The organism is Salmonella sp. 741265050_HSA, assembly GCF_046569445.1.
Taxonomy (GTDB): domain Bacteria; phylum Pseudomonadota; class Gammaproteobacteria; order Enterobacterales; family Enterobacteriaceae; genus Salmonella; species Salmonella enterica.
In genome coordinates, this window is sequence record NZ_JBKFSV010000003.1 from 403578 (window position 1) to 517994 (window position 114417).

At 51.4% G+C, this 114417-nt stretch carries 113 protein-coding genes, 1 tRNA gene, 2 pseudogenes and 1 riboswitch (2 of these 117 running past the window's edge); of the genes and pseudogenes, 53 read left to right on the plus strand and 63 right to left on the minus strand.

Going from position 1 to position 114417, the window contains the following annotated elements; all coding sequences use genetic code 11:
* Positions 1–672 carry the beginning of a transketolase gene (tkt, locus tag ACLD4F_RS10225; protein ID WP_000098651.1) on the minus strand. Its footprint begins 1320 nt before the window's first position, so 672 of the gene's 1992 nt are visible here — the first part of the coding sequence; it begins with the start codon at positions 670–672; the stop codon falls past the left edge of the window.
* A gap of 275 nt (positions 673–947) precedes the next feature.
* On the opposite strand from tkt, the gene ACLD4F_RS10230 reads away from it, so the two are divergent.
* Positions 948–1706: a M48 family metallopeptidase gene (locus ACLD4F_RS10230; protein ID WP_000701825.1), complete on the plus strand. Its 759-nt coding sequence runs from the start codon at positions 948–950 to the stop codon at positions 1704–1706.
* Between the two features lie 100 nt (positions 1707–1806).
* On the opposite strand, the gene speB is transcribed toward ACLD4F_RS10230, so the two are convergent.
* From speB to ACLD4F_RS10255, 5 genes are all read right to left on the minus strand, one after another.
* Positions 1807–2727 (minus strand): agmatinase, encoded by a 921-nt coding sequence (speB, locus tag ACLD4F_RS10235; RefSeq protein ID WP_000105550.1) that lies wholly within the window; start codon positions 2725–2727, stop codon positions 1807–1809.
* Between the two features lie 227 nt (positions 2728–2954).
* On the minus strand, positions 2955–4931 hold the full coding sequence (gene speA, locus ACLD4F_RS10240) for a biosynthetic arginine decarboxylase (RefSeq protein ID WP_001278580.1): 1977 nt from the start codon (positions 4929–4931) through the stop codon (positions 2955–2957).
* A gap of 8 nt (positions 4932–4939) precedes the next feature.
* Positions 4940–5071 carry an acid stress response protein YqgB gene (yqgB, locus tag ACLD4F_RS10245; protein ID WP_000729109.1) on the minus strand — a complete coding sequence of 44 codons (132 nt, stop codon included), beginning with the start codon at positions 5069–5071 and terminating at the stop codon, positions 4940–4942.
* Positions 5072–5156: 85 nt separating this feature from the next.
* Positions 5157–5306, minus strand: coding sequence for a hypothetical protein (locus ACLD4F_RS10250; RefSeq protein ID WP_001751809.1), 150 nt, complete (start codon positions 5304–5306; stop codon positions 5157–5159).
* Positions 5307–5365: 59 nt separating this feature from the next.
* A complete protein-coding gene (locus ACLD4F_RS10255; RefSeq protein ID WP_023198014.1) occupies positions 5366–5665 on the minus strand; it encodes a hypothetical protein in 300 nt (99 codons plus the stop codon).
* Positions 5666–5720: 55 nt separating this feature from the next.
* Here ACLD4F_RS10255 and metK point away from each other — a divergent pair, with 55 nt between their 5' ends.
* The 8 genes from metK to ruvX all read left to right on the plus strand — a co-directional run bounded on the left by metK (position 5721) and on the right by ruvX (position 13111).
* Complete coding sequence (metK, locus tag ACLD4F_RS10260; RefSeq protein ID WP_001062140.1) at positions 5721–6875, plus strand: methionine adenosyltransferase; 1155 nt, start codon at positions 5721–5723, stop codon at positions 6873–6875.
* A 492-nt stretch (positions 6876–7367) separates the two neighbouring features.
* Positions 7368–8762, plus strand: coding sequence for a galactose/proton symporter (galP, locus tag ACLD4F_RS10265; RefSeq protein ID WP_001113171.1), 1395 nt, complete (start codon positions 7368–7370; stop codon positions 8760–8762).
* 78 nt (positions 8763–8840) lie between these two features.
* Positions 8841–9338 carry a SprT family zinc-dependent metalloprotease gene (locus ACLD4F_RS10270; RefSeq protein ID WP_000856775.1) on the plus strand — a complete coding sequence of 166 codons (498 nt, stop codon included), beginning with the start codon at positions 8841–8843 and terminating at the stop codon, positions 9336–9338.
* A gap of 95 nt (positions 9339–9433) precedes the next feature.
* Entirely contained in the window at positions 9434–10141 is a 708-nt protein-coding gene (gene endA, locus ACLD4F_RS10275) for a deoxyribonuclease I (protein WP_000286114.1), read from the plus strand.
* A gap of 76 nt (positions 10142–10217) precedes the next feature.
* Positions 10218–10949: a 16S rRNA (uracil(1498)-N(3))-methyltransferase gene (gene rsmE, locus ACLD4F_RS10280; protein WP_058331719.1), complete on the plus strand. Its 732-nt coding sequence runs from the start codon at positions 10218–10220 to the stop codon at positions 10947–10949.
* Between the two features lie 19 nt (positions 10950–10968).
* Positions 10969–11916 carry a glutathione synthase gene (gene gshB, locus ACLD4F_RS10285; RefSeq protein WP_411010822.1) on the plus strand — a complete coding sequence of 316 codons (948 nt, stop codon included), beginning with the start codon at positions 10969–10971 and terminating at the stop codon, positions 11914–11916.
* Between the two features lie 215 nt (positions 11917–12131).
* Complete coding sequence (locus tag ACLD4F_RS10290; protein WP_001053171.1) at positions 12132–12695, plus strand: YqgE/AlgH family protein; 564 nt, start codon at positions 12132–12134, stop codon at positions 12693–12695.
* Entirely contained in the window at positions 12695–13111 is a 417-nt protein-coding gene (ruvX, locus tag ACLD4F_RS10295) for a Holliday junction resolvase RuvX (protein ID WP_000017096.1), read from the plus strand. The genes ACLD4F_RS10290 and ruvX overlap by 1 nt, the downstream gene beginning before the upstream one ends.
* A gap of 46 nt (positions 13112–13157) precedes the next feature.
* Here ruvX and ACLD4F_RS10300 read toward each other — a convergent pair whose 3' ends face one another.
* A complete protein-coding gene (locus ACLD4F_RS10300) occupies positions 13158–13844 on the minus strand; it encodes an IclR family transcriptional regulator (protein WP_411010823.1) in 687 nt (228 codons plus the stop codon).
* 131 nt (positions 13845–13975) lie between these two features.
* A complete protein-coding gene (locus tag ACLD4F_RS10305; protein WP_079981320.1) occupies positions 13976–14956 on the minus strand; it encodes a type IV pilus twitching motility protein PilT in 981 nt (326 codons plus the stop codon).
* A gap of 17 nt (positions 14957–14973) precedes the next feature.
* Between ACLD4F_RS10305 and ACLD4F_RS10310 the strand changes: the two genes are divergently transcribed.
* Genes ACLD4F_RS10310 through hemW form a run of 5 tightly spaced genes read left to right on the plus strand, consistent with a single transcriptional unit; the run spans position 14974 to position 18280 of the window.
* The gene (locus tag ACLD4F_RS10310) at positions 14974–15678 is read left to right on the plus strand and encodes a YggS family pyridoxal phosphate-dependent enzyme (RefSeq protein ID WP_000997812.1); all 705 of its coding nucleotides are present in this window, start codon (positions 14974–14976) and stop codon (positions 15676–15678) included.
* 18 nt (positions 15679–15696) lie between these two features.
* Positions 15697–16263, plus strand: coding sequence for a YggT family protein (locus tag ACLD4F_RS10315; RefSeq protein ID WP_001094848.1), 567 nt, complete (start codon positions 15697–15699; stop codon positions 16261–16263).
* Entirely contained in the window at positions 16260–16550 is a 291-nt protein-coding gene (gene yggU / locus ACLD4F_RS10320) for a DUF167 family protein YggU (protein WP_001277203.1), read from the plus strand. The genes ACLD4F_RS10315 and yggU overlap by 4 nt, the downstream gene beginning before the upstream one ends.
* 7 nt (positions 16551–16557) lie before the next feature.
* Positions 16558–17151 (plus strand): XTP/dITP diphosphatase, encoded by a 594-nt coding sequence (locus tag ACLD4F_RS10325; protein WP_001174769.1) that lies wholly within the window; start codon positions 16558–16560, stop codon positions 17149–17151.
* The gene (gene hemW, locus ACLD4F_RS10330; protein WP_023138753.1) at positions 17144–18280 is read left to right on the plus strand and encodes a radical SAM family heme chaperone HemW; all 1137 of its coding nucleotides are present in this window, start codon (positions 17144–17146) and stop codon (positions 18278–18280) included. The genes ACLD4F_RS10325 and hemW overlap by 8 nt, the downstream gene beginning before the upstream one ends.
* Before the next feature lie 90 nt (positions 18281–18370).
* Here hemW and ACLD4F_RS10335 read toward each other — a convergent pair whose 3' ends face one another.
* From ACLD4F_RS10335 to trmB, 5 genes are all read right to left on the minus strand, one after another.
* Positions 18371–19378, minus strand: a complete 1008-nt coding sequence (locus ACLD4F_RS10335; protein WP_411010824.1) for a DUF1202 domain-containing protein — start codon at positions 19376–19378, stop codon at positions 18371–18373.
* A gap of 132 nt (positions 19379–19510) precedes the next feature.
* Complete coding sequence (ansB, locus tag ACLD4F_RS10340) at positions 19511–20557, minus strand: L-asparaginase 2 (protein WP_000394189.1); 1047 nt, start codon at positions 20555–20557, stop codon at positions 19511–19513.
* A 188-nt stretch (positions 20558–20745) separates the two neighbouring features.
* Positions 20746–21465 carry a DUF2884 domain-containing protein gene (locus ACLD4F_RS10345; RefSeq protein ID WP_000984827.1) on the minus strand — a complete coding sequence of 240 codons (720 nt, stop codon included), beginning with the start codon at positions 21463–21465 and terminating at the stop codon, positions 20746–20748.
* Between the two features lie 49 nt (positions 21466–21514).
* Positions 21515–21841: a YggL family protein gene (locus ACLD4F_RS10350; protein WP_001107574.1), complete on the minus strand. Its 327-nt coding sequence runs from the start codon at positions 21839–21841 to the stop codon at positions 21515–21517.
* A complete protein-coding gene (gene trmB, locus ACLD4F_RS10355; protein WP_000786890.1) occupies positions 21841–22560 on the minus strand; it encodes a tRNA (guanosine(46)-N7)-methyltransferase TrmB in 720 nt (239 codons plus the stop codon). Before trmB ends, ACLD4F_RS10350 begins: the two co-directional genes overlap by 1 nt.
* Positions 22561–22714: 154 nt before the next feature.
* On the opposite strand from trmB, the gene mutY reads away from it, so the two are divergent.
* The 4 genes from mutY to ACLD4F_RS10375 all read left to right on the plus strand — a co-directional run bounded on the left by mutY (position 22715) and on the right by ACLD4F_RS10375 (position 26741).
* Positions 22715–23767 (plus strand): A/G-specific adenine glycosylase, encoded by a 1053-nt coding sequence (mutY, locus tag ACLD4F_RS10360; protein WP_061423674.1) that lies wholly within the window; start codon positions 22715–22717, stop codon positions 23765–23767.
* Positions 23768–23794: 27 nt separating this feature from the next.
* Entirely contained in the window at positions 23795–24070 is a 276-nt protein-coding gene (locus ACLD4F_RS10365) for an oxidative damage protection protein (protein WP_000091706.1), read from the plus strand.
* Between the two features lie 112 nt (positions 24071–24182).
* Positions 24183–25268, plus strand: coding sequence for a membrane-bound lytic murein transglycosylase MltC (gene mltC / locus ACLD4F_RS10370; protein WP_000976289.1), 1086 nt, complete (start codon positions 24183–24185; stop codon positions 25266–25268).
* 216 nt (positions 25269–25484) lie between these two features.
* Positions 25485–26741 carry a nucleoside permease gene (locus ACLD4F_RS10375; protein ID WP_001049803.1) on the plus strand — a complete coding sequence of 419 codons (1257 nt, stop codon included), beginning with the start codon at positions 25485–25487 and terminating at the stop codon, positions 26739–26741.
* 61 nt (positions 26742–26802) lie between these two features.
* Here the strand turns inward: ACLD4F_RS10375 and ACLD4F_RS10380 are convergent, their stop codons facing one another.
* Positions 26803–28938: an ornithine decarboxylase gene (locus tag ACLD4F_RS10380; RefSeq protein WP_411010825.1), complete on the minus strand. Its 2136-nt coding sequence runs from the start codon at positions 28936–28938 to the stop codon at positions 26803–26805.
* Positions 28939–29362: 424 nt separating this feature from the next.
* On the opposite strand from ACLD4F_RS10380, the gene ACLD4F_RS10385 reads away from it, so the two are divergent.
* The 3 genes and pseudogenes from ACLD4F_RS10385 to ACLD4F_RS10395 form a co-directional block, all read left to right on the plus strand.
* A complete protein-coding gene (locus ACLD4F_RS10385) occupies positions 29363–30070 on the plus strand; it encodes a DUF554 domain-containing protein (protein WP_000234466.1) in 708 nt (235 codons plus the stop codon).
* A gap of 105 nt (positions 30071–30175) precedes the next feature.
* A tRNA-Phe gene (locus tag ACLD4F_RS10390) sits at positions 30176–30251 on the plus strand.
* A 158-nt stretch (positions 30252–30409) separates the two neighbouring features.
* Positions 30410–30637 (plus strand): annotated as a pseudogene (locus ACLD4F_RS10395) (Arm DNA-binding domain-containing protein); the annotation flags it as partial.
* A gap of 273 nt (positions 30638–30910) precedes the next feature.
* On the opposite strand, the gene ACLD4F_RS10400 reads toward ACLD4F_RS10395, so the two are convergent.
* On the minus strand, positions 30911–31816 hold the full coding sequence (locus tag ACLD4F_RS10400; RefSeq protein ID WP_001650656.1) for a LysR family transcriptional regulator: 906 nt from the start codon (positions 31814–31816) through the stop codon (positions 30911–30913).
* A 100-nt stretch (positions 31817–31916) separates the two neighbouring features.
* Here ACLD4F_RS10400 and ACLD4F_RS10405 point away from each other — a divergent pair, with 100 nt between their 5' ends.
* The 4 genes from ACLD4F_RS10405 (at position 31917) to ACLD4F_RS10420 (ending at position 36622) form a co-directional block, all read left to right on the plus strand.
* Positions 31917–32540 carry an FMN-dependent NADH-azoreductase gene (locus ACLD4F_RS10405; protein ID WP_000697438.1) on the plus strand — a complete coding sequence of 208 codons (624 nt, stop codon included), beginning with the start codon at positions 31917–31919 and terminating at the stop codon, positions 32538–32540.
* A gap of 25 nt (positions 32541–32565) precedes the next feature.
* Positions 32566–32829, plus strand: coding sequence for a YdgH/BhsA/McbA-like domain containing protein (locus ACLD4F_RS10410; RefSeq protein ID WP_001027081.1), 264 nt, complete (start codon positions 32566–32568; stop codon positions 32827–32829).
* 75 nt (positions 32830–32904) lie between these two features.
* On the plus strand, positions 32905–34224 hold the full coding sequence (locus ACLD4F_RS10415) for a ferric reductase-like transmembrane domain-containing protein (protein ID WP_080250427.1): 1320 nt from the start codon (positions 32905–32907) through the stop codon (positions 34222–34224).
* 1714 nt (positions 34225–35938) lie between these two features.
* Positions 35939–36622 carry a helix-turn-helix transcriptional regulator gene (locus ACLD4F_RS10420; RefSeq protein WP_001275357.1) on the plus strand — a complete coding sequence of 228 codons (684 nt, stop codon included), beginning with the start codon at positions 35939–35941 and terminating at the stop codon, positions 36620–36622.
* A 104-nt stretch (positions 36623–36726) separates the two neighbouring features.
* On the opposite strand, the gene ACLD4F_RS10425 is transcribed toward ACLD4F_RS10420, so the two are convergent.
* The 4 genes from ACLD4F_RS10425 to ACLD4F_RS10440 all read right to left on the minus strand — a co-directional run bounded on the left by ACLD4F_RS10425 (position 36727) and on the right by ACLD4F_RS10440 (position 40660).
* A complete protein-coding gene (locus ACLD4F_RS10425) occupies positions 36727–37284 on the minus strand; it encodes a DUF3156 family protein (RefSeq protein WP_078057685.1) in 558 nt (185 codons plus the stop codon).
* On the minus strand, positions 37262–38761 hold the full coding sequence (locus ACLD4F_RS10430; protein ID WP_411010826.1) for an APC family permease: 1500 nt from the start codon (positions 38759–38761) through the stop codon (positions 37262–37264). Before ACLD4F_RS10430 ends, ACLD4F_RS10425 begins: the two co-directional genes overlap by 23 nt.
* Positions 38762–38969: 208 nt before the next feature.
* A complete protein-coding gene (locus tag ACLD4F_RS10435) occupies positions 38970–39344 on the minus strand; it encodes a cupin domain-containing protein (RefSeq protein ID WP_000542984.1) in 375 nt (124 codons plus the stop codon).
* A gap of 14 nt (positions 39345–39358) precedes the next feature.
* Complete coding sequence (locus ACLD4F_RS10440; RefSeq protein ID WP_001092825.1) at positions 39359–40660, minus strand: NAD(P)/FAD-dependent oxidoreductase; 1302 nt, start codon at positions 40658–40660, stop codon at positions 39359–39361.
* Positions 40661–40821: 161 nt separating this feature from the next.
* Between ACLD4F_RS10440 and ACLD4F_RS10445 the strand changes: the two genes are divergently transcribed.
* Positions 40822–42306 (plus strand): NAD-dependent phenylacetaldehyde dehydrogenase, encoded by a 1485-nt coding sequence (locus ACLD4F_RS10445; RefSeq protein WP_080250423.1) that lies wholly within the window; start codon positions 40822–40824, stop codon positions 42304–42306.
* 134 nt (positions 42307–42440) lie between these two features.
* On the opposite strand, the gene iraD is transcribed toward ACLD4F_RS10445, so the two are convergent.
* From iraD to ACLD4F_RS10470, 5 genes are all read right to left on the minus strand, one after another.
* Positions 42441–42821 carry an anti-adapter protein IraD gene (iraD, locus tag ACLD4F_RS10450; protein WP_079944011.1) on the minus strand — a complete coding sequence of 127 codons (381 nt, stop codon included), beginning with the start codon at positions 42819–42821 and terminating at the stop codon, positions 42441–42443.
* Entirely contained in the window at positions 42821–43306 is a 486-nt protein-coding gene (locus tag ACLD4F_RS10455) for an Hcp family type VI secretion system effector (RefSeq protein WP_411010827.1), read from the minus strand. Before ACLD4F_RS10455 ends, iraD begins: the two co-directional genes overlap by 1 nt.
* A gap of 724 nt (positions 43307–44030) precedes the next feature.
* Complete coding sequence (locus ACLD4F_RS10460) at positions 44031–44954, minus strand: polysaccharide deacetylase family protein (RefSeq protein WP_023219207.1); 924 nt, start codon at positions 44952–44954, stop codon at positions 44031–44033.
* Positions 44955–44992: 38 nt separating this feature from the next.
* Positions 44993–45871, minus strand: a complete 879-nt coding sequence (locus ACLD4F_RS10465; protein WP_000089258.1) for a carbon-nitrogen hydrolase family protein — start codon at positions 45869–45871, stop codon at positions 44993–44995.
* A gap of 395 nt (positions 45872–46266) precedes the next feature.
* A complete protein-coding gene (locus ACLD4F_RS10470; RefSeq protein WP_000784371.1) occupies positions 46267–47571 on the minus strand; it encodes an MFS transporter in 1305 nt (434 codons plus the stop codon).
* Between the two features lie 404 nt (positions 47572–47975).
* On the opposite strand from ACLD4F_RS10470, the gene uxuA reads away from it, so the two are divergent.
* From uxuA to uxaC, 3 genes are all read left to right on the plus strand, one after another.
* Positions 47976–49160, plus strand: a complete 1185-nt coding sequence (gene uxuA, locus ACLD4F_RS10475) for a mannonate dehydratase (protein WP_000815487.1) — start codon at positions 47976–47978, stop codon at positions 49158–49160.
* A gap of 110 nt (positions 49161–49270) precedes the next feature.
* Positions 49271–50743 carry a fructuronate reductase gene (locus ACLD4F_RS10480; RefSeq protein WP_000437132.1) on the plus strand — a complete coding sequence of 491 codons (1473 nt, stop codon included), beginning with the start codon at positions 49271–49273 and terminating at the stop codon, positions 50741–50743.
* An 11-nt stretch (positions 50744–50754) separates the two neighbouring features.
* On the plus strand, positions 50755–52167 hold the full coding sequence (gene uxaC / locus ACLD4F_RS10485; protein ID WP_000190180.1) for a glucuronate isomerase: 1413 nt from the start codon (positions 50755–50757) through the stop codon (positions 52165–52167).
* A gap of 299 nt (positions 52168–52466) precedes the next feature.
* Here the strand turns inward: uxaC and ACLD4F_RS10490 are convergent, their stop codons facing one another.
* The gene (locus tag ACLD4F_RS10490; RefSeq protein ID WP_000475254.1) at positions 52467–53522 is read right to left on the minus strand and encodes a methyl-accepting chemotaxis protein; all 1056 of its coding nucleotides are present in this window, start codon (positions 53520–53522) and stop codon (positions 52467–52469) included.
* Between the two features lie 669 nt (positions 53523–54191).
* Entirely contained in the window at positions 54192–56048 is a 1857-nt protein-coding gene (gss, locus tag ACLD4F_RS10495) for a bifunctional glutathionylspermidine amidase/synthase (RefSeq protein ID WP_000033690.1), read from the minus strand.
* A 226-nt stretch (positions 56049–56274) separates the two neighbouring features.
* Here gss and yghU point away from each other — a divergent pair, with 226 nt between their 5' ends.
* Entirely contained in the window at positions 56275–57141 is an 867-nt protein-coding gene (gene yghU, locus ACLD4F_RS10500; protein WP_411010828.1) for a glutathione-dependent disulfide-bond oxidoreductase, read from the plus strand.
* A gap of 67 nt (positions 57142–57208) precedes the next feature.
* Here yghU and ACLD4F_RS10505 read toward each other — a convergent pair whose 3' ends face one another.
* The 14 genes from ACLD4F_RS10505 to ACLD4F_RS10570 all read right to left on the minus strand — a co-directional run bounded on the left by ACLD4F_RS10505 (position 57209) and on the right by ACLD4F_RS10570 (position 69187).
* Entirely contained in the window at positions 57209–57919 is a 711-nt protein-coding gene (locus ACLD4F_RS10505; protein WP_411010829.1) for a molybdate ABC transporter substrate-binding protein, read from the minus strand.
* On the minus strand, positions 57919–58971 hold the full coding sequence (locus ACLD4F_RS10510; RefSeq protein WP_079981376.1) for an ABC transporter substrate-binding protein: 1053 nt from the start codon (positions 58969–58971) through the stop codon (positions 57919–57921). Before ACLD4F_RS10510 ends, ACLD4F_RS10505 begins: the two co-directional genes overlap by 1 nt.
* 75 nt (positions 58972–59046) lie before the next feature.
* Positions 59047–59295 (minus strand): hydrogenase maturation factor HybG, encoded by a 249-nt coding sequence (gene hybG, locus ACLD4F_RS10515; RefSeq protein WP_000334890.1) that lies wholly within the window; start codon positions 59293–59295, stop codon positions 59047–59049.
* A 27-nt stretch (positions 59296–59322) separates the two neighbouring features.
* The gene (gene hypA, locus ACLD4F_RS10520) at positions 59323–59664 is read right to left on the minus strand and encodes a hydrogenase maturation nickel metallochaperone HypA (RefSeq protein ID WP_000544945.1); all 342 of its coding nucleotides are present in this window, start codon (positions 59662–59664) and stop codon (positions 59323–59325) included.
* The gene (hybE, locus tag ACLD4F_RS10525; protein ID WP_411010830.1) at positions 59657–60145 is read right to left on the minus strand and encodes a hydrogenase-2 assembly chaperone; all 489 of its coding nucleotides are present in this window, start codon (positions 60143–60145) and stop codon (positions 59657–59659) included. The genes hypA and hybE overlap by 8 nt, the downstream gene beginning before the upstream one ends.
* Positions 60138–60632: a HyaD/HybD family hydrogenase maturation endopeptidase gene (locus ACLD4F_RS10530; protein WP_411010831.1), complete on the minus strand. Its 495-nt coding sequence runs from the start codon at positions 60630–60632 to the stop codon at positions 60138–60140. The genes hybE and ACLD4F_RS10530 overlap by 8 nt, the downstream gene beginning before the upstream one ends.
* Positions 60632–62335 (minus strand): hydrogenase 2 large subunit, encoded by a 1704-nt coding sequence (gene hybC, locus ACLD4F_RS10535; RefSeq protein ID WP_000083044.1) that lies wholly within the window; start codon positions 62333–62335, stop codon positions 60632–60634. Before hybC ends, ACLD4F_RS10530 begins: the two co-directional genes overlap by 1 nt.
* A complete protein-coding gene (hybB, locus tag ACLD4F_RS10540; RefSeq protein WP_000017678.1) occupies positions 62332–63510 on the minus strand; it encodes a Ni/Fe-hydrogenase cytochrome b subunit in 1179 nt (392 codons plus the stop codon). Before hybB ends, hybC begins: the two co-directional genes overlap by 4 nt.
* Positions 63500–64486, minus strand: a complete 987-nt coding sequence (hybA, locus tag ACLD4F_RS10545; RefSeq protein WP_001081721.1) for a hydrogenase 2 operon protein HybA — start codon at positions 64484–64486, stop codon at positions 63500–63502. Before hybA ends, hybB begins: the two co-directional genes overlap by 11 nt.
* 2 nt (positions 64487–64488) lie before the next feature.
* A complete protein-coding gene (gene hybO / locus ACLD4F_RS10550; RefSeq protein WP_000145429.1) occupies positions 64489–65607 on the minus strand; it encodes a hydrogenase 2 small subunit in 1119 nt (372 codons plus the stop codon).
* 189 nt (positions 65608–65796) lie between these two features.
* The gene (locus tag ACLD4F_RS10555) at positions 65797–66084 is read right to left on the minus strand and encodes a DUF2623 family protein (RefSeq protein ID WP_411010832.1); all 288 of its coding nucleotides are present in this window, start codon (positions 66082–66084) and stop codon (positions 65797–65799) included.
* A gap of 84 nt (positions 66085–66168) precedes the next feature.
* Positions 66169–67812 (minus strand): methyl-accepting chemotaxis protein, encoded by a 1644-nt coding sequence (locus ACLD4F_RS10560; protein WP_001238434.1) that lies wholly within the window; start codon positions 67810–67812, stop codon positions 66169–66171.
* Between the two features lie 306 nt (positions 67813–68118).
* Complete coding sequence (locus ACLD4F_RS10565; protein WP_000439335.1) at positions 68119–68613, minus strand: TIGR00645 family protein; 495 nt, start codon at positions 68611–68613, stop codon at positions 68119–68121.
* Positions 68614–68683: 70 nt separating this feature from the next.
* Entirely contained in the window at positions 68684–69187 is a 504-nt protein-coding gene (locus ACLD4F_RS10570) for an ESA_00282 family adhesion-associated protein (protein ID WP_001534190.1), read from the minus strand.
* A gap of 103 nt (positions 69188–69290) precedes the next feature.
* Between ACLD4F_RS10570 and ACLD4F_RS10575 the strand changes: the two genes are divergently transcribed.
* The 3 genes from ACLD4F_RS10575 (at position 69291) to ACLD4F_RS10585 (ending at position 71100) form a co-directional block, all read left to right on the plus strand.
* Positions 69291–69701: a hypothetical protein gene (locus ACLD4F_RS10575; RefSeq protein WP_000936440.1), complete on the plus strand. Its 411-nt coding sequence runs from the start codon at positions 69291–69293 to the stop codon at positions 69699–69701.
* Complete coding sequence (locus tag ACLD4F_RS10580) at positions 69688–70092, plus strand: cytoplasmic protein (RefSeq protein ID WP_156010447.1); 405 nt, start codon at positions 69688–69690, stop codon at positions 70090–70092. Before ACLD4F_RS10575 ends, ACLD4F_RS10580 begins: the two co-directional genes overlap by 14 nt.
* Before the next feature lie 123 nt (positions 70093–70215).
* Positions 70216–71100, plus strand: coding sequence for an SDR family oxidoreductase (locus ACLD4F_RS10585; protein ID WP_000019032.1), 885 nt, complete (start codon positions 70216–70218; stop codon positions 71098–71100).
* Between the two features lie 112 nt (positions 71101–71212).
* Here the strand turns inward: ACLD4F_RS10585 and exbD are convergent, their stop codons facing one another.
* Positions 71213–71638, minus strand: coding sequence for a TonB system transport protein ExbD (gene exbD / locus ACLD4F_RS10590; RefSeq protein ID WP_001251476.1), 426 nt, complete (start codon positions 71636–71638; stop codon positions 71213–71215).
* 6 nt (positions 71639–71644) lie between these two features.
* Positions 71645–72379 (minus strand): tol-pal system-associated acyl-CoA thioesterase, encoded by a 735-nt coding sequence (gene exbB, locus ACLD4F_RS10595; RefSeq protein WP_000527859.1) that lies wholly within the window; start codon positions 72377–72379, stop codon positions 71645–71647.
* 251 nt (positions 72380–72630) lie between these two features.
* Between exbB and metC the strand changes: the two genes are divergently transcribed.
* Positions 72631–73818 (plus strand): cystathionine beta-lyase, encoded by a 1188-nt coding sequence (gene metC / locus ACLD4F_RS10600; protein ID WP_000130270.1) that lies wholly within the window; start codon positions 72631–72633, stop codon positions 73816–73818.
* Positions 73819–73957: 139 nt separating this feature from the next.
* The gene (yghB, locus tag ACLD4F_RS10605; protein ID WP_000268444.1) at positions 73958–74617 is read left to right on the plus strand and encodes a DedA family general envelope maintenance protein YghB; all 660 of its coding nucleotides are present in this window, start codon (positions 73958–73960) and stop codon (positions 74615–74617) included.
* 63 nt (positions 74618–74680) lie between these two features.
* Here yghB and ACLD4F_RS10610 read toward each other — a convergent pair whose 3' ends face one another.
* A complete protein-coding gene (locus tag ACLD4F_RS10610; RefSeq protein WP_001078198.1) occupies positions 74681–75580 on the minus strand; it encodes an AraC family transcriptional regulator in 900 nt (299 codons plus the stop codon).
* A 192-nt stretch (positions 75581–75772) separates the two neighbouring features.
* On the opposite strand from ACLD4F_RS10610, the gene yqhD reads away from it, so the two are divergent.
* From yqhD to ACLD4F_RS10630, 4 genes and pseudogenes are all read left to right on the plus strand, one after another.
* The gene (gene yqhD / locus ACLD4F_RS10615) at positions 75773–76936 is read left to right on the plus strand and encodes an alcohol dehydrogenase (protein ID WP_001058720.1); all 1164 of its coding nucleotides are present in this window, start codon (positions 75773–75775) and stop codon (positions 76934–76936) included.
* Between the two features lie 105 nt (positions 76937–77041).
* Positions 77042–77869, plus strand: coding sequence for a 2,5-didehydrogluconate reductase DkgA (dkgA, locus tag ACLD4F_RS10620; protein ID WP_000013100.1), 828 nt, complete (start codon positions 77042–77044; stop codon positions 77867–77869).
* Positions 77870–78034: 165 nt separating this feature from the next.
* Positions 78035–79520: pseudogene (locus tag ACLD4F_RS10625) on the plus strand (DASS family sodium-coupled anion symporter).
* A gap of 44 nt (positions 79521–79564) precedes the next feature.
* Complete coding sequence (locus ACLD4F_RS10630; RefSeq protein ID WP_000128242.1) at positions 79565–80020, plus strand: HIT family protein; 456 nt, start codon at positions 79565–79567, stop codon at positions 80018–80020.
* A 157-nt stretch (positions 80021–80177) separates the two neighbouring features.
* Here the strand turns inward: ACLD4F_RS10630 and ACLD4F_RS10635 are convergent, their stop codons facing one another.
* From ACLD4F_RS10635 to ACLD4F_RS10685, 11 genes are all read right to left on the minus strand, one after another.
* A complete protein-coding gene (locus tag ACLD4F_RS10635; protein ID WP_000525384.1) occupies positions 80178–80372 on the minus strand; it encodes a hypothetical protein in 195 nt (64 codons plus the stop codon).
* Positions 80373–80574: 202 nt separating this feature from the next.
* Positions 80575–82746: a YgiQ family radical SAM protein gene (locus ACLD4F_RS10640; protein WP_023202149.1), complete on the minus strand. Its 2172-nt coding sequence runs from the start codon at positions 82744–82746 to the stop codon at positions 80575–80577.
* A 134-nt stretch (positions 82747–82880) separates the two neighbouring features.
* Positions 82881–84302, minus strand: coding sequence for a DUF4459 domain-containing protein (locus tag ACLD4F_RS10645; protein ID WP_350388620.1), 1422 nt, complete (start codon positions 84300–84302; stop codon positions 82881–82883).
* Between the two features lie 69 nt (positions 84303–84371).
* Positions 84372–85796 (minus strand): hypothetical protein, encoded by a 1425-nt coding sequence (locus ACLD4F_RS10650; protein ID WP_411010833.1) that lies wholly within the window; start codon positions 85794–85796, stop codon positions 84372–84374.
* Positions 85797–85811: 15 nt separating this feature from the next.
* Positions 85812–86717: a hypothetical protein gene (locus tag ACLD4F_RS10655; RefSeq protein WP_306341237.1), complete on the minus strand. Its 906-nt coding sequence runs from the start codon at positions 86715–86717 to the stop codon at positions 85812–85814.
* A gap of 689 nt (positions 86718–87406) precedes the next feature.
* Positions 87407–88327 (minus strand): hypothetical protein, encoded by a 921-nt coding sequence (locus tag ACLD4F_RS10660; protein WP_411010834.1) that lies wholly within the window; start codon positions 88325–88327, stop codon positions 87407–87409.
* Positions 88328–88347: 20 nt separating this feature from the next.
* Positions 88348–89760: a cell division protein FtsP gene (ftsP, locus tag ACLD4F_RS10665; protein WP_023202144.1), complete on the minus strand. Its 1413-nt coding sequence runs from the start codon at positions 89758–89760 to the stop codon at positions 88348–88350.
* A gap of 73 nt (positions 89761–89833) precedes the next feature.
* Complete coding sequence (plsC, locus tag ACLD4F_RS10670; protein WP_000965730.1) at positions 89834–90571, minus strand: 1-acylglycerol-3-phosphate O-acyltransferase; 738 nt, start codon at positions 90569–90571, stop codon at positions 89834–89836.
* 256 nt (positions 90572–90827) lie between these two features.
* On the minus strand, positions 90828–93086 hold the full coding sequence (parC, locus tag ACLD4F_RS10675) for a DNA topoisomerase IV subunit A (protein WP_350388618.1): 2259 nt from the start codon (positions 93084–93086) through the stop codon (positions 90828–90830).
* 110 nt (positions 93087–93196) lie between these two features.
* Positions 93197–94063, minus strand: coding sequence for a GyrI-like domain-containing protein (locus ACLD4F_RS10680; protein WP_023202097.1), 867 nt, complete (start codon positions 94061–94063; stop codon positions 93197–93199).
* 71 nt (positions 94064–94134) lie between these two features.
* Positions 94135–94527: a YgiW/YdeI family stress tolerance OB fold protein gene (locus ACLD4F_RS10685; RefSeq protein ID WP_000731552.1), complete on the minus strand. Its 393-nt coding sequence runs from the start codon at positions 94525–94527 to the stop codon at positions 94135–94137.
* A gap of 151 nt (positions 94528–94678) precedes the next feature.
* Between ACLD4F_RS10685 and qseB the strand changes: the two genes are divergently transcribed.
* The 4 genes from qseB (at position 94679) to ACLD4F_RS10705 (ending at position 97718) form a co-directional block, all read left to right on the plus strand.
* Positions 94679–95338, plus strand: a complete 660-nt coding sequence (gene qseB, locus ACLD4F_RS10690; protein WP_001221574.1) for a quorum sensing response regulator transcription factor QseB — start codon at positions 94679–94681, stop codon at positions 95336–95338.
* On the plus strand, positions 95335–96684 hold the full coding sequence (gene qseC, locus ACLD4F_RS10695) for a quorum sensing histidine kinase QseC (protein ID WP_000779328.1): 1350 nt from the start codon (positions 95335–95337) through the stop codon (positions 96682–96684). The genes qseB and qseC overlap by 4 nt, the downstream gene beginning before the upstream one ends.
* Before the next feature lie 106 nt (positions 96685–96790).
* On the plus strand, positions 96791–97372 hold the full coding sequence (locus tag ACLD4F_RS10700) for an NAD(P)H-dependent oxidoreductase (RefSeq protein WP_000065416.1): 582 nt from the start codon (positions 96791–96793) through the stop codon (positions 97370–97372).
* A 31-nt stretch (positions 97373–97403) separates the two neighbouring features.
* Entirely contained in the window at positions 97404–97718 is a 315-nt protein-coding gene (locus ACLD4F_RS10705; protein WP_000958587.1) for a putative quinol monooxygenase, read from the plus strand.
* A gap of 124 nt (positions 97719–97842) precedes the next feature.
* Here the strand turns inward: ACLD4F_RS10705 and parE are convergent, their stop codons facing one another.
* Genes parE through nudF form a run of 5 tightly spaced genes read right to left on the minus strand, consistent with a single transcriptional unit; the run spans position 97843 to position 102247 of the window.
* Positions 97843–99735 carry a DNA topoisomerase IV subunit B gene (gene parE, locus ACLD4F_RS10710; protein ID WP_000195318.1) on the minus strand — a complete coding sequence of 631 codons (1893 nt, stop codon included), beginning with the start codon at positions 99733–99735 and terminating at the stop codon, positions 97843–97845.
* A gap of 27 nt (positions 99736–99762) precedes the next feature.
* On the minus strand, positions 99763–100344 hold the full coding sequence (yqiA, locus tag ACLD4F_RS10715) for an esterase YqiA (protein WP_000105725.1): 582 nt from the start codon (positions 100342–100344) through the stop codon (positions 99763–99765).
* Positions 100344–101171 carry a 3',5'-cyclic-AMP phosphodiesterase gene (gene cpdA, locus ACLD4F_RS10720; protein WP_000444735.1) on the minus strand — a complete coding sequence of 276 codons (828 nt, stop codon included), beginning with the start codon at positions 101169–101171 and terminating at the stop codon, positions 100344–100346. The genes yqiA and cpdA overlap by 1 nt, the downstream gene beginning before the upstream one ends.
* Positions 101172–101195: 24 nt before the next feature.
* The gene (locus tag ACLD4F_RS10725) at positions 101196–101618 is read right to left on the minus strand and encodes a DUF1249 family protein (RefSeq protein ID WP_000833404.1); all 423 of its coding nucleotides are present in this window, start codon (positions 101616–101618) and stop codon (positions 101196–101198) included.
* On the minus strand, positions 101615–102247 hold the full coding sequence (gene nudF / locus ACLD4F_RS10730) for an ADP-ribose diphosphatase (protein WP_001231952.1): 633 nt from the start codon (positions 102245–102247) through the stop codon (positions 101615–101617). The genes ACLD4F_RS10725 and nudF overlap by 4 nt, the downstream gene beginning before the upstream one ends.
* A gap of 200 nt (positions 102248–102447) precedes the next feature.
* Between nudF and tolC the strand changes: the two genes are divergently transcribed.
* The 3 genes from tolC (at position 102448) to ACLD4F_RS10745 (ending at position 105976) form a co-directional block, all read left to right on the plus strand.
* A complete protein-coding gene (gene tolC, locus ACLD4F_RS10735) occupies positions 102448–103923 on the plus strand; it encodes an outer membrane channel protein TolC (protein ID WP_015899378.1) in 1476 nt (491 codons plus the stop codon).
* A gap of 212 nt (positions 103924–104135) precedes the next feature.
* Complete coding sequence (locus ACLD4F_RS10740; protein WP_000831528.1) at positions 104136–104807, plus strand: DUF1190 family protein; 672 nt, start codon at positions 104136–104138, stop codon at positions 104805–104807.
* A 5-nt stretch (positions 104808–104812) separates the two neighbouring features.
* The gene (locus ACLD4F_RS10745) at positions 104813–105976 is read left to right on the plus strand and encodes a glutathionylspermidine synthase family protein (protein WP_000442833.1); all 1164 of its coding nucleotides are present in this window, start codon (positions 104813–104815) and stop codon (positions 105974–105976) included.
* A 60-nt stretch (positions 105977–106036) separates the two neighbouring features.
* On the opposite strand, the gene ygiD is transcribed toward ACLD4F_RS10745, so the two are convergent.
* Positions 106037–106825: a 4,5-DOPA dioxygenase extradiol gene (gene ygiD / locus ACLD4F_RS10750; protein ID WP_001520560.1), complete on the minus strand. Its 789-nt coding sequence runs from the start codon at positions 106823–106825 to the stop codon at positions 106037–106039.
* Positions 106826–106965: 140 nt separating this feature from the next.
* Between ygiD and zupT the strand changes: the two genes are divergently transcribed.
* The gene (zupT, locus tag ACLD4F_RS10755) at positions 106966–107739 is read left to right on the plus strand and encodes a zinc transporter ZupT (RefSeq protein ID WP_000115874.1); all 774 of its coding nucleotides are present in this window, start codon (positions 106966–106968) and stop codon (positions 107737–107739) included.
* A gap of 66 nt (positions 107740–107805) precedes the next feature.
* Here zupT and ACLD4F_RS10760 read toward each other — a convergent pair whose 3' ends face one another.
* The gene (locus tag ACLD4F_RS10760; RefSeq protein WP_000469259.1) at positions 107806–107982 is read right to left on the minus strand and encodes a hypothetical protein; all 177 of its coding nucleotides are present in this window, start codon (positions 107980–107982) and stop codon (positions 107806–107808) included.
* Positions 107983–108381: 399 nt separating this feature from the next.
* On the opposite strand from ACLD4F_RS10760, the gene ACLD4F_RS10765 reads away from it, so the two are divergent.
* The 3 genes from ACLD4F_RS10765 to dsbI are packed head-to-tail and all read left to right on the plus strand — an operon-like array spanning position 108382 to position 111561.
* The gene (locus ACLD4F_RS10765) at positions 108382–110178 is read left to right on the plus strand and encodes an aryl-sulfate sulfotransferase (protein ID WP_000460259.1); all 1797 of its coding nucleotides are present in this window, start codon (positions 108382–108384) and stop codon (positions 110176–110178) included.
* Between the two features lie 19 nt (positions 110179–110197).
* Positions 110198–110869, plus strand: a complete 672-nt coding sequence (locus ACLD4F_RS10770) for a thiol:disulfide interchange protein DsbA/DsbL (protein ID WP_000096232.1) — start codon at positions 110198–110200, stop codon at positions 110867–110869.
* Between the two features lie 14 nt (positions 110870–110883).
* Entirely contained in the window at positions 110884–111561 is a 678-nt protein-coding gene (gene dsbI / locus ACLD4F_RS10775) for a protein-disulfide oxidoreductase DsbI (RefSeq protein WP_000345576.1), read from the plus strand.
* Positions 111562–111731: 170 nt separating this feature from the next.
* Here the strand turns inward: dsbI and ribB are convergent, their stop codons facing one another.
* Entirely contained in the window at positions 111732–112385 is a 654-nt protein-coding gene (gene ribB / locus ACLD4F_RS10780; protein WP_001076978.1) for a 3,4-dihydroxy-2-butanone-4-phosphate synthase, read from the minus strand.
* Positions 112386–112490: 105 nt separating this feature from the next.
* Positions 112491–112689: riboswitch (FMN riboswitch) on the minus strand.
* Positions 112690–112821: 132 nt separating this feature from the next.
* Between ribB and ubiK the strand changes: the two genes are divergently transcribed.
* Positions 112822–113118 (plus strand): ubiquinone biosynthesis accessory factor UbiK, encoded by a 297-nt coding sequence (ubiK, locus tag ACLD4F_RS10785; protein ID WP_000566824.1) that lies wholly within the window; start codon positions 112822–112824, stop codon positions 113116–113118.
* A gap of 73 nt (positions 113119–113191) precedes the next feature.
* Here the strand turns inward: ubiK and glgS are convergent, their stop codons facing one another.
* The gene (gene glgS / locus ACLD4F_RS10790; protein ID WP_000928927.1) at positions 113192–113401 is read right to left on the minus strand and encodes a cell surface composition regulator GlgS; all 210 of its coding nucleotides are present in this window, start codon (positions 113399–113401) and stop codon (positions 113192–113194) included.
* A 257-nt stretch (positions 113402–113658) separates the two neighbouring features.
* Between glgS and ACLD4F_RS10795 the strand changes: the two genes are divergently transcribed.
* The gene (locus ACLD4F_RS10795; RefSeq protein WP_000171739.1) at positions 113659–114279 is read left to right on the plus strand and encodes an OB-fold-containig protein; all 621 of its coding nucleotides are present in this window, start codon (positions 113659–113661) and stop codon (positions 114277–114279) included.
* A gap of 18 nt (positions 114280–114297) precedes the next feature.
* Positions 114298–114417 carry the start of a flotillin family protein gene (locus ACLD4F_RS10800; RefSeq protein WP_079943897.1) on the plus strand. It continues 1560 nt past the right edge of the window, so only the first 120 of its 1680 coding nucleotides appear in the window; the start codon lies at positions 114298–114300; its stop codon lies beyond the right edge, outside the window.

The following is a 114417-nucleotide window of genomic DNA, read 5'->3' on the forward strand; positions in this document are numbered from 1 at the left end:
AATGGCGTCGGCATCGTGACCGTCAATGCCACGGATAACGTGCCAGCCATAGGCTTCAAAACGTTTCGCGGTGTCATCGGTGAACCAGCCTTCAACATGACCATCGATAGAGATACCGTTGTCATCATAGAACGCGATCAGTTTGCCCAGTTTCAGAGTACCAGCCAGAGAGCACACTTCGTGAGAAATGCCTTCCATCATGCAGCCGTCGCCCATAAAGACGTAGGTGAAGTGGTCAACGATGTCGTGGCCAGGACGGTTAAACTGCGCCGCCAGAGTTTTCTCGGCAATCGCCATCCCGACGGCGTTGGCAATACCCTGCCCCAGCGGGCCAGTAGTGGTTTCAACGCCAGCGGTGTAGCCCACTTCCGGATGACCCGGGGTTTTTGAATGTAGCTGACGGAAATTCTGCAGTTCGGACATCGGCAGGTCATAACCGGTGAGGTGCAGCAGGCTGTAAATCAGCATTGAGCCGTGGCCATTGGACAGCACGAAGCGGTCGCGGTCGGCCCAGGACGGGTTGGTCGGGTTGTGGTTCAGGAAATCACGCCACAGGACTTCGGCAATGTCAGCCATACCCATCGGGGCACCCGGGTGACCGGATTTGGCTTTCTGTACTGCGTCCATGCTCAGCGCACGAATAGCATTGGCAAGCTCTTTACGTGAGGACATTTTGACTCCAGATCGGATGTTGAAAGGCCATGCCCGTAACGACTTGACGACAGCGCGTTTTGGGCTACGCCGGAAAATTTGCCAACAATTTACCCCAAGCCGCGCGTCATGTACATGGAACATCCTTTTACCGCTTCAGAAATCTCCGGATCGTGCTCGCATGTTGCGCAATTAGCTAACTTGCCTGCCACGCTTTTCTTTATACTTAACCCAGGCGCTAATTCATCTGCAACGGGCGCATTTCAAAATAATATTAATTCGTATGGAAGAGAAAAATGAAAATTCGCGCTTTACTGCTTGCTTTGGGCATGGCGACGGTGCTGACCGGTTGCCAGAATATGGACTCTAATGGACTGCTTTCTTCGGGCGCTGAAGCTTTTCAGGCCTATACGTTAAGCGATGCGCAGGTAAAAGCGCTGAGCGATCAATCCTGTCAAGAGCTCGACAGCAAAGCGAAAATCGCGCCGGCGAGCAGCGAATACGCTAAACGACTGACAAAAATTGCCGCCGCTCTGGGGGATAACATTAACGGCCAGCCGGTGAACTATAAGGTTTACGAGACGAAAGACGTCAACGCGTTTGCCATGGCGAACGGTTGTATCCGCGTCTACAGCGGACTGATGGATATGATGACCGACAACGAAGTTGAAGCCGTGATCGGCCATGAAATGGGCCATGTCGCGCTGGGTCATGTAAAGAAAGGGATGCAGGTCGCGCTGGGCACTAACGCCGTGCGCGTCGCGGCGGCATCGGCAGGAGGAGTTGTCGGCAGCCTGTCGCAATCACAGCTTGGCGATCTTGGCGAAAAACTGGTGAACTCGCAGTTCTCTCAGCGTCAGGAGTCCGAAGCGGATGATTATTCTTACGATCTGTTGCGCAAACGCGGTATCAGTCCGGCAGGACTCGCTACCAGCTTTGAGAAACTGGCAAAACTGGAAGCGGGTCGTCAAAGCTCGATGTTCGACGATCACCCGGCGTCCGCCGCACGCGCACAGCATGTGCGCGATCGTATGAGCGCGGACGGGATCAAATAATCCCCGAACAGTGCCGGATGACGGCGTGAACGCCTTATCCGGCCTACACAGGCCCGGTAAGCGTAGGCCGGATAAGCGCAGTGCTATCCGGCAAAACAACTTACTCGCCCTTCTTCGCCGCCTGGATATAGAGCATTTCTAATGCCAGCGTCGCGGCCGCCAGAGCGGTGATCTCCGACTGATCGTAAGCCGGCGCGACTTCCACTACATCCATACCGACAATGTTCAGATCTTTCAGACCGCGTACCAGCTTAATGGCGCGATCGGAGGTCAAACCGCCGATCACCGGCGTACCGGTGCCAGGCGCAAACGCCGGGTCCAGACAGTCGATATCAAAGGTCAGATAGACCGGCATATCGCCGACGATCTGTTTCACCTGAGCGAGAATATCATCCACGCCGCGATCGTTGACCTGGCAGGCATCCAGCACGGTAAAGCCATTGTCTTTGTCAAACTCAGTGCGAATACCGATCTGTACCGAATGATGCGGATCGATCAGGCCTTCTTTCGGCGCGGTGTAGAACATCGTGCCGTGATCGAATTCGCAGCCGTTAGCGTAGGTATCGGTATGCGCGTCAAAATGTACCAGCGCCATTTTGCCAAAATGTTTCGCGTGGGCGCGCAGCAGCGGCAGCGTAACGAAGTGGTCGCCGCCGAAAGAGAGCATACGCTTGCCTGCAGACAGCAGCTTTTCAGCGTGCGCCTGTAATTTTTCACTCATTTCACGGGCATCGCCAAACGCATACACCAAATCGCCGCAGTCCACAACGTTCAGGCGCTCGCGCATGTCAAAATTCCACGGGAAACGGTGATGTTCCCAGGCGAGGTTGGTCGACACCTGACGGATCGCCGCCGGGCCATGACGACCGCCAGCGCGACCGGACGTTGCCATATCAAACGGTACGCCAGTGATCACCCAGTCGGCATCGCTGTCATACGGCTGGAAGTTCATTGGCAGACGTAAAAAACCAAACGCATTAGAAACCAGTGAGTTATCGTACTGATGACCTAAGGTGCTCATGTCCTGACCTCTTTTAGAGTCGTTGCATTAAAACAGATGAAAAAAATCCCCTCCGCGTCGTTAAACCCGACGAGGAAGGGATTGATTTGTAAATCGCTATTGCGGCGAATTATCGCCGTTAATTCATACGGGTTCAAGTGAGTATAGCATTCTGCCGGGTGGCGGCTTTACCTTATCCAGCCTGCATTCGTAGGCCCGGTAAGCGCAGCGCCACCGGGCATCAACGACTACTCATCTTCAAGATAAGTATAACCGTACAGTCCCGCTTCAAATTCCTCAAGGAACTGCTGCTGCAACGCATCGTCCAGATCCGTCTGTTTTACCTGGTCACGGAAATGCGTTAACAGCGTTTTTGGATCCAGTTGCACATATTGCAGCATATCCGCAACGGTATCGCCTTCGTCCGACAGCTCAACCTCGACGCTACCATCCGGGAAGACAAACACGTCAACCGCTTCAGTATCGCCAAACAGGTTGTGCATGTTACCGAGGATCTCCTGATAGGCGCCGACCATAAAGAAGCCGAGCATCGGCGGATTCTCTGGATCGTATTCCGGCATCGGCATCGTCGTGGCGATACCGTCGCCATCGATATAGTGGTCGATAGCGCCATCGGAATCACAGGTAATATCCAGCAGCACGGCACGACGTTCCGGTACCTGATCTAACCCTTCCAGCGGCAGTACCGGGAAGAGCTGATCGATTCCCCACGCGTCCGGCATCGACTGGAACAGCGAGAAGTTGACGTACATTTTGTCCGCCATTCGCTCTTGCAGTTCGTCGATAATTGGACGATGCGCACGGTTTTGCGGGTCCAGTTGCTTCTGCACTTCATGGCACATGCTGAGATAAAGTTGCTCCGCCCAGGCGCGCTCCTGCAAACTAAACGCGCCGGAAGAGTAGCCGATATGAATATCGTGCAGATCCATTTGGCTATCATGCAGCCATTCACGCAGCGAGCGGCGGGTGCCTGGCTTATGCATCTCCTGCCAGGTTTCCCACAGATTTTGCAGCGCGCGCGGCGCATCTTCAGCAGGGGCAGTCGGATCCGTGTATTCGTTACGCTCCACGCCGATAATGTTAGAGACCAGTACCGTATGGTGCGCAGTGACGGCGCGGCCAGACTCGGTAATCACCGTCGGATGCGGTAAACCATGCTCTTCGCAGGCATCGCCAATCGCCCAGATGATGTTATTGGCATATTCGTTCAGGCCATAGTTCACCGAACAGTCGGACTGCGAACGGGTACCTTCATAATCCACGCCCAGACCGCCGCCCACGTCGAAGCACTGGATATTAACGCCCAGCTTATGCAGCTCAACATAGAAACGCGCGGATTCGCGCACGCCGGTCGCGATATCGCGAATGTTCGCCATCTGCGATCCCAGGTGGAAGTGCAACAGTTGCAGACTGTCCAGACGCCCGGCGTCACGCAGGGTCTCCACCAGTTGCAGCACCTGGGTTGCCGCCAGGCCGAATTTTGATTTTTCGCCGCCGGAGGATTGCCACTTACCGGACCCCTGAGAAGCCAGACGCGCACGCACGCCCAGGCGAGGAACCACGTTCAGGCGCTCGGCCTCTTCCAGCACAATCGCGATTTCAGACATCTTTTCGATGACCAGATAAACCTTATGGCCCATCTTCTCGCCAATCAGCGCCAGCCGAATGTATTCACGGTCTTTATAACCATTACAGACGATCACGCTACGGGTCATGCCGGCATGCGCCAGCACCGCCATCAATTCCGCTTTCGACCCCGCTTCCAGCCCCAACGGTTCACCGGAATGGATAAGGGACTCTATCACGCGGCGATGCTGATTGACCTTAATCGGGTAAACGAGGAAGTAGTCGCCGTTATAACCGTAAGATTCACGCGCACGCTTAAACGCCGCGTTAATTGAACGCAAACGGTGTTGCAGGATCTGTGGGAAGCAGAACAGCGCCGGCAGACGCTGACCTTGCGCTTCGCGCGCTTTCACCAGTTTGGCAAGATCGACACGCGCTTCCGGTACGTCGGGATCGGGGCATACGCTGATATGGCCCAGCTCGTTGACGTCGTAGTAGTTATTGCCCCACCAGGCAATATTGTAAGTGCGCAGCATCTTGCTGGCTTCCTGGGAGCTCATTGCAACCTCCTGCATGGAGCGTAGTACACCCTGTTCGCCTGCTGACGAAGGCGACCCCATAGACATGTCGTCAGACATAGCGAACCTCAATTTTTATTAGCAAGTGTAAAACAGTTGACTACTATCGCAATCCGAAGACGCGATAACAACCCATAGACAAGCGGATTTTCCAGCAGATAGCGCTGATGCTCCGCCTGCGCGACCGGTTTCTTTTTCATATCATTGTAAACACGTAACCGAACTCACAGATAACGATTCGGCGAAACCACGAGAAAACTCTTGCGTTAACAAGAGCGCCCTTGTTCAGTCTTCAGCGCCATTGCCGGCTCTGGAATCCTGAGAAGCGCCGAGATGGGTATAACATCGGCAGGTATGCAAAGCAGAGATGCAGATTGCGGGGGACATGCGCGCACCAGAACGATGCGACAGATTCAGCAGAATACAACGGTTCATTATCTCGTATCACCTCCACGGCCGCCTCGTAAGACGAACCCACAAGCCAAAGCAACGTTTTAACCCGGCTGGAAGTGGCGACACGAAGAAAACGTCGTGTGCTTTTGTATGAGCCGCGCGTCGCGTTTTATACCCAGAACGCAGAAAAAAAGCAAAGCATAAATGCGCATAATGTCAGCATTATCAGAAACGTTTACCGCCTGATTTTGACCAACATTGCGACGGCCTTCAAAAAAAGCTGGAAATTGGGCGAAGAAGTGACCTAAAATAGCCGTCCAGATGTTAATCCATCCATACCGATTAACACTCAGACTGCCAGTGTCAGTGACCTTCAGACTCATGGTAGAATCTTCTGTCATGACTATTCCGCACAACAGTTTGAGCTAACTAAATTCTCCTTAGGTGAAATTAAATATGGCAAAACACCTTTTTACGTCTGAGTCCGTATCAGAAGGGCATCCTGACAAAATCGCAGACCAAATCTCTGATGCCGTGTTGGACGCTATCCTGCAACAGGATCCGAAAGCACGCGTCGCCTGTGAAACCTACGTTAAAACCGGCATGGTTTTAGTTGGCGGTGAGATCACCACCAGCGCCTGGGTCGATATCGAAGAGATTACCCGTAATACGGTGCGCGAAATTGGCTATGTGCATTCCGACATGGGCTTTGACGCCAACTCTTGCGCGGTACTGAGCGCAATTGGCAAACAGTCTCCGGATATCAACCAGGGCGTTGACCGCGCAGACCCGCTGGAACAAGGCGCGGGCGACCAGGGCCTGATGTTTGGCTACGCGACAAATGAAACCGACGTACTGATGCCTGCGCCAATCACCTACGCGCACCGTCTGGTACAGCGTCAGGCTGAAGTGCGTAAAAATGGCACCCTGCCATGGTTGCGTCCGGATGCAAAAAGCCAGGTCACTTTCCAGTATGACGACGGCAAAATCGTCGGTATCGACGCCGTGGTTCTCTCTACGCAGCACGCAGAAGATATCGACCAAAAATCGCTGCAAGAAGCGGTGATGGAAGAGATCATCAAACCCATTCTGCCGTCTGAATGGTTAAATACGTCCACTAAGTTTTTTATCAACCCAACCGGGCGTTTTGTTATCGGCGGCCCGATGGGCGATTGCGGTCTGACCGGTCGTAAGATCATCGTTGATACCTACGGCGGTATGGCGCGTCACGGCGGCGGCGCCTTCTCCGGTAAAGATCCGTCTAAAGTTGACCGTTCTGCAGCTTACGCTGCGCGTTATGTCGCGAAAAACATCGTGGCGGCAGGTCTGGCGGATCGCTGTGAAATCCAGGTCTCCTACGCTATCGGCGTAGCGGAGCCGACGTCCATCATGGTGGAAACGTTCGGTACTGAAAAAGTGCCTGCTGAACAGTTGATTCTGCTGGTGCGCGAATTCTTCGACCTGCGCCCGTACGGCTTGATTCAGATGCTGGATCTGCTGCACCCGATCTACAAAGAAACTGCGGCTTACGGCCACTTCGGCCGCGAAAACTTCCCATGGGAAAAAACCGACAAAGCGCAACTGCTGCGCGATGCTGCCGGTCTGAAATAATCGCCCGCGCCTGACGCTGTTTTTCAGTCAGGTAAACCATACCGTACTTATCAAGGCCAGCGCCCTGCTGGCCTTTATCATTGCTGATACACGCAACGTTATCAGATATTCCAGCGTGAATTTATACTGACCTTTTTGTGATGCGCAGCACAATCCACTCTCCCCTTTCGTTTCTTCGACTACACTTTTTATCATTCAGTTTCAGTCATCATGAAAGCGGTTACATTTATTTTCATTAAGAACTGACCACATCACTATCGGTATGCTAATTCTGCGATGAAAATATTACATAATTTTTCAACTTTGTCTGAATAGCAGGCGATTGATATGGTTATAAGATTATTAAAACTATTATTTTTCAGATAATTAAATAATCACCGAGATAAATAGTAGTGTAAACGATTACACCATTGTGATTAGCCTCACATCTTTTTACGGCGTACTCACCTACTCTTAACATCGATAAAATTGCTAACCCAACCGGAGGGCATAATGCCTGACAATAAAAAACAAGGGCGTTCCAACAAGGCCATGACATTTTTTGTCTGCTTTCTTGCAGCCCTGGCAGGATTACTTTTTGGCCTGGATATCGGCGTTATCGCCGGTGCTTTACCCTTCATTACCGACGAGTTTCAGATTACCGCACACACTCAGGAATGGGTGGTCAGCTCCATGATGTTTGGCGCGGCCGTCGGCGCTGTCGGCAGCGGCTGGCTCTCCTTTAAGCTGGGTCGTAAAAAAAGCCTGATGATCGGCGCTATCCTGTTCGTCGCCGGTTCGCTGTTCTCCGCTGCGGCGCCTAACGTTGAAGTCCTGATTATTTCTCGCGTGCTGCTGGGTCTGGCCGTCGGCGTCGCTTCCTACACTGCACCGTTGTACCTGTCCGAGATCGCGCCGGAAAAAATTCGCGGCAGTATGATCTCAATGTACCAACTCATGATCACCATCGGGATTCTGGGCGCTTATCTGTCCGATACCGCGTTCAGCTACAGCGGCGCATGGCGCTGGATGCTCGGCGTGATCATCATCCCGGCCATTCTGCTGCTGATCGGCGTCTTCTTCCTGCCGGACAGCCCGCGCTGGTTTGCGGCGAAACGCCGTTTCCATGATGCTGAACGCGTCCTGTTGCGCCTGCGTGACACCAGTGCGGAAGCAAAACGTGAGCTCGATGAAATTCGCGAAAGTTTGCAGGTTAAACAGAGCGGTTGGGCGCTGTTCAAAGAGAACAGCAACTTCCGCCGCGCCGTGTTTCTTGGCATTTTGTTGCAGGTCATGCAGCAATTTACCGGGATGAACGTCATCATGTATTACGCGCCGAAAATCTTCGAACTGGCGGGGTACACGAATACCACGGAGCAGATGTGGGGCACCGTTATTGTTGGTCTGACTAACGTCCTGGCAACCTTCATCGCTATCGGCCTGGTTGACCGCTGGGGCCGCAAGCCGACCCTGACGCTGGGCTTCCTGGTCATGGCGATTGGTATGGGGATTCTGGGTACGATGATGCACATCGGCATCCATTCGCCGTCTGCGCAATACTTCGCTATCGCTATGCTGCTGATGTTCATCATTGGATTTGCGATGAGTGCTGGTCCGCTGATTTGGGTACTGTGCTCCGAAATCCAGCCGCTGAAAGGCCGCGATTTCGGCATCACCTGCTCCACCGCGACCAACTGGATCGCCAATATGATCGTCGGCGCAACGTTCCTGACCATGCTGAACAATCTGGGTAACGCCAACACCTTCTGGGTCTACGCTGGCCTGAACGTACTGTTTATCCTGCTGACCCTGTGGCTGGTGCCGGAAACCAAACACGTTTCGCTGGAACACATTGAACGTAACCTGATGAAAGGTCGTAAACTGCGCGAAATCGGCGCCCACGACTAATCCCTCCACGCTTCCTCCTGCCACAGGAGGAAGCGTTTTTCTTGCAGTCCCTCTTCCGTCGCACTATTCTCTGCCGCTATGAAAACCCCTCGTCTCCCTATCGCTATCCAGCAGGCCGTGATGCGCCGTCTGCGGGAAAATCTCGCCCAGGCGAACCTCAAGCTCGATAGACATTATCCGGAGCCGAAACTGGTGTATACGCAACGCGGCACCTCGGCGGGCACCGCCTGGCTGGAGAGCTACGAAATCCGCCTCAACCCGGTGTTACTGCTGGAAAACATCGACACATTTATTGCAGAGGTCGTGCCGCATGAACTGGCGCATCTGTTGGTGTGGAAGCACTTCGGACGCAAGGCTCCGCATGGCAAGGAATGGAAGTGGATGATGGAAAGCGTGCTGGGCGTTCCGGCCAGACGTACTCATCAATTTGCGCTGCAATCCGTACGGCGCAATACCTTTCCCTACCATTGCCAATGCCAGCAACATCAACTCACCGTCCGCCGTCATAATCGGGTAGTACGCGGCGAAGCGGTTTATCGTTGCGTTCACTGCGGCGAACCACTGGTCGCCGGGTAGTTTCCCGAAACGTCCGGGAACTTTCCTGAGCGGACTGATTGCATACAGACACAACTTTCGTTACGTTGCGGGCTCGTTTTGCTATGGAGTGTGCAATGTACCGTAATTTTTCTTTTGCCGCTGCGTTGCTGGCCGCAGCGTTTTCAGACCAGGCCCTGGCCGATGGCATTAACAATTTTTCTCAGGCCAAAGCGGCGAGCGTCAAAGTCAATGCTGACGCGCCCGGCAGCTTTTACTGCGGGTGCCAAATCCGCTGGCAGGGTAAAAAAGGCGTCGTAGACCTGGAGTCCTGCGGCTATAAGGTGCGTAAAAACGAGAATCGCGCCAGACGCATTGAGTGGGAGCACGTTGTCCCCGCCTGGCAATTCGGTCATCAGCGCCAGTGCTGGCAGGACGGCGGGCGAAAAAACTGCGCTAAAGACCCTGTCTACCGCAAAATGGAAAGCGATATGCATAACCTGCAACCCGCGATTGGCGAAGTGAATGGCGATCGCGGCAACTTTATGTATAGCCAGTGGAACGGCGGCGAAGGTCAGTACGGGCAATGCGCCATGAAAGTGGATTTTAAAGCGAAAATCGCCGAGCCGCCCGCCCGCGCCCGTGGCGCAATCGCCCGCACTTATTTTTATATGCGCGACCAATACCAACTGAAACTTTCCCGCCAACAAACGCAGCTTTTTAACGTCTGGGATAAGCAGTACCCCGTTACCGCCTGGGAGTGCGAGCGCGATGCGCGTATCGCGAAGGTCCAGGGTAATCATAATCCCTATGTGCAACGCGCTTGCCAGGCGCGAAAGAGCTAACCTACACTAGCGGGATTCTTGTTAACCCATGCCCTGGATAGCCAAACGCCGGGGCCATGACGCGGATTTTTTTATTATGCGTATTCCCCGCATTTATCACCCTGAATTGTTGACGTCCGGTACGCAGATTTCGTTATGCGAAGATGCGGCCAACCATATTGGTCGTGTACTGCGCATGGGAGCGGGACAAGCGTTACAGCTGTTTGACGGCAGCAATCAGGTATTCGATGCTGAAATCATTAGCGCCACTAAGAAAAGCGTTGAAGTGCAAGTGATGAAAGGCGAAATCGACGATCGTGAATCGCCGCTACATATCCATCTGGGCCAGGTGATGTCGCGCGGTGAAAAAATGGAATTTACTATCCAGAAATCGATCGAACTAGGTGTAAGCCTCATTACGCCACTGTTCTCTGAGCGCTGCGGCGTTAAACTGGATAATGAACGTCTGAACAAAAAGCGCCAGCAGTGGCAAAAGATCGCCATCGCCGCCTGCGAACAATGCGGGCGTAACCGGGTGCCGGAAATTCGCCCGCCGATGGCGCTGGAAGCCTGGTGCGCCGAGCAAGATTCCGGGCTGAAGCTCAATCTTCATCCGCGCGCCCATGCCAGCATCAACACTCTGCCGCTGCCGGTTGAACGCGTCCGACTGCTGATCGGCCCGGAAGGCGGGCTGTCGGCGGACGAAATCGCGATGACCGCGCGCTATCAGTTTACTGATATTCTGTTAGGACCTCGCGTTCTGCGTACTGAGACAACCGCGCTCACCGCCATTACCGCGCTACAGGTGCGTTTTGGCGACTTAGGATGAAGCGTTAACGGAGAAAATAATGATCAAGCTCGGCATCGTGATGGACCCCATCGCACACATCAACATCAAGAAAGACACCAGTTTCGCTATGCTGCTGGAAGCCCAACGTCGTGGTTATGAACTTCATTATATGGAGATGGCCGACCTTTATCTGATTAACAGCGAAGCCCGCGCCCGCACGCGAACGTTGAGCGTGGAGCAAAATTACGATAAATGGTACGAGTTCGGCAGCGAGCAGGAGATTAAACTCGCCGACCTCGACGTTATCCTGATGCGTAAAGATCCGCCGTTTGATACCGAGTTTATTTATGCGACCTATATTCTGGAACGCGCTGAAGAGGAAGGGACGCTGATCGTCAACAAACCGCAAAGCCTGCGCGACTGTAATGAAAAACTGTATACTGCCTGGTTTGCCGATCTGACGCCGGAAACGCTGGTAACGCGCAATAAAGCGCAGCTCAAAGCGTTTTGGGAAAAGCACGGCGATATCATTATGAAACCGCTGGACGGTATGGGCGGCGCGTCCATTTTCCGCGTTAAGAAAGGCGATCCTAACATAGGCGTTATTGCCGAAACGCTGACCGAGCTGGGCAACCGCTACTGCATGGCGCAGAACTATCTGCCCGCGATCAAAGATGGCGATAAGCGCGTACTGGTCGTCGACGGCGAGCCGGTGCCTTACTGCCTGGCGCGTATTCCGCAGGGCGGCGAAACCCGCGGCAACCTGGCGGCTGGTGGTCGCGGCGAACCCCGTCCGTTGAGCGAAAGCGATTGGGAAATCGCCCGCCGCGTTGGGCCAACGCTTAAAGCCAAAGGGCTTATTTTCGTCGGTCTGGATATTATCGGCGACCGCTTAACGGAAATTAACGTGACCAGCCCAACCTGCGTGCGTGAAATTGAAGCGGAATACCCGCTCTCTATCACCGGGATGTTGATGGACGCCATCGAAGCGCGTCTGGCGAAGTAAACGTTTATAGCCCGGTGGCGTGCGCTTACCGGGCCTGAGCAATCACGCCGCCCCGGTCGGATAAGGCGGCGCATCAGCATCGCCATCCGGCAATCTATTGCCCGATAAGGCCGCCGTCCTTTGGCAAAAGACGGCTTATATGAGTGACAACCGTCCGCTTTCCCCACATACTGAACACTGTCGTTTTTTTGAACCAGGAAACAGAACCTCTGACAATGAATTTACAGCATCACTTTCTTATTGCCATGCCTGCGCTCCAGGACCCGATTTTCCGCCGTTCCGTGGTGTATATTTGCGAACACAACCAGGACGGCGCTATGGGGATTATTGTTAATAAGCCTTTGGAAAATCTGCAAATTGAAGGGATTCTGGAAAAATTAAAAATTACGCCGGAACCGCGCGATTCGGCAATTCGTCTTGATAAAGCCGTCATGCTCGGCGGCCCGCTGGCGGAAGATCGCGGATTTATTCTCCATACTCCACCGTCACGTTTCGCCTCCAGCATTCGTATCTCAGACAATACCGTGATTACCACCTCCCGCGATGTGCTGGAAACGTTAGGTACCCAACAACAGCCTTCCGATGTGCTGGTCGCGCTGGGCTACGCCTCCTGGGATAAAGGCCAGCTTGAACAAGAGTTGCTTGATAACGCCTGGCTTACCGCGCCCGCCGATCTCAATATTTTGTTCAAAACGCCCATTGCCGAGCGCTGGCGCGAAGCGGCAAAACTTATTGGCATTGATATTCTGACCATGCCTGGCGTTGCGGGGCACGCCTGATGAGCGGCACCTTACTGGCCTTTGACTTCGGCACAAAAAGCATCGGCGTTGCAATAGGACAACGCATTACCGGCACCGCCCGTCCGCTTCCGGCAATCAAAGCACAGGACGGCACGCCCGACTGGACGCTCATTGAACGTTTGCTGAAAGAGTGGCAGCCAGACGAAATTATTGTCGGGCTACCGCTTAATATGGATGGCACTGAACAACCGCTGACGGCGCGCGCACGTAAATTCGCCAACCGTATTCATGGGCGTTTCGGGGTAACTGTCACGCTGCACGATGAACGACTCAGCACCGTTGAAGCACGCTCCGGTCTGTTTGAACGAGGTGGGTATCGCGCGCTGAACAAAGGCAAAGTGGACTCGGCCTCCGCCGTGATTATCCTCGAAAGCTATTTTGAACAGGGGTATTAAAGCCGTTTTTGTCAGCAGGCGGATAACGCGGTCACGGTTGCCAGGCTTACTGGGCAATACGCTGGTTTAATGCCTTCAACGCCTGTAAACGCGCAGCCGCCTCCGCCTCATCAATCCGCCACATTCCCGCAAAGGCCAGCGCTGCGGCGTGCTTGCCTAGCGGTTGCGCCATAGAAACTTCACCATCAGCGTGATGCCACAGCACGTATCCCCGCTGGCGCTGCTGCGCCACATGCGGCGCCAGATTACGCCACTGCTCCGGAGTAAAGCGCTGCATTAGCGCCTCATCGCTTTCTGCCGCCAGTAACGCTACCCCTGGTACCGACTGCCAGGCCGGGCACATGCGAAACCCCGCCAACGCCTGACTTCCCTGCGAACCCGGCGTAGAGTGATAAATATAGATAATCTGGTCCTCCCATAGCACGCCTAATGCCACCACGATGTCTCTGGGCGCATGTCGCTCAAGGATAGGCAACGCATGGGAGAACAGCGCTGAACCGCGAATCGCCTGCGCCGCCAAAGCATGAATGCCTGGCCCGGGTAAATAGCGTCGGTGCTCATCCTGCATCGTGAGTCCAATAGAGGCCATCGTCATTAACAGGCGATTAACGCGCGTGGTATTAATATCCATCAACCGGGCAAGCTCGCGACATCCGATAGCACGGTCGCTGGAGACCAGATATTGCAGACAGCGAATGCCATCTATCAGGCTTTGATTCGGTTGTGATGACATCGTTAAATGGCTTCGCTGTGGTTTTAACAAAGCTGCGATTTTAACGCCGGTTCGCCAGGATACAAGCCTGTATACCGTTCAATCCACCGCGCCAGTCAACACTTTACAACGCCCCTACGCCGCCATGTTCGCTACAGCCGTCCCTGCGCCTGACGCCATTGCGCGCTCTGGGCGAATGTCATCATCCCCTGCTGCTGCCCGGTTTGTATCACGTGGGCCAACTGATGGAGTTTGCCTTCACGGATCAAATTCCCTGTGGCTGGCGTATTAATCAGTAATTCAAACAACGCCACGCGCCCCTCCTGCCTGTCGACCTCCAGTTTTTGCGATAGTACAGCGCGCAGACTACCCGCCAGTTGACTGCGTACCGGTTCTTTTTCCTGCGCCGGAAAACTATCCACTAATCTTTCCACCGCCTGCGCCGCACCGCGAGTATGCAGGGTTGCCAGTACCAGATGCCCCGTTTCCGCCGCCGTCAGCGCCAGGCGAATGGTCTCGCTGTCACGCAGCTCTCCCAGCAAAATGACATCGGGATCTTCACGCAACGCCGCGCGCAGCCCGGCGGCAAAAGTGGCGCAATGCTGGCCGATTTCCCGCTGCTGTATCAGGCAACGCTTGCTGGTGTAACGGTACTCAATAGGATCTTCCAGCGTCAGGATGTGTTTATCGGCATGTTGATTAAGATGTCCCACCATCGCCGCCATCGTGGTGGACTTCCCGCAGCCAGTAGCGCCAGTGACCAGAATCAGTCCGTTCTCGCTGGCAAGTAGTGCGGGTACTATCGGCGGCGTCTGGATTTCCGCCAGATCAGGACAACGCTCGGGCAATAGCCGTAGCGCCAGCGACGTTCCCTGTTGATGTGTGAACGCACTGGCGCGCAGGCGCCGCGTGCCAGACAGCGAGACGGCGAAATCAAGCTGGCCGTGCGTTCGCCACTGATATTGTTGCGCATCATTAAGCCAATCAAGCAGAAGCCTGTCGACATCAGGCGCGGTAAAAGGCGCGTTCTCCATGCGTCCTTGTTTGCGCCATCGCGCAGGCCAGGCGTTACACAGGTGTAGATCCGAGACGTTATGCTTTACACTAAGCGTCACAATTTCTTCCATATTCATATAAACATCCTCGGAAAATGAACGATATCGCGCATAACCTGGCATACATCCGGGACAAAATCTCCGCCGCGGCGACGCGTTGCGGCCGCTCTTCAGAAGAAGTTACGTTGCTTGCAGTGAGTAAAACCAAACCTGCGAGCGACATCGCAGAAGCCATTGCCGCCGGACAACGGGCATTTGGTGAAAATTATGTACAAGAGGGGGTGGAAAAAATCCGCCACTTTCAGGAAGCGAAAGTGGAAGGCCTGCACTGGCACTTTATTGGCCCTTTACAGTCCAACAAAAGTCGGCTGGTGGCCGAGCATTTTGACTGGTGTCATACCATCGATCGCCTGCGTATCGCCTCGCGGCTGAGCGAACAGCGTCCGGATAATCTGCCGGCGCTAAATGTTCTGATCCAAATTAATATCAGCGATGAAAACAGCAAATCAGGCATTCCGCTGGCGGAACTGGATGAGCTGGCCGCGGCGGTGGCAACACTGCCGCGTCTGCGGCTTCGCGGACTGATGGCGATCCCGGCGCCAGAGTCAGATTATGTAAGGCAGTTTGAAGTCGCACGTCAAATGGCTGTAGCATTTGCCGGGCTGAAAGCGCGCTACCCTGACGTTGATACCCTATCTCTGGGTATGAGCGACGATATGGAAGCCGCGATTGCGGCAGGTAGCACAATGGTGCGCATCGGCACCGCTATCTTTGGTGCTCGTGATTACACAAAAAATTAAGGAAAACTGAGGAACGCCATGAATACGTTGACCTTCCTGCTCTCAACGGTAATTGAGCTGTATACCATGGTGCTATTATTGCGCGTGTGGATGCAGTGGGCCCGCTGTGACTTTTACAACCCTTTCTCCCAGTTCGTGGTGAAAATTACGCAGCCCATCATCGGACCGCTGCGTCGTATTATCCCGCCAATGGGGCCGATTGACAGCGCTTCCCTGCTGGTGGCGTTTATTCTTAGCGTTATTAAGGCGATAGTGCTGTTTAAGGTCATTACGTTTCAGGCGATTATCTGGATTGCCGCGGTGCTTATCTTGCTTAAAACAATCGGCCTGCTGATCTTCTGGGTGCTGCTGGTCATGGCTATCATGAGCTGGGTGAGCCAGGGTCGTAGCCCGATTGAATATGTATTGATTCAGCTTGCCGAGCCGCTGCTCAGCCCGATTCGCCGTATACTGCCTGCGATGGGCGGCATCGACTTCTCGCCGATGGTTCTGGTGCTGCTGCTGTATGTCGTTAATATGGGGATCGCTGAAGTCTTACAAGCGACGGGCAACATGTTGCTGCCGGGGCTGTGGATGGCGTTATGAGTGCTGTGACTCGCTGCGAAGACGGTCTGGTGTTACGGCTTTATATTCAGCCGAAAGCCAGCCGCGACAGTATTGTGGGCTTACATGGCGACGAGGTGAAAGTCGCCATTACCGCCCCGCCGGTTGACGGTCAGGCAAACAGCCATCTGATCAAGTTTCTCGGTAAACAGTTTCGCGTGGCGAAAAGTCAGATCGTCATCGAAAAAGGCGAGCTGGGCCGTCACAAACAGGTAAAAATTATTCACCCGCAACAGATCCCGCCGGAAATTGCGGCGTTAACTGAGTAGGTATTCCATGCAAAAAGTTGTTCTCGCAACCGGCAACGCCGGTAAAGTGCGCGAGCTCGCGTCGCTGTTAAGCGATTTTGGGCTTGATGTGGTAGCGCAAACGGAACTGGGCGTTGACTCCGCGGAAGAAACCGGCCTGACGTTTATTGAAAACGCGATTCTCAAAGCGCGCCATGCCGCTAAAATGACCGGTCTGCCCGCCATTGCCGATGACTCCGGTCTGGCCGTTGACGTTTTAGGCGGCGCGCCGGGTATCTATTCCGCGCGCTATTCTGGCGAAAACGCGACAGATCAGCAAAATCTGGAAAAACTGCTGCATACTCTACGAGATGTTCCGGACGACAAACGCCAGGCGCGATTCCATTGTGTGCTGGTTTATTTGCGTCATGCCGAAGATCCCACACCGATAGTCTGTCACGGTAGCTGGCCTGGCGTCATTACTCGCCAGGCGGCCGGAAATGGCGGATTTGGCTATGATCCCATTTTCTTCGTACCGTCTGAAGGCAAAACCGCCGCAGAACTGACCCGTGAAGAAAAAAGCGCGATTTCCCATCGTGGACAAGCGCTCAAGCTGCTGCTGGATGCGTTACGCAATGGCTAAACTACCGCCGCTCAGTCTTTATATTCATATTCCCTGGTGTGTACAAAAATGTCCATATTGCGACTTCAATTCCCATGCGTTGAAGGGTGAGGTGCCGCATGACGACTACGTCCAGCATCTGTTAAACGATCTGGACGCCGATGTCGCCTGGGCGCAAGGGCGTGAAGTAAAGACCATTTTTATTGGCGGCGGTACGCCAAGCCTGCTTTCCGGGCCGGCGATGCAAACGCTGCTGGACGGCGTGCGTGCGCGCCTGAATCTGGCGGCGGATGCGGAAATTACCATGGAAGCGAACCCCGGCACGGTCGAAGCCGACCGCTTCATCGACTATCAGCGCGCCGGCGTAAACCGGATCTCCATTGGCGTGCAGAGCTTTAGTGAGCCTAAGCTGAAACGTCTTGGCCGTATTCACGGTCCACAAGAGGCGATGCGGGCAGCAATACTGGCAAATGGGCTTGGGCTACGCAGCTTTAACCTCGACTTGATGCATGGATTGCCGGATCAAACGCTGGAAGAGGCGCTGAATGATTTGCGACAGGCGATTGCGCTTAATCCGCCGCATCTCTCATGGTATCAATTGACGATTGAACCCAACACTCTGTTCGGTTCGCGTCCGCCGGTTTTACCGGACGATGACGCACTGTGGGATATCTTTGAGCAGGGCCACCAGTTATTAACCGCTGCTGGCTATCAGCAATACGAAACGTCGGCCTATGCCAAACCCGGTTATCAGTGCCAGCATAATCTGAACTACTGGCGCTTTGGCGACTATCTGGGGATTGGCTGCGGCGCCCACGGTAAAGTCACCTTCCCGGGCGGCAGGATCCTGCGCACCACCAAAACCCGTCACCCACGCGGTTATATGCAGGGACGTTACCTGGAAAGCCAGCGTGACGTGAGTGATGACGATAAACCCTTTGAGTTCTTTATGAATCGTTTTCGGTTGCTGGAGCGCGCGCCTCGCGCCGAATTTGTCGACTACACCGGGCTTACGGAAGCGGTTATTCGTCAGCCAATCGACGAGGCTATTGCCCAGGGCTACCTGACCGAATGCGAGCAATACTGGCAGATTACCCGGCACGGTAAACTGTTTTTAAACTCTCTTCTTGAGTTGTTTCTCGCGGAATAACAAGGATAAGCCTGTCGCGCCAGCGGGTAAAATACCTGATGGCACGACGCTTACCGACCTGTGGTGGTTAATGCGCCGCCGGCAAGCGCATTATTTAATAACGCCTTTACGACGTAAATCGTCCGTATCTTTTTTCCAGCGCTCGTAACCGTCATTAATATCCGTGATTTTCATGCGGATATCACTCTGTTGCATCTGAAGTTTCTGTACCGCTATATTCAGCGGATATTGTCCTTTCTCTAACGTTATCCAGTCATTCTGCGCTTTTCGACGCAGCTCTTCTGATTTCAAAAATATCTGCCGCCGTTGCTCGTGTATGTCTAAATCTCTTTTCTGCTGAATAGCCGCTTCATTGCACGGCTCACTCTGCTTACGACACGCGTCTAATGCCGGTTGATAGACCTCTTTTTCGTATTTCTCGGCATATACGCTGCTATCGTTGGCTTTTACATAATCATCGCGCTCTTTTAACGTCTTTTTAAACGCCTCGGCGCGGGGCAACGGTTTCCCATCAGTGCCTTTTCCCCAATATGCGTCCGCTTCTTTTTTAGCTACCGCTATTTTCTTATCCAGGGCAGAGAGTTGTTCTTCAAGACCGGGGATCGACGCTTTCTGCGCACGCCAGGAGGCTTCAATGTTGCCAAACCGATAGTTAAAGTCATCACTGTTGACGATCAGGTATTTATCATTCGTTTTAATGTCGTCAATAGCCCGGCCCTGATCGCTGGCTGCCATTTGTAATGAGTAATAGTTCACCGTCCAGCCAGAGGCTGGCGTCCCTTTACTGGTTAACATGGCAGAAAATTTAACGGGACGATCTTTGGTCCAGGTTTTTTCAACAAAATAATAATCCGCCGCCATACCAACGCCGGTATACATATCTTCACGGGAAGAAATATCCCCTTCGGCAGACCAGGTGGCCTGATTGCCCGTCGAATCAAGATTTTTTAAGGTAATGGAATCCAGTTTAAGTATGCCGTGGTACTGCTTACTAAACTGTTCTTTTAAGATGTTATCGGAGGGTTGAGCAACCTCTGCCCAACTATAGCCTGAAATCAGGGCAAACAGCGCTGCGCCAGCAATCCATTGTCGAACCACTTGTGGACCTCCCGTCCAGAGACATGACGCCCACAATTATCATAACCAGGATGATAATTAGCAAGATAATAGTGTTGGTTGTGCGAGAGGTCTTCCAAAGATGGCCCCGGCCTTCCGACCGGGGCATTATCTTTAATACTGATTGAACATCGTCTGGATCTGTTTTGGATCTTTAGTCTGGGTTAACGCCAGTTGCAGTAAGACACGCGCTTTTTGCGGGTTCAGCGTGCCGGAAGCGACAAAGCCGTATTTTGCATCGTCAACTTCCGCATCCTGCGTGGTTGCGCCAGTCGGCACACGTGAAGAACGCACCACTACCGTACCGTTGTGCGCGGCGGTCGCCAGGGTATCAAAGACCGTTTTATACAGGTTGCCGTTACCCACGCCTGCGCTCACGATCCCGTCATAACCCGCGTCTACCAGCGCTTTTGCCGGCAGATCGGACGCATTCGCATAGTTATAAACGATACCGACTTTCGGCAACGCGGTCAGCTTCGACACGTCGAACGGGGTGGAGGTGGTATGTTTACGCTCTGGCGTACGCTGGTAGTCAATTTTACCGTTGTGGATATAACCCAGCGGGCCGTAGTTAACCGCTTTAAACGTCGCCACGTCAGTCGTATTGGTCTTAGTGACGTCGCGTCCGTCCATGACGGTATCATTCATTACCACCAGCACGCCGCGGTTGGCAGACTGTTTATCAGCCGCTGTTACTACCGCATTATAGAGGTTGAACGGGCCATCTGCGCTCATTGACGTGGAAGGACGCATCGCGCCGACCAGTACCACCGGTTTATTGCATTTCACGGTCAGATCGAGGAAATAAGCGGTCTCTTCCATCGTATCAGTACCGTGGGTGATCACGAAACCGTCGGTGCTGTCGCACTCGGTATTGATTTTTTTCGCCAGCGTGAGCCAGACTTCATCGTTCATATCCTGCGAGCCAATGTTAACGACCTGCTCGCCTTTCACTACCGCAATGTCCTTCAATTGAGGAACGGCATCCACCAGATTTTCGACGCCGACTTTACCTGCCGTATAATTTGATTTTGTTGCTGAATCACCGCCGCCAGCGATCGTTCCGCCGGTCGCTAAGATGGTGATATTCGGTAAAGCGAACGCTGCGCCGCTGAAACCCATTACCAGAGCAGCTAATGCCGTTTTCCTGAAAAACTCCATGTTATATCTCCAGTTATGTCAACTGGTCGCATTATCTCTATATTGCAGACGAATAATGTGACGCCATACGATTAACCAGCGATATATATCCGACAGAGAGTATTTTTTAGAGATGGATAACAAAATGCAGGAAAAAACAGAATAAAAAGGCGCAGATACGATCTGCGCCATTGTTTAAAAAGGAAAGATTACTTCAGGCTGCCAACCAGCGCTTTGCGGCTATCTTCTAAGGTCACTACGCGGCTACAGACATCTTTGCCAAACTGCTGGAAATCTTTCTCCTGGTTTTTCCATTCGTTCTGGATAGCGGTTTGCAAACCACCGAGACTGCCCATCACGCCCTGTAAAGGATTGCCGCCGCCTTTAAGCACCGCTTTGGCGCCCATTTCGTTAATGCTGTCCTGCAAAATACCGCCCATCGCCTGATTCACCAACTGCTGACCGTCGGCACGCACCTGGTCGATAGCCTTATAGTGGAACGTCAGGCCGTCCGTACGATGTTCGATAATGCGGTTCATTTGCGCTTTTAATTGCGCATCAAGCTTCGTCAGACGGCTACGCATGTTGCTGCTTTCGCCCACCTCTTTAGCGATGATTTTATCCAGCGCCACGCGGCCTTTTTCGACGCGCGATCGGGCGCCCTCATCAATCCACGGCAGCGCGCTTCGCAGTTCCGCCTGGTAATCTTTCGCTTGCTCGCGCTGCGCGGCGCTAAGGGTGTACTGCTTACCGTTGTACATCACATTGCCGTCCGGCGTGATCACCAGGTTGCCATTTTCACCTTTCACCTGCACCGTTTGTGGACTCAGGATCACATCGTCACGCGGCGTGACGCTGCATTTGTAATCTGCATGAGCGGCCATCGCCGTAAACGTTAGCACTGCCGCCAGCAGCGTTTTGCGCATCATAACTTTCCCTCAAGACAAAGCGGGCCGGCATTTGCCGACCCTGTACTTATTAGTCCCACCAAACGTCGAAAAGTTCGCTGGTTCGGACTTCTTCAAGGTTGCGCGCTTCCAGCCACTTACGCACAATCGCCTGATGTTCTTCGGTACATTTACCGATTTCCTGCATACAAATCAGCCCTTCCCAGGCCAGGTAGCCGCTGCCGTCAAACGCCAGTTTATTAGGCTCAATAACGTCATTAATAAAGTCATCGACAGTCTTATCGACCTGCTCTTCAGATGTACCTTCCGGAAAACGCCATGCCACCGAAAATCCTAATTCCTGGAATTCGTCAATGTGCATTTTTTTACGCAGACGACGACTACGGTTCTTTGCCATTATTTCACCCTCTCGAACATTAAGTCCCATACGCCATGACCAAGACGATGGCCACGTTGTTCAAATTTCGTTACCGGGCGCGATTCCGGGCGCGGTACATAATCATTGCTCTCTGACAGATTTTTGTACCCGTCGATAGAAGACATGACTTCAAGCATGTGTTCCGCATACGCTTCCCAGTCGGTCGCCATATGGAAAACGCCGCCCAATTTCAGCTTGCTCAATACCAGTTCAGCAAACGGCACCTGAACGATACGGCGTTTATTATGACGCGCTTTATGCCACGGGTCAGGGAAAAAGAGCTGAACCATCGATAAAGAATTGTCAGGAATCATTTTATGCAACACTTCTACCGCGTCGTGGCACATGACGCGCAGGTTTTCAACGCCCTCTTCATGAGCGGACGCCAGACACGCGCCGACACCGGGTGAATGCACTTCAATGCCGAGGAAATTCTGCTCCGGGCGCGCTTTCGCCATCGCCACGAGAGACGCCCCCATGCCAAAACCAATCTCCAGCGTCACCGGCGCTTCGCGACCAAACAACGTGGCGAAATCTACCGGCGCCTCGCTGAACTCGACGCCCATCACCGGCCAGTAGTTTTCCAGCGCGTGCTCTTGCCCTTTTGTCAGTCGCCCCTGGCGACGAACAAAACTACGAATACGGCGCAGCGGGCGACCGTTTTCATCAAATTCCGGTGAAATGACGTCGTTTTTCATAAAAGTGTAGTCTGCTGTGTTTGAGTTCTGAAAACGGGCATTATCCAAAGTTAGTTGCCGGATGCAAGCATGAAGCGCACTGCGGAAAGTTCCGGTTTACACCCTGCGGCCTCTGTGCTGCAATCTTGCCCCCGGCAATAATGAATGAGTTTCCATGCAAGCGTCTCAATTTTCAGCCCAGGTTCTGGACTGGTACGACAAATACGGGCGGAAAACGCTGCCCTGGCAAATTAACAAGACGCCTTACAAAGTATGGCTCTCGGAAGTCATGTTGCAACAAACGCAGGTGACGACGGTGATTCCTTACTTTGAGCGATTTATGGCGCGCTTTCCCACGGTGACGGATTTAGCGAATGCGCCGCTGGATGAAGTGCTCCATTTATGGACCGGGCTCGGCTATTACGCCCGCGCGCGTAATTTGCATAAAGCGGCGCAACAGGTGGCGACGCTTCACGGTGGAGAATTCCCGCAAACTTTTGCCGAAATCGCCGCGCTACCCGGCGTCGGGCGTTCAACCGCCGGCGCGATTCTCTCCCTCGCGTTAGGTAAACATTATCCGATTCTTGATGGAAACGTTAAACGTGTGCTGGCTCGCTGTTATGCTGTTAGCGGCTGGCCTGGAAAAAAAGAGGTGGAGAATACGCTGTGGACGTTGAGCGAGCAAGTGACGCCCGCACGCGGCGTGGAGCGTTTTAATCAGGCGATGATGGATCTGGGCGCGATGGTTTGTACGCGTTCAAAGCCAAAGTGCGCCCTGTGTCCGCTGCAAAACGGTTGTATCGCCGCTGCGCATGAAAGCTGGTCATGCTATCCGGGTAAGAAACCGAAACAGACGTTGCCGGAGCGGACGGGTTACTTTTTATTGTTACAGCATAATCAGGAGATTTTCCTGGCGCAGCGCCCTCCCAGCGGTTTATGGGGCGGACTCTACTGCTTCCCGCAGTTCGCCAGCGAAGATGAATTACGTGAATGGCTGGCGCAACGGCATGTTAACGCTGATAATTTGACCCAGCTTAACGCGTTTCGCCACACATTTAGCCATTTCCACCTGGATATTGTGCCTATGTGGCTTCCCGTGTCGTCACTGGACGCCTGCATGGATGAAGGCAGCGCGCTCTGGTATAACTTAGCGCAACCGCCGTCAGTCGGACTGGCGGCCCCCGTGGAGCGCTTGTTACAGCAGTTACGTACCGGAGCGCCAGTTTAACGCCCCGGTCGATGAAGAGGATGACTTATGAGCAGAACGATTTTTTGTACTTACCTGCAACGCGACGCTGAAGGGCAAGATTTTCAGCTCTACCCTGGCGAACTGGGAAAACGTATCTATAACGAGATCTCTAAGGACGCGTGGGCGCAGTGGCAGCATAAGCAGACCATGTTGATTAACGAGAAAAAGCTCAACATGATGAACGCCGAGCACCGTAAGCTGCTGGAACAGGAGATGGTGAGCTTCCTGTTCGAAGGCAAAGACGTTCATATCGAAGGTTATACGCCGGAAGATAAAAAATAGGCCCGTTGCTGAATGAAGCTGCGCTTATTCGGCCTGTGAGTTATGCCGGATAAGCCCTTAGCGCCGCTGCCCGGCAACATGGCATAACGACAACACAACATGCACTCCCGGAATGATGAAAAAATTACTCGCGCTTGCTGTTATTGCGCCGTTGCTCATCTCCTGCTCCAGTTCGACCAAAAAAGGCGAGACGTATAATGAAGCCTGGGTCAAGGATACCAACGGCTTTGATATTTTGATGGGGCAATTTGCCAACAATATTGAAAATCTGTGGGGATATAAGGAAGTCCTGATCGCCGGGCCGAAAGACTACGTCAAATATACCGATCAGTTCCAGACCCGTAGCCACATCAACTTTGATGATGGGACCATTACCGTTGAAACCATCGCCGGGACGGAACCTACCGCACATCTGCGCCGGGCCATTATTAAAACGTTGCTCATGGGTGACGACCCAACCTCCGTCGATCTTTACTCCGATGTCGATGACATAAAAATTTCTAAAGAACCCTTCCTGTATGGTCAGGTCCTCGACAATACCGGCCAGCCTATTCGCTGGGAAGGCCGCGCCACGACATTCGCGGATTACTTGCTGAAAACGCGGCTCAAAAGCCGCAGTAACGGCCTGCGTATTATTTACAGCGTCACCATTAATCTGGTGCCGAACCACCTTGATAAACGCGCGCATAAATACATTGGCATGGTACGCCAGGCCTCCCGTAAATACGGCGTTGACGAGTCGCTGATTCTGGCGATTATGCAAACGGAGTCCTCGTTTAACCCGTATGCGGTCAGCCACGCGGATGCGCTGGGCCTGATGCAGGTGGTGCAACACAGCGCCGGGAAAGATGTTTTCCGTTCTCAGGGTAAGTCCGGCACGCCAAGCCGTAACTTCCTGTTCGACCCCGCCAGCAATATCGATACCGGCACAGCGTATCTGGCAATGTTGAATAATGTCTATCTGAGCGGTATTGAGAATCCGACGTCGCGGCGCTATGCGGTCATTACCGCCTACAATGGCGGCGCAGGCAGCGTATTACGCGTATTCTCGAACGATAAGATTCAGGCCGCGAATATGATTAACCGCATGTCGCCGGGGGATGTGTACCAGATATTAACCACCCGACATCCATCTGCGGAGTCGCGCCGCTATCTGTATAAGGTGAATTCCGCCCAGCGATCGTATCGCCGCCGATAAACCATCGCATCCCGTCTCTGGCCGGCAAATGACAGAGGCGGGAAAGGTAAAAGTGTTAACTCCGTCACTCTTTTGCTTTGCAATCAGAAATTGTTTGCAAATATTTGTCACAGGTAACAAAAAAAGCCCGCCTCTCATTGATAGAATCACACCAAATCACAACGGCAAATGTGCCTTTTAAAACATTCATCCGCTCTCAGGTGTGAGGAAATTAACATGAATCTTAAGCTGCAGCTTAAAATACTCTCTTTTCTGCAGTTCTGTCTGTGGGGAAGCTGGCTCACTACCCTGGGCTCGTATATGTTCGTCACCTTAAAATTTGACGGCGCATCTATTGGCGCAGTTTATAGTTCACTGGGGATTGCCGCCGTCTTTATGCCGACCTTGTTAGGCATTGTGGCTGACAAATGGCTGAGCGCGAAATGGGTCTATGCCCTGTGTCATGTCGTCGGCGCCATCACGCTATTCATGGCCGCGGAAGTCACTACGCCTGGGGCGATGTTCTTTGTGATCCTGCTTAACTCGCTGGCCTATATGCCGACGTTGGGCTTGATCAATACCATATCGTATTACCGCCTGCAGTCTGCCGGCATGGATATTGTGACTGACTTCCCGCCTATCCGTATCTGGGGCACCATTGGCTTTATTCTGGCGATGTGGGGCGTGAGTTTCTCCGGTTTCGAGCTGAGCCATATGCAGCTTTATATCGGCGCGACGCTTTCCGTTCTGCTGGTACTGTTTACCTTTACCCTGCCGCACATTCCGGTGGCGAACCAACAGAAAAACCAGAGCTGGACATCAATGCTGGGCCTTGACGCTTTTGCGCTGTTTAAAAATAAGCGGATGGCGATTTTCTTCATCTTCTCCATGATGCTGGGCGCGGAACTGCAGATCACCAACATGTTTGGCAACACCTTCCTGCATAGCTTTGATAAAGATCCGCTATTCGCCAGTAGCTTTATCGTGCAGCACGCCTCGGTGATGATGTCGATTTCGCAGATTTCTGAAACGTTATTCATCCTGACCATTCCGTTCTTCCTGAGCCGTTATGGTATTAAGAACGTTATGCTTATCAGTATTGTGGCGTGGATGCTGCGTTTCGGCCTGTTCGCTTATGGCGACCCGACGCCGTTCGGTACCGTTCTGCTGGTATTGTCGATGATTGTGTACGGCTGCGCCTTCGACTTCTTCAACATTTCTGGCTCGGTGTTTGTCGAAAAAGAAGTACGCCCGGAAATCCGCGCCAGCGCGCAGGGGATGTTCCTGATGATGACCAATGGCTTCGGCTGTATCCTGGGCGGCATTGTGAGCGGTAAAGTGGTGGAGTATTACACTCAAAACGGCATTACCGACTGGCAGACCGTGTGGCTCATCTTCGCAGGCTACTCGCTGGTGCTGGCCTTCGCGTTCGTAGCCTTGTTCAAATACAAACACGTTCGCGTTCCGGCAGGTTCGCAACCCGTTGCACATTAATTCTTGCCCTGTTTCGCAGGCCGGATAAGGCGTAAATGCCTTATCCGGCCTGCAGGCAACGTTACTTTAAAACATATCCGTACAAGCGTTGAATTCCATCGGCATCGGTCTCGCTATACACTCCCTGCAATTCCGGCGAAAAACCGGGCAACAGATTGATGCCCTCTTCCAGCGCCAAAAAATAACGCTGCGCCGCGCCGCCCCAAATCTCCCCCGGCACCACGCACAGTACGCCCGGCGGGTATGGCAATGCCCCCTCGGCAGCAATACGCCCGCCCGCCTCGCTGATACGCACCAGCTCTACATCGCCGCGAATAAAGGCGCTGTTGGCATCCTGTGGGTTCATCGCCACATGCGGCAGGCTTTCTTTGCGGAACATCGCTTTTTGCAGATCCTTAACGTCAAAGCTAACGTACAGATTGTGCATCTCCTGACATAGCTCACGCAGGGTGTAATCGCGGTAGCGCACCGGGTATTTCTGAAAAACCGTCGGCAATACATCCGCAAGCGGCGTATCGTCTTCAATGTGTCGTTCAAATTGCGCCAGCATCGCGACCAGTCGCGCCAGTTTCTCTTCGCTCTCGGCAGGTGTCAGCAAGAATAGAATCGAGTTGAGATCGCACTTCTCAGGCACAATACCGTTCTCACGCAGATAGTGGGCGAGAATGGTCGCCGGGATGCCGAATTCGGTGTACCGCCCACTATCAGCATCAATACCTGGCGTGGTCAGTAACAGTTTACAGGGGTCGACAAAATACTGGTCATCCGCATAACCCTCAAAGCCATGCCATTTCGCCCCGGGCTCAAAACTGAAGAAACGACGATTGCTGGCAATGGTCTCCGTCGGATATGCCTGCCACGGCTTGCCGTCAACCACCAGTGGGATAAAGGGCTGAAGCAGTTTGCAACGGGCGAGAATGGCTTTACGCGCGTCAATGCCCAGCGCAACGCACTCCGCCCACAGGCGGCGACCGCTCTCCCCTTCGTGGATTTTGGCATTGATATCCAGCGCCGCAAACAGCGGGTAGAACGGACTGGTCGAGGCGTGCAACATGAAGGCGTTGTTCAGGCGTTTGTGCGGGCAAAAACGCGCCTGGCCGCGAATATGGTTATCTTTTTTGTGGATCTGCGAGGTTTGTGAGAACCCCGCCTGTTGCTTATGTACCGATTGGGTCACAAAGATCCCTGGGTCGTTTTCATTAAGCTCCAGCCGCAACGGCGAGGTATCCGCCATCATATTGATAAACTGCTCATAGCCTACCCACGCGGAGTCAAACAGAATGTAATCGCAGAGATGCCCGATTTTATCCACCACCTGACGGGCGTTGTAAATAGTGCCGTCATAGGTACCCAGCTGAATGATCGCCAGGCGAAACGGACGCGACGCATCGGCGCTTTCCGGCATCACATCACGAATCTGGTCGCGCAGGTACGTTTCATCAAAACAGTGCGCATCAATACCACCGATAAAACCAAACGGGTTGCGCGCCGCTTCAAGATAGACCGGCGTCGCCCCGGCCTGAATCAGGGCGCCGTGGTGGTTGGATTTGTGATTATTACGATCAAACAGCACCAGATCGCCGCGCGTCAGCAGGGCGTTGGTGACCACTTTATTCGCCGCCGAAGTTCCATTCAGCACAAAGTAGGTTTTATCCGCATTAAACACTTTTGCCGCAAATTTCTGCGCGTGTTTGGCAGAACCTTCATGTATTAGCAGATCGCCAAGTTTCACATCGGCGTTACACATATCCGCACGAAACAGGTTTTCACCAAAAAAGTCATAAAAATGGCGGCCTGCGGGATGTTTTCTAAAAAACTCGCCATGCTGGTGCCCCGGGCAAGCAAAGGTACTATTCCCCATGTCGACATACTGGGTCAGGGTGTCATAAAAGGGCGGCAGAAGTTCCGCTTCGTAGCGACAGGCAGCGTTTTCCAGCTCCAGCCATTCCTGCGCGTTCCCGCCTATTACCGCCGTAACGCCGACAGGCGCGCTGACGGGTTCATCCGTAAGCATAAACACCGGCAGGTGAAAACCGGTGCGTTTAAGCAACGCCAGAATACCGCTACGGCTGTCGGCAGTGGTAATGACGACTGCGGCCACATCGGTAAAGTCGGTACTGTCCAGCGCCACTACGTTTCGGTGGGTGGAGAGACGGGGGATGAGTTCACCGCTGGCGGCAATATTCATTGATTTCATAAGCGCAAATACCCGTTTCGGGAGTAGAGTAACCCCGGACAAGGCCGATGCCTTGCCCAACGAGATGCCGGGTCAAACTGGATACCAGCTCCGACCGCCAGACATCAGTAAAAACAGACTGTTTCTGATTTTACTGTTGTCCTGCAGTGAGCGTGCGCTGCCCTCACCGCATAGCGGGGATGACAAAAAAAAGGAAAGAAAGGGGCAAACCTCGCGCAGTCAGGCGACAGTGAAGACAATATAAAGGCGCTATGTTCATCCCGGCGAGCCCCATGCTGGCAGGAGAAATTTCGCGCAATCATGGCACCTTTCACCAGACGGCGCAAGGTAAAATCAGCGCTCTATACGTCACAGATAATCAAGCTATTAACAGCTTAATCGCGTGATAATAAGGCAATTTGAAAGACAAATAACAGGAGTCATTGTGGTAATTGGACCTTTTATTAACGCTGGCGCAATTTTATTCGGCGGCGTTATTGGCGCGCTGTTAAGTCAGCGTCTGCCAGAACGGATTCGCGTCTCAATGACGTCTATTTTTGGTCTGTGCTCTCTGGGAATTGGCATTCTGCTGGTGATGAAGTGCGCTAATCTTCCGGTGATGGTGCTGGCGACGCTGGTCGGCGCGCTTATCGGCGAGTTTTGTTTGCTGGAAAAAGGCATTAATGGCGCAGTCGCGAAAATCCAACAATTATTTATGGCATCGGGTAAGAAGCCAACACACGACTCATTTATTCAAAGTTACGTCGCTATCATTGTACTTTTTTGCGCCAGCGGCACCGGTATTTTCGGCGCGATGCATGAAGGGATGACCGGCGATCCAAACATTTTGATCGCTAAATCTTTTCTGGATTTTTTCACTGCCATTATTTTCGCCTGTTCGCTTGGCATCGCCGTTTCGGCGATTTGCGCGCCGATGTTGATTATCCAGTTAACGCTTGCCGCCTGCGCCACCCTTATTCTTCCGCTGACCACGCCGGCAATGATGGGCGACTTTAGCGCTGTAGGCGGACTGCTGCTGGTGGCGACCGGCTTGCGTGTATGTGGAATCAAAATGTTTCCGGTAGTGAATATGCTCCCGGCGCTGTTGCTGGCGATGCCGATCTCCGCCGCATGGGCGATGTTTTTTGCCTGACTCTGCGTGCAATAACAACAAAGTGGTGATAGATTGTGCAGTCTACGTTGATTTGAAGAAATTTCGTTGACGAAGCGAGGCGATTACGGTTTAATGCGCCTCGTTGCCCGGATAGCTCAGTCGGTAGAGCAGGGGATTGAAAATCCCCGTGTCCTTGGTTCGATTCCGAGTCCGGGCACCACCTTCCCTTTTTATACTTCCTTAAAAATCCCCATGTGTTTTTAATTCAATGAGTTAGCGTGAAAATCTTTTCAGGTGCGTTTTGATTTATCCCTACGTATCCGGAAAATTGTGGGTCAGATTAAGGGTTCATTCAGTTCGATGAACGGAGAGACCCTCATGTTAACTGATAGCAAGATCTGCGCCGCGCCCCTCGAAAAACCCTACAAAAATCACCGATTCACAAATTCTGTACCTGACGGCTCTAAGCTATGGTATTTCCGCTATCGCTTCGGCGGTAAAGAAAATCGTCTGACTTTCGGCCCCTATCCGCAGGTTACGCTGGCAAAAGCCCGCGAAAAGCGCAATGCCGCGCGTAAGCTGCTGGTATCGGGTATCTGCCCTTCTCTGATGCCAGTGAGCGTCAAGGAGCGCAACGGCGTGCGGGCGGCGTATGTACATGGAGGCGCGTATGGAGATGATGCAGTGGTGGTCAGATTATCTGGACGTGAGCCGCGAGGGGGACGTTGCGCCCTATATTTATGCCCGGCAACATAGCGTATATTTAAGACTTATGAACTGATTGCAGAATGTCTAAGCCGGGATTATCTGCCACAGTCATGTTTGGTCATTTGTTACAACAACACGGCGACAGTTTCCTGCCGCTATGAATTAACCTTTTCAATGTCCTGAATTTAGTTTCTCCTGCCGCATGGTTAACTCGTCCATAAAATAGCGTGCAACTGCGGGCATTCCTTTGTTCGCTGGGAATAGTGCATAAATCTGTCTTGGCTGGCCAGACCACTCGGGGAAAAGTTGTACCAGTCCCCCGTTTTGCAATTCTTCCTTGCAGGCCGGAAACGGTAACAAAGCCACACCATTGCCGCCAGCAACTGCCTGTAACAGAACCCGCAGATTATTGGAATACAAACGGGGGGAAAGTGACAGGGTGATTTCCTGACTCCCATTGATTAAATGCCACGGTTGCATACGGCCGTCGGCCAGTCTCACCATTGCCGGAGCCCTGTGAAGATCTCCAATGGTCTTTAAATCAGGATATTGCTCGACCCACTGGGGGCTGGCAACCAGAATATCGTATAGCGTATTGATTTTTTTATAGTGCAACGAAGAATCAGGCAATGCCCCTGAACTTACTGATAGCGCAATATCAATACCTTCTGCAATCATATCCACCGGGCGATTGACAGCAAGGAGCTGCACATTTGCCAGCGGCCAACGGGCAATAAATTCGTTGATGAGTGCTCCCAGCCACGTTTCTGCCATGAATACCGGCGCACTGATCCGTAATGTCCCCTGTGGATACTCCTGTACCGCCTGAACAACAGCGCGGGCTCGCTCACTTTGATTTACCAGCGTCTGACACTCCTGTGCAAATTGCTCGCCGACTTTGGTCAGCGCAAGGCGTCGGGTTGTCCGCTGAATCAGATGTACACCAAGCTGTTCCTCTAATGCCGACATCCGCCGACTTAGCACCGATTTGGACACTTTCGCACGTATTGCCGCCCGGCTGTAGCTTCCTTCTTCTGCAATCAGGGCAAAATACCAGTAATCATTCCAGTCAATCATGATTGTTCTTTTATCGCAACAATGAAGTTCAATTTCGTCTATTTAAACATCATTTTAAGAACGGTTAAACTAGCCACACGTTTTAAATGAGACGAACACCATGAAGATCCTCCACATTGACAGCAGCCCTATGCTCTGCAACTCCAGCTCACGAAAGCTGAGCCTGGCGCTGACAAAAGCTATCTGCCAGCGCTTTCCGAATGCCAGCGTGACATACCGCGATCTCGGACGGACACCGCCACCCCACTTACGCGAAGAGACATTTCTGGTGCTTGGGGGAAAGTTAATGTCTACAGACGCACAAACGCAAAGTGAAGTGGAGGGTATCAGAAACGCAATCGCGGAGTTGAGCCTCTGCGATATATTAGTAATAGGTGCACCGATGATTAACCACTCTGTCTCTTCGGGTCTGAAAACCTGGATAGATCAGGTTTGCCAGGCAGGTCTGACATTTCGTTTTACCTCTACGGGTGCAACGGGGTTACTGGCCGACAGGCCAGCATTTATTGTCTCCACGCGTGGTGGAATTTATTCAGATACCAGGCATCGGGAATTGGATCATCAGGAAAGCTATCTGCGGTCAACGTTAAATTTGATGGGGATCACTAACGTCCATATATTGCCCACCGAAGGAGTGGATAAAACCGTACCAGGCAGATCTCTGGCAGAAAAAAACTCGCTGGCGCAAATTCCCTGTATGCTGGCTCATGCTTTTAATCGATAAGTTTATTAATATGAAAGGAATTCTTATGAATATCAGTAAAAAAATTGTCACCTCTTTTTTCTTACTCTCTTTATTTGGGCAGACATCCATTGCTGCAACAGAAATTAGTCATCCAGAAACAGACATGAAAGAAGTTGCTCATGTTAGTGTATCATCCATAAATACAAATCCTGAAAGCATCATACAACTCCTTCAGAATAAAACTGAAGCGTCAGGTGCTCATTATTATCGAATCACTTCATTTCATATCGATAATCAATCACACGCCACCGCTATTCTTTATAAATAATCACAATTACAATCAATCGTAATTATTATCCAGGACACGGGTAATTGCCCGTGCCTGCTAAAAAAACAGGCCATTATGAAAATAACGTATTTTGTGAGTAGCTTAACATTACTCACAGCAAGTCTTATTTTTGTCTTATCAGGTGAAATATTCCACGCCGAAACATCTAAAATCTTTTGGCTGTTTCGGCAAAACTTTCTCTTTTTTAGTGGGTGCGTCGCATGGTGTTTTATGACATTAGCTATGTGTCTGATTTTGCGTTCACCCTGGTTGAATCGGATTCTGAAAGGTCTGGATAAATCGTGGGGTTTACACAAACAAGCTGGTATTATCGCGACAGTCTTTACGCTGGCGCACTGGCTGGACGAAAAAATACCTCACTGGCTGGTGCAAAATGGCTGGCTTGCTCATCCAGGATCGCTGGGAAGTGTTCAGATAAGCTCATGGCAATCTCAACTGATCTATGCAGGATTGTTAGCTGCTGAATGGTCTACATACCTGATGATAGGGTTGGTGCTGGTTTCTCTTGTAAAAAAAATCCCTTATAACATTTTCCATTTTATACATCGTCTGTTTCCTGTTTTTTACCTGGCTACTGCTTTCCATATTTTTACCGTTCTATTTAAAACATATTGGTGGAATTCACCTTCGGGCATTCTGCTGGTAATTGTGAGTATTCCAGGTGTTTATGCTGCTGGCCTTTCACTATTTAATATGATTGCTTATAAAAACAAACGCGTTGCGATCATCACAAACATCGACTATTACCCAAATGATATTATAGAAATAACTCTACATACTGACACTCCTCTATTGCATACACCTGGGCAGTTTTCATTTTTAACATTTCAACATGATGCAGAGGCACACCCATTCACTATAGCCTCTTATTACCAGGATAAAAAACACTTGCGTTTTGCCATTAAAGCATTAGGGGATCATACACATTCACTAAAGAAAGAATTAAAAACTGGACAGGACGTGATTGTTGAGGGCCCTTGGGGTTATTTAGACTTTAATATTCAATCTGAGCGTCAGGTCTGGGTTGCGGGAGGGATCGGTATCACTCCTTTTATATCTCAGCTGGAATATTTAAAAAACTCAGACCACCAACTCTGCCCTATTGATTTATGGTATTGCGTTGGTCAGCATGATGATTTGCAGTACCCTGTAAATCTCGATTTATTATGTACAGCAGCAGGTGTGACTTTACACCGTATCGATGCCGGGAAGAAACTGGAAGCCAAACATATTATGATGGAAAGCGATAATAGCCAAAACGTTCACGTCTGGTTTTGCGGGCCAGCAGGTTTTGCGAAAAGTCTACTATCCGGACTACAAAAGTACGGGATATCAGAGAAAGCCTTCCATTATGATCGTTTTAATATGCGTTAATTATTGATGAGAAAATTCATATACATATTTTTCGCAGGCCACCTCGGCATTGGTTTACAACAAATCGAAGAAACTGAATCTCAGAAATAGCACTGTAATTCATTTTCCGGACTACTGGCACAATGCGCTCCGGATGTTGAGATAAGTAAAGAAGTTCATGAGTGGGTTAATACTCCTCTGGTCAGAAAAGGGATTATGTAAATAATTAAGGGACGCCACTACGGCGTCCCTTAGATATGAAAAAGAGGTGCGCCCCTCCACACCGTTTCCATTACTACGTAATGATCGATAAAGACGGGTTATCTTCGGCTTTGTTGAATAAATCGAACTTTTGATGAGTTGAAGGATCAGTTCACAGATTACCATCCCCCCGCACTTAATGCGGGAAAAGATTAATAGTATATGATAGAATTGATGCTATTAATGGTGAACCACGATATGATAATGATGGTTTCCAGTGCTTGCCTATATCCGGGGAAGTAAAAAATATACACAATAGTTTAAACACTAATGAGATTACATTTTCAACATTGGTCACAGAAAACGGCCCCCACAAAATGATACTATCCTAAGAGAGTCGGTTTGCTATCAGGTAGCAGAAAAACCCATTAGAAATATAATTGCGCGTTTTTCTGTATTTTTATGCCCTTTACTATTTATATATGTATTCTATCAAATGGTGAAACGTATTATCAGACTTTTTAAATGGCGACACAAAAAGAAAAACCATGAAATATAATGAAGGTACTTTTAAATATATACTCAAAAAAAAATATTGGCGCTCTTGCGTCAATTATTGGCGGGCTACTTGTTTTTTTATGTGTCTATTGGTTATTTCGTCTGGATACCTGGACAGAACGAGGGATTTATATAGGCGCCTCTATATTTTTGGCTCTTATTCTCATAAAAATACTATCATTTTTCAATGATGAATAGACGGCAGGAAAAAAACGTGAGTGTCTCACACCGATTCTTACTGGATGTCAAATTTCGAAAGCCTGCCCTGCTGATACCCTATACAGAAGAACTGGTTCAACAATTATCAGACAGTAGCAGGAATCGAACCCACACCAGGCAAATCATGTAGATAATTCTGTAAGGGTTAGTTTTGTGGTGGTCTTGATAAACGGTAAAAAATAGCTTTAACAGTCCATTAGCCCAAAGGACTTCTCCGAGTCCGGGCTCCAACCATTCAGATGCGGACGCCCTATATCGTCCGTTTTTTATTTATAAAATCAACAGGTTACTCAGCCCTTCATGTTCACTACTGTTCATTAAAATATACTGGCAGCCACCGCTTTTTGTGGGTAAAAACGCCGGTTTTCTGCATAGCGCATGACGCTATTGAAACGTTATTTAGCAAATCCTGTCTGAGCCAGAAATTAAGTCTCTGTTAACCTGCGCTATTACAGAAAATCATAGAACAGTCGTCTCAAAAGAATATCGTCCTGAAGGACGAGAACTCACAGCATTTTCAGGAGATGAGTCAACCGCGACAGAAAAAAATCATATTAATAATTTTAAATTATTTTTTAGAAAACCAGACAGGATTTAAATTAAAATCATTTATTTTCAAGATGTTATAAAAAATACCGCAACATACGTCACATTATTAACATGTGAATGATTGTGTTAACCGAATGTAAATTGTATGTTTCAGCATACCACTATTTTACTGCGTCCCGGCGCGCTCATCCGGATGGAAGGAGATAACATGTCAGCCTTATCAACTACTGGCCATAATGACGGGATCACTCTCCATTGCTTACAGAGCATTGCGCAACTCATTCCTCTGTCGTCGGCGGTTTTTTATCGTGTTAATGCTTATTTAAAGCCGGAAGCTTATGTTTTACATAACATTTCTAATAGCACACACCAACAATATCTGGAGCATTTTCAACCATTAGACCCGCTATCGCCTTCCCGGTTCGGCCAGCAGGTTATTACCGTAGCGACGATGACGCCCGGTATCTGTGCCCGACATCGCCATTATTATCATGAATTTATGCTACCTAATCATGTGTGCGACATGATTGAGATCTTTATTCGTCGGGGCCATCGTATTATCGCGGGCATTTCATTAATGCGCGATATACCTTTTTCCAGCGAAGAGCGTTTGCGAGCCCAGGCAGTACAACCATTGCTGGGACTGGCGATTCATGATTCTCTTCAGGAAGACAACAATCTGACGTCAATATTGACCGCCAAAGAGCGTGAAATTGTGGGAATGGTCTGCGAAGGGGCCAGCAACAAATTGATTGCCCGTCAGTTGAATATTTCTCTCTCAACAGTGAAAACGCATTTACGTAATATTTTTGCTAAAACAGAAGTGATAAATCGCACGGAACTGGTTTCCCGAACCAGAATGTCCTCGGTACAACATTCACTGAATATGTGAAAGCGTTCTTTTTAACCCGCGTCAATTGCGGGTCTTTTCCCCATGTGTCATATATGCCTGAATTAATACCACTCTCTGAGCTGATGCCTCAATAAAATGTCATATTATCTGGCGTCGGTATCCTGTTGCAGCCATTGATTCATGGCCTGATTGATCATATTTATCACACTAAGCAGAAGAACACGCTGGTGCCGCTCAAGCCGCAGATAACGGCGCAGCGGCGGCATTTTACAAACCACTTCGCTAGCAGCCCATAGCTCAATGCCGCAATACCATTCCTTATGATGTAAAACCAGCGTAAACCGACGATAATCCAGTTCACTCAGAGCCTGTTGTAAATTGGGGAAACGATTAAGATAGTTAATCAGCCCGGCGGTACTTTTACTGCCAGTAAAAATGACGGGATAACGTTTCAGCCATCCGGGCTGATGAGCGCGAATTTTGCCCTGCAAAGGATAATTGATTGTGCCTTTCACCCTGAATTCACAACTGTGAATACTGGCCATGAATAACCGTTTTTGCTGAACATGGCAGATAACCTGGGTAAATGCATTCAGATGCAGCACGGCGCTATGTTCGGTCAATTTTTCACAACGCCAGCCGCTCAAATCACGTAACACCATATTCATTAATGCGTTCTTAAACCAGGGGACGGAGGACATCTGGCGTCATCTCTTCATTGTTTCGCTTTTCATAATTGCCCATCGCCCGTTCCACGACCTCTTCTACCGGAAGCGGGAGGAAAGGATTAACCCGTTGCACACATAATGTCCAGAATAAGGCATAGGCGGCAGTCAATCCAAGCATAATACCGAATGGTATAAGTACATCCCGACTGTTCATTCCTGGAGGCGCGATATTAATAATGGCGATAATAATACCCACGCTCGAAATAATCTGAGGTAAGGGAAACCAGGGGGCCCGGTAAGCGCGTGGTAAATCGGGGCGCCGAATACGTAAGATAACGACCGATAACGTTACCAGCAGATAAGCGACTCCCCAGGCGCAGACCGCAGCGAGGATCAGCGGAACAATGTGGTCGATATCACCGTTCAGATACCAGGCATGTAAACAGGGAATCGCAACACCGAATGCGATGGCGATGACCGGTGTTTTAAAGCGGGGGTGCAACCAGGTCAGAAACCGCGGCAAAGCGCCGTCCAGCGCCATGCCGTATATAATACGCGGTACTGCCGCCATCAGCGTATTAATCGTCGCACATCCCGCTAACAGCAACCCCACGCCCAGCCAGTATTGCCCGACATGTCCCATGACACGATTGGCAAAGGCGGGAATAGCCATCGGCGTATCCAGTAAAAAGATATGGTTTGCCGCATCGACAACCACATTATTTACCTGCCGGTTAATCGCAGCGCCATAGAGGAACATACAACCTGCCACCGCTAAAAGGCCAAGCGCCATCGCTCTGGGAATCGTACGATGCGCTTTTTTAATTTCCGGCGCCATTGGCGTTACCAGTTCACAACCGACGAACATAAACATCGCCATGCCAATATAACCAAACAGGCCAGAAAGATTACTGACATCAAGCGGTGCGCCAAACCACCCGGAATGATGAGTGACCGGGGATAACAGGATCCCGCATAAACCGAAGATGGTCAGGGTAGTCCACATACCGAAAGTAAGAAATACTTCCACCTTGCCAAATACTTCAACACCAATGGCATTCAGTAACCCGAAAACCACTACCATGCCGACGCCAACCATCCAGGTATTGTGCTGCATGGCCACGTGTTCGCTAACGGACTCAAAGTTCACCAGCGCCATGACGCCAGCGAGAATCGTTTCTGCCGTGCCGGCAAAAATGTGTACGATCAGGTAAGCGCAAAGCGCACCGGTGATAGCGAAAAAACGCCCCATCCCGCAGGAGATATAGTCGTAGACGGAGCCAGTCGTGGGAATGAGCGTTGCCGCTTCGGCAAAGGTGGTAATCTGCGCTTGCATCATAATAAATGCCAGTAATACCGCAAGGGCAAAGGTATCTCCCCCTGAGCCAAAACCACTGGTCACGGTCAGGATCACCGGGCTTGCCATAATCAGCCCGACGGAGCTGGCAAGCGTCGTGGGGAAACCAATAACGCCACGTTCAAGATGGCTGGCAAGTCTGTCTTTAAACATGGTCAACCTCTTCACTATTATTACAACAATAAATTACCGCTCCGGAATAACGCTTATTTATGGCAGGCAGCGCATCTAACAGGTATCGTCCTGAAGAGGGATAACGGTAAATAACGTTGTGACGCCGTCCCCGCATGCGCTAATAGCAAGTGGGGAGCGCGTTATTCTCCCCAGTGATGCCAACGCTACTGACGAACAATTAAAGGGTTCAACCCTGTTTATGGCTTTCAACGTTTGCCAGATAATGTTTTACAAAACGGGGCGTTAAAACTTTCCATGCCACTTCGGTTCCCTGTTCAACAAACCAACTATCGCCCGGTGAAAAACGTATCGGTTCCTGACCCGCAACAGTGAGTTCCACTTCCCCTTCCAGCACGGTTGCGTGCTCGGTAAAGGGATAAATCATCGTGAAACCGCCGCGGGTCGATGAAAACAGTCCACAGGTAAATACGTCCTCAGGTTTACCGTAAATCATCGCAACGGCGACCTGGGGATCGCCTTCTGTTGGCAACGCCCCTAACAGGCTGACACTCCCGACTGGCTGTAATTCAGGAACAGGTTGATTGAGTTTAAAAGCGTGCATTAATGTTCTCCTGGTTAATTCCGGCCTTTCCAGAAACCGGCTGTTTGATGTATCAGTTTTCCCGCACTGACCAGCAATAGACGTAGACTGTCGCGACCATAAATTGTCGCGTGGGGAATGCTACTCATCAGACGATACCGCTCGGAACCGCCATTTATTCCTTCGGCCAGGATTTTGCATACAATATGGGAAGGCGTGACGCCAAATCCGGAATAACCCTGAACATAAAAAACATTATTGTGTTCACGAAGCGTGCCAATCTGCGGAAACAGATTCGCGCTACAGGCCATCGGTCCGCCCCAGGCAAAATCGATTTTAACGTCTTTCAAATAAGGGAAGACCTCCGTCAACAGAGTGCGGTTCCAGGCAGCAAAATCGTGCGGGGTATATTCAAGAAACCTTGTGGCGCTGCCAAACAGCAGACGGTTTTCTTTTGTGAGACGGTAGTAATTTATCACCGGGCGGATATCACTAAAAGCCCCGCGCAAGGGACTGATCCGCTCAACAAGCTCGCTGGAGAGAGGTTCTGTAGAGACCTGATAAGAATAAGTAACCAGCGTTTTCTTATAAATTTCTGGTTCCAGATTATTGAGAAAGCTATCACAGGCCCACAGCAATTTGGCCGCTTTTACGCTGCCCATCGCAGTACGTACCCGCACAGTTTTACCGTAACTGACCTCAACCACAGGTGAATATTCGAATATCTTCACCCCCAGCGAATTCGCAGCCTGAGCGGAGCCCAGCAATAAATTCAGCGAGTGGACATGCCCTCCCCCCATATGCTTGAGAACACCGCAGTAGACGTCGGAACCGATAACCTGCTGCACGTCTTTACCGGTATAGAGTTCAATATCGTCTTCCGGCGTAGCGGCTTTGAATTCTTTTTCCCATTGTTGCAGCGTTTTTAACTGCCGCTGGTTGTAGGCCAGATAACCATATCCGGGGACAAAATCAGCATCAATATGGTATTTACGAATTCGCTCCCGAATAATGCCTGCGCCGAGGTTCGAGATTTTAAACAGCGTCTCCATTCCCGCTGCGCCTACATATTTTTTAACGGCTTCGATGTCGTGACCTATACCGGCCATTACCTGACCGCCGTTTCGTCCGGTGCCGCCATACCCAAGATGACGGGCTTCCAGAACGACAACATTAGTGATCCCCTGCTCCGCCAGTTCCAGCGCGGTATTGATGCCTGAAAAGCCACCGCCAATGATCACCACATCGGCATCAATATCCTCTTGCAGAGCAGGAAAATGCAACGGGTATTTTTTCGTCGCGCCGTAGTAATTCAACGCATCGATTTTTGTATTCATCGCGTTACCTTGTCATCACGCTTGACTTAGACCGCTATCACAGCACGGTAACGTTTTACAAAATATCGTCCGGAAGAATGACGTTCTTTGGAACGATATTCAGTTCCAGGCAAGTATGTTGAGATGGAAAAACGTACATTCCTGACCTACAGGCACTTCTGATGAGCGACGTGACATTACTTGCCGAAGTAACGACTTTTTTACGCCAACGACACGGACAATTTATTGCAGGTGAACGTCAGGCCGGAAACGGCACGAACTTCTCGGTCACTAACCCAGCCACCGGCAAAATCATCGCCGACGTTGTGTCGGCAACCCCTGCGCAGGCAGAACAGGCCATGCAGAGCGCCAGACGGGCGTTTGATGTCTGGCGTAAAATGCCAACGTTACAACGCGGCGCATTACTGCTGAAACTGGCTGATACTCTTGCCGCTCATCGTGAAGAGTTAGCTCAACTGGAAAGTGTCTGTTCAGGTAAAACGATTATGCTGTCGCGCGGTCTTGAACTCGATCAGTCAGTGGCCTTCCTGCGTTACTTTGCCGGTTGGGCAGGAAAAATAACCGGTGAAACGCTGAATGTCTCCCTGCCATCAATGGGAGAAGAGAGATACACAGCGTTTACCCAACGCCAACCCATTGGCGTGGTCGTCGGTATTGTGCCGTGGAATTTCTCAATCATGATTGCTATCTGGAAGTTGGCCGCAGCGCTGGTATGTGGCTGCACCATCGTCATTAAACCAAGTGAATATACCCCGCTGACACTGCTGCGAGTCGCTGAACTGGCTAAAGAGGCAGGTTTCCCTGATGGCGTGATTAACGTGGTAAACGGTGCTGGCGGTGAGATAGCGCAACAGCTGATCGCGCATCCAGATTGCGCCAAAGTGAGTTTCACCGGGTCAGTTGCGACAGGTGAGAAAGTCCGGCGTTCGGCAACATCGTCAGGAAAACGCGTTACCCTCGAACTGGGAGGGAAAAATGCGGCGCTGTTTCTCAATGATCTCACGGCACAAGCCATGGTCAACGGTATTCTTGAAGCCGGTTATCTGAATCAAGGACAGATTTGTGCTGCCGCAGAGCGTTTTTATCTGCCCCAGGAAAAACTGGATACGGTCATGACGCTCCTCAGGCAACGGTTATCGGAGATCGTGCCCGGCTCCCCTTTAGATGAAAAAACGGTGATGGGCCCGCTGGCGAATCAGGTTCAGCTTGAAAAAGTGCTGCGTCTGATTCAACGCGCACGGGAAGAAGGGGATACCATTGTTTACGGCGGTGAAACTTTACCCGGCGAAGGGTACTTTTTACAGCCGACAGCGGTAAAAGTGCGTAGTAAAAACAGTACGCTGATGCACGAGGAGACCTTTGGCCCTGTCTGTAGCTTTATCGGTTATCAGAATGAAAAAGAGGCGCTTTCGCATATCAACGATTCGCCATTCGGCCTTGCTGCAAGTGTGTGGTCGGAAAATATGTCTAAGGCATTACGCTACGCTGAAGATATTGATGCTGGCATGGTGTGGGTCAATATGCATACCTTCCTCGATCCCGCGGTACCCTTTGGAGGGATGAAAGGATCGGGCATTGGTCGTGAATTTGGCAGCGCGTTTATTGATGACTATACCGAACTTAAATCTGTCATGGTCCGTTATTAACCATCCTGAAAATGATGCAGGCAGATCAACCATACCGAAAGGTGGACTGTCTGCCTGATTATCAGGTTCTTTCGCTGCGTTTTATTGCTTGTGGGTAATGTTAAACGCCCGGCCCGGCGTTCCTTCCTGCATTACTAGCGCCATCTACCGTTAGAGTAGGCTATCTCCAGTCTTAACGGTTCAGACTCATCCTGTAACATCACTTCCAAAGACAACGCCAGCGTCTGATGATAGGCATCTTTTATACTGACTTTCAGCATGTTGATGCTCGGTTCATAACGTAAAATAGCAGCGCGAAGCTCACGGCAAAACCAATTGAGAACCCGTTTGTCACCCACATTCACCTCGTGCCATTCCGGCATACCCCGAGTGAGCAGCGGCGGTAATGTCTCGCCACCTGGCACGGCGCAAGAGTTGAATAAACACATTAATTTGCGGCGTACCAATTCATGTGGGCTTATCCCCTCAACCAAGAGCCTGTCGAATAGCGCGACCGGAATGGTTGGCGTCATCATCATTTCCCTATCTGGTCCATCGCCAGATCCCATACTGACGATCTGGACTCCTGTTGAGCGCCGTCTGATTTCTCGGCAGTGATTTGCCATTCGATTTTCGTGAAGTTCAGCGACATCGTTTCCACCGGCTTACCGCCGGCGCCGCCGCTAACACTGAGTTGTGATATCAGCACGTTTGTCAGGGTATAAACGATAAGCGACCGCATTTTGCCGTCGTCATTGCAGCACAACGTCAGCACCGCTGTTCTAATTAGCCTCCCGCTACAGCAGTACTCATTGAGCACAGGCGTGGCGAGGTCGACAAATTTGGTGAGCGACATTTCACCAACATGCGCACGCCCGGAAGTCCGCTCGGCGAGGCTAACATCGTTATTTACCTGCATTGCCACATTGTGGCTATAAGACATGATCTCTATCTGATCTTCAAAGCCTTCAACCTGGCTTTCGCCTTTGATATTGTCGAGCTTTAAAAAAATCGCATCCATGATTTATCTCCTTGTTGATCAGGTGGCAGTTCAGCAGCCAGACGAATACCAGCGGCCAACGCTTGTGACTCTTATTAAAAGCGCAACTACCAAAAAACACAGCGTGAAAAGCGCCAGGTTTGCATGGATTTTGCCAACGTTTACCCGCGTCTGATGAACGTTATTCCGCTGGTTGCAATGCAATAGAGGGTTTTGGCCCGCTGTGGCCAAATACAATTGAGGTTATACTGAACACTCTCTGCCATATTCAATCCCTTTTATCGCAAAGTATCCCTGGTGCCGGTATCACAGCGTCGTTATTCAAAAATTGACATTTCAGAATAATAATCAGCTATATATAAAAAACACATCAAAAAACAAATATCAACTTAATTTTTACTTATTTAATAAAAAACCACAAATTGATTTACATCAACTAACACATACAAAAACACTAAAAATCAAAGCGTTAAATAAAAATCAATCACTATGGGACTTTTATTTTTCTTAATACTCAAATTATAAATGTTATTTGCTTATTTTCCTGTGAACACAAAAAATGATTTAAATCAAAAAACAAACTATTCTCGTTGATTAACGTTTTGACCGAAATAAAAAAAGATTTTATATGTCCCAGGATAGCCTCCCTTTCTGATGGACAATATGCATTAACGAGCGGGCAAACAGGTAGCTCTGCCCGGGTAATCCGTTACCCGACTGATATTAGCATTGTCATGAGGTGATATCATTTGCCTGGCCAGCCATAATCATCCGGGACCGGCGCTACGCCACGAACATCAGGACGGAGCATTTTTTGTCGATCCTCTTCGTCATCCACCCAGACATTGGCTATCTCTTCACAGGTTGCAAACCATACGCCATCATGCCCTTTAATATGTTCAATCAAACGTGACAACATCATCATATGATGCCCATGACCGATTATCTGCGGATGAAGAGCCATCGCATATAAACCGTTTTCCTGATGGTTATAAGCATAGGTAAAAATATCCTTCCAGCGTCGCAGAACACCGTCAGTATCGCTCATCCCCTCCTGGTTGCCGGTATACGCCAGTGCGGGAAAATCATCCAGATACCAGCTAACAGGAATTTCCAGAATCGCGCTGGCCGGGCCTGCGATATTTCCCGTCTCCCAATTCACCTGCCAACGTTGAGGATGGTAAGGCACAAGATCTCTCGCCATCAGGCTACTGTCATAGAGAAAACCGGCTTCCTCCAGAAGATCCAGCGTATTCTCGCTATAATCCCAATAGGGAGAACGGTATCCCACAGGACGTATGCCGAAATGTCTTTTATAACAGGCGAACGCCAGATCCATTAGTCGGCGCTCTGTATCACGATTCACCAGCGTCGGGTTTTCATGATAGTAGCCATGGTGAGCGATTTCATGCCCGGCATCAAAAATCGCTTTACTGATTTCCGGGAAGGTGTCTACAGTGTGTCCGGGAATAAAAAAGGTGGTTTTGATATTATTTTCTTTGAACAATTTCAGAAGCCTTGGTACGCCAACTTGTGCACCAAACTCTCCTCGTGACATAAAGGATGGCGACGGTCGATTAAATCCGCCCAGCCATAAAGACTGAGCATCTACATCGACACCAAGATTGACCGCAATCCTTTTACCCTCAGGTAATTTTAAATATCCCATAACGACCTCCAGCTAATACATAGAAGGGACACATTCTGTTATTTAATGTGTGATGGCCAGATATTATATATGCCTGCTTTTCTGCGTCTGTCCTTGAACGTTGTTGCTGCCCCACCAAGTCTATTTTCATATAGAACATCGAGGTTAATTTCTCCTGAAATGACATCCTCTTGATTGACGTGCGCCTCTGCGATAATACCTTGTGGATTTTTCCACACGACATCACAGGGGCTTAAAATTGAACTTCGGGCCCAGCAGCCTGGCAGTGGTCCACCCGGGTTTCCGCCCAGGCAACAGTGAACAAGATAAATTTGATTTTCAATACAACGTGCGTGGCAACAATGCCTGACTCGCCAAAACCCCTGTTCAGTAAACGTAGCGGAAGGCGTTAAAATTAACTCTACACCCTGTTCCGCCAGCGTCGCGGCACACTCCGGTATTTCTGCTTCATAACAAATATTAAAACCCACCTTTGCAAATGGCAGTTGAAAAACAGCCATTTTATCGCCTTCCTGAGTATACCAACCCCGTTCAGCCGGGAAGATATGCGTCTTACTGTGGGCATAATGTTCGCCATCGGGTCCCCATATATGCGCAACATTCTCATAGCGATCTACTCCGGTCTGCTCCAGATGAGAGCCAGCAATAATGAACTGTCCTCTTTCTTTCGCTTCCTGTTGAAAAAGCTGCTTATAGGCATCCGTGAACTGATCAATTAAAGTAAGGTGTGAAATGGGTCTTTCTTGCCATTTTTTCAATAATGTAAATAGCTCAATGGTAAATAACTCCGGGAAGATAACGACATCAGCACCCTGACTTTTATTAAGAAGTATCCTTACCTTTGTTATGAAATCTTCAAAAGTGTTTATTTCAGTAACAATATACTGACAGGCTGAAACAGTAAAATTACGTGACATCGTGATATCCCCGACATGAAATTTAAACTTAAATTAACGTATAGCGCATGGAGAATATTAGGGAGTGGACATTACGACATCAGGTTATTTTTTGTGAAGCTGCGCAAAATATATGGAGAAAAGAGTAGAAGCATTGAAGCTTTATTTACATAAAGGGGACTTTATCGATGATCGCAGCGAGACAGAGAGTCGATAAAAATCCAGGCGAAAAACAATAACCCTTACCACAATATTATTTTCATCATCTAAAAATAATCAGGCAAACTAAATGATAACGCGCTCGTATAAAACGAACGCGTATTTTTACCGATAAGGGTAATGAAGACGGCCACCCGAAGGTGGCCGTTAGAACCCGGTAGCGCTTCGCTTATCAGGCCAGTGAAACCGAGACAGCTTTAGCGGTGAGACGCCAGCGGCTGTTCCGTCATTGGCGGGTGGTGCTTTTCTGGATCTTTAATCAGTACCCACAGGATGATGGCGCCGATAATATCGAACAGACTGAGTGCAATGAAGAACGGGCCGTAACCGATAATAGCGACCAATGCCCCCATAAACAGGTTGAAGCTTAACTGTCCCATCCATGCCGCAGATCCTGCCAGACCGGCAACCGTCGCGACCTCATTTTTCTTGAACAGGTCAGCGCTCATGGTAATCACGACGGTAGACAGCGTCTGGTGCGCAAAACCGCCAATACTCATCAATGCAATGGCGACATACGGGTTAGTCGTAATGCTGACAAAACCGATCGAAATCATCAAAACAGCGCCGATGGTAAAGCTACAACGACGCGCATTGATCGTGGTCATGTGCATCTTTTCCATGAAGAACTTCGCCAGGAAACCGCCTGCAACGCAGCCAAAGTCCGCCGCCAGGAATGGCAGCCAGGCAAACATGGCGATCTCTTTTAACGGCAGATGCATCACGTTAATCAGATACAGCGGCATCCAGAAACTCAGCGTTCCCCATGCCGGGTCAGCCAGAAAACGGGTAATCGCCAACGCCCAGAAGTTACGCTTTTTAACGATCTCTTTAACGGCCGGTTTTTTATTATCGTCCTGGAGATAGCTTTCCTGGCCGTCTTCGATATAACGCAGCTCTTTGTGGGTGATCCACGGGTGTTTATTTGGCGAGTTATAAATCAGGAACCAGGTGATGGCGAACAGCACGCCGATCCCACCGGTAATCACAAACGCCATTTCAGTACCGATGCCGCTATCAGCAAAGGTCAGCATCGCCCAGACCACCAGCGGCGGCGCCAGCATCGCGCCAATTGAAGTACCGATATTAAACAGGCCCCCCGCAATACCGCGTTCTTTCGTCGGGAACCATTCGGCGCTGGCTTTAATCCCGGCCGGAATCGCTGACGCTTCGGTTAGCCCCATCAAACCACGCAGAAATGCCAGACTTATCCAGCCGCCGGCCAGCGCGTGCGCCATGTTGATCAGCGACCATAACAAGGCAAAGATAAAGAAGCCGATTTTCAGTCCGATGACATCCATCAAATAGCCGGTGATCGGCTGCGCAATGGTGTAACAAAGCTGGAAGGCGCTCACCACCCAGGAATATTGTTGCTCATCAAAATGGAGTTCTTTCATCATCGCTGGCGCCGCAACGCTAAGCGAGCTACGGGACAGGTAGTTTACGATGGTCCCTACGCAGACCAGGCCGATAATCCACCATCTTAATTTTGTCATCTTCATGATAAAGCCTCGTTAAAAAACATTAGCTCCGCGCCGTCTGACCTGTAGCGGGAAAACTGAAATCACAAAAATTGGTTGACCAATCAATATTTTTTCATCCGGACCGATCAAAATCTGGCGGCAACTCCCGCACTTAGTATTCTTGCAATAAATACATCAACTCATTTCAAGTTGAATGGTGAATGCTTTTCACCCAGCAAAAATTGACGCAGATCAAATAAATAAAATTGGCAGACCGTGAATGATGATATTTGTGATTTGGTTAGCCAATTTAGACAATAAGGTTGACATGAGAAAAATTTTGGTTGAATTTAGGGGGCAGAACGGGTTTACAAAGCACGTTTCGATGTTGGCTGGCAATGGGTCAACCACGAAGACGTTATCGCAAGAAGAGGAAACGAGATATGAAACAAACCTGGCGCTGGTACGGACCTAACGACCCGGTAACGCTGTCAGATGTACGCCAGGCTGGCGCAACCGGCGTGGTAACGGCGTTACACCATATCCCGAATGGAGAAATTTGGTCGGTAGACGAGATCCAGAAACGTAAAGCAATCGTTGAAGAGGCGGGTCTGGAGTGGTCTGTGGTAGAGAGTGTACCTATCCACGAAGACATCAAAACCCACACCGGTCAGTACGATTTATGGATCAAAAACTACCAGCAAACGCTGCGTAACCTGGCGCAATGCGGTATCTATACGGTTTGCTATAACTTTATGCCGGTGCTGGACTGGACACGTACGGATCTGGAATACGTATTACCGGATGGTTCCAAAGCGTTGCGTTTTGACCAGATTGAATTCGCCGCGTTCGAACTGCACATCCTGAAGCGTCCGGGAGCAGAAGCCGACTATACGGCAGAAGAGATTGCTCAGGCAGAGCGGCGTTTCGCCACCATGAGCGAGGAAGACAAAGCACGTCTGACCCGCAACATTATTGCCGGTTTACCTGGCGCGGAAGAAGGCTATACGCTGGATCAGTTCCGTCAACACCTGGCGACGTATAAAGATATCGATAAAGCAAAACTGCGTGAACATTTTGCCTATTTCCTGAAAGCCATTATTCCGGTTGCCGACGAGGTTGGCGTGCGTATGGCCGTTCACCCTGACGATCCGCCGCGCCCTATTCTCGGCCTGCCGCGCATTGTCTCTACCATTGAAGACATGCAATGGATGGTGGAAACCGTTAATAGCATGGCGAACGGCTTCACCATGTGTACCGGATCTTACGGCGTGCGCGCCGACAACGATCTGGTTGATATGATCAAGCAATTTGGTCCGCGCATCTACTTTACGCATCTGCGTTCTACGCTACGCGAAGAGAATCCGAAGACCTTCCACGAGGCCGCCCATTTGCACGGCGATGTGGATATGTATGAAGTCGTTAAAGCGATTGTGGAAGAAGAGCACCGTCGTAAAGCCGAAGGTAGCGACGATCTGATCCCGATGCGCCCGGACCACGGTCATCAGATGCTGGACGATCTGAAGAAGAAAACGAATCCGGGTTATTCCGCCATTGGCCGTCTGAAAGGGCTTGCGGAAGTCCGCGGCGTCGAACTGGCTATCCAGCGCGCTTTCTTTAGCAAATAACCTTCTTTCGCATGGCGCGACGCGTCATGCGATTTCCCCTACTCAATGCAATAGCAACATGCCTCGCCCCGGAGATCGCGGGCGAAGACGTCGAATGACAGGAGTTTGCAATGGAACAGAATATCGCCACCGCCCAGGTTTCCGTCGCCCGCCCAAACTGGGACAAATCACGTCTGGTATCCCGTATTGTGCATCTGGGCTGCGGGGCGTTTCACCGCGCGCACCAGGCGCTCTTTACCCATCATCTACTGGAAAAGAGCGACAGCGACTGGGGCATTTGTGAAGTGAACCTGATGCCGGGTAACGACGCGCGGCTGATCGCGAACCTGAAAGCGCAAAATCTGCTGTACACCGTTGCAGAACGCGGCGCAGAAAGCACCGAACTGAAAATTATCGGTTCAATGAAAGAAGCGCTGCACCCTGAATTCGACGGCCATGCAGGGATTCTGGCGGCAATGGCGCGCCCGGAAACCGCCATCGTCTCCTTAACCGTGACCGAAAAAGGCTACTGCACCGACCCCGCCAGCGGCGAGCTTGATGTCAATAACCCGCTGATCCAAAACGATCTTGCCCATCCACAGCAGCCTAAATCCGCCATTGGCTATATTGTCGAAGCGCTAAACATGCGCCGGGAGCAAGGACTGAAAGCTTTTACCGTGCTGTCGTGTGATAACGTACGCGAGAATGGTCACGTCGCGAAGGCTGCCGTCCTCGGCCTGGCAAAAGCTCGCGATGCCGCCCTCGCCGCATGGATTGCCGACAATGTGACCTTCCCCTGCACCATGGTTGACCGCATTGTTCCGGCGGCGACCGAAGAGACGCTACAACTGGTTGCCGACCAGTTAGGGGTTTATGATCCTTGCGCTATCGCCTGCGAACCCTTCCGCCAGTGGGTCATCGAAGATAACTTTGTGAATGGTCGCCCGGACTGGGACACCGTCGGCGCGCAATTCGTTGCAGACGTCGTACCGTTTGAAATGATGAAGCTGCGTATGCTTAACGGCAGTCACTCTTTCCTCGCCTATCTGGGTTATCTCGGCGGGTATGACACTATCGCCGATACCATGACCAACCCGGCTTACCGGCGCGCGGCGCTGGCGCTGATGCTTGATGAACAAGCGCCGACGTTATCAATGCCGGAAGGCACCGATCTGGAAGGGTATGCGAATTTGTTGATCGCGCGTTTCACTAACCCCTCGTTGAAACACCGCACCTGGCAGATCGCGATGGATGGCAGTCAGAAACTGCCGCAGCGTTTGTTGGACCCGGTGCGCCTGCACTTGCAACAGGGCGATGACTATCGCCGCCTGACGCTGGGCGTCGCCGGATGGATGCGTTACGTCGGCGGTGTCGATGAGCAAGGTAAAACCATTGATGTCGTCGATCCGCTGCTCGCGCAGTATCAGGCGATTCATCAGCAATATCAGACGCCGGAAGAACGCGTTCGCGGGCTACTGGCCATCGAGTCTATCTTTGGCAACGACCTGCCGAAGAACCACGAATTTGTGCAAGCCGTTACCGACGCTTACCAACAGCTATTGCAGAATGGCGCGAAAGCCACGGTAGAAGCGCTGGCTAAGTAAGGAGATAAATCATGGCTACGTTTATGACTGAAGATTTTCTACTTAAAAACGACATTGCCCGCACGCTGTACCATAAATACGCCGCGCCCATGCCGATTTATGACTTCCACTGCCATTTAAGTCCGCAGGAAATCGCCGACGATCGCCGTTTCGATAACCTCGGTCAGATCTGGCTGGAAGGCGACCACTATAAATGGCGAGCGCTACGAAGCGCAGGCGTGGATGAGTCGCTGATCACCGGCAAAGAGACCAGCGATTATGAAAAATATATGGCCTGGGCCAATACCGTACCAAAAACGCTGGGTAATCCGTTGTATCACTGGACGCACCTTGAACTACGCCGTCCATTTGGCATTACAGGTACGCTGTTCGGACCGGATACCGCGGAAAGTATCTGGACGCAGTGTAATGAGAAACTGGCGACGCCGGCCTTTTCCGCGCGCGGTATTATGCAGCAGATGAATGTGCGGATGGTCGGAACCACCGACGACCCGATAGATTCTCTGGAATATCACCGCCAGATAGCCGCCGACGACAGCATTGATATTGAAGTCGCGCCAAGCTGGCGCCCCGACAAAGTTTTCAAAATCGAACTGGACGGCTTTGTCGATTACCTGGGGAAACTGGAAGCGGCGGCAGATGTCAGCATTACCCGTTTCGACGATTTACGTCAGGCGCTCACTCGCCGTCTCGACCATTTCGCCGCCTGCGGCTGCCGCGCGTCGGATCATGGCATTGAAACGCTGCGATTTGCGCCGGTGCCCGACGACGCGCAGCTTGACGCCATTCTGGGCAAACGTCTGGCTGGCGAAACGCTGAGCGAACTTGAGATCGCCCAGTTTACCACGGCGGTGCTGGTCTGGCTGGGCCGTCAGTACGCCGCGCGCGGCTGGGTGATGCAGCTACATATTGGCGCGATCCGTAATAATAATACCCGGATGTTCCGCCTGCTGGGGCCGGATACCGGCTTTGACTCCATTGGCGATAATAACATTAGCTGGGCGCTCTCCCGTTTGCTCGACAGTATGGATGTGACTAATGAACTGCCCAAGACTATCCTCTATTGCCTGAACCCACGTGATAACGAAGTCCTGGCGACCATGATCGGTAACTTCCAGGGGCCGGGAATTGCCGGAAAAGTGCAGTTTGGTTCCGGCTGGTGGTTTAACGATCAGAAAGACGGGATGCTGCGCCAACTGGAGCAACTGTCGCAAATGGGACTGTTAAGTCAGTTTGTCGGGATGCTGACCGACTCCCGCAGTTTCCTTTCTTATACGCGACATGAATATTTCCGTCGTATTCTCTGTAACCTGCTGGGACAGTGGGCGCAGGACGGAGAGATTCCTGATGATGAAGCGATGCTAAGCCGTATGGTTCAGGATATCTGCTTCAATAATGCCCAGCGTTATTTCACGATTAAATAATCGCTATTAATCTGTGAGCACAGGTTTCAGGTATTTCAAGGGGCAGGAAGGCGGTAAGAGAGTGAGAAATTTAGCAGTAACGCATTTTTCCAGCCAAAGACTGGCCACCGATAAAAAGCAAAGATGTTGCTGATTAATCCCGAATCACTTACTAAGGTAAGTGATTCGGGTAAACAAACACAGCCATCTTTTGCGTCATGCTTTTTTTCTCTGTCCGGAATAACTCCAGTGCAGAAAGTGTGATACATCAGTCCTGTTGATGATGGCTCCTGTTGGTTATACGGTAATAACTCATGACTTCACACTGTGGTTTCCTTTAATAAATCGACAGCCAGCATTTCCAGCTGGTTAACCACCTCATTACTGGATCGCTCCATTCTGTCGAGTTCTTGCGACATCGCATTCATATCGCCTGCGGCAAAATAGTTCAGCGCAGAGTGACCAGCGGTATGCACCTCTTTATGCGGCGCTTCCAGACTACGGAAACTGTAGTAGTTGCTAAACTGCTGCCCTTCAAAACCGTAGTACCATTTCCCCAGCCGACACTGATCGTGCATCGTTATTTTACTGTTTATGTCTTTATTTAAGAGTAATTTGTAGACTTCCATTTTCCAGATAACATGGTCAACTTTGACAATATTCAAAAACTGCACCGTAGAGATGTACTGCATGACCGATTTCATGCTCAGCGATTTATCGATGACGATGCCAATAGACTCCACAATTTGATTTATGTTAGTCGTAATATTATCAATAACCGGCTGTTGGTTATCCAGCACCTCACTCACTCTGGCCGTATTATCTTTGATTACAGAGGTTAACGTACTGACGCTTTTCGAACTGTGTTTAACATCTTCGGACAGGTTTTTCACCTCTTTCGAAATAACGCTAAAACCACGCCCGGCATCCCCTACGCGCGCGGCCTCGATCGCGGAGTTAATCGCAATCAAATTGGTCTGGTTAGCGATCTTCTGTATCTCTTTAATACACGCATTAATTTGCGTTAAGGAGGTATTTAAGTCGCCCATACGACAGCCAATATCCGATGAAGTCGTGCCAATTTCGGTGATAAATTCCACGAGCGATTTTAATGAACTTCTGGCTTTATCATTCTGTTCGTTAAGTTCATTAATGCGTTCTTTTTCAATGTTGAGCTGCTCACAGGACTTAATGATGGCATTACGAATGATATCGATCGTCGAGATCCCCATCAGAATTTTTTGACACAGTATCCGCTCATAAGGCTCAGGAGTATCCACCACCACGTCAGACGCATTAGCGCCAGATTCTGCTGGCGGCGGTATTTTTACAACATTATTATTCCAGTGGCGCAAGCCTAATACTTTTTTAAACATATACCATTCTCCTTATTATATGTGGACATCCTGATCTATGCCTGGATAAAGTATTATCAACTCATGCTAACATAATGAAAAATCGGCTGTCATCTGCCATAACCATACGTTCACCAGAATAAGACAAAACGTCCACCAAACTTAAATAATTACAAAGTAAACTATTCAACAATACCATTAATAGTCATGATGGAAGTCGCTTCGCTTTATACGGAAATATTATTTACAAGGTTGACAATAATAGCTGAATAATAATTAACTGCATTTACTTAGGTGTATCTATATCTCGGCCCGAAGATTGCAGACAGGGTTTAAACGCAAACTTTTGCAATAGAAAAATAACCTAACGTAAACTTTTTATATGACCAATAATATCATTTGGACTCATCAATATATTATGCTGTCCGTTTACCAGCCAAACAGGCATGACCTAAATCCAAAGGGATAGGGGCGGCGTAACCAGCCGCAAAAAGTATCGATTAGTCGAAAATCTGGAAACGGATGCGCCAACGCGGCGAGCGTCACCGCCTGCGTCAGAAAAGTTAAGAATAATTTGTGATATTATTTCTCATATGTTACCAGTAAATGGCAGGCTGACAGCCGTTCGCTGGTAAACACAACAGGCGGGATATCGGCACCCACGCCGATATCCCGACGAGAATGACCCCGTTACGCTTTGATGACAATTAACGGTTCAATATCGCTCTCTTTTTTAATGACTAATGAATCATCGCCGCGCAGGCACGTACCGCCGTAGTTACCGCCCACGGTAAACGTACAGACCTGAATATACTTCCCGGCGACCTTCGGCAGGCACCACAACTGCTGATAGATATTTTTCTGCGTGGCGAACTTGCCGCTGGTTTTATCCAGGAGCTCTTCCTGATGGCTCACCAAATCAATATTACTACCGCAACGTCCGGCAATCGGTTTTACCGCATAGCCGGTCTGCACCAGCTCATCGTTAACGGTAAAATCCGTGTCGAGCAAATAGCGATGATGCGGGAAGAGCGACCACAGGATGGGCAGGATCGCTTTGTTACCCGGGATCACCGTCCACAGCGGTTCAAACACCAACACTTCCGGGCGCAGTAATACATCAATCAGCCGGACTTCATTTTCCGGGTGCCCGGTACGAATAGGCACTGCGGCATACTCCGTCTCACTGACTTCGCGTATCTGCTCCATCGCCGTTTCCCACGCCCAAGTTTTCCAGACACAATTCACCAGCCGTCCGTCGCCATCGATCAACTGCCCGGCGTCATCCCAGCGCAACTCGCCCAGCCCGCGGAGAATTTTGCTCGCGAAACCGGCCTGATGCAGCGCCTGCTGCATAAACTGCGCGTGATAGTCCTCCTCGATATCATCATCCTGCATGATATGGACGAAAGGACGCGCTTTACTGTGTTTCCAGGCGCCTGCCAGCTCGTTAATTAAGCCCTCCGCCGGGTTATGCCCTTTACCGGTATAGCCCTGCTCAGCCCATTTTTCGAGAATTAATCCCGCTTCGGTATGGCATGATGCGGAATCGGCATTGTATTCATAGACTTTCAGCCCGCGTTCATCCATGCAGAAATCCATACGACCGGTGATCATATGGTGACGACGGCGCTGCCAGGAGAGGCGCAGACGCGGCCAAAGAATTTTGGGGATATCGAATAGCGCCAGCAGATTATCGTCTTTTAAAACTTTGTCCGTGGCGTGCAGGTACATCAAATGCAACTCATTGGTCGCTTTGATAAGCTCCTGTTCGGCGCTCTCGGTGATGGTAAAATACTGGTACGGGTCTTGATTGATAACGTGTCCGTTCGCCTGTACATAGGCTTTTTGTAACGGATCGCGCTCATCCAGCCACTGACCGTCAAACTGACCTTTCTCTGGCAGTCTTGCGCCGCGAATCGCCAGCGACTGATTCGCGATGTCAGGCTGTGACAAACTGTATTGCGTGTCGTCGGTCTGGATCATCCAGCCTAAAATCGTCGTGTCATCAAAGGTGTCGCGCAGGGTGTAACACCCGTTTTCTACGACCATTTCCAGTTCGCGAGTCCACTGCTGCCCTGGCGGCAATGGCGTGTGGATAACGTTTTGCTCAGCAATACGAATTTTGTTATCCAGGAGTTGGGTGATAATCGCGACGTGCCCGGTTTCGTTAAACTCGCCGCCCTTTTGCCAGATGAGCAGCGCCCCAGCCTCCGGCGCGCGCGGCGAACCGTTCGGGAAGGCCTGCAAAGGCAAAATATTGTCATTCACGACCTCGCGCAGAAAACGTAGCGAGAAGATTTCCCAGGCCATGCCGACGTCAGTAAAAACAACGCCATAATTCAGAAAGAGAAAACGGCGGGCAAATTCCACGCACTGCCATTTATGCCCCATGTATTCATCGTCGATGTAGCTACGAAAAGCTGCGTCGTCGTCGTCCCACGGATCGAGGGAATTGTAATCTGAAGAGTAGATCGCTACGCCGCCGGGGGCGTAACCCAATAATGTCCCGAAGGGGGCATCCTGACTGGTGGTTCCTTTGCTCATGCACTTACCTCAAAACAAGACCGCCTGAGCAGCCTGGCGTGATTTCGCTCTGATTGTCTGCTCTGTGACACTAACCGGACAGAGGTCGACATAATCATACACCTCAATAAGGCACACTGAGGCCAGAAGGTTAAAATTTCACTCGCCGGAATGTCCCAATCGGTTAAATATCCGACTAGCAAGCTGCTACACTGCTTCAACACCACCACTGTGAAGGCAGGTCAATATGGCAGATAATACTTATCAACCCGCAAAAGTCTGGACGTGGGATAAATCCGGCGGCGGCGCGTTCGCTAACATTAATCGCCCGGTTTCCGGCCCGACGCACGACAAAACGCTGCCCGTCGGCAAACATCCGTTACAGCTTTATTCGCTGGGGACGCCTAACGGCCAGAAAGTGACCATTATGCTGGAAGAGCTCCTGGCGCTGGGCGTGACCGGCGCCGAATATGACGCCTGGTTGATTCGCATCGGCGAGGGCGATCAGTTCTCCAGCGGCTTTGTTGACATCAATCCGAACTCAAAAATCCCGGCGCTGCGCGATCACTCACACAACCCACCGATTCGGGTTTTTGAGTCGGGCGCAATTCTTGTTTATCTGGCGGATAAGTTTGGCCATTTCCTGCCGCAGGATCTGGCTAAGCGCACAGAAAACCTTAACTGGTTGTTCTGGCTACAGGGCGCGGCGCCGTTCCTCGGTGGCGGTTTCGGTCATTTCTATCATTATGCGCCGGTAAAAATTGAGTACGCCATTAATCGCTTCACCATGGAAGCCAAGCGTCTGCTGGACGTGCTGGATAAGCAGTTAGCTCACCACCCGTATGTCGCGGGAGAAGAGTACACTATTGCCGATATGGCCATCTGGCCGTGGTTCGGCAACGTGGTGCTGGGGAATGTCTATGATGCAGCGGAGTTTCTGGATGCCGGAAGTTATCAAAACGTACAACGCTGGGCGAAACAGGTAGCCGAACGTCCGGCGGTAAAGCGGGGGCGCATTGTCAACCGGACCAACGGCCCATTGAACGAACAGCTTCACGAACGCCATGACGCCAGCGACTTCGAAAACCATACCGAAGATAAACGTCAAAGTTAAACCATAATGCCGGATGAGGTAGTAATGTCGTCATCCGGCATGGTATTCCCTGCTGACGCTTCGCTTATCAGTTCTGCGAGTGTGTCATATTCGGCGCTTCACTAAACCCATGTTGCATGAGAATCAACCTCGCCCGTGCTGATAGTAAAAAGTCGGCAAGCGTTTTTCCCTGCTCGCTCAGGCAGGCAAAGCCATATTCAGCCACGGGATTATAAGGTTCCGGGATATCAACCACTCGCAGCGAATTAACCAGCCGTAGCCTGGGAGCATAGCTGGCATAGCCGATAAAGATATCGGTGTAATCATGATTGATGAGCCATTCCGCTGCCAGCCGGCCCGTCGGTAACGGCAAAGTCTGCCTGCCGCCAACCAGCGCTACCGCGCGTTTTCGGACCGCTTCGCCCTCCTTGCCCATCCGCGAAAAAAGCTGTTGCGTATAATCGCCGGAAGGATCGCAACCTGCTGTTGAGGTGCCGATCCGCAGATCCCGCCGGGTTAACAGCGACAGCCAGTCCTCGCCTTCACGCATCGCCTGCGCCCGCACGCTCAGACACAAACGGTTCGTCGTAAAAGGCGCGACCCGCAGTGCCCGCCCGCTTTCCAGCAGCGCCTGCGGATGCGCCAGGTTCGCCGAAGCAAAAAAGTCGCACGCTTCGCCCGCTTCGATGCGTTCACGTAACAGCCCCGCCGGACCGAAATCACATACCGCATCCGCCTGAAATGCCGCCATTAGTTGCGGCCAGACGACGCGCAAGCTCCCCGCAGCCAGTATTCGCATTACTGTACACCCTGATAGTCAGTACGGTAAAAACGTTGATACCAGTCGTTAGCGGCCTTTTGCATGTCAATATCGTGGAATTTTTCCGGATAGAGTTTTTTCGCCATCCACAGTTCGCCGATTCCCACCGCCTCCGGCATCGGATATCCCCAGGCTTTGGCATAATCCGGCATCAGGTAAACCCGATGATGCTTCACCGCGTCAATGACCTGCCACTGGGGATTGTGCAGGATCTCATTGACGACCTTTGGATAGCGATTCTGGACAAAGATTACCTGTGGATCCCAGGCGATCACCTGCTCCATTGTCACCTGCTTAAAGCCTTTCACCGTGGATGCCGCTACATTCAGCGCCCCTGCATGGGCCATCATCAGACCGGTATATTTACCGGAACCGTAGGTGGTCAGCTCCGGATTCGCCATATAGGCGCGAACCCGCTCATTTTCAGGAACCGACTGCAAACGGTCGCTGACCATCTTGCGACCTTTATCCATCGCCTCAATCAGCGCTTTCGCCTCCTGCGGTTTATTGACGATATCGCCAATCAGCGTTATTCCTTCACGCAGCCCGCGATTATAAGCCTGCTCGTCATCGGCCAGGGTCGGGTTCATTTTAGCCTGCTCGCCAGCAACATCATGGCGCAGCGAAATCGCCACCACCGGAATGCCAAGACGGCTGATCTTGTCGATCATCTCCTGCGGAGCGTAATTCGTGACAAACACCACCTGCGGGCGCAGCGCCACCAGTTTTTCAGGATCAACGTGCGTTAGATCGCCCAGCGAGACTTTTTGCGCCAGTTCCGGCGCCAGACGCGCATAGCCGTCGCCTAATTGCTGTTTCCAGTTCGCCATGACCCCAACGATTTTGTCAGTGGCATTCATCTGTACAAGGAGATTGAGCGTTTGATGCTGGAGCACCACCACTCTGTCGACGGTGTCGGGAACCGTGACCTGGCGGCCAAGTTGATCGGTAAAAGTACGCGCCGCCTGTGACATTAACGGCCAGCAAAAAAGCAACGCCAGCAGAGAGAGCTGGCGCAAAAATTTATTCATAGGTTTCGCCCCATAATCGATATATAAATAATTATACAACGATTATAGAGCGATATAATAGAGGTGATTAAGGGATCACGCGCTGGTGATGTCGTACTCCATGCGGCGCAGCGCATCTAACGTGGCTTTCGCTTCGTCTTCGTCAATGATGCTCATCGCAAAACCAACGTGTACCAATACCCATTGCCCTATCAGCTCGGCTGGCTTACCTTCACAAATCAGAGCAATATTGACATCACGTTTGATGCCACACACTTCCACCTGCGCAAGCTGGTGAATATCATCTCCGACGGCCAGCACCTGACCGGGGACGCCAATACACATAATTAACCACCTGAAATAAAATGCGGGTTATTCGACCTCAATACTTTTTACTTTCAACGAATCGCCGGTATCCACCCGCAGGCGATCGCCATGACAATGCGGACATTGCGCGTCATGCCTGAGAATTTCCACCACCTGACTGCAATCCCAGCACCAGGCCTGGGCCGGTCTGTAGTCGATGTGCAATTCGCACCCTTGCGCTAAAGTCCCCTGGCAGGCGATGTCAAAGCTGAAACGAACCGCGCGCTCTTCAACGCACGAAAGCGCGCCTATCTCCAGCCATACGCCGGTGACGCGCGCCACGCCGTGCTGTTCTGCCTGCTGCTGAATAATTTCAACGGCGCTTTGGCAAAGAGACAGCTCATGCATTCTCACAGCTCCGAGGGCCAAACAGCAACGCACGCCGGCTTGTCTGCGGCGCATCAGGATTGCTTACCGGCAGGGATAACAGCATCCGCGCGCAGTCATCCGCCAGCCGGACGCCCTCTTCCGGCGACAGGCTACGGGAAAGCGGCGACATCAACGAGCAGGCAAGATATTGCGAAACGCCTTCCAGTTCGCCAACGGTAAAGGTCATCGTGCCATAAGGCAGTTGCAGACCGAGTTTTTCACCGACGGTACGCCCGGGCCAGATCTGGTCCGGGCCAGGGAAGATTAATGCGCTTAACATCCACGGCGTAATTACCGTGCCCGTCCATTGTCCTTCAAACAACGTAAAATCAGAGACATGCACCGGCATAGTCGGATGCAGAAAAGAAAGATCGTGCATCGAACGATGGGCTATCTCTTCAAATGCCGCCTGAACCCGGGCGACGGGCGCCGTGTCGAATCCGGAAAACGTTTCAGACATGCGCCGCCTCCTTAGGAATTGCTTCGACGCCGGATTCACGCAGCGCAGCAAGAACCTGCTCAAGCGCAGGTTCAATCATCGCCTCGACGGTTGGCGTTAAGCCGATGTGCGGTTCCAGCGACTGTGGAATAACGCCGACCAGGGTCAGCTTCTTCGGAAACTCGCCGGTAAAGCGGAGGGCCGACAATACGTCGGCCAGTCCAAGCTGATGGGGGGAGATTTTGTTGGTGAACAGCGCCGGAACTTCATCGTCGCGCAGTACCATAATGGTTCCCGGCGCGTTCTTTTTCGACACGATGGCGTCGGCAATGATCAAATGATCACGATTCGCCATATCGCCAAGAAGTTCCATTCCCGCCGTACCGCCATCCAGAATCTCAACGAAATCCGGCAGGGTGTATCGTTGCTCTAACGCTTCAACAATACGCACCCCGATGGCTTCATCGGTCAGCAAAATATTGCCGACCCCTAAGACTAATATCCGCATTACAAAACCTTCACCGAGACCACTTCATTGCCATCGGCGTCCACCACGTGCACCGCGCACGCCATGCAAGGGTCGAAGGAGTGGATGGTACGTACCACTTCCAGCGGCTTCGCCGGATCGGCGATCGGCGTACCGACCAGCGACTGTTCGTACGGCCCCACGTCATCGTTGAAGTTACGCGGACCTGAGTTCCAGGTCGATGGCACCACTGCCTGATAGTTACTGATAATACCGTCTTTAATCACCATCCAGTGAGACAGCATACCGCGCGGCGCCTCCAGGAAGCCCACGCCTTTGAACTCGCCCGTCGCCGGAATGTTCGGCTTCACAAACGTGGTGTAATCGCCTTTGCCGATATTTACAATCAGCGCGTTGTATTGATCCTGCAATATGTTTTGCAGTTCACAACAGTGAACGGTACGCCCGATGATACGACCCAGCGTAGAGTGAAGTTGCGCCATTTCCAGCGTTTTGCCGGTCAGCTTCTGATAAAGCGCAATGATTTCATTGAGCTTGGTCTGGGTGGATTCACGACCTGCAGCCAGTTTACACAGCATGTTCGCCAGCGGCCCGACTTCGACGGTTTTGCCGTAGAATGTCGGCGACTTGACCCATGAGTATTTACCGTCATCCGACCAACCGTCGTAAGCCGGGATCGTAGTGCCTTCCCACGGCGCCTGCGGCGCTTCATCTTTGTACCAGGCGTGCTTCGCGCTCTCCTGAATACCTTTAATCAGGAATTCGTCGGAGTGAGAGGTGATCGGACGGTATGTCGACAGATCGGCATTGGTAATGTAACCGCCCGGGAACAGGAAACTGCCGTTTTTACCGTCGGTCGGGAATTCCGGCGCGCTCAGGTAGTTCACAGCGCCTTTGCCACGCTCCAGCCATTCCGGATAGTAGGCCGCGATGACTGCGGTATCCACTTTATACACCTGCTCGACAAAATCGCTCAGCTTATCGATAAACGATTTGATGTACATCAGGCGTTCAAGGTTCAACGTACCGATGCTGTCGAGATTGATCGGGTTCGCCACCCCACCGACCGCCAGGTTCTGGATATGCGGCGATTTACCGCCCAGCAACGCCACCACGCGGTTAGCGTCACGCTGACATTCCAGCGCCTGCAGATAGTGAGCGACCGCAATCAGGTTGACCTCCGGCGGTAACTGCATTGCCGGGTGCCCCCAGTAGCCGTTGGCGAAAATACCTAACTGACCGCTGGCGACAAGATCCTTGATCTTGTTCTGAACTTTCGTGAACTCTTGCGCGCTGTTCAGGTGCCAGCTCGACACGCCATCCAGCATCGCAGAAGCTTTTTCCGGATCGGCTTTCAGCGCAGAGGTAATGTCCACCCAGTCCAGCGCAGAGAGCTGGTAGAAATGGACAATGTGGTCATGGGTGGTATGCGCCGCCAGAATAATATTACGGATATACTGCGCGTTGACGGGAACATCAATATTCAGCGCGCTTTCTGCCGCACGAACGGAGGAGATCGCGTGAGTTGTCGTACAAACGCCGCAAATACGCTGCACAATCATCCACGCATCGCGCGGATCGCGGTTCTTCACGATCTCTTCCATACCGCGCCACATGGTGCCGGACGCCCATGCTTTGGATACGACGCCGTTCTCAATTTCGCAGTCAATGCGTAAATGACCCTCAATACGGGTTACCGGATCAATAGTAATTCTCTGGCTCATGCTTTGCTCGCCTCATGACGATTATGATCGTTTTGTTTTAAAGGAGGAAGTATCGGCAGTAGACGAATGAGTACGATGTATGCACAAATCTCAATAGCCACAAAACCAATAGAAATCAACAATTCTTCCCAGGTTGGGAAGTAGTGGTAGCCGCCACCCGGGTTGAATGCCACCAGCGAATAGGTCAGACGCCACGTCGCGCAACCCAACAGCGCGCTCAGCGCCGACAGGTACAGCATACGAGAGTCATTACGCAGTTTCGCCACACGCAGTACCACTAACGGGAAGACCATCAGGACGACTTCAATCCAGAACATAGCGGAGTAAAAATCGCCGGCAAACGCATAGGACAGCTTGTCGCGATAAATCAGTTCGCCAAAGCGCAGGACGACGAAAATCGCCAGCAGCACGCTGATGGTATTCGTCAGCTTAACAAACAAATTTTTCTCATCCGGACCGTTTCCTTTCAGGCCTGCCTGAACCAGCGACCCCTCAAATATGACAATGGAGAAGCCCATGATAAACGCGGTCAGAACCGAGAACAGCGGCAGCATTTCATAGCTTTGCCATAGCGGATGCACTTTATAGCCCGCCGAGATCATCAATGACCCCATTGAGGACTGGTGCATCGTCGGCAGCAGCGCGCCCAGCGCGATAATAAAGAACATCACCTTATTCAGACGCTTGAGCGACACTTTCCAGCCCAGACGTTCAAACAGGGCAGGCGCAAACTCCAGCGCCATCACGCCGATGTAGATGGTCATACAGACCGCCGTCTCAAACAGTACCGAGTTCACGTTGAAGTGACCTGGAATGTAGAAGTACGGCAGGTTCCAGTAACGACCGACGTCGATAGTGATCGACAGGCCGCCCAGCGAGTAACCAAACAAGCTTGCCAGCAACGCCGGGCGCACCAACGGATGGTATTGCCCACGGTTAAAGACATACACCGCCCATGCCAACGCCCAACCGCCGCAGGCAAAGCCGGTGCCGATCAACAGGTCAAAGGCAATCCAGACGCCCCACGGGAAACCGCCGTTCAGGTCGGAAACGGAGCCCAACCCGAAGACCAGACGCTTCACGATAAGGAGCATACACAGGACGATTAACGGTCCAAAAATAATGACCGGTTTACTGATGATTTTTCCGCCCAGCGGTTTTGGATCATGACTCATGATCGTCTCCTCCATCGTGATGGTCGTTTTTGCTATTACGACGAACCAGCACGGTTAAGCCCGCCAGCGCAGCCAGGGGTAGTATCATGCCTTTATAAAGCGTGTGTTGAACATGCTCGGAGCGCGCTCCGGTTGAAAGGTCATCCAGCTTCGGCAGATCCAGATCTTCATAAGGAACGCCTGTCAGCACCAGCACCTGAGTACCACCGCCCTCTTTTTCACCGTAGAGGTGTGGGTAGTATTTAGGCACCGTATGCAGATAGGTGTCGTCCGTTTTCAACGTCTGGCGCGGATAGTGATATTCACTGCCTGGTTTGAGGGCCAGACGTTTTTTCGCTTCCGCCATCAGCTCTTCACGAGTACCGAAAATGACGGCCCCTGCCGGACAAACTTCCACACACCCAGGCAAACCGCCTTTATCCAGACGCTCAACGCCTTTCTGGTTACACAGCTCACATTTGTGAAGCGCGCCAAACGGGTTGTTGTAGTCGTACTTAGGTACGTTGTACGGACAGGCGACCATACAGTAACGGCAGCCGGTGCAGACATCTTTGTCATAGTGGACGATGCCGGTTTTCGGATCTTTTTTCAGCGCCGACACCGGACAAACGGAAACGCAGTTAGGATCGACGCAGTGCATACACTGTTTCTTGATGTAGGCATAGCCGTTCTCTTCCTGATCTTTGTTCACGCCCGTGCCGCTACGCCATACCTGAATAATGTTATTGGTATACGGCGACAGCTTGTCGTTGTTCGACCAGGTCTGCTCCCCTTCCGGGTTACGCGCCGGGAAGTTGATATCCTGACACTTTGTGACGCAGGCCTGACAGCCCACGCACAGAGTGGAGTCATACAGCATGCCCAGCGAACCTGGAATCGGCGGACGGTTTTCTGCAGCCGCATGGCTGACAGACGGCGCGGCGCCCAACAGCAATGCTCCACCGGAGGCTGCTTTAATAAAGTCACGTCTGTTCACGGTTATTCTCCCCGTGAGTCAGCGTTATCTTTCTTTTGCTGACGCCCCAGTTCACGTACCGCCATCACGCTGACGCCGGCAACCAGACCGACTACGCCGCCAAGCAGACCGACAGCGCCCGCAGAGATATTGCCGCCTTCTTTCATATTGACGTCAGGTTTCTCTGAACGCGGAGTTTGGTTTTCGACATGAGCAAGCTGGTGAATGCCCTTATGGAAGCCGATACCTTCTTCGTTACAGCCATAGCAAGGATGACCGATCGCCACTGGCCAAACGCCGCCAACGTCACAGAACTGTAACGTAGAACAGTTGCCCCAGGTTTCCGGCCCTTTACAGCCAAGATGGTAGAGACACCAGCCCTGACGGTGGCCTTCGTCGCCAAATTCTTTGGCAAAACGGCCTGCGTCGAAGTGTGGTCGACGTTCGCAATGCTCATGAATCAGACGGCCATAGGCAAAGGTTGGACGATTTTTCGCATCCAGCTTCGGCGGCGTGCCGTATGTGATGATATGCGCGACGGTCGCCAGGAAGTTATGCGGGTTTGGCGGACAACCTGGAATATTGATAACCGTTTTGCCCGGTAAGACTTCCTGCAGACTGACAGCGCCGGTTGGGTTTACGCCAGCCGCAGCAACGCCACCCCATGCCGAGCAGGAACCGATAGCGATAATCGCGGCTGCGCCGTCAGCGGCTTTGCGGATGTGATCCACGATCGGCTCGCCGGCAACCATGCAGTAGATACCGTTATCTTTTAGTGGGATAGAACCATCCACCACCAGAACATATTGCCCTTTATACTTCTCCAGAGCGTTATGTTTGTTTTCTTCGACCTGGTGACCGAATGCGGCGGAAAGTACCTCGTGGTATTCCAGAGAGATAGTCTCCAGAACGAGGTTTTCAACGGTTGGGTGTGTAGCACGAAGCAGTGATTCGGTACAACCGGTACACTCCTGAGCGCCAATCCAGATAACGGGCGGACGCTGTGGATTGGATACCGATTCTGCCATTTCTGCGGCGGCTTTGCTACTGAGCCCCATAGTAGCGGCCAGTGCTGCACAAAGCTTCATGAAATCACGACGGTTAATGCCGTGAGAAGTGATGAGAGTATTATCTCCAGTCATTTTATAGTTATTCCGTTACGAAGACCTGGCTTTTATTTTGCACTGTTCGCGAAGAAGTTATTGCGATCGGTACGCCATTTACCACACTTTTTTTATGGTTATGTGCGCCATAATACTTCGACGGAACAGTAAAACGAAGGGAAGAGGCGATAGTGTAATTAATTAAAGCAAGATAATACCCCTGTTGGATCAACCTTCGAGTCGATAACCGGCCATAAAGAAGCGAACCGCCATCCCGGAATGATTCTCTTTAAAGAAATCCATCACCATTTCTTTATCCAGACCATAGCGACGCGTCAGAATTCCGGCCTCCCACGCGCCAAGTTGACGATCGCCGGTCTTTTCGAACATACGGTGTGTAAAACCTAATACAAAGCCACGTTTATACTCAGAACAGAAATTCACCGCATGATGCGCGCTATATGCATATGGCGCGTGCAACCCGGCCATTAACCCTTTCCCAAAATGATTATTCATCTGACCTCCTCAATCGCTATATAATAAATTATATAGCGATTGATTAAATGAAGACCAGCGCATTACGCGCTTTTTTGCTTCACATCAGAAAGAAACCCATTCATCAGTAGACTGTGCGGGAGCCGACGCCATTCTCTGAACGCCAGGCGCCGCTTTCGCCGTGACGCGTTGTTGCGGCTCACTAGCGGAAAGCCGGAACTGCTGTACGGAGCGTTGCAAATCCTCCGTCTGCCGTTCCAGCGCCGCCGCCGCCGCGGAAACCTGCTCAACCAGCGCGGCGTTTTGTTGCGTAACGCTATCCATTTGCGTGATCGCCACGCCAACCTGAGAAATACCTTTACTCTGTTCTTCGGAGGCGGACGCGATCTGTTTCATAATCGTCGTCACTTCCGTGACGCCGCGCAGGATGGCGTCCATCGTCGCGCCGGTCTCCTGGACCAACTGCGCGCCCTGCGCTACGCGACGTACCGATTCGCCAATTAAGGCTTCAATTTCTTTCGCCGCCCCCGCGCTGCGGCTGGCCAGGTTACGTACCTCACCGGCGACCACCGCGAAGCCGCGTCCCTGCTCGCCCGCTCTGGCCGCTTCTACCGCTGCGTTCAAGGCCAGAATATTGGTCTGGAAAGCAATACTATTAATCACGGTAGTAATTTCGGCGATCTGCTGCGAACTGGCGGAAATACCGTTCATTGTTTCTACCACATCGGAAACCAGTTCACCGCCTTTTCCTGCCGTTAGCGAGGCGGCATCCGCAAGCTGACTCGCCTGGCGAGCGTGTTCGGCGTTCATTTTCACCGTTGCGGTAAGCTGTTCCATGCTGGCGGCCGTCTCTTCCAGCGCAGCGGCCTGTTCTTCCGTTCGGGAAGAGAGATCGTTATTACCGGTAGAAATTTCCGTCGCGCCGCGCCAGATATTGTCGCTTCCGGCGCGGATCGTACTCACGGCTTCGCGTAAACTGTCCTGCATCGCGCGTAGTAGCGGCACCAACCGGCCTACGCAGTTACGCCCCAACGCTTCAATCGGCTGGCTAAGATCGCCTTGCGCGATGCGCTGAAATTGCTGACGGATGCGCTCCAGCGGTTTCACCATCATTGCAACCAGATAGCGATCGGTAAAAATCAGGATAGCAATGCCCAGAATCACCGCCGTGATAAGCAGGATGCGGATGGTATAGGTTTTACCATCGACCATCACACGTGTGTTATCCAGCATGGCGCCAGCTTCATGACTAAACCGTTCCGCGCTGGCGCCGAACGCGCGACTGAGTGCGGGCGTGACCGTACTGGCATGTTCGCTCCAGGCGGTTAGCGATCCTTGCTGCGCCAGTTGCATTTGAGGAACGACGCCTTTCTCCAGCAAGGCCTGCCAGTTGGACAAGACCTCCCTTGAGATATCAGGGTTCATCGGCCCTGGCGATAGCGCTTTCATCTCCTCCAGCTTCTGACGCATATTCTCGAGCGACTGCCGGGCGGGCGCAAAATCGGGCGTGCCGCCGCCGATTTTTACATCCATCGCGCGGCTAAGGCGGGTAACAAAGCGGAAATATTGATCGTTACCCTGGCTTAGCACCGTCATTTGCCGCACAAGATGCCGGTCAATATCATTTCCTTCCGAAACTTCGGATAAAGCATGGACGCTGTATAACCCCACCCCCGACCAGAGTAGACAAAAAAGTCCCAGTATCGTCAGCATGACCATACGAATAGTAAAGTTTTGCAGCAAACGCATATGAATTTCCTTGCTGAATATAAGAGATTAGTCATCAGACGATGACGCACTCTCGTTATCGGCAAGGCGCGGAGAATATATAATGCATTCTCCATTTTTTTACAGTTATCGCCGTTTACGTACCCGCAGATGTTATATATCTGTGAACGCAGAGAAAATCTTTTAGTCTTATTACTGGGTAAATGAATAGATGTAGTAAAAATATTGCGTAAGGCTGCAGGGAGACGCTTATCCGCCGTTAAAGAAGCGCTGTTTTACAGCCGGGCTCAGCATCCTTTGCCCGACTGCCCCGCCGTGGACGGCGGCTCAATGGTTATGTCGCGTCAATCTGTCCAGATAGCCCATCACGAACGCCGACAGGACAAAGGTCAGATGGATGATGACATACCACATTAATTTGTTATCCGGGACGTTTTTCGCATCCATAAACACGCGTAACAGGTGAATGGAAGAGATAGCGACTATCGATGCCGCCACCTTATTTTTTAGCGAAGTCGCATCCATTTTCCCCAGCCAGTTCAGCTTCTCCTTGCCCGCAGAGATATCCAGCTGAGAGACAAAGTTTTCATACCCGGAGAACATGACCATTACCAGCAATCCGCCAACCAGCGTCATATCAACCAGCGATAACAGCACCAGAATCAGATCGGCCTCCGCCAGGGCAAAAACGTTCGGCAGAACGTGTAGAATTTCCTGGAAAAATTTTAGCGCTAAAGCGATCAGCGCCAAAGAGAGGCCAAAATACACCGGCGCGAGCAGCCAGCGAGACGCATACATTACATTTTCAAGAAAGCGTTCCATAGGGACCTGTCAGGTAACTAAAACCAGCAACAGTATATCTCAACCATGCAACATCAGATCAACATGCCAGTTAAATCTCATCCGGTTTAACCTGTGGGCGCTGATATTCCGGCCATACCAGCGCGACCAACGCCGGGTAGGCTTCAAGACTGAACTCACGAAAACACTGGCGTAAATTAAGGACGTCCAAATCCGAATACGGCACCTTTTCTCCGTTCAGACAACGCTTCTTAATATTGTCGTAATACTTATAAACGGCAGAGTTAAGGTCGCTGCAACGACGCTGTGCGTCAAATAATCCTGGCGTTTCATTCAACTCAGTCATTGTCATTCGTTTTATCGTTGCATGAAGGAAATCGATATATTCATGGTTAACGCGCCAGTACCATACCGGCGTTATCGAATTCATTAATACTGAGAAATGATCTTCGCCCTCTTCCTTTGTCATGGGTTCAGTTTGATTTAAATTTACGACTTTTCCACCAGGACGTTTTTTATTAACCTCCCACATCAGGAAGAGTATCGCGCCGGTCAGTAATAGCAATATAATAACAGAATAAAAAATACTGTTCATAGCAGGCTCCATTTTTTTTGATTTTAAAATTACACCATGTTATTGTCAACGAAACCTACACTATTAAAAATAGTATACCACTGATCGTAAAGGATATTTAGTCATGCTTCCTGAGCATCTGGTTTCCTCTCATTTTCGCCTGTCATCGCCGCCCCCTGAAGCCACAGAAAACAGTAAAAATTTGCCTAAGGGAAAAACAAAACTCAGCGATTTCGAGCCCGATATTTTAATTAGCGCTAACGCTGCCGGGCAACACAGAAACGTATTATTTGAAGAACGCGACCGTCATATTAAAGAACGTCTGTATTGTGTGGCTAAAATTGAAACGTTTGCCCGCCTGATAAACGCACTACAGGCAGAAGGCGATATTGATGCCCAAATGCTAAGTAAAATACTGGCGGATAAAACCGCAATGATAAATGAAAAAGGCAATGCCATTTGGCTTAATTTAATCACTCGCGAAACCAATATGCCGCTATTTTATTCACTGGAAGATAAAGATGAAAGAAGTTGAAGACAATAACGTTTATTTGGCTTTAGACAACCATAAAAGTGATGAATTTATCTTAAAGCAAAATCTTGCAGCGCTAATCGCCAGCAAAAATGCCACCCTGGAAAAGGTAACGCAGGAGGTGGTATCCATACCGGCGGCGTTAGTGCGCCTGAAGTGGCAAAACCGACGAGAGATGTATGCGCTACAGGTCAAAGAGGAGATTTATGGCGCGACCATCAATGCCATTATCGAGCAGCATCCTGAATTACGAGACAAAATTATGTCTCGTCTTGAAAGTGACTGGCAGCATCTGCTGGCTCGCGAGGCGGCAACCTTACGTCTGACGCGTAAGCTTTCCGATGGCGACTACCGGACGCGCAACGTCACCACCGTCGCACGGCAAGAAAAATAACCTTCATGGCTAGTTAACTCTGTTGTGAATACGGGTGAAGCATAAGGATCGTTCTGATTCTCCCTCTTACGGTAGTAAAAGTGTCTACGCTTAAAGGGTGTTCAACCTGAAGGGAGAAGCTCAATGTCTCATCTATACGACCCTACCACGCAGTATTACACCGGCGAGTATCCTAAGCAAAAACAGCCGGCGCCCGGCGTCCAGGCGAAAATGACGCCTGTTCCTGACTGTGGTGAAAAAAGTTATGTCGGCAGTGGTCGCCTTAAAGATCGTAAGGCGCTGGTGACAGGGGGCGACTCCGGGATTGGGCGCGCTGCCGCTATCGCTTACGCGCGTGAAGGCGCAGATGTCGCGATCAACTATCTGCCAGCGGAAGAAGAGGACGCCCAGCAGGTTAAAGCGCTGATTGAGGAGTGCGGCCGTAAAGCGGTGTTATTGCCAGGCGATCTTAGCGACGAATCTTTCGCCCGTTCGCTGGTCCATAAGGCGCGTGAAGCGCTAGGCGGGCTGGACATTCTGGCGCTGGTGGCCGGTAAACAGACGGCAATCCCGGAGATAAAAGATCTGACCAGCGAGCAATTTCAGCAAACCTTCGCCGTTAACGTTTTTGCCCTGTTCTGGATAACCCAGGAAGCGATTCCGCTGCTGCCAAAAGGCGCCAGTATTATCACGACGTCGTCTATCCAGGCGTATCAGCCCAGTCCGCACCTGCTGGATTATGCGGCAACCAAGGCGGCAATCCTCAATTACAGCCGTGGCCTGGCGAAACAGGTGGCGGAAAAAGGAATCCGTGTGAATATTGTCGCGCCTGGTCCTATCTGGACAGCGCTGCAAATTTCCGGCGGTCAAACCCAGGATAAAATTCCGCAGTTTGGCCAGCAGACGCCAATGAAGCGGGCCGGCCAACCGGCAGAGCTGGCGCCGGTGTATGTCTATCTGGCAAGCCAGGAATCCAGTTACGTTACCGCAGAAGTGCACGGCGTGTGCGGCGGGGAGCATTTAGGCTAACGTATGAAGTCGATTAAGATGGCACACTTCTGTTACGCAAGGCGCCATCTTAGGCAATAAAAAAGCCGGGTGGCGACTTCGCCTTACCCGGCCTACAACATCAGCAGAATACTTATTTCGCTTTCGCGGTCTCTTCGCCAACCAGACCAATCTTGAGATAGCCCGCCTGATGCAGCATATCCATCACTTTCATCAGGGTTTCATACTCTACGGTTTTATCCGCGCGGAAGAAAATCGTAGTATCCTTTTTCCCTTCCGTCAGGGCCGTTAGCTCGGCAATCATCGTATCATCCGTCACCGGATCGTTACCGATAAACATGGTGTTATCCGCTTTCACCGACAGATAAACCGGTTTTTCCGGACGCGGCTGTGGCGTACTGGTAGAAGCGGGCAGATTCACCTTGACGTCTACCGTCGCCAGCGGCGCAGCCACCATAAAGATAATCAGCAGAACCAACATGACATCGATAAACGGCGTCACGTTGATTTCATGCATTTCGCCGTTGTCATCCAGGTTCTCGTTAAGACGCATTGCCATGACGCATTACCCTACCCGTAATTTCTGCGCGGCGCGTACCGGCTGCGCACTGGCGCTCGCATTCAGATCAAGATCGCGGCTTTGCAGCAGCAATACCTGCGCCGCCACGTCGCCCAGCGTTGCTTTGTAACTGCCTATCTGACGTGCGAAGATGTTGTAAATGACGACCGCCGGGATCGCGGCTACCAGCCCAATCGCCGTCGCCAGCAGCGCTTCCGCAATACCAGGAGCAACCACCGCCAGGTTGGTGGTCTGCGTTTGCGCAATACCGATGAAGCTATTCATAATGCCCCATACGGTGCCAAACAACCCGACGAAGGGGGAAATGGCGCCGATCGTCGCCAGATAACCGTTGCCTCGTCCCATGTAGCGGCCAACCGCAGCGACGCGACGTTCCAGACGGAAGCCGGTACGTTCTTTAATCCCTTCGTTATCTTCGCTGCCCTGAGAGAGTTCCAGTTCATTCTGCGCTTCATTGATGAGCTGTGCGCTGAGGCTTTTTGCGCTGAAACCTGCCGCAATGTCAGAAGCCTGATCTAAAGAGCGCGCATCGGCTAATTGCAGTTGTTCGCGCTTTAAGCGGCGCTTTTGAGTGAAAAATTCAACGCTTTTACTGAAGAAGATAGCCCAGGTGACGACTGACGCCAGAATCAGACCAATCATCACGCACTTCACGACAATATCGGCGTGCTGATACATACCCCAGACGGAGAGATCCGTCTGCATCAAATTATTACCCACTCTGTATCTCCAGGACGCAAATCACAAAATCTGAGCATAATAATATCAAAACGGCGTCGAATTGATAGTCGTTCTCATTACTATTTACATACTGCCGCACCTTTACTGCTTTTTCTTTGCGCTTACGCATTAAAAAAGTCACCTGTTTTTATTTTGGCAAAATTTTCATCTGTATCACACGTCGCCAGGGTGCAGATGGTTATATTCATGCTAGTTTAGACATCCAGACGGTTAAAATCAGGAAACGCAACATGACGGATAAACAGTTGGATACCAAACTGGTAAACGCAGGACGCAGCAAAAAATACACGCTTGGCTCAGTGAATAGTGTGATTCAACGCGCTTCTTCACTGGTGTTTGACACCGTCGAGGCCAAAAAACACGCTACCCGCAATCGCGCCAACGGCGAATTATTTTACGGACGCCGGGGAACGCTGACCCACTTTTCGCTCCAGGAAGCCATGTGTGAACTGGAAGGCGGCGCCGGATGCGCGCTCTTCCCGTGCGGCGCGGCGGCGGTCGCCAACACCATTCTGGCATTCGTTGAGCAGGGCGACCACATCCTGATGACCAACACAGCCTATGAACCCAGCCAGGATTTCTGCAGCAAAATTCTCGGCAAACTGGGCGTGACGACAAGCTGGTTCGACCCGCTTATCGGCGCTGATATCACGCAACATATTCAGCCGAACACGAAAGTCGTATTTCTGGAATCCCCCGGTTCTATTACCATGGAAGTACATGATATTCCGACCATTGTCAGTGCGGTCAGACGCGTCGCGCCAGAAGCCGTCATCATGATTGATAATACCTGGGCGGCTGGCGTTCTGTTCAAAGCTCTGGAATTCGATATTGATATCTCTATCCAGGCGGGCACTAAATATCTGATTGGTCATTCTGATGCGATGGTCGGGACTGCCGTTGCAAATGCGCGCTGCTGGGAACAATTGCGGGAAAACGCCTATCTGATGGGGCAAATGCTCGACGCCGACACGGCTTATATGACCAGCCGCGGTCTGCGCACACTCGGTGTCCGACTGCGCCAGCATCAAGAAAGCAGCCTCAAAATCGCCGCATGGCTGGCGAACCATCCTCAGGTCGCGCGCGTTAATCATCCGGCCCTGCCGGGTAGCAAAGGTCATGCGTTCTGGAAACGAGACTTTACAGGTAGCAGCGGCCTGTTCTCCTTTGTGCTCAATAAAAAGCTGACCGAGGCTGAATTATCAGCCTATCTGGATAACTTTTCGCTGTTCAGTATGGCCTACTCCTGGGGAGGCTACGAATCGCTGATTATTGCTAATCAGCCGGAACAGATCGCCGCGATTCGTCCCGCAGGCGGCGTAGATTTTACCGGTACGCTGGTTCGGGTGCATATTGGTTTAGAGAGTGTTGATGATTTGATCGCTGATTTAGCCGCCGGCTTCGCCAGAATTGTGTAAAGTTGCCGGGGATGGACATATATGCAGACAATTTCCGTGGAAAAGTCTGCGTTTGTTGCGTCCGGGATCAAGGCATCCCGGACGATTCAGGAGTACAATAGGCGAATAAAAGCATAAATGCTGTTCCACAGGAAAGTTCATGGCTGTCATTCAAGATATTATCGCTGCGCTCTGGCAACATGATTTTGCCGCGCTGGCGAATCCACACGTTGTTAGCGTCGTCTACTTTGTCATGTTCGCCACGCTATTTTTAGAAAACGGTCTGCTGCCAGCGTCATTCTTACCTGGCGATAGTCTGCTGCTACTGGCAGGCGCGTTGATCGCCCAGGATGTGATGCATTTTTTGCCGACGATTGGCATTCTCACCACCGCGGCCAGTCTCGGCTGCTGGCTAAGTTATATCCAGGGACGCTGGCTTGGTAATACGCGTACCGTCAAAGGCTGGCTGGCGCAGCTTCCGGCAAAATATCATCAGCGCGCCACCTGCATGTTTGACCGCCACGGTTTGTTAGCTTTGCTTGCCGGGCGCTTTCTGGCGTTTGTCCGCACGCTGCTGCCAACAATGGCGGGTATTTCCGGCCTGTCCAACCGCCGGTTTCAGTTTTTTAACTGGTTAAGCGGCCTGCTGTGGGTGACTGTCGTGACCAGCTTCGGCTACGCGCTCAGTATGATCCCGTTTGTTAAGCGCCATGAAGACCAGGTAATGACATTTTTAATGATCCTTCCCGTCGCGCTACTGGTCGCCGGACTGTTAGGTACGCTGGTCGTGGTGATTAAAAAGAAATACTGTAACGCCTGACGTATCCATAATCGGCCAGGATGGCCCGGTTACGCTTCGTTGACCCGTGGCGGGATGCCCCACTTAGCTCCCTTGCATTGTCCGCATTCTTGCCGCATCTTCGCCCGGCGTAACGCCAAAATAACGTTTAAACTCCCGGCTAAACTGCGATGCGCTCTCATAGCCGACCCGCATCGCCGCGGCGCTGGCCTTCATACCATCGTGAATCATCATCATCCGCGCTTTATGCAGTCGGTAGCTTTTTAAATACTGCAACGGCGAGGTGCTGGTGACCGCCTTAAAATTATGGTGAAACGCCGACACGCTCATGTTCGCTTCTGCCGCCAGTTGCTCAACATTCAGGTTCTCGGTGTATTTCATTTCGATCTGTTTAAGTACGCGACTGATCAGGCTAAAGTGCGTCTGGCGACTAACCAGTGCAAGCAGCGCCCCGCCGCGCGGTCCCATCAGCACATGATAAAGAATTTCGCGAATAATTTGTTTTCCCAGAATCCGCGCATCCAGCGGGCGCTCCATCACATCCAGCAATCTTTCCACCGCGCATAAAATCTCGTCCGACAGCGTGGCGGAGTTAATCCCACTGGCCGCCATCGGCAACTGGAAACGCTCATCTTCGCCAATGTCCATGAGCAACTCTTGCAGTTGCAGCACATCAATGTCGAGCCGAATACCGGCTAGCGGTACCTCCGGCGTTGCCCAGGTCTCGCATTCAAAAGGGAGCGGCACGGTCAGTAAGAGATATTCATTAGCGTCATAACGAAACTTGCGCTTGTTAATATAGCCAATTTTATGGCCGGAAAAGAGAAATATGATGCCAGGCTGATACATGACCGGCGTGCGCGGCCCCGGTTCAACACCATACAACAGACGAATGCCCGCCAGCCGCTCGCTGATTATTTTATCATTATTTTTTAAATGATTAATTTTATCAGCCAACTGTAAGCAAATTGCTTCACGATTCATAACGCGCCATTTTTTCATCAAATCCACTCCGCTGGATTGTGCGCATTTTTAGCGATTTTCTCCAGCATTCTGGAGAAATAGGCAAAACATTGGCAGAAATGTGCATTGAGAGACATCCCTCACAAGACCACAATGATGACCATCAGGCAGACAGCCGCCTGCCCTCTTTTTACCCACATAAGGGAATGAGCAATGAACAATTTCAAATTACATACCCCTACCCGCATTCTGTTTGGTAAAGGCGCTATCGTCGATCTTCGCGATCAGATCCCGCAGGACGCCCGCGTGCTGATTACCTATGGCGGCGGTAGCGTGAAAAAGACCGGCGTACTGGCGCAAGTTCAGGAAGCGTTAAAAGGACTGGATGTTCGGGAGTTTGGCGGTATTGAACCGAACCCGTCCTATGAAACGCTGATGAAGGCCGTGCAGCTTGTGCGCGACGAAAATATTACCTTCCTGCTGGCCGTTGGCGGCGGTTCCGTACTGGACGGCACCAAATTTATCGCCGCAGCGGCGCAGTATACGGACGGCGTCGATCCGTGGCACATTCTGGAAACCGGCGGTACTGAGATTCGTAGCGCAATCCCGATGGGGTCTGTGCTGACCCTACCGGCAACCGGCTCAGAATCGAACGCCGGCGCAGTCATTTCCCGTAAAACCACTGGCGACAAACAGGCCTTCCACTCCTCGTTCGTGCAACCGGTCTTTGCCGTACTGGACCCGGTCTACACCTATACATTGCCGCCGCGCCAGGTTGCGAACGGCGTCGTGGATGCTTTCGTCCATACCGTTGAGCAGTACGTCACTTACCCGGTTAACGGCAAAATTCAGGATCGTTTCGCCGAAGGCATTTTACTCACACTGATCGAAGAAGGTCCCAAAGCGCTGCAAGAGCCTGAAAACTATGACGTCCGCGCTAACGTGATGTGGGCCGCTACTCAGGCGTTAAATGGCCTGATTGGCGCTGGTGTTCCGCAGGACTGGGCGACGCATATGCTGGGCCATGAGCTTACCGCGATGCACGGTCTCGATCATGCCCAGACGCTGGCTATCATTCTGCCTGCGCTATGGAACGAAAAACGAGACGTTAAACGCGCAAAACTCCTGCAATATGCTGAACGTGTATGGAATATCACCGACGGTTCCGACGACGAGCGTATTGATGCCGCCATTGCCGCCACCCGCCGTTTCTTTGAACAGATGGGCGTGCCTACCCACTTGTCCGATTACGGTCTGGATGGCAGCACTATTCCGGCGCTACTGGCTAAACTTGAGGCGCATGGATGCACAAATTTAGGTGAAAATCAGGATATTACGCTGGATGTCAGCCGTCGGATTTATGAAGCGGCGCGCTAAGGTTTTTTCGCCTCTGACTTTCGTTTTTGGCCATTTCGTCCAGACTTAAGTCACTTAGTCTCGCCGGCCCCGACTCCGGCGAGCCAATTAAAAGAGGAACACATCATGGCTAATCCAACCATTATCAGGCTACAGGATGGCAACGTAATGCCACAACTTGGGCTGGGAGTCTGGAAAGCAAGCAATGAAGAGGTGATCGCGGCGATTCATAAAGCGCTGGAGGTGGGCTATCGATCGATTGATACCGCCACAGCATATCAGAATGAAGAAGGCGTCGGCAAAGCGCTAAAAGCAGCGAGCGTAGCGCGGGAAGAGCTGTTTATCACCACCAAGTTGTGGAATGACGATCAAAAACGTCCCCGCGAAGCCCTGCAGGAGAGTCTGAAAAAACTGCAGCTTGATTATCTCGATCTCTATCTGATGCACTGGCCCGTACCGGCTATCGATCACTATGTCGACGCCTGGAAAGGCATGATCGCGCTGCAAAAAGAGGGGCTGGTAAAGAGTATCGGGGTCTGTAACTTTCAGATCCATCACCTCCAGCGTCTGATCGATGAAACCGGCGTTACCCCTGTGATCAACCAGATCGAGCTTCACCCCTTGATGCAACAGCGCCAGCTACATGCGTGGAATGCGACGCATAAAATCCAGACCGAGTCCTGGAGCCCGCTGGCGCAGGGCGGCGAAGGCGTATTCGATCAGAAAGTGATTCGCGAACTGGCGGATAAATACGGCAAAACGCCCGCCCAGATTGTTATTCGCTGGCATCTGGACTGCGGGCTGGTCGTCATTCCGAAATCCGTCACCCCTTCCCGTATCGCGGAAAACTTTGCTGTCTGGGATTTCCGTCTCGATAAAGATGAATTAGGCGAGATCGCAAAACTGGATCAAGGAAAACGCCTCGGCCCCGATCCGGATCAGTTCGGCGGTTAAGCCGGATTTATCGCACGCCATGCCCGACGATGTCGTCGGGCTTTTTTTCATTTCGAAATATTAAGAAACAATTACGCGCATTTAACAGTATATTTCCCCCACACACAAGCGCAGAATTATTCTGATTTTGTGAATATTTATTCATGATTATTATCAATTTACTTAATGTATATAAAATATTTATGGATGTGTGATTGTGGCGGAAAAAAAATCTCAGGGCGTCAAATGGCTCCCATTTATTCTTATTCTGGTTATCGCCGCCGGACTGTGGCAGCTAACGCCCCCTTCCGGGTTAAGCGCGCCGGCCTGGCATTCCGCGATTATTTTTGTCGCGACGATCGCCTCTATCGTGGCGAAAGTGCTGCCTATTGGCGCGGTCGGTATTATTGGTATCACCGTCTTTGCGCTCGCCTATGCTGCCGGCGACAAAACGGCCAGCGGCGCGATTACCACGGCGTTGAGCGAGCTGAACAGTTCGCTGATCTGGCTTATCGTCGTCGCCTTTATGATTGCCCGTGGGTTTATCAAAACCGGGCTGGGTCGGCGTATCGCCCTACAAATGATCCGTCTGTTAGGTAAACGAACGCTGGGTCTGGCTTATGGTCTGGCGTTTGCCGATCTGATCCTCTCCCCCGCGATGCCCAGTAACACCGCGCGCTGCGGCGGCGTGATTTACCCGATCGCCGACTCGCTGGCGCGCAGCTTTGATTCACATCCGGAAGATGAGTCTCGCAGCAAAATCGGCACCTTTCTGATCACCTGTATTGGCAATGTTAACGACGTCACCGCCGCACTGTTTATGACCGGTTATACGGGTAACCTGCTGGCGGTAAAACTGGCGGCGAACGCCGGCGTTACGTTGAGCTGGGGAAGCTGGTTTATCGCCGCGCTCCTGCCTTGCCTGGTCTCTTTTCTTATCGTCCCGCTGCTGGTCTACTGGCTGACGCGTCCGGAAATTAAACATACGCCGGATGCGCCGGATTTGGCGCGCAAAGAGCTGGCGCAAATGGGCAGTATGACGCGCGGCGAGTGGCTCATGCTGGCGACCGTCGGCGTGTTGCTGGTGCTATGGATTTTTGGCAGCTCGCTTGGCGTGGATGCCACGACGGCCTCTTTTGTCGGTCTCTCGATTTTATTACTGAGCGGCGTGCTCACCTGGGAAGACGTTAAAAGCGAAAAAGGCGCCTGGGATACGTTGATTTGGTTTGCCGCGCTGCTGATGATGGCTAACCAGTTGAAGAAACTAGGATTCACCAGCTGGTTTGGCAACCTGATTGGCGACAGCATCGGCAGTACGATGCATGGAACCAGTTGGATAATCATCCTGCTGCTGCTTAACGCAGCCTATTTTTATACCCACTATTTTTTCGCCAGCGGCAACGCGCAAATCGCCGCGCTGTATGCGGTGTTTCTGGGCGTCGGTCTGCATTTGAATATACCGGCAGCGCCGATGGCGCTTATGCTGGCGTTTACCAGCAGCCTGTACTGCTCTCTTACACAGTATACCCACGCACGCGGCCCCATTCTTTTTGGCGCCGGCTATGTACCGACGGGCGTCTGGTGGCGAACGGGATTTATTATCAGCCTCTTTAATCAGGCGGTCTTTTTGACAGTCGGCCTCGCATGGTGGAAAGTGTTAGGGTTGTATTAAACGCTTAACGCATCGATAAGCCCCTCGGTTAACGGAGAAATGGAATGACCTGTATTTTCTGTCAAATAGTTGAAGGTAAAGCACCTTGTCATAAAGTTTGGGAAGATGAGCATCACCTGGCTTTTTTGTCGATTTTTCCGAATACCGATGGGTTTACCGTAGTGATCCCGAAAAAACATTACCCCAGCTACGCGTTCGATCTACCGCCGCAGGCGTTAGCGGACCTGATGCTGGCGACCCAAAAAGTGGCTAAGAAACTGGATAAGGCTTTCCCGGATGTCAGTCGTACGGGAATGTTCTTCGAAGGTTTCGGTGTAGACCATGTGCACAGTAAATTAAGCCCCATGCACGGTACTGGCGATTTAACCCACTGGAAACCGATTGAATCGCGGCAGAATAAATTTTTCGAACAGTATGAAGGATATCTGTCGTCACACGATCATGAACGGGCGGATGATGAAAAACTGGCCGCGCTGGCGGCCAGAATTCGTGAGGCATAAATACGGAGCACTTCTGCCGGATGGCGGTGTAAGCACCTTATCCGGCCTACAAAACTGTGCTATTCATAAGCCTGATAAGCGCAGCGCCGTCAGGCATTATACCTTAGATTATATACTTCTTATCTATTTTAATATATCAACCCTGGTAGGTTAAATATTACGGCGCGTGGCTAAATATTTCGTACAAAAACCATCCAGGAATAGCGGCAATAACACCCATTAAAATTATCCCTGCAAGAGTCATTTGCCTGTCTTCACGTTTTTCCATACTACATGCTTTAATAGCCATTATGAATATAACAACAGCTATTATAGCAATTACGATAAAACAGGGAATAATAATCATACCCATGATATCCCCTCCTCTTGGGCTGTATAAAAGCATCATGCCTTAATCATTAAGGTAATATATAATTAATTTATACAATCAATAATATTTAAATAAAATATAAAGCTCCCCGTAATTTAGCAATTACTAAAGACCGACACAATATATTTAGATGTCTGTTACTTCCAAAAACATTAGCTTCCAGAAGCAACAGATTCAAAGGTAATTAACGCCCTGCGCCTTTCCCGCGCTTCTTATTCGCAGCAAGCCCCTGCCGCTGATGTTCCACCGGCGTATGCTTGGTCAACGCCGGGCGCGTGTTGCGGTTCTGGCGACGCGCTTCGCGCATCTCTTCAATGGTCGGCGCAGGCACCAGACACTCACGGCGACCGCCAATCAAATGCTTTTTCCCCATCGCTTCCAGCGCCTGGCGAATCAGCGGCCAGTTCGCCGGATCGTGATAACGCAGCAGCGCCTTATGCAGGCGACGTTGCCTGTCTCCCTTCGGCACCACCACATCTTCACTCTTATAACCAATTTTACCCAGCGGGTTTTTGCCGGTGTAATACATGGTGGTCGAATTCGCCAACGGCGACGGGTAGAAGTTCTGCACCTGATCCAAACGGAAGCGGTGGCGCTTGAGCCACAGCGCCAGATTCACCATATCCTCGTCCCGCGTGCCCGGATGCGCGGAGATAAAATATGGGATCAGATACTGCTCTTTTCCGGCCTGTTTAGAGTAAAGGTCAAATAACTCTTTAAAGCGATCGTAGCTGCCCATACCCGGCTTCATCATTTTCGACAGCGGACCTTCTTCAGTATGCTCCGGCGCAATCTTCAGATAGCCGCCCACATGATGGCTTGCCAGCTCTTTAATGTAGCGAGGATCTTCTACAGCGATGTCGTAGCGCACGCCGGAGGCAATTAAGATTTTCTTAATGCCTTTCAGCTCACGGGCGCGGCGATAAAGATTGATCGTCGGCGTATGGTCAGTATCCATATGCGGACAGATATCCGGATAGACGCATGACAGGCGACGACAGGTCTGCTCCGCACGCGGCGACTTACAGCGCAGCATATACATGTTCGCGGTAGGACCGCCCAGATCGGAGATCACGCCGGTAAACCCCGGCACCGTGTCGCGGATCGCTTCGATCTCGTTGATAATAGAGTCTTCCGAGCGGCTCTGAATGATGCGCCCTTCATGTTCAGTGATCGAGCAGAAAGAGCAGCCGCCAAAGCAGCCGCGCATGATATTGATCGAAAAGCGGATCATCTCATAGGCCGGAATACGGGCATTGCCGTAAGCCGGGTGCGGCACACGCTGATACGGCAGCGCAAACACGCTATCCATCTCTTCAGTGGAGAGCGGTATGGCGGGCGGATTGATCCAGATATAGCGGTCGCCGTGTTTTTGCATCAGCGCCCGCGCGCAGCCAGGGTTAGTTTCGTGATGCAGAATACGCGACGCATGGGCGTACAGCACCTTGTCGCCTTTCACCTTTTCAAAGGATGGCAGCAGGATATAGGTTTTTTCCCACGGCTTCGGACGCGGCGGCTGCACGGTAATCGCCTTAGCTTCTTGCTTTTTCGGCGCGACCGGCTTGTTATCCGCGCACGGCAGATCCTCGCCATAGGGATGGGGAATTGGATCGATTTTACCCGGCGTGTCCAGACGAGTGGAGTCGACGCCGCTCCAGCCTGGCAGCGCTTCTTTAACCATAATCGCAGTGTTACGCACATCACGAATCTGATCGATGGTTTCGCCCATTGCCAGACGATGCGCCACTTCCACCAGCGGACGCTCGCCGTTGCCAAACATCAGCATGTCGGCTTTGGAATCGACTAACACTGAACGACGCACAGTATCAGACCAGTAGTCGTAATGCGCGGTACGGCGCAGACTGGCCTCAATGCCGCCAAGGATCACCGGGACATCTTTCCACGCTTCTTTGCAACGCTGGGTATAGACCAGCGTGGCGCGGTCCGGGCGTTTGCCCGCGACGTTATCCGGGGTGTAGGCGTCATCGTGGCGCAGCTTACGGTCAGCGGTGTAACGGTTGATCATCGAGTCCATGTTGCCGGCGGTGACGCCGAAGAACAGGTTCGGTTTTCCCAGACGCATAAAGTCGTCTTTGCTGTTCCAGTCCGGCTGGGCGATGATCCCCACGCGGAAGCCCTGCGCTTCCAGCATACGACCGCAAATCGCCATGCCGAAGCTCGGATGGTCGACGTAAGCGTCGCCGGTTACCAGAATAATGTCGCAGCTATCCCAGCCAAGTTGATCCATCTCGTCACGTGACATCGGCAAAAACGGCGCCGGCCCAAAGCAGGCGGCCCAGTACTGCGGCCAGGAGAAAAGGTCGCGATCCGGTTGGATCAGGGAGATAGCGCTCATATTGCTTCCAAAACGATTGGCAAAAAAATAATCAAAGGTCGGGGATTATAAGCCGGAATGGGAGAGAAATCGAATTGATTGGTGAGGCTGCACTCTGTAGCGGGGCCGATTGTCTGCCCCGCCGGTTATCGTACTTATGGACGAGCAGGCATATCTGCTACTTTGATAATAGGATTTTGTTCTTCGAGCAAATTCAGCAGTACCGGCGTGACATGATACATGGATTCTGCAATCATGACTTTCCCTCGCAGGGTGATTCTCTTTCCTATAAATCGTTGATAATAGTTGTATTTTTCAGGAGAAAGAATGAGCTGGACATAGCGATCCCAGTCAGGTTGATCCGTCATGGCCCCAGCCACACACTGAAGGTTTATTGTTTTTAATTCGAGATCTTTATCCGAGTGTTGGCCTTGATTATCTTCAATGACGTACTCGCGTTTGACCATCATACCTTCCAGTTCGATCGTGTCACCCTCTTTGTTGCAGGAAGAATCAAAGTTCACATAAGCGAGAACATATTTCCCTTTCTCTTCATCAAACTCAAAAGTGGAATTGTAATAAATACCTAAAGGTTCGCTGTATAAAAAGGAGTAGCGCTTATAGCTCTCGATATCGCGTTGACAGTTTCCGCCGCCATTGATCATTAAGTCTCTGTATTTTTGCCATACTTTTTCTAAATTGATTGGCTGATCTGCGCCAGTCGTAAGGTATTCTGCCGTATTGTCCATGACATATTTGATATTATTCGCTTTCAGCGCCTCACAAAAATCGGTTGTGTTCTGAATATACAGCGCCTTTTTACGCTGTGACTCAGGAGAAAGCAGCTCTTTGAGGAGTTTGATATTACGATGCTCTGTCTCGGTAATGAGGTAATCAACGTTCGCATAGCGTGGGCGATACCACGGCTGCTGTCGGAAGTACCGATCCATCTCACCGCCCGGTCTGAAAATATAACCGTGGCGAGCATAAATCTCATTAAGCATAATTTTAAGATCGGCTATCGAGGTTGCCCTGGTTTGCACGCTTCTTACAGGAAGCCAGGTCCGCGAGGCTTCAGGAAATCGGCCTTCCAGCGTGATGCGCTTTATCTGCGGTGCAAAAGCAAGATAGCTGCCGTAATCCAACAGCGTTCCCTTTGTCCCCATGGGAATGAGCCCTTTCCTTTTAGGCGTCACGAGAAAATCGATACAGCGCATATGTTCACTTCCAGTAATCACCGAATGGTCATTCTCTTGTTCAAAAAACTGGATGTCACACCACGGCGCGCCACTCATCATAGAAAAATCGTCAGGAACAACGCGCTGCCATTTTCGAACGTCGGGCAACTCAGCGTAAAACCCGAGCCACTCATCTGCAGTGGCAGTATAATCGTCGTTTCCGCTGCCATAAAAGGGTTCGCGACTGTCACCGAAAAAGGTAAAGTCATTAAGCGTGTAGTCTGTGACCTTGCCCTGAAAATAAATTTTTTTATTTTCGATCTCAGGGCGGAATTTTAGTTCCGCATTAGCTGAGAAGATAAACAGGCACATAAATATAAATAAAAAACATTTTTTCATTATTTACCACTCCCTGTATCTCTCTTAACAATCAATGTAACATTAATTATCAGAACACGGCATATCATATCAGTCTAAATCGGCGCACTGCTGTGCTAATTTTATACGTACATTGGTACGCCGCGTATCTTCTGGTGGATACACCTTATCGATCATTGCGTTAAGCTTGTTACAGCCCAACCAGGCCATCCGGTAGGCAGTCATCAGGCTATGCCTTTCATCCTGGTAATCAAGGCTGGCTACAATAAGGGCCTCCGGCAACGCCGTATGTTGCTGTTGCATACTTTGCAGTATCCCCGCCAGAATATCCGGCGGCAGCGCGTCCTCTTTCGAGGCTGTATGCAATGTGCGTGAAATCAGGAAATTCCAGCCATCCGTCAACTTATCCTGAGGGATGTGCTGCCAGTTCAGCATCTGCCCTTTCACCAACGCACGCAGCGTCTCGCCATCCGCATCACTAAACAGCGACGCCAGCAGATTTTTATTCGGATAAACCGATTGCCCCAGCACCTGCGGCGTCAGTTTTATCTGGGCAAGCAGCGCTTTAGTTTGCCCCTGCAACAAGAAATAATATGCGCGATACAGCGGATTTTGCGCTTCACGCCGCTGCCAGAAAAAGGCCAGAGTCTCTTTATCCTGAAGCTGTATCGCCCCCGAATAGGCTTCATCGGTGAGAAGATCGGGCATGACCCGTAGTAGAACGTCGGCCATCGCAAAAAAAGTCTGGCGAACTCCCCCAGGTTTAAAACGGGGCATGGGGAGATACTCCAACGGATTTTGCTGCCGTACGATGGTGCGATTTGCCTGCGCCTGCTGAGAGTCGCCCGTGAGCTGCTCGCTAAAAATACGCACCGCAGTGATATTGCCACTCTCAAAAGCTGCAAAAAATGGCGCATTGACGAAATAGCCATCTTCCCGCGAAACACTAAAAGGCGATGCCACACGTGCAGTCAGAGCGCGCAAGTTTTTTTCTGATATGCCTGGCGCTTTTACCGCCTGAACCAGTGTCTGTTCCAACATACTGTTATCATGGATGCTCTCTAACTGACGCAGGTCGCCAGCCTGAACCTGCCTGAGCAACTGCGCAATATTTTGCTGTTGCCATTGATGGCTAATAGCACGCCACAGCTCCGGCATCACCGGGCACAGCACCCCAATGAACACAATATGGCACAGTAGCCATGCGGGCCACGGCTTGCGCAGCCTGGTTCCCAGCAGCAGCGCGGGCAGCAAGCCCGCCCAACTCAGAATCGGCAACAGGAGCATCAACATCCATACCGTGCCTGTTTGGCTCAACAACTGGGTATACTGCAACGTGAGTAACAGCAATATCACGAATGCCCACTGTGGTAGTAATACCCACAGCAAAATCTGTCGGCTGCGTTTTTTGGAAAACATCAGGATCAGCAGTAATACCACCGCAGCGGCATACCCCCACGGCAGAATACAAAACATCAGCAGTTCAGATCCAAGCCATCGATTAATATAATCCATTTACTATTCCTTTAGTCACTTCGCGGCTGGACATAGCGCATTCAGCCGTTGCCGCGTATCGTTTCGTGCTTGTTCGCCCCCCGCCACTGATGCATTCAACACCTCACGCAATTGCTCACAGGAAAGCCCAGCCTGTAAAAAAGCGGCAGGAAACGTCGGTGTCCAGGGAAGATAGTGGGCGATTTGCTCGTTGGATAACGCTTTCTGCGCTTGCATCGCCTTAATGATCTGTATCAGCAATGCGTTCTCTAACGCTCCACCACGCAGTCGCAATATGGCCTGATGCAGAGGCTCATTATTTCCGTCTTCCATTGCTCGTTTCCAGTCCACTACGTTTGCATCAATAAGCGACTGAATCATTACCAGATCGCCATTGCTCAGTATGAAAGTGAGCAGGTTTTCACGATCCCACCTCTCAATCGGCGGTGTGATCAATATTTCTGGATTATGGGTTACCTCGCTTATTAGCGGTTCCGTTTTGGCTAACAACACCATCGCTTCGAGCCTGCGCAGAGGAATAGTGGGCGGATGTTTCTGCCAAAAATAAGCAACCAACTCGGTGTTACGTTGGATAATGGGATAAATATAGACAGCATCATTCAACAGTTCTGGCATAATATTCAGCAATAGCTGGCTGATTTCTAGTCTGTACTGCTCGCGATACTGTGATATATAGTTAGATTTATAAAGCGTCAGCAGTGGATTTTCTTTACGAGCGACAATGTTGCGATTCTCTCTGGCGGAAGATGTCTCGCCCACCAGTTGCTGGCTAAAAAAGCGTACTATCGGTACGTTATGTTGGCGAAGAGCGGTAACAAATGGCGTATAAAGAAATTCGGCGTTCGGGATCGCCGCTTCAGGGCAAGATTCTGCCGCTGTCAAAAATGGCGAAATACCTCGTATTTTAGCCAGATAACGCAATAAATTTTCCGGTGTATCGCGGTGTTCTGCAGCCAGCGTCAAAACACTTGCCAATTGATAACAAGATGCATCCTGCAAAACCTGAACATCCCCCTTCGCGCGCTCAAACAGTCGGGTAATTTTATAGTTATCCCAGTCTTCACCAATGTGGTGCCATAATCGCGGGCCGTCCATCACATAAACGAAAACGAACAAAAAAATAGTATGGGACACGATAGTTCCCAGAATAAAAAATGGAGACTCTCGACTAGAAAAAACAGCAATTATTATCGAGGGCAACAATCCTAATATCAATAAATATACGATATAAATATCTTTTGAATCAATCCTGAATAATCCTCCCCACAGTACACAGACAACGCTCACCTGCGGAAGAACAACACGCAAGAAAACCCGCCGATAGCGCAAAGAATCAAATGCGCCGACAATTAACATCAATAATACAACGCCATAAATACCCCACGCGCTCATCAATATTACTGAATCCCACATCATCCACGCAAATGATTCAACCATAAAGCATCCTTACTTTCCATGCTCACTACCGAGTTCAAATCACTCGTTTCTATTTTCTGATAACACAGCGGGATAAACGCACTAATAACTATAGCCAATACGATGATTGTATATATTGCCCAGCACGGTGGATATTATCATCAACAACAAACTCCATCCGTTTCCCAAATTCATTATTGCCCACTATTTTCCTGATGATAAAACACATCAAACTCAAACTGCCATGAGAAAGGTTCCGGTTTGTTGCTATTATCAAAGGCAACGGCTTGCGCATACAGTTCGTCCGTCAATAATTCCGGTACGACGCTAATCAAACTGGTACAAATATCTCGCGCCAAAAGTTGTTGTTGCAAAAAAGTTTGTTCATCAGCCGTACTATCATTAAAAACACGATTCAGTAGGTCCAATAATGGATTGTTTTGTAAAAGCTGATACCGATATTGCTTTGCCTGTACAGAATCGCCAATAAACCAGGAGGCAAACGCCCCAACAGCAGGACGATTAAGCCGGTCGATAGCCAAAACCAACCAAATTTTTTCAGTTCCGTCCGCAATATCAAAAGGGGAAATGCGTTTTGCGAGATGCTCAATCCGCCTATTCGTCCACCAATCCCCTGCGTTTTGCGGCTGCATTGCTTGCGACATCAAATGATTTAAAAAAGCGCGGTCATCGGTCGTATCGATTTTTCGTAACAGCGTTTCTTCCGCCGCCTGCTGTGCCTGATAGGCATCGCGCCGATGATGCCTCTCGAGAATATTCCCCATGTGCGCTAATAACAGCAGCAATACGACCACATGGCACCCGGCCCAGAGGTGGTGTGGTTGGCGTAATCGGTGGCTAAACAGTAGCGCCAGCAATAAACTAAGCCCCAGTATCCACCCTGCGCCAATCGGGAAGAAAAGCGTTTCATCACCCGCAGCAAACCATAGCAAAAGAACCAGCGTAATCTGTGGCAAAGCAATCCACAGCAACACGCGACGAGGCGTTTGGAACAAAAAAGCCAGGCAAATAACAATGAAGAGCAGAATAAGATAACCGCCTGCAGTAAACACCCAGAACGTCAGCAGCCGCCATCCCTCTTCACTGATTCTCATCGAATATCCCTGGTCCGCCTTTACGACGCTGGATTCACCAGCATTTGCCCAATCGAGCCGCGGTCAGCCATTTCCAGCGTCTGGCTGTTGAAATAGAACGGGAAGTGCGGCCAGGACGGCTGACCGTAGTAGACCAGCAATTCGACTTGCCCATCCACCCAGACGGTATCTTTCCAGCCTCTATCTTCCGGGAACGGCATAGAGCCGTTGACGTTACGAATCAGGAAAGAGACGCCCTCAATATGGAACGACTGCGGCATATCGGCGCGTACCGTCCAGCGCTCCCAGGTGCCTTGTTGGGCGGTAATATCAATGCGATTCACATCCCACAGTTGGCCGTTAATCCCCGGATCGTCGCCAAGACTGATGTCCCGACTGCGGACAGGCGCGCCGCTCATGATCTCCGTCGGCAACAGACGCATCGGCAGATTATCGGTCACCAGCGGCAGCAATCCGGTTGGCCGTAACGTCAGCACCAGGGTCGAAACCAGAATACTGGAAGGTTCAAAGAAACCGCGAATCCGATCGACTATGCTGGCCGCTTCCCCGCAGGTGATCGAGACTTCGTCGCCGTTGGTCATATCAACCAGGATTTCACGTCGCTCGCCGGGCGCCAGAGACAACTGTTTGACGGAAACCGGCGCAGGTAAAAAGCCCTGATCGCCTGAAATCACATGCAGCGCCCGGCCATCGCTCATCTGAAGCTGATAGCGCCGCGAGTTCGAGGCGTTCAACAACCGTAACCGCACCCAGCCGCGGGACACTTCGACATAGGGGCTTTGCGCGCCGTTCACCAGCAGCGTATCGCCGACAAAACCACCGCTTCCCGGTTCGCTGTACTCCGGCGTCCCAAAGTTATCCAGCCGTTTATCCTGGATAATGACGGGAAAATCATCCACGCCGTAATGGTTCGGAATGGGCAGCGTTTTACTGATGTCGTCTTCGACCAGCCACATTCCGGCCAGGCCGTTATACACCTGCTGCGCAGTACGGTTAGGCGTGTTAGCGTGATACCACAGCGTCGCGGCGCTCTGACGAATCGGCAACACTGGCGCCCAGTCCGCGTTCGGCGACATCATACGCGCCGGGCCACCCATCAGCGGCCCCGGCACCAGTAAACCAGCAACCGTCATGGAGACATTTTCCGCCAGGCGGTTGCTATAGATGAGTTTAACGTCATCGCCTTTCCAGACGCGGATTGTCGGCCCCAGATAACGACCGTTCACTCCCCAGACCGGTGCGCGCGTGCCTTGCGTAAAGGACCAGTGCGCTCGCTGTAGCGTCATAAACAACGGCTGCCCGCGACGGGACTCCAGCAACGGCGGAACAGGCAACGGCTGTTGCTGACCGGCAGCATTCGCCCTGAGGGGAATCGCGCCTGCACATAGTGCGATTCCCGATGCCTGAAGAAACTGACGCCGACTGAATGACATATAAGCTCCATGTAAAACAGGCTAAAGAGTTGTGCCTGAAAAAATGATTTCTACAATAACAGAGTAAGTCTGCTTAAACCTTACCGGTCGCTTCACGTTCCGCAACCTCTTTATCAAGTTCCGCGATTTTTTGCTCCATTAACGCACGGCAGTGGGCCGCCAGCTCGCGAACCTGATCTTTACCATATTCGCTGACGTCGACTGGCGGCAGCATTTCCACAATAACCAGTCCGTTGTTCAGGCGGTTTAGATTGACTTTGTTAGAGGTGTTGGAAACGCAGACAGGAATGATCGGCACACCAGCCGCGATAGCCGCATGAAACGCGCCGGTTTTAAACGGCAGCAGACCGCGTCCCCGGCTACGCGTACCTTCAGGGAACATCCAGATAGAAATACGGCGCTTTTTAAAATGGTTAACCACTGCCGCAATGGTGCTATGCGCTTTGGCGCGGTTATTACGGTCAATCAGCAGATTACCGGTCAGCCAGTACAGTTGCCCAAAAAACGGGATCCAAAGCAGGCTTTTTTTCCCCACCGTCACCGTTGGCGGCTGCACAATATTCGCCGCCGTGACCATATCATAATTATTCTGATGGTTAGCGATATAGATAGCATTGCCATAGTTTTCCGCGTCGGCGGGTTTGCGGCACTCCACTTTCAGGCCAAACAGCGGGGCCAGACGGCCGAACATATGCCCAAACGTCGCCACGTGTTTTGGGTTACGTGGGCTGAAAAGGCAGTAAATAGAACCGAAAACACAGACCAGAATGGAGTAAATAACGGTAACAATAAGACGAAAAATATATAGCATAACAACCTCTGAAGGCCTAAGAGCCCGGCATTCTACGTCACCTGAAATTCAGGTTAGGATTTTGGTAAGTTTGGCTCTCTGGAAAAACGTATTGTTAATCGCAATGCACGAATAAACAACGGTTTTACGGGAAATTTTAATGTTAATCCGATCTGAAACCGTAGGCCGGATAAGAGGCTACTGCGTCGTCATCCGGCAACGGCAGAGCGCCGGATGGCGGCTTAAATGCCTTGTCCGGCTTACGGGTGCCCCTGTCTTACTCTTCGCTGTCGCCATGACTTACGCGATGCGGCGAATCAATCTCAATGCGATCGATACGCTGCAGGCCGCGCATTAATGTGCCACGGCGTCCGCGTTCGCCGACCACCTTTTGTAACTCTTCAGGGCGCAGTTTGATTTTGCGCTTCCCGACATGGATAGTCAGAGTGCTTTGTGGCGGCAGCACGTACAGGTGCGCCAATCCATCATCGCCTTTCGCCGCTTCCGCAGAGGGGATATTAATGATCTTATTCCCTTTGCCTTTCGACAGCTGCGGCAGAGAGTCTACCGGGAACATCAACATCCGTCCGGCCTGGGTAATCGCCAGCAGCATATCGTGCTCGTCTTCAATCACCAGCGGCGGCATGACGTGCGCATTTTCCGGCAGTGTAATCAACGCCTTACCGGCACGGTTACGGGCAACCAGATCGTTAAACGTACAAACGAAGCCATAGCCCGCATCCGACGCCATCAGCAGTCTCTGGTCATCGCCTTCCATCAGCATATGCTCTACGGTCGCCCCCGGCGGCAGCGTGAGTTTGCCGGTCAACGGCTCGCCCTGCCCACGCGCCGACGGAAGCGTAATGGGATCAATAGCATAGCTGCGCCCGGTGGTATCAATAAACACCACCGGTTGATTGCTCTTACCTTTCACCGCGGCTTTAAAGCTGTCGCCCGCTTTATAGTTAAGCCCCGGCGCATCAATATCATGACCTTTGGCGCTGCGCACCCAGCCCATCTGCGACAGCACGATAGTCACCGGTTCGGACGGCAGCATGTCGTGTTCGCTCATCGCTTTAGCTTCTTCGCGCTCACGCAGCGGAGAACGGCGATCGTCGCCATAGGCATCGGAATCTGCCTGTAGCTCTTTTTTCAGCAAGGTATTCATTTTGCGTTCAGACGCGAGAATGCCCTGCAACTGGTCCCTCTCTTTTTCCAGCTCGTCCTGCTCGCCGCGAATTTTCATCTCTTCCAGTTTGGCGAGATGGCGCAGTTTCAGTTCGAGAATCGCTTCCGCCTGGGTTTCGCTGATGCCGAAACGCGACATCAGCGCGGGTTTCGGCTCATCCTCGTTACGGATAATCTCAATCACTTCGTCGATGTTGAGAAACGCCACCAGCAAACCTTCGAGGATATGCAGGCGCTTAAGCACTTTCTCCAGACGATAGTTCAGACGACGGCGTACCGTGTCGCGGCGGAACGCCAGCCACTCGGTGAGGATCTCCAGCAGGTTTTTCACCGCCGGACGACCATCCAGACCGATCATGTTCAGGTTAATACGGTAGCTTTTTTCCAGATCGGTGGTGGCGAACAGATGGTTCATCACCTGTTCCATATCCACACGGTTGGAGCGTGGCACAATCACTAAACGCGTCGGGTTTTCGTGATCCGATTCATCGCGCAGATCGTCCACCATCGGCAGTTTTTTATTACGCATCTGCGCAGCAATCTGCTCCAGCACTTTCGCGCCAGACACCTGATGCGGCAGCGCGGTGATCACCACGGCGCCGTCTTCTTTGGTCCATACCGCGCGCATACGCACGGAGCCACGCCCGTTTTCGTAAATTTTACGAATTTCCGCACGTGGGGTAATGATCTCCGCTTCGGTCGGGTAATCCGGCCCCTGGACGATATCCAGCAACTGATCCAGCGTCGTTTTCGGCTGCTCAATCAGCGTAATCGCCGCTTTCGCCACTTCGCGCAGGTTGTGCGGCGGGATATCTGTTGCCATGCCCACCGCTATACCGGTGGTGCCGTTCAGCAGGATGTTCGGCAGACGCGCCGGTAACATTTTCGGTTCCTGCATCGTGCCGTCGAAGTTTGGCACCCAGTCCGCCGTCCCCTGGCCGAGTTCGCTTAACAGCAGCTCGGCATACTTGGACAGGCGAGATTCGGTATAACGCATTGCCGCGAATGACTTCGGATCATCCGGCGCGCCCCAGTTCCCCTGGCCATCGACCAGCGGGTAACGGTAAGAGAACGGCTGCGCCATCAGCACCATGGCTTCATAGCAGGCGCTGTCGCCGTGCGGATGATACTTACCCAGTACGTCACCGACGGTACGGGCGGATTTTTTAAATTTAGCGCTGGCGTTCAGCCCCAGCTCTGACATCGCGTAGACGATGCGGCGCTGTACCGGCTTCAGGCCGTCGCCAATAAACGGCAACGCACGATCCATGATCACGTACATGGAGTAGTTTAAGTAGGCGTTTTCCGTAAATTCATGTAGCGCAAGGCGCTCTGCCATATCGCTCATTAACAGGGGATCCTCAATCTGCATGCTGACCGTTCGGACGGCAATATTGCCGCAGATAATACCCTATCTCACGGTCTGAGTCACAAACCGTGAGACAGGTTGCGAGGAAGTTAACGAAGCGGCAGATAGATATCCGTCAGCAGCTCATGTTCCGCCACCTCATTGACGAAATTCAGGTACTGGAAGAAGACCGGAAAATCGCGCAGCGTCTCGCCGCTGGCCGGTAGCCATTCGCGGAATAAATACCACACGCTCTCCGGGAGGCTGTCGAGCGATCCCTGATGGCGCACCACCGCGCAGCGCCCGCCAGGAATCTCGCTATTCACCACGCCAACGTCATTTTCGGCTATCGGCTGGCGGACGCTGCCGCAGATATCAAAGCGGAATTGATCCGGCGGCGTCGTCTGCGGGTCGTGCCAGGCAATACCAAAAGTTTGACTGCTGGCAATCGGCGACTGGCCCGTTTCGCGCCGCCATGCAATAAATTTCGCCGCGCTGGCGTTGACCTTATCCGGATGCCCCAGATGCGTCAGCATCGCGACGCGGGTAGGTGGAAATTCAACGATTTTTACGTCCATGACATGCTGCTCCTGTAACGCAAGTTTAGGAACGCGTTGGTTCCAGGCCAGCCAGTCCGGCGATTGCCGAAACCGGCGCGGGCTTTGACCAAACGCGGTTTTGAAAGCACGTGTGAACGACTCCGGATTCTGGAACCCGGCATCCAGCGCGATATCGATAACTTTATCCTGCGGGTTAAACGCCAGCCGCCATGACGCGCGGCGCAAACGCAACCACTGGATATAGCGATAGAGCGGAAGCCCGCTCCAGGCGGTAAACTGCCGATGAAAATGAAACGGCGAGCTGTGCGCCATCCGGCTTAACGCCTCAATCGACAGAGGCTCATCCAGATGACGCTCAATGTGGTCGCAAACGCGCCGCAGACGTTCGGAATAAGCCGCGCTGATCAGGTCATTCATCACTGCCTCCTTGTGGCCTATTCTGCCCACCGGGCGGCTGTGAATCCTGACCGATCTTGCGCAATGTGGGATTACGGATTCACTTTACGAATCTGTTTTACGTCGATTTCGACAGAGTTCCAGTCTTTATCCACTTCGCCCTGAATTTCAACGGTATCCTGCGGGGTTACGGTCAGGCCGTTCCAGCGCTTGTGGTCAATATCCACATTGATAGTACCGGTCGCATCTTTAAACACATACAGATCGTCGGAAATGCGCTCGACGATATTCCCGCGCAGCGTTACCCACGCATCGTCACGCAGCGATTTAGCGCTCTCTACCGTCGTGCTGCTGCCGTTCGGGCCGACAAATCCGCCGCCTTGCGTTTGCGTCGCCGACGGGCCGGAGAAACCACCCTGCTGAGCCGCCAGAACCGGGGTAGAACACAGTGCCATAACGGCAACGATTGCAGCTAATTTTTTCATGATTACTTTTCCCTTTCATGTCGTTTCAGATCCATTTAATAAGGTAATCCTTAACAACTTCTTAAGGCAAAAAAAGAATCTTTTTTTCTGTACATCGCCTGCGGCGACAAGGTTAACTGACGGCAACGCGAGTTACCGCAAGGAAGAACAGATGCGAATTTTACTGGTAGAAGATGACACACTTATTGGCGATGGCATAAAAGCGGGCCTGAGTAAAATGGGTTTCAGCGTCGACTGGTTTACCGAGGGACGTCCGGGCAAAGAGGCGCTTTACAGCGCGCCTTATGATGCGGTTATTTTAGATTTGACGCTGCCAGGCATGGACGGACGGGATATTTTGCGCGAATGGCGCGAAAAGGGTAAACAGGAACCGGTACTGATCCTGACGGCGCGCGACGCGTTAGCAGAGCGCGTCGAGGGGCTACGTCTGGGCGCCGATGACTATTTATGTAAACCTTTCGCGCTCATTGAGGTCGCCGCCCGTCTGGAGGCGCTGGTACGCCGCGCCAGCGGTCAGGCCAGTAGCGAATTGCGCCACGGCCAGGTGACGCTCAATCCAGGCAATCTCGTCGCGACGCTTGCCGGCGAACCGCTGGCCTTAAAACCAAAAGAGTTCGCGTTGCTGGAACTCTTACTGCGCAACAAAGGTCGCGTGCTGCCGCGCAAGCTTATTGAAGAGAAGCTGTATAACTGGGATGACGACGTGTCCAGCAATGCAGTGGAAGTCCATGTTCATCATTTACGCCGCAAGCTCGGCAGCGAATTTATTCGCACCGTACACGGCATCGGCTACACCCTGGGTGACGCATGAAATTGACGCAACGTCTCAGCCTGCGCGTCAGGCTGACGCTTATTTTCCTGATTCTGGTCTCCATCACTTGGGCAATTTCCAGTTTTGTGGCCTGGAGAAAGACGACGGATAATGTCGACGAGCTGTTTGACACACAGTTGATGTTGTTCGCCAGACGGCTTAGCACCCTCGATCTTAACGAGATCAACGCCCCGCAGCGCATGGCGCATACGCCAAAGAAATTAAAACATGGGCATATCGATGACGATGCGCTGGCATTCGCCATCTTTTCCGCTGACGGCAAAATGTTGCTGCATGATGGCGACAACGGCCAGGATATTCCGTATCGCTATCGCCGGGAAGGTTTCGACAATGGCTATCTGAAGGATGACAACGACCTCTGGCGTTTTTTGTGGTTGAACTCGGCGGACGGCAAGTATCGTATCGTCGTCGGTCAGGAGTGGGATTACCGCGAAGATATGGCGCTGGCGATCGTAGCGGCGCAATTAACGCCGTGGCTGATCGCCCTTCCCTTCATGCTGCTGATTTTATTGCTCCTGCTTCACCGCGAGCTCAGACCGTTGAAAAAACTGGCGCAGGCGCTACGCTTCCGGTCGCCGGAATCGGAAACGCCGCTCGACGCCAAAGGCGTACCGAGCGAGGTTCGCCCACTGGTCGAAGCGCTTAATCAGCTTTTTAGCCGCATCCACTCCATGATGGTGCGCGAACGGCGATTTACCTCCGACGCCGCCCATGAATTGCGCAGCCCGCTGGCCGCGCTGAAAGTACAAACCGAGGTGGCGCAGCTCTCGGGCGACGATCCGCTATCGCGTGATAAAGCGCTGACCCAGCTCCATGCGGGGATCGATCGCGCCACGCGGCTGGTCGATCAGCTACTGACGTTATCGCGTCTCGACTCGCTCAATAATTTGCAGGATGTAGCGGAGATTTCGCTGGAAGAGCTACTGCAGTCCGCGGTAATGGATATTTATCATCCGGCGCAGCAGGCGAATATCGACGTGCGTTTACAGCTTAACGCCCATGACGTCATACGTACCGGTCAGCCGCTACTTTTAAGCCTGTTAGTGCGTAACCTGCTGGATAATGCGATTCGCTACAGTCCGCAGGGCAGCGTCGTCGACGTTACCTTACATGCCCGCAGCTTCACCGTCAGAGATAATGGCCCCGGCGTAGCGCCAGAGATTCTGACGCATATCGGCGAGCGTTTTTACCGCCCGCCAGGCCAAAGTGTGACCGGCAGCGGTCTGGGATTATCAATCGTCCGCCGCATCGCTACGCTACACGGCATGACGGTGTCGTTTGGCAACGCCGCGGAAGGTGGATTTGAGGCCGTAGTAAGTTGGTAACAGAGACTTTTGCCAAAAACGCAAAAGACTTTGCACATTTTGCTAATTTCACCGCACCGCCCGTCAGCGTAGAATCAGCAGCAAACGCATTTCTTGAGGACACAAAATGAGTAACATCCTGATTATCAACGGGGCGAAAAAATTCGCGCACTCCAACGGCCAGTTAAATGACACCCTGACCGAAGTTGCCGATGGGCTTCTGCGCGATCTGGGTCATCAGGTTAAGATCGTCCGTGCCGACAGCGACTATGACATTAAAGAAGAGGTGCAGAATTTCGTCTGGGCTGACGTGGTGATTTGGCAGATGCCAGGCTGGTGGATGGGCGCGCCATGGACAGTAAAAAAATATATGGATGATGTCTTTACCGAAGGTCACGGCACGCTCTATGCCAGCGATGGCCGCACGCGTTCCGATGCCGCTAAAAAGTACGGTTCCGGCGGTCTGGTGCAGGGGAAAAAATATATGCTGTCACTGACGTGGAACGCGCCGATGGAAGCATTTACCGAAAAAGATCAGTTTTTCCACGGCGTAGGCGTAGATGGCGTCTATCTACCATTCCATAAAGCCAACCAGTTTCTGGGCATGGACGCGCTGCCAACGTTTATTGCCAACGACGTGATTAAAATGCCGGATGTTCCGCGCTATACCGCAGAATATCGCAAGCATCTGAGCGAAATTTTTGCTTAACTGGTCATCCTGGAATTAGAAGGAGTTAACCATGCTTACCGTCATTGCCGAAATTCGCACGCGTCCGGGCCAACATCACCGTCAGGCCGTCCTCGACCAGTTTGCGAAAATTATTCCAACCGTTCTTAAAGAAGAGGGGTGCCACGGTTACGCGCCGATGGTGGATCATGCCGCGGGCGTGAGTTTTCAGACTCTGGCGCCTGACTCGATCGTGATGATTGAACAGTGGGAAAGCGTTGCGCACCTTGAGGCGCATCTGCAAACCCCGCATATGAAAGCCTATAGCGACGCGGTAAAAGACGATGTGCTGGAAATGAATATTCGTATTCTGGAATCCGGCGTTTAAGTTATTACCCTCGTCTGACGTCGCCCTGGTGCGATGCGCAAGTGTCGCCATCAGGCTGCGGCGTCATGTCGGATTCGCTTATCCGGCCTGCGCCACGCAGACCGGATAAAGCGTGCAACAACCGTTACACGTCGAGATCCGCGAGATCGCCTTTTTCCTGTAGCCAGTTGCGTCGATCTTCAGAACGTTTCTTCGCCAGCAGCATATCCATCATCGCGTTAGTACGCTGATCGTCTTCATCGCTAATGGTGAGCTGCACCAGGCGGCGAGTATTTGGATCAAGCGTGGTTTCGCGTAACTGCATCGGGTTCATTTCACCCAGGCCTTTGAAACGCTGTACGTTCGGCTTGCCTTTCTTACGCTTCAGTTGTTCCAGTACGCCTGCCTTCTCTTCTTCCGTCAGCGCGTAATAGACCTCTTTACCCAAATCGATACGGTATAGTGGCGGTAGCGCGACATAGACATGACCATTCTTCACCAGCGCGCGGAAATGTCTGACAAACAGCGCGCAAAGCAGCGTAGCGATATGCAAACCATCGGAGTCCGCATCCGCCAGGATACAGATCTTGCCGTAGCGCAGCTGACTCAGATCGTCGCTGTCCGGATCGATACCGATCGCCACGGAAATATCATGCACCTCTTGCGAGGCCAGCACTTCATCGGAAGAGACCTCCCAGGTGTTAAGGATCTTACCTTTGAGCGGCATGATCGCCTGATATTCGCGATCGCGCGCCTGCTTGGCGGAACCGCCCGCCGAATCCCCTTCCACAAGGAACAGCTCGGTCCGATTAAGATCCTGCGCGGTACAGTCCGCCAGTTTCCCCGGCAACGCCGGACCGCTGGTGAGCTTTTTGCGTACCACTTTTTTTGCGGCGCGCAGTCGCCGCTGCGCGCTGGCAATCGCCATCTCTGCCAGTTGTTCCGCCGCCTGCACGTTCTGGTTCAGCCACAGGCTGAAGGCATCTTTCACCACGCCGGAAACAAATGCCGCACATTGACGCGACGACAGACGCTCTTTGGTCTGCCCGGCAAATTGCGGGTCCTGCATTTTCACGGAGAGCACATAAGCGCAGCGATCCCAGATATCTTCCGCCGACAGTTTGACGCCGCGCGGCAGAATATTGCGGTATTCGCAAAATTCGCGCATCGCGTCGAGCAGGCCCTGGCGCAGACCGTTGACGTGCGTCCCCCCCTGCATGGTCGGGATCAGGTTGACGTAGCTTTCTGTGAGTAATTCGCCGCCTTCCGGCAGCCACAATAGCGCCCAGTCAACCGCTTCCGTTTCACCGTTAAAATTACCGATAAACGGCTTTTCCGGCAGCGTCGGCAGGCCGTTTACCGCTTCGCCCAGATAGTCGTTCAGACCATCCTGGTAGCACCAGCGCTGCTCGCTGTTATTCACTTCATCTTTAAAAGTGATTTCCACGCCGGGACACAGCACCGCTTTTGCTTTCAGAACGTGCATTAAGCGAGAGACAGAAAAACGCGGGCTGTCGAAGAAACTTTCGTCGGGCCAGAAATGGACGCTGGTACCAGTATTACGTTTACCGCAGGTGCCGACAACCTGCAAATCCTGCACTTTTTCGCCGTTTTCAAACGCGATGTTATAGACCTGACCGTCGCGGCGCACGGTCACTTCCACGCGCTTTGACAGGGCATTCACGACCGAAATCCCCACCCCATGCAGACCACCAGAGAACTGATAGTTCTTATTGGAGAATTTACCGCCGGCATGAAGTCGACAGAGGATCAGTTCTACTGCCGGAACCCCCTCTTCCGGATGGATATCCACCGGCATCCCGCGTCCGTCGTCAATCACTTCCAGCGATTGATCGGCATGTAAAATGACATCCACGCGTTTGGCGTGACCTGCCAGTGCTTCATCCACACTATTATCAATCACTTCCTGACCCAAATGGTTGGGGCGGGTCGTATCGGTGTACATCCCCGGGCGGCGGCGTACCGGCTCAAGCCCAGTGAGTACCTCAATGGCATCAGCGTTATAAGTTTGCGTCATGGTTTAATTAGCAATTCGAATTGATTGTCAGCAACTGTGCAGTCCAAGAAAATCGACAATCTGGTTGAAATAATCTTCGAAGCCCGTGAATGCGTGATTACCCCCCTCGGTCACTGTCTGACGGCAGGAGGCGTAATATGCCACCGCCTGGCGGTAATCCAGCACTTCATCGCCCGTCTGTTGCAGTAGCCAGATCAGGTCCGGCGCTTCCAGCGGGTCAATCTGCATGACTTTAAGATCATAAATATGGCGAGACTCTAGCACATATTGCTGCCCGGTGTAGGGGTTCTCGTTCTGACCGAGATAGTCGGTCAGTAATTCAAAGGGCCGCACGGCGGGATTCACCACCACAGCCGGCAGCATAAAACATTGCGACAGCCAGGTGGCGTAATAACCACCCAGCGACGATCCTACCAGCCCTAATGGCGCACCGCCATGCTCAAGCACGAGAGATTCCAGCAACTCCGCCGCATCGGCAGGATACGGCGGTAGTTGAGGGACGATCATCTCAACATGCGGATGACGCTCCGCCAGCCAGTTTTTTAGCTGGCACGCTTTTGCCGAGCGAGGGGAACTGTTGAATCCGTGCAAATAGAGAAGCGTAGACATCAGTATCCTTCCGAAGCGGTATCGGGTCGGAACCGGGTATCCTGCAGGCGATGCACTTCCGTCTCCAGGACGCCGTTCGCCCGGAGCTCCAGCGTACGCCAGCCCGGCGCGATAGTATCCAGCGTAAAGTTCGCGCAGTGCGGTTTGAACTGTACGCAGGTTGACGGCGACGCCAGCAGACGGCGACCGTTCCAGTCAAGATCCAGCTCCTGGTGAATATGTCCGCATAACAGATATTTTACTCGCGGGAAATTCGCCAGCACGCTATCCAGCTCACCGGCATTACGCAAGCTGTGCTGATCCAACCAACTGCACCCTGCCGGCAACGGATGGTGGTGCAAAAGGAGCAATGTCTGTCTCTCTGGCGCATCGGCGAGCTTACGCTCAAGCCATTCCAGTTGGAACTCGCTCAGTTCGCCATGCGGAACGCCAAACACCTGGCTGTCCAGCAACAAAATCTGCCATTGTTCACCGATTAACACGCGTTTAGCCGGGGAAATCCCCGCCTCTTGCAGCGCACTGTACATTGCCGGCTGAAAATCATGATTGCCCGGTAGCCAAACGCAAGGCGCGCGAAAGCTTGCGATACCCTCAGCAAAATGCTGATAAGCCGCAGCGGATTGATCCTGCGCCAGATCGCCGGTCGCCACGATCAGATCATATTCATACTGTTGCGCCCGAATAGCCTCCAGCACGGCCTGGTAACTTTCCCAGGTATTGACGCCTAACAGCGTTTCATGCTTTTCGGCAAACAGGTGAGTATCTGTAATTTGTAAAATCCTGACTCGGGCCTCACCAGCCAGAGGTAGGGTTAACAGGCTTTCCAAATGGTGTCCTTAGGTTTCACGACGCTAATAAACCGGAATCGCCATCGCTCCATGTGCTAAACAGAATCGTAGCCAGTCGGCCAGAAACTGATTAATTTGATGCTTTTCGTCGCGTTGATGCAACTTTTTATTTGGATAATCATACCGCGCTTTGAAGCGAAAGATCTGCTGGCTTGAACACACTTCAGCCACCATCGCATCATGGTAGAGGCGCACCGTCAGCGACGGCAGGCTCCAGTAGGTGATGGCTGGCGCCGTTTGCTCGATCGTTACAAGCGTAGTGTATCGGGTCGATTCCACAATCGTTAACCGATATTGTACGTTGCCCACCTGATAGCTCACCGTTTCACCGGGGGCGTCATTGCGCGGCAGCAGGCGGCGCAATTGCGAAAAATTGGTTTCGCACAAACGCATCATTTCTGGGAAGTCAGGTGTATAACGCTTCATTTTTTCCACTCGTTTTTTAACTCTTGATGATGCAACTGAAGCCATTGCAAAGCGATGACTGCGGCTGCGTTGTCGATTTTCCCCTCTTCTACCCACTGGTATGCCTGTTCCCGGCTTACCACATGAACCCGAATATCTTCGTTTTCATCCGCCAGACCATGAATACCTACCGCGGTCGTGGCGTCCACTTCACCCACCAGAATAGATGAGCGCTCGCTGGTTCCTCCTGGACTCGCCAGGTAACTGATGACCGGTCGGGTGCGGCCTACGGTCAGCCCCGCTTCTTCCATCGCCTCCCGCCGGGCGACCGCCTCAATGGTTTCGCCTTCTTCTATCATGCCGGCGACCATCTCCAGCAGCCACGGCGTAACGCTTGTGTCATACGCGGCAATACGAATCTGTTCGACCAGCACCACCTCGTCACGTTCAGGGTCAAAGGGTAGCAAGACGGCGGCGTGCCCGCGCTCAAAAATTTCGCGCTTTACCTCGCCACTCATTTCTCCGTTGAATAAACGATGGCGGAATCGATACACATCCAATGAAAAAAAACCGCGATAGCGCGTTTCCCGTGCAATAATTTCTACATCGCTTTTGGTGAAAGTAACTGGCAAGTTGTCTGATTTACGCATTGTGCTGCCCTGCTAGCAATAATGATTAAATGATGAATTTCAAGGGTGGTTGACTGCTGTTTTATCACCCTTGTGGTAAATTGGTGCCAATTAAGGCTCGTATGGCACGTAACGCCAACTTTTTGCAGTGGCGGATTCTGCTAGAATCAGCAATTATTTTTACAAATTGATCAGCGCTAAATACTGCTTCACAACAAGGAATGCAAATGAAGAAATTGCTCCCCATCCTTATCGGCCTGAGCCTGTCGGGGTTCAGCACACTAAGCCAGGCAGAGAACCTGATGCAAGTTTATCAGCAAGCACGCCTGAGCAACCCGGAATTGCGTAAATCCGCTGCCGATCGCGATGCTGCATTCGAAAAAATTAACGAAGCGCGTAGTCCTTTACTGCCGCAACTGGGTTTAGGTGCCGACTACACCTACAGCAACGGTTATCGCGATGCGAACGGTATCAACTCCAATGAAACCAGCGCTTCTCTGCAATTAACGCAGACGCTATTTGATATGTCGAAATGGCGTGGGCTCACCCTGCAAGAAAAAGCAGCAGGCATTCAGGATGTCACCTATCAGACCGATCAGCAGACGCTGATCCTCAATACCGCGAACGCGTATTTTAAGGTATTGAACGCTATTGATGTGCTTTCCTATACCCAGGCGCAAAAAGAGGCTATCTACCGTCAGTTAGATCAAACGACGCAACGTTTTAACGTGGGTCTGGTCGCCATTACCGACGTGCAAAACGCCCGTGCGCAATATGATACCGTACTGGCGAATGAAGTGACCGCCCGCAACAACCTGGATAACGCGGTAGAAGAGCTGCGCCAGGTAACCGGCAATTATTACCCGGAGCTGGCGTCGCTTAACGTCGAGCATTTTAAAACCGACAAACCCAAAGCTGTTAATGCGCTGCTGAAGGAAGCGGAAAACCGTAACCTGTCGCTGTTGCAGGCGCGTTTAAGTCAGGATCTGGCGCGCGAGCAAATCCGTCAGGCGCAGGATGGTCATCTGCCGACGCTGAATTTAACGGCCTCAACCGGCATTTCTGATACCTCTTATAGCGGTTCTAAAACCAACTCCGCCCAGTACGACGATAGCAACATGGGGCAGAATAAAATCGGCCTGAACTTCTCCCTGCCGCTGTATCAAGGCGGGATGGTTAACTCGCAGGTAAAACAGGCGCAGTATAACTTCGTCGGCGCAAGCGAACAGCTGGAAAGCGCGCACCGTAGCGTGGTGCAGACCGTACGTTCTTCCTTTAACAATATTAACGCCTCCATCAGCAGCATCAACGCGTATAAACAGGCAGTCGTTTCCGCGCAAAGTTCTTTGGATGCAATGGAAGCCGGTTACTCGGTCGGTACACGTACCATTGTTGACGTACTGGATGCCACCACCACTCTGTATGATGCCAAGCAGCAACTGGCCAACGCGCGTTATACCTATTTGATTAATCAGTTAAATATCAAATATGCGCTCGGTACGCTGAACGAGCAGGATCTGCTCGCGCTTAACAGTACGTTGGGTAAACCTATCCCGACGTCGCCGGAAAGCGTAGCGCCGGAAACGCCAGATCAGGATGCTGCCGCAGACGGTTATAATGCCCATAGCGCCGCGCCGGCAGTACAGCCGACCGCCGCTCGCGCCAACAGCAATAACGGCAATCCATTCCGGCATTGATAAGTTATTCGCTGGCGCTGCGCTTATCAGACCTGTGCCCTTGTAGGTCTGGTAAGCGCGGCGCTACCTGTCATAAAGCCGCGCCTGAACGTAAGACAACGTAAAGATCCTGCTATTCCGCCGCATTCTCGCCTTTTCTCGCTTCAATTTCGACCAGTCATCCTCTATTCTGAACGCATGTTGTATTTACCACTGGGTCCTGGAAGACAAATATGAAACGGACAAAATCCATCCATCACGCATCATTTCGCAAAAGCTGGAGCGCGCGGCATTTAACGCCGGTCGCCCTGGCGGTTACGGCTGTTTTTATGCTGGCTGGCTGTGAAAAAAGCGATGAAACCGTATCGCTGTATCAAAACGCTGATGACTGTTCAGCGGCGAATCCGGGCAAAAGCGCGGAATGTACAACCGCGTATAACAATGCGCTGAAAGAGGCCGAACGTACTGCGCCTAAGTACGCTACACGCGAAGATTGCGTCGCTGAGTTTGGCGAAGGCCAGTGCCAGCAAGCGCCCGCACAGGCTGGCATGGCGCCGGAAAATCAGGCGCAGGCCCAACAATCCAGCGGCAGTTTCTGGATGCCGCTTATGGCAGGTTACATGATGGGGCGTCTGATGGGCGGCGGCGCAGGCTTTGCGCAACAGCCGCTGTTTAGCTCGAAAAACCCGGCCAGCCCTGCATACGGCAAATATACCGATGCGGCAGGTAAAAACTACGGCGCGGCGCAACCGGGCCGGACAATGACCGTACCGAAAACCGCTATGGCGCCGAAACCTGCCACCACAACAACCGTTACCCGCGGCGGTTTTGGCGAATCCGTCGCCAAACAGAGCACCATGCAGCGTAGCGCTGCCGGTACTTCAACACGTTCGATGGGCGGCTGATACGCATGGAAAGAGTCAGTATTACCGAGCGCCCGGACTGGCGCGATAAAGCGACTGAATACGGGTTTAATTTTCACACTATGTATGGTGAACCGTACTGGTGTGAAGACGCTTATTACAAGTTAACGCTCGCCCAGGTGGAAAAACTGGAAGACGTTACCGCCGAGCTGCACCAGATGTGCCTCAAGGTAGTAGAACGCGTCATCGCCAGCGATGAGCTGATGACGAAGTTTCGTATTCCAAAACATACCTGGGGTTTTGTTCGCCAGTCCTGGCAAACGCAACAACCGTCGCTCTATTCCCGCCTCGATCTGGCCTGGGACGGCATCGGCGAGCCTAAGCTGCTCGAAAATAATGCCGACACGCCAACATCGCTGTATGAAGCGGCGTTTTTTCAGTGGATTTGGCTGGAAGATCAGATCAACGCGGGCAATCTGCCGGAAGGCAGCGATCAGTTTAATAGCCTGCAGGAAAAGCTGATTGAACGCTTTGCTGAACTTCGCGAGCAGTACGGTTTTCAGTTGCTGCATCTCACCTGCTGTCGCGATACGGTTGAGGATCGCGGCACCATTCAGTATTTACAGGACTGCGCGGCCGAAGCGGAAATCGCCACCGAATTTCTCTATATCGACGATATTGGTCTGGGGGAAAAAGGCCAATTTACGGATCTGCAGGATCAGGTCATTGCGAACCTGTTCAAGCTCTATCCGTGGGAATTTATGCTGCGCGAGATGTTTTCCACCAAGCTGGAAGATGCCGGCGTGCGCTGGCTGGAACCGGCCTGGAAAAGCATTATCTCCAATAAAGCGTTGTTGCCGCTGTTGTGGGAGATGTTCCCGGACCATCCGAATCTGTTGCCTGCGTATTTCGCCGAAGACGAACATCCGCCAATGGATAAATATGTCGTGAAACCGATCTTCTCCCGCGAAGGGGCGAACGTATCGATTATTGAGAACGGTAAAACGATCGAATCCGTGGAAGGCCCGTATGGCGAAGAGGGTATGATCGTGCAACAGTTCTATCCGCTGCCAAAATTCGGCGACAGTTACACCCTGATTGGTAGCTGGCTGATTAACGATCAGCCCGCCGGAATTGGTATCCGTGAAGATCGGGCGCTGATCACCCAGGATCTCTCCCGCTTCTATCCGCATATTTTTGTCGAAGGATAGATTCTCCTGTAAGCCCGATGCGCGTAGCGCCATCGGGCAATCATTCAGCGCCTTATCCGGCTATCCCACCTGCACCGACAACATACTTATACTGCCCATCTCAATACCGTCGACCGGGATGGTGATAGGTTCCTTGCCGTCCCAGGCGCCAAGTACATACAGCAAAGGTAAAAAGTGCTCCGGCGTCGGGTTCGATAAGGCCCCCCCTTCATGTTGCAGATAATTCACCAGCGGGTGCTGTTCTACCGGCCCCTGCCACGTCAGATTGGCTTTCACAAAGTCATTAAATGACGCCGCCCAGGGATACGGTATATTGTCACCGTGCCAACGCACAGTCCGCAGGTTATGAACCACATTCCCGCTGGCCACCAGCATCACGCCTTCGTCACGCAGCGTCGCCAGCTTACGACCCACCTCAAAATGCCATGCCGCCGGTTTGGTACTATCAACACTAAGCTGCACCATCGGGATATCCGCATTCGGGTACATCTTGATCAATACGCCCCAGGAGCCATGATCAAATCCCCACGCCTCTTTATCGAGCGCGACGGGAACGGGAGCCAACAGTTCAACCAAACGCTGCGCCAGCGCAGGCGATCCAGGGGCCGGATAATGCGTGTCATACAGCGCCTGCGGAAAACCGCCAAAATCATGGAGAGTTTGCGGCCTTTCCATCGCTGTGACGCCCGTCCCGCGGGTATACCAGTGCGCCGACACCACCACTATCGCCTGTGGTCGCGGTAGGGCTTCCCCCAATCGCCGCCAGGCGCGGGTATAATCGTTATCGTCCAGCACGTTCATCGGGCTGCCATGCCCCAAAAACAATGCTGGCATACACGTTAAAGACATGATGTTATCCTTACTGGAAAGACATTTTGTTAACATCACCATACGCTTTCTTCACAGAGGAAGAACTCAGATAACCATGATGAAGATCATCAGTTATTTTGAAGGTCAGGTTCGGACGGCAAATTGATAAGGAGTAATGGATGTCAGTACCACTTATTCTGACCTTACTGGCGGGCGCCGCCACCTTTATTGGCGCGTTTCTTGGCGTTCTCGGCCAAAAACCGTCTAACCGCGTGCTGGCTTTTTCGCTGGGCTTCGCCGCAGGGATCATGCTGCTTATCTCGCTGATGGAGATGCTGCCCGCCGCGCTTGATACCGAGGGGATGTCGCCTGTACTGGGCTACGGAATGTTTATTATCGGCCTGTTGGGCTACTTCGGGCTGGACCGCCTGCTTCCTCACGCTCATCCGCAGGATCTGGTGCAAAAAAGGCAGCAGCCGCTTCCCGGCTCGATAAAACGCACTGCGATTTTATTGACGCTCGGCATTAGCCTGCACAACTTTCCGGAAGGGATCGCCACCTTTGTCACTGCCAGCAGCAATCTTGAACTGGGTTTCGGCATCGCACTGGCGGTGGCGTTGCACAATATTCCTGAAGGTCTGGCGGTTGCCGGCCCGGTTTATGCCGCGACGGGCTCAAAACGTACCGCGATTTTTTGGGCCGGTATCTCCGGCATGGCGGAAATTCTTGGCGGCGTACTGGCGTGGCTGATTTTGGGCAGTCTGGTTTCGCCAATCGTTATGGCGGCTATCATGGCAGCAGTCGCCGGTATTATGGTGGCGCTCTCCGTCGATGAACTGATGCCGCTGGCAAAAGAGATCGATCCTAACAATAACCCCAGCTATGGCGTGCTTTGCGGTATGTCCATCATGGGGCTCAGTCTCGTCATTTTGCAGACGATAGGTATCGGTTAAGAGAAACGTCGCGCCGGATGCAGGCCTTTAGCCAGGCAACATCCGGCTGCCCGTCAAGGATATGCGCTATTTCTGCTCATTCATCACGCTGTCGCCTTCGCTCGTCTGGCGAAAACGTTTCGTTCGCGCTTCAAGTAATGCATCTCTGTCTTGCCGAAACGCTCTGCAATAACGCTTCATATGGCAAATATACCCTACTACCACCAGAACGATTAATATTATCCAATACCAGGCAATAAACATCCTTTTTACCCTTAAAATTTAACATCACTAAACATTTAACGTTAAAATTTTACATACCCTTATTTTGACGTATTCATATACTGGCATATTTGTGGAACAAATAAATGATTTTGATCATATAAATCAGTGGTGAAACACAATAATGAAAGAGGTATTAAGCAGAAAACAATGTCGATAAGATCACACTTCGTACTAATTTATATTGTTCTTAAAATATCACACTCCTACTATCGACTCATTCAGGCAATTAAAAAATATTGATACAGAATATACTTTAAAATAAGTAACAGCATCATGACTTATATTTAAAGACCAATCATTTACCTCATTTATTATTCATAAAAACATAGTATATTCAGAAGTATTATATTTAGAAGTTGTATATAAGGAGATATATCCATGTTTGACCAATACCGGAAAACAATACTTGCCGGTGCCGTCGCACTGACATGCGGACTCACCGCAGCCAGTACGTTTGCCGCAGGTTTTCAACCGGCACAGCCCGCAGGAAAATTAGGCGCAGTCGTTGTCGATCCTTACGGAAATGCCCCTCTCACCGCGCTGGTGGAATTAGATAGCCATATTATTTCAGACGTTAAAGTTACTGTACATGGCAAAGGGGAAAAAGGCGTTCCTGTTACTTATACCGTTGGGAAAGAGTCTTTAGAAACCTATGACGGTATTCCTATTTTTGGCCTTTATCAGAAATTTGCCAACAACGTCACGGTAGAATATAAAGAAAACGGCAAAGCCATGAAGGATGACTATGTGGTGCAGACGTCCGCCATCGTCAACCATTATATGGATAACCGTTCTATTTCAGATCTCCAGCAAACGAAAGTTATTAAAGTCGCGCCAGGATTTGAAGATCGCCTTTATCTGGTAAATACCCATACCTTTACGCCGCAGGGCGCTGAATTTCACTGGCACGGCGAAAAAGATAAAAATGCGGGCATTCTTGATGCCGGCCCGGCGGGCGGGGCTTTGCCTTTCGATATCGCCCCTTATACGTTTGTGGTCGACACCCAGGGTGAATATCGCTGGTGGCTGGATCAAGATACCTTCTACGACGGCCACGATATGAATATCAACAAACGCGGCTACCTGATGGGTATTCGTGAAACGCCTCGCGGCACCTTTACCGCGGTGCAGGGCCAACACTGGTACGAGTTTGACATGATGGGGCAAATTCTTGCCGATCACAAACTGCCGCGCGGGTTCCTGGATGCGTCTCATGAATCCATCGAAACCGTGAACGGCACCGTACTGCTGCGCGTCGGCAAACGCGATTACCGCAAAGAAGACGGCATACATGTTCATACTATTCGTGACCAAATCATTGAGGTCGATAAGTCTGGCCGCGTAGTAGACGTTTGGGATTTAACCAAAATCCTCGACCCTATGCGTGATGCGCTGCTCGGCGCGCTGGATGCGGGCGCAGTATGCGTGAACGTCGATCTGGCCCATGCCGGACAGCAGGCGAAACTCGAACCGGATACGCCGTATGGCGATGCGCTTGGCGTTGGTGCCGGTCGTAACTGGGCGCACGTCAACTCTATCGCTTATGACGCGAAAGACGACTCCATCATCCTTTCTTCCCGCCATCAGGGTATTGTAAAAATTGGTCGCGATAAGCAGGTGAAATGGATACTGGCACCGTCTAAAGGCTGGAATAAGCAGCTAGCCAGTAAATTGCTGAAACCGGTAGACGATCATGGTAAGCCGTTGACCTGTGACGAAAACGGCAAGTGTAAGGACACCGATTTCGATTTCACCTATACCCAACATACGGCATGGCTTTCCAGCAAAGGCACGTTAACGGTCTTTGATAACGGCGATGGTCGCGGCCTGGAGCAACCGGCTCTACCGACCATGAAATATTCCCGTTTTGTCGAATATAAGATCGATGAGAAGAAAGGCACCGTACAACAAGTTTGGGAATACGGTAAAGAACGTGGATATGATTTCTATAGTCCTATTACCTCGGTTGTTGAATATCAAAAAGACCGCGACACCATGTTCGGCTTTGGCGGTTCTATTAACCTGTTCGACGTTGGTAAACCCACAGTCGGCAAACTGAATGAGATTGACTATAAAACGAAAGAAGTGAAAGTTGAAATTGATGTGCTGTCGGATAAGCCCAACCAGACTCACTATCGTGCGTTACTGGTTCATCCAACGCAAATGTTTAAATAAATCACGGGAAGGAATTAATATGTCATCTAAATGGATTACCTCTTTATTTAAAAGCGTAGTATTAACCGCGGCATTGGTCACTCCTTTTGCGGCATCGGCTTTTACCGAGGGCACAGATTATATGGTTCTGGAGAAACCGATTCCTAATGCAGATAAAACGCTGATTAAGGTATTTAGCTACGCCTGCCCTTTCTGCTACAAATATGACAAAGCCGTAACAGGTCCGGTTTCTGACAAAGTAGCCGATCTCGTTACGTTCACCCCGTTCCACCTGGAAACAAAAGGCGAATATGGCAAACAGGCCAGCGAAGTATTTGCAGTCCTGATCGCCAAAGATAAAGCTGCCGGGATTTCGTTATTTGATGCTAAATCACAATTCAAAAAAGCGAAGTTCGCCTGGTATACGGCTTACCATGATAAGAAAGAGCGCTGGTCAGATGGGAAAGATCCGGCGGCATTTATTAAAACCGGGCTGGACGCCGCAGGCATGAGCCAGGCTGATTTTGAAGCGGCGCTGAAAGATCCTGCCGTTCAGGAGACGCTGGAAAAATGGAAAGCCGCCTATGACGTTGCCAAAATTCAGGGTGTTCCGGCTTACGTCGTCAACGGCAAGTACCTTATCTATACCAAAAACATCAAATCCATCGATTCTATGGCTGAACTCGTTCGGGAACTGGCCACTAAAAAATAAGCAGGGAAACGATTATGGATTTTATTAAGGGATTATGGCGAGACCTACGCGCAAGACCAGTAGATACGCTGGTGAGATGGCAGGAACAGCGCTTTCTGTGGCTGTTAATGGCCATCGCGATGGGAGGGTTAATTATCCTGGCGCACTCGTTCTTCCAAATCTATCTCTACATGGCGCCGTGCGAACAGTGTGTTTACATTCGTTACGCGATGTTTGTGATGGTAATTGGCGGGGTGATTGCGGCGATAAATCCCAAAAATATCGTGCTGAAGCTGATTGGCTGCATCGCGGCGTTTTATGGCAGCATTATGGGCATTAAGTTTTCTATTAAGCTTAATGGTATCCATCATGCGGTACATAATGCGGACCCCGATTCACTTTTTGGCGTGCAAGGATGTTCGACTGACCCGACCTTTCCTTTCAACTTACCGTTGGCGGAATGGGCACCGGAGTGGTTTAAACCTACCGGAGACTGCGGTTATGACGCGCCTATCGTCCCTGATGGCGTAACGCTCAGTAGCGTACAGCAGTGGTTTGTCGATCTCTACCAGCAGTCCGAAGGCTGGTATCTGCTTCCGCCCTGGCACTTTATGAACATGGCGCAGGCATGTATGTTGGCCTTTGGGTTGTGCCTGATTCTGCTGCTGGTGATGAGCGGCGCCTGGGCATTGAAACTGGCCAGAGGCAAATAACCTGAATAGATAAACCAAAGCAGAGGTCTGCATTCAGGCCTCTGCTTTTCTCACAATAATTTTACCATTCAGCTTATTCGTCGTTCTTTGAAACTGAACAATATGGCACCGAAGGAATACAAAAAAGCCGATGACATCTCATCGGCTTTTTTCAACCATGATCCGTTCGATCAGCTGGCTTTGCGCTCATGCGCCTGGCGGTAAGCCACCAGATCTTCAATCGTGACTACCGCCATATTATGCTGGCCTGCAAACGCGATACACTCCGGCGCGCGCGCCATCGTCCCATCGTCGTTAGTCAACTCGCACAGTACACCTGCAGGTTTAAAACCGGCCAGCGTCATCAGATCGATGGTCGCCTCCGTATGACCGCCGCGCGTCAGCACGCCGCCCGCCTGAGCGCGCAGTGGGAAAACGTGCCCCGGACGGTTAAGATCGGACGGTTTTGCGCCATCCTTAATTGCCGCACGCACCGTAGTGACACGGTCAGCGGCGGAAACGCCGGTGGTCACGCCTTCTGCGGCTTCAATGGTCACGGTAAAACCGGTGCCGTAGGCGCTGGTGTTGTTTTCCACCATCATTGGCAAGTCGAGCTGCTTACGACGGTCTTCAGTAATGCACAGGCAAACAATACCGCTACCGTGACGAATGGTTAACGCCATCTGTTCTACGGTCATCGTCTCTGCGGGGAAAATCATATCGCCTTCGTTTTCACGATCTTCATCATCAAGCACCATCACACCGCGTCCTTCACGCAGCGCATCCAGTGCAAGTTCAACACGTTCAAAAGGCGTACCAAAAGAGGAAAGTAGCGTCTGATTCATGGTAAAAAAACCTCATTAACATTATGGTTACCAGAATCAGGGCAGTCTTAGGAGTGCCGACAAGCGGCAAAAAAATAACGTGAGCGGGTCCATGCCCGACTGGATCGTTACCCTCTCCCATCCGGACTTTAACCGTCGGCCCCGGAATTACACCGGATCTGCTGACCTTTTCGCTATGGCAAAAAGCGCTCGCGGGCTTTCAACCTGCTCTCCGCGTTCCGTCACGGCGCGCCGTGATGAGAAATGCGTTAAACATCGCTGATTTACCGCCGGTGGGGAATTTCGCCCCGCCCTGAGAATAAGCGGGTTAACTATAACGCTATTGATTACCTTCATCAACGCCTTTACTCCGTATGACGTCACACAATTCTGGTTTATGGCGTCCACATATCGCACTACAATAAGAGCTAACACTTACCAGTTCAGGGAAACCACAATGATTGACCCGAAAAAAATTGAGCAAATCGCACGCCAGGTTCATGAGTCAATGCCGAAAGGTATTCGCGAGTTCGGGGAAGATATCGAGAAAAAAATCCGTCAAACGCTGCAATCTCAGCTGACGCGTCTCGATCTGGTGAGCCGCGAAGAGTTTGATGTCCAGACTCAGGTCTTGCTGCGCACCCGGGAAAAACTGGCGCTGCTGGAGCAACGCCTCAGCGAACTGGAAGCTCGCGACAAGCCTGAAGAAGTAAAACCTGCGCCCGCCATCCCGCCAGTCGATCCACAAGAGTAAAAACGTGAACGGGCCTGACGGCCCGCTCATATAAGATCTGAATAATGCCCTGCACCTGTAAAGGGAGCCTGCATTAGTGTTCTAATTCTAACCTTTTCGCCTGAGTCGCCTGCTGGCAGTAAAGCGCGTAACGCTTGCAAAACCAGTCGCGGTGCTCCTCGTCCATATTGCCGGTTACCGCCTGGATATCAACAGGACGCCCCTCCGCCTGCATTCTGGCAAAACTGCGCGCCAGAAAATCGAAATTATTTAATGAATAGACGTTATTGTTGTTCATCAGCATACCCTCCAGTTATTGAATTCTGTTAAGGCTATATGCTTTTTCTGATTTCAGTATTTCCCTATATGTACGGCGGTTTTATACATAACGTGCGCAAATTTAATGCGCAAAATCACAATATTCGCCAAAGATAACGACGGATAAATCGCTTTTCGGACTTAAGGAGATATGGGTCACATGATATTGTAACGCAATGAAATAACAAGCATGAAAATTATCACGCGAACATCCTTCTGAAGGCGGCGACAAGGATAGAAAATATGACCTTATTTGCGGAGTATAACAGCCCCTATCTGTTTGCCATCGCGTTCGTTTTCTTTATCGGCGTGCTGGAGATGATTTCGCTGATTTTTGGCCACTTTCTTTCAGGCGCGCTCGACGCCCATCTCGATCATTATGACGCCCTGTCATCCGGCCCTGCGGGCCAGGCGCTTCATTATCTGAATATTGGACGCGTTCCCGCCCTGGTCGTCCTCTGTCTATTGGCCGGTTATTTCGGCCTCTTCGGCATTCTCATCCAGCATGGCGGGATCATGCTCTGGCAAGCGCCGCTCAGCAATCTGCTGCTGGTCCCGTTGAGCATTGTCCTGTCGGTCTTTGCCGTGCATTACAGCGGAAAAATCCTCGCGCCCTGGCTACCCAGAGATGAAAGCTCCGCCCTCCGGGAAGAGGAATTTATCGGCGGCATGGCGATTATTACCGGCCACGCCGCCGTCGCCGGTACACCTTGCGAAGGAAAATTTACCGATAAGTTCGGCCAGATTCACTATTTACTGCTGGAACCCGAAAAGGGAAAAGAATTTAAAAAAGGAGACAAGGTGCTGATTGTCTGCCGACTTTCCGCAACGCGCTATTTGGCTGAGCGTACCTTCTACGTTTAATTGAGAGGAACTTACATAATGGATGATGTTTTTGGCATATTGCCATCATGGATGTTTACCGCCATCGTTGCGGTTATCGTCTTACTAATTATCGGGATCATTTTTGCTCGCCTCTATCGCCGCGCATCTGCGGAACAG

Coding starts and splice junctions, on each gene's coding strand:
- ACLD4F_RS10230 (WP_000701825.1), top strand. CDS start 948: ATGAAAATTCGCGCTTTACTGCTTGCTTTGGGCATGGCGACGGTGCTG.
- speB (WP_000105550.1), bottom strand. CDS start 2,727: ATGAGCACCTTAGGTCATCAGTACGATAACTCACTGGTTTCTAATGCG.
- speA (WP_001278580.1), bottom strand. CDS start 4,931: ATGTCTGACGACATGTCTATGGGGTCGCCTTCGTCAGCAGGCGAACAG.
- yqgB (WP_000729109.1), bottom strand. CDS start 5,071: ATGAAAAAGAAACCGGTCGCGCAGGCGGAGCATCAGCGCTATCTGCTG.
- ACLD4F_RS10250 (WP_001751809.1), bottom strand. CDS start 5,306: ATGAACCGTTGTATTCTGCTGAATCTGTCGCATCGTTCTGGTGCGCGC.
- ACLD4F_RS10255 (WP_023198014.1), bottom strand. CDS start 5,665: ATGACAGAAGATTCTACCATGAGTCTGAAGGTCACTGACACTGGCAGT.
- metK (WP_001062140.1), top strand. CDS start 5,721: ATGGCAAAACACCTTTTTACGTCTGAGTCCGTATCAGAAGGGCATCCT.
- galP (WP_001113171.1), top strand. CDS start 7,368: ATGCCTGACAATAAAAAACAAGGGCGTTCCAACAAGGCCATGACATTT.
- ACLD4F_RS10270 (WP_000856775.1), top strand. CDS start 8,841: ATGAAAACCCCTCGTCTCCCTATCGCTATCCAGCAGGCCGTGATGCGC.
- endA (WP_000286114.1), top strand. CDS start 9,434: ATGTACCGTAATTTTTCTTTTGCCGCTGCGTTGCTGGCCGCAGCGTTT.
- rsmE (WP_058331719.1), top strand. CDS start 10,218: ATGCGTATTCCCCGCATTTATCACCCTGAATTGTTGACGTCCGGTACG.
- gshB (WP_411010822.1), top strand. CDS start 10,969: ATGATCAAGCTCGGCATCGTGATGGACCCCATCGCACACATCAACATC.
- ACLD4F_RS10290 (WP_001053171.1), top strand. CDS start 12,132: ATGAATTTACAGCATCACTTTCTTATTGCCATGCCTGCGCTCCAGGAC.
- ruvX (WP_000017096.1), top strand. CDS start 12,695: ATGAGCGGCACCTTACTGGCCTTTGACTTCGGCACAAAAAGCATCGGC.
- ACLD4F_RS10300 (WP_411010823.1), bottom strand. CDS start 13,844: ATGTCATCACAACCGAATCAAAGCCTGATAGATGGCATTCGCTGTCTG.
- ACLD4F_RS10305 (WP_079981320.1), bottom strand. CDS start 14,956: ATGAATATGGAAGAAATTGTGACGCTTAGTGTAAAGCATAACGTCTCG.
- ACLD4F_RS10310 (WP_000997812.1), top strand. CDS start 14,974: ATGAACGATATCGCGCATAACCTGGCATACATCCGGGACAAAATCTCC.
- ACLD4F_RS10315 (WP_001094848.1), top strand. CDS start 15,697: ATGAATACGTTGACCTTCCTGCTCTCAACGGTAATTGAGCTGTATACC.
- yggU (WP_001277203.1), top strand. CDS start 16,260: ATGAGTGCTGTGACTCGCTGCGAAGACGGTCTGGTGTTACGGCTTTAT.
- ACLD4F_RS10325 (WP_001174769.1), top strand. CDS start 16,558: ATGCAAAAAGTTGTTCTCGCAACCGGCAACGCCGGTAAAGTGCGCGAG.
- hemW (WP_023138753.1), top strand. CDS start 17,144: ATGGCTAAACTACCGCCGCTCAGTCTTTATATTCATATTCCCTGGTGT.
- ansB (WP_000394189.1), bottom strand. CDS start 20,557: ATGGAGTTTTTCAGGAAAACGGCATTAGCTGCTCTGGTAATGGGTTTC.
- ACLD4F_RS10345 (WP_000984827.1), bottom strand. CDS start 21,465: ATGATGCGCAAAACGCTGCTGGCGGCAGTGCTAACGTTTACGGCGATG.
- ACLD4F_RS10350 (WP_001107574.1), bottom strand. CDS start 21,841: ATGGCAAAGAACCGTAGTCGTCGTCTGCGTAAAAAAATGCACATTGAC.
- trmB (WP_000786890.1), bottom strand. CDS start 22,560: ATGAAAAACGACGTCATTTCACCGGAATTTGATGAAAACGGTCGCCCG.
- mutY (WP_061423674.1), top strand. CDS start 22,715: ATGCAAGCGTCTCAATTTTCAGCCCAGGTTCTGGACTGGTACGACAAA.
- ACLD4F_RS10365 (WP_000091706.1), top strand. CDS start 23,795: ATGAGCAGAACGATTTTTTGTACTTACCTGCAACGCGACGCTGAAGGG.
- mltC (WP_000976289.1), top strand. CDS start 24,183: ATGATGAAAAAATTACTCGCGCTTGCTGTTATTGCGCCGTTGCTCATC.
- ACLD4F_RS10375 (WP_001049803.1), top strand. CDS start 25,485: ATGAATCTTAAGCTGCAGCTTAAAATACTCTCTTTTCTGCAGTTCTGT.
- ACLD4F_RS10380 (WP_411010825.1), bottom strand. CDS start 28,938: ATGAAATCAATGAATATTGCCGCCAGCGGTGAACTCATCCCCCGTCTC.
- ACLD4F_RS10400 (WP_001650656.1), bottom strand. CDS start 31,816: ATGATTGACTGGAATGATTACTGGTATTTTGCCCTGATTGCAGAAGAA.
- ACLD4F_RS10405 (WP_000697438.1), top strand. CDS start 31,917: ATGAAGATCCTCCACATTGACAGCAGCCCTATGCTCTGCAACTCCAGC.
- ACLD4F_RS10410 (WP_001027081.1), top strand. CDS start 32,566: ATGAATATCAGTAAAAAAATTGTCACCTCTTTTTTCTTACTCTCTTTA.
- ACLD4F_RS10415 (WP_080250427.1), top strand. CDS start 32,905: ATGAAAATAACGTATTTTGTGAGTAGCTTAACATTACTCACAGCAAGT.
- ACLD4F_RS10420 (WP_001275357.1), top strand. CDS start 35,939: ATGTCAGCCTTATCAACTACTGGCCATAATGACGGGATCACTCTCCAT.
- ACLD4F_RS10425 (WP_078057685.1), bottom strand. CDS start 37,284: ATGTCCTCCGTCCCCTGGTTTAAGAACGCATTAATGAATATGGTGTTA.
- ACLD4F_RS10430 (WP_411010826.1), bottom strand. CDS start 38,761: ATGTTTAAAGACAGACTTGCCAGCCATCTTGAACGTGGCGTTATTGGT.
- ACLD4F_RS10435 (WP_000542984.1), bottom strand. CDS start 39,344: ATGCACGCTTTTAAACTCAATCAACCTGTTCCTGAATTACAGCCAGTC.
- ACLD4F_RS10440 (WP_001092825.1), bottom strand. CDS start 40,660: ATGAATACAAAAATCGATGCGTTGAATTACTACGGCGCGACGAAAAAA.
- ACLD4F_RS10445 (WP_080250423.1), top strand. CDS start 40,822: ATGAGCGACGTGACATTACTTGCCGAAGTAACGACTTTTTTACGCCAA.
- iraD (WP_079944011.1), bottom strand. CDS start 42,821: ATGATGACGCCAACCATTCCGGTCGCGCTATTCGACAGGCTCTTGGTT.
- ACLD4F_RS10455 (WP_411010827.1), bottom strand. CDS start 43,306: ATGGATGCGATTTTTTTAAAGCTCGACAATATCAAAGGCGAAAGCCAG.
- ACLD4F_RS10460 (WP_023219207.1), bottom strand. CDS start 44,954: ATGGGATATTTAAAATTACCTGAGGGTAAAAGGATTGCGGTCAATCTT.
- ACLD4F_RS10465 (WP_000089258.1), bottom strand. CDS start 45,871: ATGTCACGTAATTTTACTGTTTCAGCCTGTCAGTATATTGTTACTGAA.
- ACLD4F_RS10470 (WP_000784371.1), bottom strand. CDS start 47,571: ATGAAGATGACAAAATTAAGATGGTGGATTATCGGCCTGGTCTGCGTA.
- uxuA (WP_000815487.1), top strand. CDS start 47,976: ATGAAACAAACCTGGCGCTGGTACGGACCTAACGACCCGGTAACGCTG.
- ACLD4F_RS10480 (WP_000437132.1), top strand. CDS start 49,271: ATGGAACAGAATATCGCCACCGCCCAGGTTTCCGTCGCCCGCCCAAAC.
- uxaC (WP_000190180.1), top strand. CDS start 50,755: ATGGCTACGTTTATGACTGAAGATTTTCTACTTAAAAACGACATTGCC.
- ACLD4F_RS10490 (WP_000475254.1), bottom strand. CDS start 53,522: ATGTTTAAAAAAGTATTAGGCTTGCGCCACTGGAATAATAATGTTGTA.
- gss (WP_000033690.1), bottom strand. CDS start 56,048: ATGAGCAAAGGAACCACCAGTCAGGATGCCCCCTTCGGGACATTATTG.
- yghU (WP_411010828.1), top strand. CDS start 56,275: ATGGCAGATAATACTTATCAACCCGCAAAAGTCTGGACGTGGGATAAA.
- ACLD4F_RS10505 (WP_411010829.1), bottom strand. CDS start 57,919: ATGCGAATACTGGCTGCGGGGAGCTTGCGCGTCGTCTGGCCGCAACTA.
- ACLD4F_RS10510 (WP_079981376.1), bottom strand. CDS start 58,971: ATGAATAAATTTTTGCGCCAGCTCTCTCTGCTGGCGTTGCTTTTTTGC.
- hybG (WP_000334890.1), bottom strand. CDS start 59,295: ATGTGTATTGGCGTCCCCGGTCAGGTGCTGGCCGTCGGAGATGATATT.
- hypA (WP_000544945.1), bottom strand. CDS start 59,664: ATGCATGAGCTGTCTCTTTGCCAAAGCGCCGTTGAAATTATTCAGCAG.
- hybE (WP_411010830.1), bottom strand. CDS start 60,145: ATGTCTGAAACGTTTTCCGGATTCGACACGGCGCCCGTCGCCCGGGTT.
- ACLD4F_RS10530 (WP_411010831.1), bottom strand. CDS start 60,632: ATGCGGATATTAGTCTTAGGGGTCGGCAATATTTTGCTGACCGATGAA.
- hybC (WP_000083044.1), bottom strand. CDS start 62,335: ATGAGCCAGAGAATTACTATTGATCCGGTAACCCGTATTGAGGGTCAT.
- hybB (WP_000017678.1), bottom strand. CDS start 63,510: ATGAGTCATGATCCAAAACCGCTGGGCGGAAAAATCATCAGTAAACCG.
- hybO (WP_000145429.1), bottom strand. CDS start 65,607: ATGACTGGAGATAATACTCTCATCACTTCTCACGGCATTAACCGTCGT.
- ACLD4F_RS10555 (WP_411010832.1), bottom strand. CDS start 66,084: ATGAATAATCATTTTGGGAAAGGGTTAATGGCCGGGTTGCACGCGCCA.
- ACLD4F_RS10560 (WP_001238434.1), bottom strand. CDS start 67,812: ATGCGTTTGCTGCAAAACTTTACTATTCGTATGGTCATGCTGACGATA.
- ACLD4F_RS10565 (WP_000439335.1), bottom strand. CDS start 68,613: ATGGAACGCTTTCTTGAAAATGTAATGTATGCGTCTCGCTGGCTGCTC.
- ACLD4F_RS10570 (WP_001534190.1), bottom strand. CDS start 69,187: ATGAACAGTATTTTTTATTCTGTTATTATATTGCTATTACTGACCGGC.
- ACLD4F_RS10575 (WP_000936440.1), top strand. CDS start 69,291: ATGCTTCCTGAGCATCTGGTTTCCTCTCATTTTCGCCTGTCATCGCCG.
- ACLD4F_RS10580 (WP_156010447.1), top strand. CDS start 69,688: ATGAAAGAAGTTGAAGACAATAACGTTTATTTGGCTTTAGACAACCAT.
- ACLD4F_RS10585 (WP_000019032.1), top strand. CDS start 70,216: ATGTCTCATCTATACGACCCTACCACGCAGTATTACACCGGCGAGTAT.
- exbD (WP_001251476.1), bottom strand. CDS start 71,638: ATGGCAATGCGTCTTAACGAGAACCTGGATGACAACGGCGAAATGCAT.
- metC (WP_000130270.1), top strand. CDS start 72,631: ATGACGGATAAACAGTTGGATACCAAACTGGTAAACGCAGGACGCAGC.
- yghB (WP_000268444.1), top strand. CDS start 73,958: ATGGCTGTCATTCAAGATATTATCGCTGCGCTCTGGCAACATGATTTT.
- ACLD4F_RS10610 (WP_001078198.1), bottom strand. CDS start 75,580: ATGAATCGTGAAGCAATTTGCTTACAGTTGGCTGATAAAATTAATCAT.
- yqhD (WP_001058720.1), top strand. CDS start 75,773: ATGAACAATTTCAAATTACATACCCCTACCCGCATTCTGTTTGGTAAA.
- dkgA (WP_000013100.1), top strand. CDS start 77,042: ATGGCTAATCCAACCATTATCAGGCTACAGGATGGCAACGTAATGCCA.
- ACLD4F_RS10630 (WP_000128242.1), top strand. CDS start 79,565: ATGACCTGTATTTTCTGTCAAATAGTTGAAGGTAAAGCACCTTGTCAT.
- ACLD4F_RS10635 (WP_000525384.1), bottom strand. CDS start 80,372: ATGGGTATGATTATTATTCCCTGTTTTATCGTAATTGCTATAATAGCT.
- ACLD4F_RS10640 (WP_023202149.1), bottom strand. CDS start 82,746: ATGAGCGCTATCTCCCTGATCCAACCGGATCGCGACCTTTTCTCCTGG.
- ACLD4F_RS10645 (WP_350388620.1), bottom strand. CDS start 84,302: ATGAAAAAATGTTTTTTATTTATATTTATGTGCCTGTTTATCTTCTCA.
- ACLD4F_RS10650 (WP_411010833.1), bottom strand. CDS start 85,796: ATGGATTATATTAATCGATGGCTTGGATCTGAACTGCTGATGTTTTGT.
- ACLD4F_RS10660 (WP_411010834.1), bottom strand. CDS start 88,327: ATGAGAATCAGTGAAGAGGGATGGCGGCTGCTGACGTTCTGGGTGTTT.
- ftsP (WP_023202144.1), bottom strand. CDS start 89,760: ATGTCATTCAGTCGGCGTCAGTTTCTTCAGGCATCGGGAATCGCACTA.
- plsC (WP_000965730.1), bottom strand. CDS start 90,571: ATGCTATATATTTTTCGTCTTATTGTTACCGTTATTTACTCCATTCTG.
- parC (WP_350388618.1), bottom strand. CDS start 93,086: ATGAGCGATATGGCAGAGCGCCTTGCGCTACATGAATTTACGGAAAAC.
- ACLD4F_RS10680 (WP_023202097.1), bottom strand. CDS start 94,063: ATGAATGACCTGATCAGCGCGGCTTATTCCGAACGTCTGCGGCGCGTT.
- ACLD4F_RS10685 (WP_000731552.1), bottom strand. CDS start 94,527: ATGAAAAAATTAGCTGCAATCGTTGCCGTTATGGCACTGTGTTCTACC.
- qseB (WP_001221574.1), top strand. CDS start 94,679: ATGCGAATTTTACTGGTAGAAGATGACACACTTATTGGCGATGGCATA.
- qseC (WP_000779328.1), top strand. CDS start 95,335: ATGAAATTGACGCAACGTCTCAGCCTGCGCGTCAGGCTGACGCTTATT.
- ACLD4F_RS10700 (WP_000065416.1), top strand. CDS start 96,791: ATGAGTAACATCCTGATTATCAACGGGGCGAAAAAATTCGCGCACTCC.
- ACLD4F_RS10705 (WP_000958587.1), top strand. CDS start 97,404: ATGCTTACCGTCATTGCCGAAATTCGCACGCGTCCGGGCCAACATCAC.
- parE (WP_000195318.1), bottom strand. CDS start 99,735: ATGACGCAAACTTATAACGCTGATGCCATTGAGGTACTCACTGGGCTT.
- yqiA (WP_000105725.1), bottom strand. CDS start 100,344: ATGTCTACGCTTCTCTATTTGCACGGATTCAACAGTTCCCCTCGCTCG.
- ACLD4F_RS10725 (WP_000833404.1), bottom strand. CDS start 101,618: ATGAAGCGTTATACACCTGACTTCCCAGAAATGATGCGTTTGTGCGAA.
- nudF (WP_001231952.1), bottom strand. CDS start 102,247: ATGCGTAAATCAGACAACTTGCCAGTTACTTTCACCAAAAGCGATGTA.
- tolC (WP_015899378.1), top strand. CDS start 102,448: ATGCAAATGAAGAAATTGCTCCCCATCCTTATCGGCCTGAGCCTGTCG.
- ACLD4F_RS10740 (WP_000831528.1), top strand. CDS start 104,136: ATGAAACGGACAAAATCCATCCATCACGCATCATTTCGCAAAAGCTGG.
- ACLD4F_RS10745 (WP_000442833.1), top strand. CDS start 104,813: ATGGAAAGAGTCAGTATTACCGAGCGCCCGGACTGGCGCGATAAAGCG.
- ygiD (WP_001520560.1), bottom strand. CDS start 106,825: ATGTCTTTAACGTGTATGCCAGCATTGTTTTTGGGGCATGGCAGCCCG.
- zupT (WP_000115874.1), top strand. CDS start 106,966: ATGTCAGTACCACTTATTCTGACCTTACTGGCGGGCGCCGCCACCTTT.
- ACLD4F_RS10760 (WP_000469259.1), bottom strand. CDS start 107,982: ATGTTTATTGCCTGGTATTGGATAATATTAATCGTTCTGGTGGTAGTA.
- ACLD4F_RS10765 (WP_000460259.1), top strand. CDS start 108,382: ATGTTTGACCAATACCGGAAAACAATACTTGCCGGTGCCGTCGCACTG.
- ACLD4F_RS10770 (WP_000096232.1), top strand. CDS start 110,198: ATGTCATCTAAATGGATTACCTCTTTATTTAAAAGCGTAGTATTAACC.
- dsbI (WP_000345576.1), top strand. CDS start 110,884: ATGGATTTTATTAAGGGATTATGGCGAGACCTACGCGCAAGACCAGTA.
- ribB (WP_001076978.1), bottom strand. CDS start 112,385: ATGAATCAGACGCTACTTTCCTCTTTTGGTACGCCTTTTGAACGTGTT.
- ubiK (WP_000566824.1), top strand. CDS start 112,822: ATGATTGACCCGAAAAAAATTGAGCAAATCGCACGCCAGGTTCATGAG.
- glgS (WP_000928927.1), bottom strand. CDS start 113,401: ATGCTGATGAACAACAATAACGTCTATTCATTAAATAATTTCGATTTT.
- ACLD4F_RS10795 (WP_000171739.1), top strand. CDS start 113,659: ATGACCTTATTTGCGGAGTATAACAGCCCCTATCTGTTTGCCATCGCG.